Below are 115343 nucleotides of genomic sequence, written 5' to 3' on the forward strand. Positions count from 1 at the left end.
CTCCGGCGACAAGGAGGAAGAGCGCGAAATCCGCGAACTGGCCGAAGCGCTCTACCGACGCGTCGACTGGCGATGGGCACAGGGAAGCACCTCAACCCTGCGCCAAGGCTGGAAGCCGAAGAGCGGTTTCCTGCACTATGGCTGGGAAGGCTACAATGAAGCAACGATCCTTTACGTCCTGTCGATGGCGTCGCCCGATAGGCCGAGTTCCGACGACAGCTACTCCGGGTGGACGGCTACCTATCAGTGGGAAAATATCTATGGCTACGATGTGCTCTATGGCGGCCCGCTGTTCATGCACCAATTTTCGCACGCCTGGATCGACTTCGCCGGCATCCGCGATGCGTTCATGCGCGAAAAGGATTCGGACTATTTCGAAAACAGCCGCCGCGCGACCTACCTGCATCGCGATTATGCGCGCCGCAATCCTTACGATTTCAGCGGTTATAACGAAAACCTCTGGGGTCTTTCGGCAGGCGATGGGCCAGGTGGGTTTCGCGCCAGCATCGAGCGCCGGCCGTACCGGTTTTCTGGCTATGCGGCGCGCGGCGCGCCTTTCGGGCCGGATGACGGCACCATCGCGCCCTGGTCCTATCTGGCGTCGCTGCCTTTCGCTCCGGAAATCTGCATCGCCGGCTTGCGTCATCTGGGCGATCGCTACGCTGGAGTGATCGACAATTTCCGCCTGCCGAGCGGCTTCAACCCGACATTGGCCAACCGCCGAAAGTTCGGCCGGCACGGCTGGGTCTCGGAAGGTCACTACGGACTGGATCAGGGCATCGCGGTCATGATGATCGAGAACCATCGCTCCCGCCTGATCTGGAGGCTCATGCGGTCCAACCCGCATATTCGCCGCGGCCTGCAAAAGGCGGGCTTCACAGGGGGATGGCTGTCGAAGGAGGGCGGCGATGCAGCGTGACCGGATCGGGCCTGCCGCCTTCCTTGTCGACGGCAGCGACATCAGCCTGATCCGAAAAGCCCACCGGCCGAACCCTTCCCGACCCAGGCACAAGGCATGAGGATGGTTGCGACTGCTACCGGGGAACCCGGCTCACTTCATCCTGGAGCGAAGTTCCATGCGATGGTTGGCGTAGTCTGGACGATGAAACCCGCGCGCGGGCGCTCCATGTAGAATCACAGGACAGACACCGGATTCGATGCATACTGCTTGACGCAACCCGTTTGGCGCAAAGATTATCAGCCTGACGCCTTGCGGCAACGAAAGACCGGTGATGCTGTCTGGACCAAACGCCGACTACGCAGTCCAGCTGTTGGCCAAGGGCTACATCTGTGTGCCGCTGCGAAGCGGTGGCAAACATCTCGACCTCGAGAGCATGGACTATAACCCGCTGCATCTGCAGACGCGTCGAAAGAACCTCAAGGAGCTGGCGTTCAGATCGGTGGCCTTCCAGCTGTCGCAGAGGCCGCCCACGAGCGATGACGTCAGCCGCTGGTTCCAGAATTCTTCCGGCAATATCGGCATCGTCGGAGGGTACGCGAATCTCCTTATCCTGGATTTCGACAAGGTCAGCGGCTATCGAGACTGGTCAAGGATGCATCAGTCGCTGGCCGAGCGCACGCCGCTCGCCAGGTCGCCCAACGGCTTCCACGTCTATCTGAGAACGGAGGAACCAACCATCTCATCGAGCCTCTATTCCGGTCTGCGTCGGGTCGGCCACGTAAAGGCACTTGGCGGCTATGTGGTTGCCAGCCCGTCGATGCTCAGGGACGGGTCGTCCTATGAGTGGGTCCAGGGCCGGTCGCCATTCGATGTCGATCCGCAGCCGATCGCCAGCCTTGCCGATATTTCGCTTCGCTCCGTCGCGCCGCTCAAACGCGTCTATGACCGGTTGCTCGATCGTGGGTTCTTCGAGGCACAATGAGCGTATCGCAGTCGCCGAAGGACATCAGCGTGATCATCCCGGCCAGGAATGCCGCGTCGACAATCGATAGCACGCTGCGCAGCCTTGTTGCCGACAAAGCGCTGATCAGCGAAATCCTTCTGGTCGATGACGGCTCCGACGATGGGACGGCCCGCATTTCGATCGAAAGCGCGCGGAAATACGGGCTGCCGCTGGAGGCAGTGGCTACCCGCGCGGGCAGCGCCGGCGCTGCCCGAAACGTCGGCATCGTGCGAGCCAGGGGCAAGTTCATATTCATGCTCGATGCGGACGACGAAGTCGTGGCGGGAGGCCTGGGGTCGTTGCATGGCGCGCTCCTGCGCAATCCCAACGCCGGCCTTGCGATCGGTGCCTGCATTCGCCGCACGAGCGGCCGACCCGACAAGCTGAAGCCGCCTCTGGGATATACGGATGACCGCGCCGGGAATGTCCGACGGTACCTGCTCAACGAAACATGGCCGATCGCGATGGGCAGCGCGCTGGTGGTGGCGGCGGCGACCGCCGCACTTCGCTTTCCGGAGCGAATTAGCCTGGACGAGGACACATGCTACTGGGCGTCGCTGCTCGCGCGCGCAGAGGTGGTAACCGTCCCCACGGCAGTGCTTGTCTACCATCACGATGACGCAAGAATGGCGCGACGCTTCATAAGCGCGCCTCGCGCGACATTTCTTGCGATGGCGCTGGAGTTCAACAGACTGGCCCTGCCGGGCGTCGACAGGGAGGTCGTTCAGTGGAGAAAAGCCTGGATAGCACTGCGGATCGCGAGGCAACTCATCAGGCACCGCATGTATGAGGACGCAGGGCGAATGATGCGCGCCGTCCGTGCGCACAAGGCTTTCGCTCGGAGTTGGAAAGCGTTGCAATATCGTGCCCGTGTCGCGATCGGAAGCTTGGCCAGGCCGCGGACGGAATTCGCAGCAACCAGTTCCGCTACCAGGCAACGCACGCTGATCGTGTGTAACGATCCCGCCTATCCGCCGACGTCCGGCGCCGATCTGAGAAATCACGGCAATGCCGTGGCGGCGGGGGCATTCGGACCTGTTTGTCTGGTTTCGGTAAGGCCGCAAGCCGCCGGCCCGCGACCGCTCGATCCGCCATTCCGGAGCGAGGCCTTGTCGGTGGAAGGCGAACCTCGTACGCGCTCGATCGGGTGGTGGCGCATAAGGGCGGAGCAGCGCGTTTCCCGAGCCGCCCTGGCGCGTCTGGAGGGGCTTGTCCGCGAGTTCCGGCCTGACACCATCGTGGTCGAGGGCATCGGACTGTTCAAGCTGCTGCGGCCTTTGCGGCGACTGGCCAAACAGCTCATCCTCGACATGCACAATGTCGAATCCGACCTGGCGGGGCAGCTGGACCGTGGGGATGCGGCACGACCCGGCACGACCAAGCTCACCGCCGCCCTCGGCATCCAGCGCCTGGAAAGAAAGGCACTGTCGATTGTCGACAGGGTGTGGGTCTGCTCGAATGAGGATGGCGCCAAGCTCGCGGCCCTCGCGCGGCGCAACGTGCCGATCCATGTCGTGCCGAACGGGATTCCGCACGCCGAAAAGATTCCTGAGACCCTGCCCGCCGAACCCTCCTCCGGCAACGGCTTCCCGGTGATCCTGTTTGCCGGCCATCTCGGCTACGCTCCAAATGTCGATGCGGCCCAGCGCTTGGCCAACGCCATATTGCCTCGCATCCGGCAGGCCTTTCCCGGCGCGCGACTTGTTATCGGCGGGCGTCACCCGGTGCCGGCCGTGCAGGCGCTGGGCGACTTGCCGGGCGTCGAGCTTGTCGAGGACCCGCCAGACATGGTGCCGCTGCTTTCGGCGGCGCATCTCAGCATCGTGCCGCTTACCGCGGGAGGCGGCACGCGCATCAAGATTCTGGAGGCGATGGCCTGGGGCGTGCCGCTGGTCGCCACGCCATTGGCGGCCGAAGGCCTTGGCCTGGATGACTATTTGCTGCTGTCGGACGCCGATGAGAGCCTTGCCGACATGGCTGTGGAACTTTGTCGCGATGGCGAGCGCCGCGCACGGCAGCGCCTGCTGGCGCACAAGGCGGTGTGGGAGAGATTCGGGCCGCTTGCCATTCGCGACGCCGTCCGCGACGGGATTGGACTGGACAAGAGCGCCACATGAGCACTAGCCATCCTTCCCACCATCCATCCATGAGCAGCCAATGATCCCGCCAATCCTGCATCAGACATGGAAGACCGACAGCATACCCGCGCGCTTCCAGCCCTATGCCGACAGCTGGAAACGGCACAATCCGGACTGGACCGTGATGTTCTGGAGCGACCGGATGCTGCTCGAATTCGTTGCCGAGCACTATGCGGATTTCCTATCGACATTTTGCGATTACGTGAACGGCGTGGAGCGGTCGGACGCAGCCCGCTACATGCTCCTGCATCATTTCGGCGGCGTCTACGCGGATATCGACTGCGAATGCGTTGCACCCTTCGATCCGATCATGCACGAGACCCGGATCGTGGTGGGCAAGGAACCCGTTTCGCAGGCATCCATCCAGTCGGATTTTCGCGGCCTGCCCTACCTCCTGTTCAACGGAACGATGGCGAGCCCGCCCCGGCATCCGTTCTGGCTGCATCTTCTGTCGATGATGCGGGGCCTGGCTCATGCCAAGAACGTTCTGGATGCCACGGGACCATGCCTGCTGACCTCAGCCCAGCGTGGTTTCGCGGATCAGGACGCCTTCGCCATTCAGCCTTCGGGCCTCTTTACGCCTGTACTGTCGGGCGGTTCGAAGCCTGAAGCCGATGCAGATACGGCGCCCCTTTCGATCCACCACTGGGCGGGCACATGGTGGAAGCCGGAGCCGCCGCCGAACTGGAGCAGCAAGCTTCGCAGCCAAGCGCACCGGCTATGGTATCACCTGACGCGCCGTCCGCATCTGGATGAAACGGCGGCGAAAGCAAGCGTCAGCACTGCCGCGCTCGCGGCGCCGCTGCCCGCAGGCCGCAACATCGCTGTTCTGGTGCCGCTTCGCGATGCCGCCGACCTTATCCAACCGTTTCTGGAAACGCTCGGCGGTCTCGACTACCCCAAAGACAGAATCAAGCTGGTGTTCTGCGAAGGCGACAGCGTGGATGGAAGCTGGGACCGGTTGAAGGCTGCTACGGCAGGCTTGGCCGGCGAATATCGCGACATTGTCGTGCTGCAAAGCCATGTTGGCACCACCTTGGACAGGGTAAGGCGCGCCAGGCCACGCATGCAGCGCGTGAGGCGGGGCGCCATTGCCAAGGTCCGCAACTATCTGATCGATCACGGGCTGGATGATGAGGACGATTGGGCGTTGTGGATCGACATCGATGTCTGGCGCTTTCCCGCCGATGTCGTAAATCGGCTGCTTGCCACGGGACAGCGCATCGTAGTGCCTAATTGCGTGAAGGTTGCCGGCGGCCGCAGCTTCGATCTCAACAGCTTCGTCATCACACGCCATGAGAAGGACTACCGCTACTATCGCGACATACGCGGCGGCTTGCACCAGCCGCCAGTGCAGACGCAGAGCCGCTATCACCTCAGCGATCTCAGGCATCTCGACCTCGTCGGCCTGGATGCGGTCGGCGGCACCATGCTTCTGGTCGATGCCGGCCTGCATCGCGGCGGCCTGCGCTTCCCGGAAATTCCTTATAGGGACCTGATCGAAACCGAGGCCTTCGGCCTTCTCGCAAACGATCTCGGCATCAGGCCGGTCGGCCTGCCGAAACTCGAAATACTCCATGTGCCGTGGTGATGGAGCCGTGATGAGGCGCCGGGCCGGTTCACCTTGCCCGAGGGCGGAGACGATTGGTCAGACGGCGCAGCAGTGATTTTTCGCGCCGCTCCCGCAGCCAGTATGCGGTTGGCAGGAAGGCTTGCTGACAGGTCAGGAGATGGTCGTGTGCAAAGACGAGCGCCGCCGACTGAGCCGGTGAGTCCGGGACAAATCCGCTGCCGTGGTCGAGCCCGCCATATGGGTGATAGTTCTCGCCGTGAATGCCCAGATGCTGGACGCGGCTACGTCTCATGGCGGCCAGTGGCACTTTCAAGCCATTGAAGTGCTCGCAGTAACGGTCGTCTATGTGAGGCTGTCCACCCACGCCCTCGAGCGCCAGGCTCGCAAGAGAACGTCGCCAAAGCGTCCCGGCGTTGCCGATCCTGGCCTTGCGAACGAGATCGGCCCCCGCCGCGTCGCCAGCGTGCAGGATCGAATTGTAGAGGGTCAGCAACCCGTCGAAACCTGCCAGTTGCTCAAGCCCGGCGCCAATGGCGTCGCGGTTGATGATCATGTCGCTGTCGAGGAAAAGCAGATACTCATGACGCGATGCCAGGAATGATCGCCACACTTCCGTGATCATCCCCGAGGCGCCCTGTCTCACCGGCGTGCGCTCGAGCCTGGCCCAAAGCCCTGCCTCGCTGATCAGCCTCGCCGTGTCGAGGGTCGGGCTTGCGTCGTCATAGACCACAATCTCCGAACCCTCGGGCAGGATCAATTCGGCGGCCGTGGCAAAGCAATGGCGGACCAACTCCGCGCGCTCGTGGACCGTGATGGCGATTAGAACCATCGGGCACCGCTAGCACGGCGCGACGACAATCGATATGCCGTTGCGCGTCTCAGCGCGAAGCCAATTCCTGCCGCATGGCTTTCAGATAGGTCTCGGGCCTCAGCCTTTGCCAGAGGTAGCCAGGCTCGGTAAGCGGCTTGAGTTTCTTGACCTCGCGCTCCAGCAGATCGAGGTCCCAAACCTGCCGCCAGTCATCGACCACAATGACCGGCAGTCCTTCATAGAGCGGGTCCAATGGCGAGGTTTTGGTGATGACGATGCAGCCAAGATAGAGCAACTCCCACATCCTGTGGCAATCCATCCCGTTTCCTTCGGTGGACAGGACAAGCGGATACTGTGAATAGAGCTCCCATATCGCTTGCTGCGCCACATGCCGCTCCAGAAAGTCGACATGGGGGCATCCATGCAGCGCATCGATCAGCTCCCGGCGCTGCCTGGAGCCTCGGCTGACTTTGAAATCGCAGAATATCTTCAGTGATTCGGTCTTGCGATTCCGCCTACCGCTTAGTGTTTCGAGTTGTTTCACCATGGTGTTGGGCGTTGTGAAGGACCGAAAAGTGTGGAGATCGAGGCCTATAGGGAAAGGCTTGATCCTGGGGTCAGCGCGATCGCAATTCTGCGTGTACCACGATACCAGGAAAGGATTGGCGAGCAGACGGTCGACGGTCTCCTCCGCTAGATCCGACGGCACCGAGGCATCGCCATCGGTGGTCAGCAACGTGAAGGGAGCCCTGATCGTCGGCAGGACAATCCTGGCGAACGTGTCGATATCGCAACGTTGCGAATCCCTGGCGAGAGTGCTCAGGCGCACCCATACCAGGCCATGCGCGCCAGTGTAGTGCCGGCGGAAGAACGAATCGCTCTGTGCGGATTCGGTCGGCGCGCAACGGTACCAGGCCGGCCCGGCGAAATCGCAGAAATGGCCGATGCCTTTCGACCACAGGACGGGGGGAACGCCGAGAAACCGCAGCGACTTCGAATAGACGGTTCGTTTGACCGTTGCCCGCCAGCGCGACATGCCCATCGACCAGCTTTAGCCCGGGCGCCACCGCGGTTGCAATGCCGACGGGCATGTCGAAGCCGACGGCATCCGGCTCCTTGTGCTATCAATCGTGGAGTTCGCGTGAAATCGGCGGACCAATCGAAAAGCCTGAAAAGCTGACCTCGAAGCCTTCGCGTTGCGGCGAACAGCACATCATGCCGACATCGACGGCAGCGGAGATCGGAAAATAGGCGAGCCGCACAGGCTTCCAATGACCGTCGGACGCATCGAGGTACTGGACGCGGATCGTCTCGGCGTGGCGCGTCAGCCGGATGGTGACGCCATGCGGCCCGGCCGGGATGGTGGCCAGCGACCAGTCCGAGGTATCGTTGGTGACGACGACGGAGAGATACATCACGCCGTCGGTGTATTCGATGCCGGCCTTGACCCAGTGTGTCTCACTGAGCCGGACCATAAGTCCGGCCTGGTCGTAGAGTGTCTCGTAGCGTCCGTCGACCGTGACTTCGGCGGTGAAATCGCCCTCGACCGGCCGATGCAGGAAGTGGCCGTCGTCGCGCCAGAACCCGTAGAAGGTCTCTCGCCAGAAATCGGTCTTTTTGCCGGTGCGGACCTTAACGACATCGCCTTCGATGGTGTGGTGCGGCGGCGGGTTGAGCCAGGCCAGATCCTTCAACGTCATTGCTTCAGCCAGTCCGGTTCTTGATCCGCATAGGCGGTCGCCGGCCCGATCGGCCGGCGTCCGATCAGCCCGCGAACGTATAGGCCGTCTTCACCGTGGTGTAGAACTCCGCCGCGTAACGGCCTTGTTCGCGCGGACCGTAGCTCGACCCCTTGCGGCCGCCAAAGGGCACATGGAAATCGACACCCGCGGTCGGCAGGTTGACCATCACCATGCCGGCCTCCGAATTGCGCTTGAAGTGGGTGGCGTGCTTGAGGCTTGACGTGCAGATGCCCGACGTCAGGCCGAAGGGGGTATCGTTGGCGACAGCCAGCGCCTCGTCGTAATCCTTGACGCGGATGACGCTGGCGACAGGGCCGAAAATCTCCTCGCGCGAGCTGCGCATCGCATTGGTGGCCTCGGTCAGCAACGCGGGGCTAAGGTAGAAGCCCGGTGCCTTGCGGTCGAGCCTTTCACCGCCGAAGGCAAGCGTGGCGCCTTCCCTGACGCCGATGGCGATGTAATCCTCGTCCTGCTTCAACTGGGTCGCATCGACGACCGGACCGATCTGGGTCTGAGCATCGAGCGCGTCACCGATCACCAGTTTTTCCATGCGGTCCTTGAGGGCGTCGACGAAGCGGTCATGGATGGCTTCGGTCACGATCAGCCTCGAGGAGGCGGTGCAGCGCTGGCCGGTCGAGAAGAATGCGCCGTTGATCGCGCAATCGACGGCAGTGCCAAGATCGGCGTCGTCAAGCACGACGAGCGGATTCTTGCCGCCCATTTCGAGCTGGAACTTTCGCATGTGCTCGACGCTCGCGGCGGCGACGCGCTTGCCGGTTCCGACCGAGCCGGTGAAGCTGATGGCGTTGACATCGGGGCTGTCGAGCATCGCTTGGCCGACCACCGAGCCCTTGCCCATGACGAGATTGAGCACGCCCTTCGGCAGGCCGGCACGATGCAGGATGTCGACGATGGACCAGGCGCTCTCCGGAACAAGTTCCGCGGGCTTGATGACGATGGTGTTGCCGTAGGCCAGCGCCGGCGCGATCTTCCAGGCCGGGATGGCAATGGGAAAGTTCCAGGGCGTGATGATGCCGACCACACCGACGGCCTCGCGGGTCATCTCGACCCCAACCCCGGGCCGCACGCTGGGCACGACTTCACCAGTCAGTCGCAGCGTCTCGCCCGCGAAGAAATCAAAGATCTGGGCGGCGCGAATGGTCTCGCCGATGCCCTCGGCCAAGGTCTTGCCTTCCTCGCGGGCCAGATTGCGGCCGATCTCATCCTTGCGCGCCATGATCTCGTCGGAGGTCTTTTTCAGCACCGCGTGGCGGGCCAGGGGGCCGGAGCGGGACCATGCCGGAAATGCCGCCTTGGCCGCCGCGATCGCCTGCTTTGCCTGTTCGGCTCCCGCCGAGGCGTATTCGCCGACGATGTCGCTGGTGTCCGACGGATTGATGTTGCGCGAACCGGCGTCGCCGACCCATTCGCCATCAATGAGGTTCTTCCGGAGCAGAGTCATGGTCTTGTCTTTCCTACTGGCTGGCCGAGAGGCGGCATCTGTCTGGACCCGTATTTGACAGACAAATGCGCTGCGGGAAAGTATACAGTGCTGCGTTCATCCCGACAAAAATCCCAAATAAAACGCCCATCCAGCGCGGATTGCTTCGGCGTGTGAACTTGTCTGTACGGCAGCGCCAGGTTCATCGCGATCTAGTATCGATATGAGTTGACAAGCCATGTTCCCGGCGTCGAAGAAGGGGGGCTCGCTCATCGCGGTCCCCTCCTGCAACGACCGACCGTCCTTCCGCAAACCAGCCCTTTCCGGCCCGTCATGACAAGAACCTATTCAGCTCTGTCGCTCTTCAAGGAGGGTCTTGCCGGTCAGACCGGCTGGCAGCCTGCCTGGCGTTCGCCCGAGCCAAAACCGTCCTACGACGCCATCGTCATCGGCGGCGGCGGCCATGGGCTGGCGACCGCCTACTATCTGGCCAGGAACCATAACATCTCCAGGGTCGCCGTGCTGGAAAAGGGCTGGATCGGCGGCGGCAATACCGGCCGCAACACCACTGTGGTGCGTTCCAATTACTATTATCCGGAAAGCGTTGAGCTCTACGGACTGGCGCATCGACTCTACGAAGGGCTGTCGAAAGACCTCAATTACAATGTGATGCTGTCGCAACGCGGCATGGTCAATGTGTGCCACTCGACTGCCGAGATGGAAGTCGGCGCGCGCACCGTCAACGCCATGCAGATCAACGGCATCGACGCGGAGCTGTTTTCTCCAGACGACGTGCGCCGCGTGGCGCCGATATACAATTTCTCGGCCAATGCCCGTTTCCCCGTCTTCGGCGGCGTCTGGCAGGGCAGGGCCGGAACGGCGCGGCATGACGCGGTCGCCTGGGGGTATGCGCGCGCGGCAAGCCGGCTCGGCGTCGACATCATCCAGAACTGCGAGATCACCGACTTCATGATCGAAGGCGGCCGCTGCCGGGGCGTTCAGACCTCGCGCGGCGCCATCCGCGCCGAGCGCATCGGCATGGCGGTGGCCGGTCATTCCTCTCATCTGGCGGCCAAGGCGGGCTTCCGGCTGCCGATCAACTCCTATGCGCTGCAGGCTTGCGTGTCCGAGCCGGTCAAGCCGATCCTCGACACGGTTCTGTCGTCGCCGGCAAACGGCGTCTATGTCAGCCAGTCGGACAAGGGCGAGATCGTCATCGGCGGCGGGCTGGATCGCATCCCCTCCTACGCGCAACGCGGCAATCTACCGACGCTCGAAGGTGTGATCGCGGGCCTGCTGGAGATGTTCCCGATTTTCGGACAGTTGAAGCTGATGCGGCAATGGGCGGGGATCGTCGACGTCGTGCCCGATTCCTCGCCGATCATCGGCGAATCGCCGCTGCCCAATTTGTTCCTGAATTGCGGTTGGGGCACCGGCGGCTTCAAGGCCATTCCCGCGGGCGGCACGCTGCTGGCGCAGCTGCTCGCCACCGGCAAGCACAACGACATCAGCCGCCCTTTCGATCTCGACCGCTTCGCCACCGGGCGGCTGATCGACGAAGCGGCCGGCTCCGGCATCGCGCATTAGAGGCAATCATGCAGCTTTTCCCCTGCCCGTTCTGCGGCCCTCGCGACGAGAGCGAATTCCACTATGGCGGCCATGCCGGCAACGCGCGGCCCGACGGCGCCGGCATGCCGGCTGAGGGCTGGGCCGGCTACCTCTATCTGCGGCCCAATCCGAAGGGCACGGCACGCGAAATCTGGGTTCACATGAATTGCGGCGAGTTCTTCGTCATGGAACGGGACACCGTCAGCCACACGGTGCTGTCGGTGACGACACTTGGCGGGGAGCACGCGGCGTGACCGCCTCGCGCCTCGCCAAAGGCGGCAGCGCCATCGACCGGTCGCGGCCGATCCGCTTCAGCTTCGACGGCTCCACCGTGCATGGCTTTGCCGGCGACACCATCGCCTCGGCTCTGCTGGCCGGCGATGTGGCGGTGGTCGGCCGCAGCTTCAAATATCACCGGCCGCGCGGCATCTGGGGCGCCGGCGTCGAGGAGCCGAATGCAATGGTCGATGTCGGCGGCAGCCTGGCTTCGGCGCCGAACATTCGTGCCACGACCGAGCCGGCGCGCGACGGGCTGGTGACCAGAAGCGTGAACGCCACGCCCACCGCCCAGACCGACCGCAACGCGTTCCTCGACCGATTTGCCCGCTTCATCCCGGCGGCATTTTACTACAAGACGTTCATGTGGCCTGACTGGCACATGTTCGAACCGCGCATCCGCGCCATGGCGGGCCTGGGCAAGGTCGACAGGGACTGGACCTCGCCTGGCATAGCGGACCAGATCAATCATCACTGCGATTTGCTGGTGGTGGGCGCGGGACCGGCCGGACTGGCGGCGGCCAAGCTGGCGGCCGGAGCGGGCCTGTCCGTCACCCTTGTCGACGACCAGCGGAAGCCGGGCGGATCGCTCGCCCACCGCGCCGGCGATGTCGACGGCAAACCGGCGGCAACATGGGTGGCGGAGTCGGTTGCGCAGCTTGCGGGCGCCGGTCACGTGATCCTGCCTTCGACCCCCGCCTTCGGCATCTACGACCACAATCTGGTGGGGCTGAACCAGCGCCATTTCGACGGCCGACCGGACACGCTGTGGCGGGTCAGGCCGCGCCAGATCGTGCTGGCGACCGGGGCCATCGAACGGCCGCTGCCTTTCGCCAACAACGACCTGCCCGGCATAATGTCCGCGGATGCCGCGCTCGTCTATCTCCGGCGCTATGCCGTGCTGGTCGGCCGCCGCGTCGTCGTCGCCACCAACAATGACAGCGCCTATGAAGTTGCGGCGGCACTGGCCGAAGCCGGAGCCGATGTCACGCTTGTCGACATCAGGCGTGACGGCATGCCGGATACGCCGGCCAAGGTGCGACTGGTCAAAGGACAGGCGCTTGCCTCCGCCAGCGGCAGATTGCGTGTCGAGGGCGTGACGCTCGACGACGGCACCAGGCTCGACGCCGATTGCGTGCTGGTGTCGGGCGGCTGGACGCCGACCATCCATCTCTTCGGCCAGGCCAGGGGAAAGCTCGCCTGGAGCGAGCAGCGCGCCGCCTTCCTGCCGGGCGATGCCGTCGACGGCATCGCGGTTGCCGGCGCCGCCTCTGGAGCGGTCTCGTTGTCGGAGGTGTTCGCCAGCTCAGTGAACGCCGTCGCATCGCTAGGGGAGACGGCGGAACCCGCGCCACGCAGCACCGGGCCGGAGTCGACCGGCGGTATAAGCGCCGCGTGGCCGATGCCGGGTTCGAAAGGGCGCATCTGGATCGACTACCAGAACGACGTGACGGCCAAGGACGTCGAACTGGCGGCACGGGAGAACTTCGTCTCCGTCGAGCATCTGAAGCGCTACACCACGCTCGGCATGGCGACCGACCAAGGCAAGACCTCCAACCTGCCCGGCCTGGCGTTGATGGCCGCCATCACCGGCCGTACAGTGCCGGAGGTCGGTACCACCACCTACAGGCCGCCATTCACGCCGGTGCCGCTGCCGAGCTTCGCCGGTGTGCGTGTCGGCGAAATGCTGGCGCCGTTGCGGCGGCTGCCGCTGGAAAACGTTCACCGCGCCAGCGGTGGCGTGTTCCAGGAATATGGCGGCTGGCTGCGGCCGGCCCATTATGGCGGTGGCGCCGATGCGGACAGATCCATTCAGGACGAGGCCCTGCGCGCCCGTCAATCCGTTGCGCTGTTCGACGGCTCCACGCTCGGCAAGATCGAGGTGATCGGGCCCAAGGCGGCGGAGTTCCTCGATTTCATCTATTACAACACCATGTCCACGCTGAAACCCGGCCGCTGCCGCTACGGTTTCATGCTGTCGGAGAACGGCGTAGTCTTCGACGACGGCGTGCTGGTCAGGCTGGACGAGCATCGCTTTGTGGTGTCGTGCTCCTCCTCGCATGTCGCGGCCGTGCATGCCCGGCTGGAGGAATGGCGACAGGACCGTTTCGGGAGGGGCGCGGTCTACATCCACAACGCGACCGCCGACATGGCGACGCTGACCGTCTCCGGTCCGAATGCCAGGAAGCTGGTTGAAACATTGGAACTGGGCCTGTCGCTCGACGATGCGGTCCTGCCGCACATGGCAATCGGCCATGGCAGCTATGGCGGGGACGAGGTTCGCATAGCCCGCGTCAGTTTTACCGGCGACAGGAGCTACGAGATCTCGATCCGGGCGGATCGCGCCGAGCCACTTTGGGCGCATCTGCGTCAGGCCGGCCAAGCCTTCGATGCCGTCCTCATCGGTCTGGAGGCGCTGATGATCCTGCGGGCCGAGAAGGGCTTCATCGTCATCGGCAAGGACACCGACGGCACCACGCTGCCGCATGATCTCGGGAGCGATGCGCCCAGAGCCAAACGCCAGGCCGACTATGTCGGCCGCCGTTCGCTGTTCACCGATGAGGCATCGCGCGGCAATCGCATGCAGCTGGTCGGTCTGACGGTGCCTCAGGGCGAAGCGCCGCTGCCGACAGGGGGACATGGCATCACGCGAATTGAGGGTAGATTGCGCAGCCAGGGCTTTGTCACCTCGAGCTACCAAAGCCCGACGCTTGGACGACCGGTCGCGCTTGGCCTGATCGAACGCGGTGGAGCTCGCCATGGCGAGGCGATCGAAATCCAGCATCTCGGCAAGATCAGGACCGCGACGATCGCCGCCCCTTGCGCTTTCGACCCGGCAGGAGACCGGCTGCATGCGTGATCTGGCGGAGAAATGGTCCGTAACGCCTGACTGGGATTTGGCGGCGATCACCGCACCCGGCCTTATGGTGCGGGCCCTGGCTGGCCTAGACCAGGTCCTGGTCAGCGGCGATCTCGATGCCTGGGCGAACGTCTCAGGCCTGGAGGGGACAGGCGTGGGCGCCTTCGGCGCCGCGCGCGGCGATCGCTACACGGTGCGGCTGGCGCGTGACAGGCTGCTCGCTGTGTCGGGAACGCCGCTCACCATTGCGGCCGGGTGGCACCCGGAGGGCTTCGCGGTAACGCCGATCAGCGCCGGATTGCGGGCGTTCGAGATCGAAGGTACGGCCGTCGACGCTTTCATCGCGCGCGGGGCAACGCTCGATCCGAACCAGGCGAGCCCCAGCGCAGCACTCTCCTTCGCCGGCATCAATGCAATCGCCTACCGGCACGAGGACAAACTGCGCATCCATGTCGACCGGGGTCTTGCTGCGTATCTCTGGACATGGATGGAGCAGGCCGCCGGCCACATCGCAGCCGGAAACTAGCCGCTATCCTCAGAGCGTGAACGACCAGAACAGGCAGGCCACGGTCGCAGCGGCGAAGATCACGAAAAACAGGCTGCGCAGCAACACATTGCGGCGCAGTTCGTTCATGACGAAGTGGCACCCGATCACCGCGGCGGCAAACAGGAACCGCCAGTTCAGCAGCGCCCACAGGGCAGCGCCCTGGCCGAACGCCCATCTGGCGACAAGTCCGCCAAGGATCGCCGCGAGCAGAACGATCACCGTCCAGAACAGGGCATCGGCGGCGTGGGTCAGGACAATGCCGGCCGCCCTGATCGGCAGGACCATCATCAAGAGCGCGCTGAAGAAATAGACCGCTGCAAGCGGAATGAACGTCCCGGCATCGGCAATGGCGTCCAGCCGCTTCACGCCGATCGCTCCGTAGGGATAACCGTGCCTGGCCACCGCCAGGCTCAGCGCCATGAGCAACGCGGCCAGCACCGCGACCAATGCGAAGGATGTGAGGGCTTTGCTCATGATGCTCCTGTGCCGAACGAATCAGACAGGAACGTTGTAGTCGCCGGTCGTAAATCGGGGGTAAGCGCGAGGGGCTCGCCTTGCGGATTTCGATCCGCGCGGCTCGACTTGGCGGCTGGCTATTCCGCGGCGATCCTGGATGCCGGACGGTTGGCCAGCACGAGGCCGACCTCCTCCACGGCCTGGGCCGCACGCTTGAGGATGGCTTGCGAATGCAGCACGCCGTTGGTGAAATCCTTGTCGGTGGCATAGACGGCCGTAGGCAGGGTGAAAGCCTCGAAGAAGCCGAAGAGCGGCCGAAGCTGATGCTCGACGATCAGCGAATGGCGCTCCCCGCCGCCGGTCGCGGTCAGCACGATCGGCTTTCCGCGCAGCGCGGCCGGGTCGATCAGGTCGAAGACGTGCTTGAACAGACCGGTATAGCTGCCCTTGTAGGTCGGCGAGCCCACGACGAGCACATCGGCGTCGAGGATCTTCTCCAGGATCGCCATGGCTTGGCCGTCAAGGTCGCGGGCCGATCTCGCCGCGCCGAGCGAGGGGCCGAGATCCTCGATATCATAGGTGACCGCCGACAGACCGTGGCGCGAGGCGATATCCCTAGCGACAAGATCGACGAAGGCGCGCGTCTTGGAGGGTCGCGTGATGTTGCCGGAGAAGCCGACGACTGATGGATTTGGCATGGCGGCGGGCCCTTCTGCGAACGTGACAGGTCAATACGACACCCCTGCGGCCGTCCGCGAGGCAGGTGAACAACAGACCGCCAGCAGATTGCCCGTTCCACAGATCGTGTGGAGCCCGTTTATTCCAAATCCATTGCCGCGATTAGAAATTCTCCTTTGATCTGGCGACGACAATTACGGCGATGTCACCTGACCGGCAGTTTCGCCGGCCGAGGCGCGGATTTAGGTGGAGCGATGCCCCGGTCGCACGAAGCTAATCGACTTCCTGCGTAATGACCTCGAAGCGGGTGAGCTGCGACTGACCGAAGCTGGTCGAGATCGCCACGTCCGTCGCGTCGCGGCCCGTCGCCATCAAGATCCGGCCGATCCTCGGCTTGTTGTGGCGCGCGTCGAAAGTATACCAGTTGCCGCCCAGATATGCCTGGAACCAGGCGCTGAAATCCATTGGATCCGGAACGGGCGGAACACCGATATCGCCGAGATAGCCGGTGCAGTAGCGCGCCGGAATGTTCATGCATCGGCATAGCGTGATGGCAAGATGAGCGAAGTCGCGGCACACGCCTTGCCTGTCGATGAAGCCGCCATAGGCTGTGCGCATGGCGTCTGCGTTCTGATAGTTGAATGTTATATGGCCATGCACGAAGTCGCAGATTGCCTGGACGCGCGCCCAGCCCGGTTGTGTATTGGAGAAGTTGGCCCAGGCGAAATCGCTGAGCCGTTGCGTGTCGCAATAGCGGCTCCCAAGCAGGAACACGAGGACTTCATCGGGCAGATCCTTGATATCGTGCTGCACGGCGTCCCAAGCCACGACATCGGGCCGGCCGCTGTCGTGCACTACGAAATCCGATGACATCTGGATTGTGCCCGCCGGCGCGGTGACGCGGGTGCAGGCGTTGCCGAAGCTGTCGGTATATCCGCGCGCCTCGACGCGGGGATCGAACGCAACGGTCGCCTCGCTGAGTAGGTCGGCGCGGCGAGAAGGATGGACGTCCAGAACCAGCAGCATCTGCGTCGGCTGGGGACATTGATAGGCGATGTTGAAGCCGGCGCGGATTTTCATGATGCCCCCTGTTGCTGGAGCTTCTAACGCCTTAGACCGGATCCGGTTGCCAGGCTTTTTCGGCCTCTTCTCCTGGATGCTTTTCAGACGTTACATTGACCCGCACCGTCATGCCGAGATCGTCCGAGGCCTTGCCGTAATAGCTCCCCGACAGGGGGACGGCCTGTGACGGATCGCGCGCGACTGCAACCCGGATCAAGTCCCGGTTGCCGACGATGCCGTTGGTGGGGTCGAACTCGACCCATCCGGCGCCCGGCAGATAGACCTGGCACCATGCATGCGTCGATCCGCCGCCGAGGTTGGGTTTTCCATCGCGGCTCGCGACGTAGATGTAGCCTGTGACGAAACGGGCGGCGAGGCCGAGAGCGCGGACCGCTTCCATCATCAACAACGCGAAATCTCGGCATGAGCCCTGTTTCGATCGCAGTGTTACGATCGGCGCCTGGGTACCGTGTTCGGTCCGGCGCTTGTAGGTAAATCCTTCGTGGATGGCATAGCAGAGGGTCATCAACAGCTTGCCGGTCTCGACCACCGGACCACCGCTATGGAATTGGCGGGCCCATTTCTCGATTTCGCCGCCATCGTCGACGAATTGTCTGCGGATGGCGCTTTCCAGGTCCGGCAATTCGTCGGGAGGGTAGCGGAACGGGTACACCAGGGCTTTCTCGTCGGTGCGAAAGTCTGGCCCGGCCTGCGGCGTATGCTCGAGACTGATATTGGTTTCGAAGCGCAGTTCGTCCGCCATCTCCGCTATGCTCACATGCGCCAGGCAGTTGCCGAACACATCATGGGTCCAGCGGACGGATTTCGGCTGCGGGCTGACACGCAACGACACGTCGAGCAGCCTCTGGTCGTAGCTGTCGCGCGGCCGGAACATGAGCACGTGTTCGCCAAAGCGGACCGGCCGCCTGTAGCGGTAGACCGTAACATGGTTCACGGAGAATGTTGGCATCGGAGATGGGCTCTACCTGTCGGCACACTTCGTATCGGAAAATAAGGTTACGACAATGGTTAAGTGGCCATCGAGCGCGGACAGCCGGCCAATTCATTGTCGGTGCACCGAGACGCCGTCAACGAAAGTCGCGCAGGCATGGGCTGATATCCTGCTCGAAAACCGTTGTTTCGCCATTGAATATTCGGTCCGAAGGGTACGCGGACCGCCTCGGATCGTTACCGCCTTCAGAAATCACTTGGGCTTTGTTGCCCGTAGGTCTTGTAGCGGGTTTTGACGACGCCAAGTTCCTCCTCCGTCAACATGACCGGCCGCCCCACGGACCTTGCCAGCAGGTACTGCCTGGCCAGGGTCTCGAGCTTCTGCGTGCGGGCGAGCGCGATGGCAAGGCTGGGGCCGAAAGAGATCATGCCGTGATTGGCCAGGAGGCAACTGTTCCTGCCGGCAAGCGCCCTTACCGCAGCCTGCGCTAATTCCTCTGTGCCGAAAGGCGCATAGTCGGAACATGGAACATCATCGCCCCCGAACGATGCGATCATGTAGTGGAAGGGAGGGATCGATTCCCGCAGGCAGGACAGGGCAACGCAATGATCGGGATGGGCATGGACGATCGCCTCGGCCTCCGGAATTGCCCGATAGATCGCCGCATGCATGTTCCATTCGCTCGACGGGCGAACCGTTCCCTGCCATTCGCCATCAAGGCTCATTTCCACCATGGAAGCCCGCCCGAGGGCATCGGGAGCAATGCCGGTCGGAGTGATCAGCATGCCTGTATCCAGCCTCAGGCTGATGTTGCCCGAGGTCCCACTATTCAGGCCCTTCGCCGCGACATGGCGCACGGCATCGACGAGGGTTTGGCGCGGATCGATCAGGTTGGTCATTGAACCCTCGCTTGCGGCGGCCACTCGTCGACATAAGGCTCTATGCTGACCGGCCGCGTCATCTCGTCGAGCACGGCCGAAAAGACGTCCAGCGCGCCCAGTTTTCCGGATTTGAGCATCAGAGCCACCGGAAACGGCATCTCCGCCACCATGCGACCGGTGCCCAGGCCCTGATACGGCCCGAGCGCGAAGCGCGATATCGGAAGTTTCGCAACGATTGCGCCGGCGGTTTCTCCCCCGGCGATGATAAGGCGCCGAACCCCATAGGCGAAGATCAGCTCTTGGGCCATATCGGCCAGGAAGTCCTCGGCCGCCCGGGCTACAACCTCGCGCCCGTGCTGGGCCTGCAGATTTTCCACCATATCCTGCGGGGCCGTGGTGACGATCGCAATCGGCGTGCCTGCGGCGATGGCTCGCTGGGCCGCCGAGAGCGCTTGCGCCGCTATGTCTTCGCCGGCAAGAACGGCCGAAAGATCGACCGTGAACACCTCGCCGCGCCTGCCGAACTCGGCCAATTGCTCCGCCGTTCGCGGCGCCACGCTTCCGGCAAGGATGGCGGCAGGACCATCTATGGCAGGCAGTGTAATGGCCTCGGGCTGGCCAAGCTTGCCGCGGCGGCGCCAGGCGCTGGGGAGATGAGCGGCGACCGAGGCGTTGCCGGTAAACAGCGGCATGTCGGCAGCGGCTTCGGCGATTGCCGCAAGGTCGCGCTCATAGATCGTATCGGTAATCGCGAAGCGGATTCCGTCGGCCGCGAGGCGCTGGTAGTGCGAGCGCACCGCCTGCGCGCCTTTGTCGACCACCGGATGCGGCACGAGACCAACACGGACGGTGCTTTGCGCGGCCAGCACACGCACCAGATTGGAATCCGTCATCGGCGTCAGCGGGTCGAACCGCTTGGGCGATTCCGCGAGGATCTGCGAGCCGCCGAACATATAGCCTTGGAATACGGTCCGCTCGGTCTCGCACAGAGCTGGACAGAACAGCACCATTTCCGCCCCAAGCAATTGCGCCAGCACCTCGGCGCACGGCCCGATATTTCCGGCCGGCGTCGAATCGAACGTGGCGCAATATTTGAAGAAGATCTGCTCGCAACCGGCCGCCAGAAACGTTCGCGCGGCGCGAAGCGTGCGCTCGACGGCCTCGGCGGCGGGAATGACACGCGTCTTCAGGGCAATCACATGGGCAAGCGAGGCAGGGTCGATCGGCGTCTCCGCATCCGTCGAGAACCCGGTCGCCACACCGCGCGCGACCATCATGGCCGCAAGCTCCGACCCACCGGTAAGGTCGTCGGCGATCGCGCCGAACAAGAGCGGCCGCGTTCGTTGCGCTGTCATGGGCCAGGTGCCTTCCAATTCGCCGGCTTGAGCGGGCGTCGCGACATTCAAATCCGTGGCGGGAATGGAGCGACACGAACCACAGGATCTGCCCTCAGCAGCATGATCTTCCTGTGCCCGCACCTTACGTCGCGTCTACATCCAACCTCGTCTGCGCCTTCCATAATATGAGAAATATCGATTATCAATTGAGGTTGTCGGCTGCTTGCCGGACCGACGATCCGGCAATTGCCGGCGTTCCTTGGCTAGATTGATGGCTCACGCGGGATAAGAAGTTCAGGCAGATAGCACCTGAGATAGGCAATGCCCGCCTGATGTGCCTCCGCGATATATTCATCGGTGATTGTGCCATTTTCGGTGTAGGAGAGCCCGAAGACGCCGTCGACCACCGAAAAATAAGTCGCAAGCCGTCGGCGCCAGCCCGGAATCTCCGGCATGTGGAAGTAATGATCGAGAAGCTTGGCGCGCTCATCCACCAGGCGATAGGTCTGCGAAATGTCGGCGCTCTTCACTTCCATGCTGATATTGGCGCCGAGAAACAAGCGCAGCGCCGCCGGATGGTGGTTGTAATAGTGCGCCGCCTCGCTCAGCTTCAATCGGAACACATCCTGCCAGCGTTTCGGCGGGCTCGGCAGGTGTCCCTTGGAAAGATCCAGAAGCGCGTTGTGGTGCACTGCAGCCAGCGCCAGCAGAGCGGCCTCCGTGCTCGGAAAGAAATGATAGATCGAAGCGTTAGGAACTTTGGCATGGGCCGCGATCTGGTACAGGCCGATATCCTGGACGTTGTTGTTGGCCAGAAGCTGGTCCAGTGCCTCGAGAAGCTTGCGGAATCGCACTTGCCCCGGCTTTCGCTGAGGCTGCCGGGCGACAATGCGCTTTGCAGGGCGATCGACGGATACCGCCGCACCAGATTTGCTTTTCATCATGCATTCGCCTTTGCGAAGTCGGTCGCTGAAAGAAGCGCATTCCAGTTTATGCAGGGCAATCTGCCAATTTGGTCGAGTCCCTACCATATCCTGGGCATGTGGTCATGCAGTGCTTCGCGGCTTCCAGCGCGTGCCGCGCTTCAGGCTGCTTGCGGCGCCGAGAACTGACGCACGACACCCAGTTGCAGCAGTTGCGCGATTTCGTCGGCGGTATAATTGAGGACGTCTGCCAGGATTGCCGTGGTGTCTTCGCCTAGCATTGGAGGCGCCTTGTAGCGCGCATGCTCCTGCGAGGTCAGGCCTTGGGCCGGACGGACCAGCGACACAGGTCCGAGATGGTCGCTCTGGAGCGTCTGAACGACGTTGCGCGCCTTCACGGTCTGGCTCTCGAACGCCTCCGGAACGGACTTGACCTCGCCGGCGGGAACACCGTGGCGCAGGCATGCGGCCATCCAGTGATGGCGCGTGTTCTGCCGGAAAGACTGACCCAGGATCGCCAGCAAGCTGTCGCGATTGATCGCGCGGAGCGCGGACGTGGTGTAAAGCGGATTTGCCGCCACATCCGGAATGTTCAGGACCTTCTCGCACAGCGCCACGAACTGCTTGTCGTTGCCAACCGCGAGGGCGAAATTGCCATCGGAGCATTCACATATCTGATAGGGGACAACGGTCGGATGCGCGTTCCCGTAGCGGCGCGGTATGACGCCGGCGTTCAGATATCCGCTGCCGACATTGATCAGCGTGTTCATCGCGCATTCGAGCAATGAAATGTCGATATATTGCCCGACGCCTGTCTGCTGGCGCTGGTAAAGCGCCGCCAATACGGACTGCACTGCCACCATGCCGGCGACGATGTCGGTCATAGCGACACCGATGCGTTGAGGTTCGCCGTCGACCGGACCGGTGATGGACATCAAGCCGCTTTCGGCCTGAACGACAAAGTCATAGCCTGGGCGGTCCCACTCCGGGCCAGTCTGGCCATAGCCTGAAATCGAACAGTAGATGATCTCGGGATTGGCGGCCTTGAGCGTGTCATAATCGATCTTCAACCGCTGGACCGTGCCGGGGCGAAAATTCTCAATGACGACATCCGCCTGGGCTGCGAGCCGATGGATGATCTCGAGCCCCTTGGGGTGCTTGAGGTCGAGCGCGATGCTGGACTTGCCGCGGTTGGCGCAAAGATAATAGGTGCTGACGCCCCTATAGTTTGGAACCGACCAGGCGCGGGTGTCGTCGCCGCCTTCGATATTCTCGATCTTCCAGACCTCGGCGCCAAGATCCGACAGGCTCATGCTCGCCCAAGGTCCGGCCAGCACTCGGGAAAGGTCGAGGACCTTTATACCCGTGAGCGGCAAGGCCGCGACGCTTGTCTCGCCGAGCCGGCCGTCAACGGATTGCGCCATGTTTCCTCCCATTCGCGGACGCCCTAGGCCAGTCGTGCCTGGCCGGGCAGGACGTTTTCGACCGGCCCCGGGAAGTGACACGCAACGAGATGGCCAGGCTCGACTTCAGCAAGCGGGGGCTTCACTCGCGCACATATGTCCTGCGTCTTGAAACACCGTGTGCGGAACGGACAGCCCGATGGAGGATTGATCGGGCTTGGAACATCGCCTTTCAGAACGATCTGATTGCGGCTCCGCTCCAGGTCAGGATCCGCGACGGGTACGGCGGACAGCAAGGCTTGCGAATATGGATGCAGCGGCCGTGCATAAAGATGATGCGCCGCTGCCACTTCGACAAAGTTGCCCAGATACATTACCGCGACCTTGTGCGAGATGTGCCGCACCACAGACAGGTCATGCGCTATGAAGACATAGGCGGTCTGCATCCTCTGCTGGATTTCCTGGAGGAGGTTCAGCACCCCGGCCTGAACGGAGACGTCAAGCGCCGATACCGGCTCGTCCAGGACGAGAACCTCGGGCTTAAGCGCCAGAGCGCGCGCGATGACGACGCGCTGGCGCTGTCCGCCCGACAGCTGATGCGGATAGCGTTTGCCGTGCGCGGCGGCGAGATTGACCAGATCGAGCATCTCCCGCACCCGCTCGCCCCGCTGTGCTCGCGACATTTTCAACAGACGCAACGGCTCGGCGATGCTGTCTTCTATGCGCATACGCGGATGCAGGGAACCGTAGGGATCCTGGAAAACCAGTTGCAGATGACGACGCATCTGCCGCATCTCGGCGGCGCCGAGCGAAACGATATCCACGCCACCGACGGTGACACTGCCGGAGGTTGGTTCGATGAGGCGAAGCAGGCAGCGCCCCAGCGTGGACTTGCCGCATCCCGATTCGCCGACAAGGCCAAGCGTCTGGCCGCGATCGAGATCGAAGGAAATGTCGTCGACCGCCTTGAGCTGCGCGACCTCGCGGCGGATCACCGCGCCCCCCACGATCGGGAAGATCTTGCGCAGATTCCGGACCGACAATGCGGTGCCTGGTGTGTCGCCTTGTGGTGTGAGAGCGGCGACGTCAGTCATTGGCACCATTTTCCGGCGCAGCGGCGCCAAGGCCTCCGTTCCATGCCGGCAGGCTGGCGGCGAAGTGGCAGGCAGATTTGTGCGTTCCCACCCTGTGGGTCGGAGGCTCCACCTTGCGGCATACATCCTGGGCATAGGCACAGCGTGGATGGAATGCGCACCCGCCGGGCAATGCGCCGAGCATGGGCGGCGCACCCGGGATCGAATAGAGCTTGTCTTCGGACATTGTGAGCTTCGGGATCGAAGCAATCAGCCCGCGCGTGTAAGGATGGCGCGGATCGGCGAACAACTCACGTACCGCCGCTTCTTCGACAACCCGGCCGGCATAGATCACCGCCACCCGGTCGGCATGGCCAGCAACGACGCCGAGGTCGTGGGTGATCAATACCAAGGCGAGCCCGAGCTTGTCCTTCAGATCGCGAAGCATCAGCATAATCTGCGCCTGCACGGTGACGTCGAGCGCGGTCGTCGGCTCGTCGGCCACCAGCAATTCCGGATCGTTGGCCACCGCCATGGCGATCATGACGCGCTGGCGCATGCCGCCCGAAAACTCATGCGGATATTGGTTGATCCTGCCCTGCGGTTGCGGAATGGCCACCAGCCGCAAAAGGTCCAAAACCCTCTGCGTCGCCTTTTGCTTGGTCATCTGACGGTTGTGCAGATAGAGCGCTTCGCGGATCTGGTCGCCCACTGTCATGACAGGATTGAGCGATGACAGCGGATCCTGGAAGATCATGCTGATCTGCGCGCCCCGGAGCGCGCGCAGCTCTCGCCGCGGCCGGCCGATCAGTTCCTGGCCCTTGAAGCGAACGGAGCCGCTGACGAGCGCGTTGCGTGCCTGTAACCCGAGCGACGCCAACATGCCCAAGGACTTGCCGGACCCGGATTCGCCGACAACGCCGAGCACTTCGCCGCGCGACACATGAAGGTCCAGCCCGCGCACGGCAGGCAGGGTGCCGTTGCGCCCGGAGAACCCCACATTGAGATCGCGGATGCGCAACAGCGCGTCGACGCCATCGGCCTCTGCAATCGGCGCGGTCATTTGGACGATCTCGGATCGAAATAATCGCGCAGGCCGTCGCCTATGAAATTGAACCCCAGCACGACGGTCAGGATCGCCATGCCAGGACCAAAGGCGATCCACCAGCTGTAGAAATAGGTCGCGCCATCCGAGATCATCGCGCCCCATTCGGGTGTCGGCGGTGTGGCGCCCAGTCCGATGAAGCTCAGCGACGCGGCGAGAAGGATGACCTGGCCGATATCCATGGTGGCGCTGATCAGGATGGGTGTCCAGCACAGCGGCAGGATGTGCTTGGTGAGAATGCGAAAGTGTCCGGCGCCGGCGGCCACGGCCGCCTCGACATGCTCGCGCTCGCGCACCTCGAGAACCTGTGCGCGCATCAGCCGCGCATAGACCGGCCACCACACCACGACCATCGCGATGCCGGCATTGCCAAGCCCCGGCCCGAGCGACGCAGCGACCGCCATGGCGAGCAGCATGGGCGGAAACGACAGCGTGATATCGACCAGCCGCATGATCGCAGCGCCGATCAGGCCACCGCGATATCCGGCGATGGCGCCGGCGCCGGCGCCGATGACGACGGCGCTCGTCACGACGATCAGGGCGATGGGCAGCGAGTGCCGCGCGCCATGGATCATGCGCGAAAATACGTCGCGGCCCAACGCATCCGTCCCCAGCAGATAATTGGCGCTGGGCCCCTGCAAGCGGCGCCCGGCCAGTTCGAGCGGGTCATGTGGCGCCAGCCAATATGGGAAAGCCGTCGCCGCGAGCCACGCCAGGACGACGAGACCCCCGACGATGAATGTAGGCGTTGCCCAGTCGGGGAGTTGGAAACGCGTTCGCGTGGTCTGGACCAGGGCCATCGCCTCAACCGTCAATTCAGCCGGACCCGGGGATTCGCAAGAACATAGGCGATATCCGTCAACAGGTTGGTGATCAGGAACATGACGCCGCCGACTATGGTAACGCCGATGATGGCGGGGAAATCGAGCGACCGTGCGGCGGTAACGGCGTAGCTGCCGACCCCCGGCCAGGCAAACACCGATTCCGTCAGGACCGCGCCGGTGATGAGATAGGCGAAGGAGTAGCTGATGACGGTGAGCACCGGCACCAATATGTTGCGGAAAGCGTGGCGCAGGACCACCCTTATCTCACCTGCGCCCTTGGCGCGCGCCGTCAGAATGAACTCGCGCTCCATTACTTCCAGCATGTTGGCGCGGACGAGGCGGGAGATGGTGCCCGCGACGGTCCAGCCGAGGACAAAGGAAGGCAGCACGAGATGGGCCAGCGCATCCCTAAAGGCGGTCATATCGCCGGCCAGCAAAGTGTCGATGGTCATGAAACCGGTGATGACGGGCGGCGGCGACATGCGGGGATCGATCCGCCCGAGACCCGGCAGGACCTGAAAATAGACTGAAAAGACAAACAGCAGAGCGAGGCCCATCCAGAAGATCGGCACCGAAGATCCGAACAGGGAGAAGAGACGCGCGACCTGATCGATCGCCGTGTCGCGATAGTAGGCGGCCAGCAACCCGAAAAGGATACCGACCACACTGCCTATGATCATGGCAGCGAGCACCAGCTCGAAAGTCGCCGGCAGGCGCGCCACCAGATCTGTCGAAACCGGCCTGCGGGTGACGAAGGACGTGCCCATGTCGCCTCGCAGCAGGTTGCCGACATAGATGAGATACCGCTCCGGCAAGGGACGATCCAGGCCCCAGCGCTGCCTCGCCGCTGCGACGATTTCCGGGTTGTTCATCTGCTGTTCGCTGACGACGGCCGTCAGAGGATCGCCCTTCGTGACCGTTGTCAGAAGAAACGCCATGGTGACGATGCCCAGGAGAATGAAGGGCATCGCGATGCCGCGCCGGAGAATATAATTCAGCATCGCCTTCCCAAGGGTTCCCCGGTTGCCACCCCTCCTCGAGCGGTCATTGGGCAATATTGACAAGCCTCGAAACACCCGTCAATAGAAATGAAATTAAGTTCCAAATTTGAGCGCTTTCCGGTTCAAGCAGCGTTATAATGCCGGAAATCGGGCTCGGGGACCGTAGAATCGCTCGTCACGACATCGCCGCGCTGTAGGGCAGGAGCAGCATGCGAAAACGAAACAAGCCGATTATCGCGCCGACGAGCGAGGATGCAGGGCATTCTTCCGCACTCGTGCGTGGATTGCAAATCTTGCGCGCCTTCACGCCAGCCGACGCCTCGCTCGGCAATCAGGATCTGATCGAGCGCACCGGCCTTCCCAAGGCGACCATTTCGCGCCTCACCTATACGCTGATAGGCCTGGGTTACCTGATCTACGACCCCGCTCTCGGTCGCTACCGCGTCGGTCCGGCGACCGTATCGCTGGGCTATTCCGGGCTGAGCAGCAGCGCCGTCATCTACATGGCCAAGCCCTTGATGCAGGCGTTGGCCATCGACACCGGTGTGGCGGTCGCGATGGGCATGCGCGACGGGCTGGAAATGGTCTATGTCGCCAACTGCCGTCCAGAAACTCCGGTAACGCTGCGGTTGAACGTCGGATCGCGCCTGCCGATCTGGCAGACATCCATGGGGCTCGCCTACATGGCGGCCATGGAAGACGCTGCGCGCGACAAGATTGTTTCCAAGCTTGTCGAAGCTCACCCCGACAGGAAGCACGTGATGCTCTCGGCCATCGATCGGGCACGCGAGAGCTATGCCCGCCAGGGCTTCGTCACGTCTTTCGGTGAATGGTACAGCTATATCAATGCCGTCGGCATTCCGTTCCGCCCAACGGACGGGTCGCAGCTGGTTGCCATTACCTGCGGCGGCATCAAGGATCTCGCGCCTGTCGAGGAGTGTCTGGGCAGCTTCGCGCCACGGCTCAAGGACCTGGTGGCGGAGCTCCAGGGTCGCCTGACGGGGGCCATCCCGCCTTTCGCACAGCCCGACGCCGGCGAGACGCCCTCCGACGGGTTCGACTACAGGGGATAGATGATCCATGCCGGTCGCGATTGTATTCCCGAAAGTGAGCCTCGAAACCGATGTCGGCACCATTGCGCGCTGGCTGAAGGATAACGGCGCGGCCGTCGCTCCAGGCGAAGCCCTGTTCGAGATCGACAATGACAAGGCGGCTGTCGAAGTCGAAGCCACGGCGCCCGGCACCGTGGTGCATCTGCGCAAGGCCGGCGACGAGGTGCGGGTCGGGGATGTGGTCGGACACATTCTGGCCGCCGGCGAACAGCCTCCGGCCCTCACGTCAACGACAGGGACCGAGCCATCGGCCGAAACCACAGGCGGGCCGCAGCCGCCGACCAATAAACAAGCTTCGCATGGCGGCTCGCGCATCGTCGCGACGCCGCTGGCGCGTCGCCTGGCCGAGCAGTCAGCGATTGACCTCTCGGCCATCCAGGGGTCCGGGCCGCGCGGACGCATCCAGAAGAAGGATTTGATCGGACTGGCAAAGGCATCCGGTGCCGCGCAGAAGGCGGCTACCGGCGCTCGTTTGAACGCCGTCTGGCTTCAGAAGGAAGGCGCGGGGACCATCGTCGCCCTGCACGGCTTTGCCTCCGACCACAATGCCTGGCGGACCCTGCTTGCCGCAGGCCGCCCGGATGCTCGCTTCCTGGCGGTTGACTTGCCGGGCCATGGTGGCTCCCCCCGCACGGTCCCCGCCGATCTCGACCTGGTTTGCGATATGGTCGAAGGCGTGCTTGCGGAGCAAGGCGTGGACAGCGCGACCGTAGTCGGCCATTCCTTCGGCGCTGCGGTCGCCGCAAGGCTTGCCAGCCGTGGCTTTCTTTCCGTGCGCTCCCTGCTGATGATTTCTCCTGCCGGACTCGGACCCGAGATCCGGGAGGAATTCCTCAAAGGCTTCGTCGCCGCGAGGCAGGCGTCCAGCCTGCTGCCCTGGCTGCGGGAACTGGTCTTCGACCCCGGCGTCCTTTCGCAGGCATTCCTGCGCAGCGTGGAGGAGCAGCGCAGGGATGAGGGGCTTTCGGCTTCGCTGAGGGCTTTTGCGGAGCTGCATTTCTGTGACGGCACGCAGACCTTCTCGATCCGCCCCGACCTTGAAAGGCTTCGGATGCCGGCGCGTATCATTTTCGGCATACAGGACAGGATCATTCCTTTCAGCCATTGCCACGCCCTGCCCGGTCGTATCGGCCTTCATGCGTTTCAGCGCTGTGGCCACCTGCCGTTCCTGGAACAGCCTGACATGACGATGTCGATCCTCGAGGAAATGCTGGCGCTGGCCAATGCCAGCGACACGGCTTCGCTTGGCGAGCGGACACGCCATGTCGCTTGAGCCCGAGATTTTCCAGCAATTGCTCGAGACCGTCCGCCGGTTCGTCAAGGAGCGTCTTGTTCCACTCGAAGCGGAGGTCAGCCGGTCCGACCGGGTGCCGGGAGGCGTCAAGCAGGAGATGCGCGAGCTGGGCTTTTTCGGCCTCTCCATTCCGCAGGAGTTCGGCGGACTGGGCCTGACCATGGAGGAAGAGGTCCGCGTCACCTTCGAGCTCGGCCGCACATCGCCGGCCTTCCGTTCGGTTTTCGGCACCAATAACGGCATCGGCTCGCAGGGTATCGTCATGGACGGCACCGACGAGCAGAAGCGCCATTATCTGCCCCGCCTCGCCACAGGCGACATTATCAGTTCGTTCGCCCTAACGGAGCCGGAGGCTGGCTCGGACGCGGCGTCGCTGCGCACGACAGCGCGCAGGGAGGGCGAGTTCTATATTCTGAACGGCACCAAGCGGTTCATCACCAACGCGCCCTATGCCGATCTTTTCACAGTGTTTGCCCGCACGGAGTCGGCAAGCCGCCCCGAAGGGGTGGTAACCGCCTTTCTAATCGACGCCAGGACGCCCGGCCTGTCGCTGGGAAAGATCGACAGGAAAATGGGACAATCCGGCTCCCACACCTGCGATGTCATATTCGAGGATTGCAAGGTCCCGGCATCGGCTGTGCTTGGCGGCACGGAGGGACAGGGCTTCAAGACGGCGATGAAAGTGCTGGACCGGGGTCGCCTCCACATTTCCGCCCTCTGCGTCGGCATGGCCGAGCGCCTGATCGCCTACAGCCTGTCCTACGCCATGCAGCGCAAACAGTTCGGCCAGCCGATCGCCGAGTTCCAGTTGATACAAGCCATGCTGGCCGATAGCCGCGCCGAAACCTACGCGGCCAAATGCATGGTGCTGGAGACCGCGCGCGGCAAGGACCGCGGCGACAACGTCTCGACCGACGCGGCGTGCTGCAAGATGTTTGCCAGCGAAATGGTCGGACGGGTTGCCGACCGCGCGGTTCAGATCCATGGCGGAGCCGGCTATATGGAAGAATACGGCATCGAGCGCGCCTACCGGGACGTGCGTCTGTTCCGGATCTACGAGGGGACCACGCAGATCCACCAGATCCTGATCGCCAGGAACATGATCAAGGAAGCCCTTGCCGCCGCCTGACGCCAGCTACGGGCGCCGCCCCCCGCAGGTCTCGCGTCTATGAGATTGAACGCCGATTTCTTTATCACCCTCGCCCAACATCAAGCCAACCGGTGACCTCCATGTCCTTGAACGAGCCGACCGAAACCAATGCGATGGATCTCGCCTATCATTTCCATTCGCAGACCAACCCTCAGGCCTTATCGCGCGAAGGCGCCTATGTCGTGGTCAAGGGCGACGGGGCTCACGTCATAGACGAGAGCGGCAAGCGCTATATAGATGCGATGGCGGGGCTGTGGTGCGCTTCGCTCGGCTTCAACGATCAGCGCCTCGGACAAGCGGCGGCCGCGCAGTACCAGGAACTCGGCTATTATCACAGCTTCTACGGCCGCACGAACCCGAAGGCGGCGGCGCTCAGCAAGAAGCTCGTCGAACTGACGAAGATGGAGGGCGGGCGCACTTTCTTCGTGACATCCGGCTCCGAAGCCAATGAAACCATGGTCAAGCTGGCCTGGCTTTATCACGCCTCGCGCGGCAAGCCGACCAAGCGCAAGATCATTGCGAGGGACCGGGCCTTCCACGGATCGACCATTGTCGCCGGATCGATGTGCGGCCTGGAGATGATGCACCGCGAGTTCGGACTGCCGCTGCCGGGTTTCGTGCACACGCTGCATCCGAACAGTTACCGCGTGAAGCTGCCCGATGAAAGCGAAGGCGAATTCGTTGGCCGGCTGGCGGCCGAACTCGAACGGCTGATCCTGCGGGAAGGGCCGGACTCCGTCGCCGGTTTCATCGCGGAGCCGGTGATGGCGGCCGGAGGGATCCTGCCGCCGCCGGCGGGATATTTCGAAGCGGTCCAGACGATCCTGACCAAATACGACATATTGCTCCTCGACGACGAGGTCGTCTGCGGATTTGGCCGGACGGGCAACTGGTTCGGGTGTCAGACTGTCGGCATGCAGCCCGACATGATGTCGCTGGCGAAAGGCATCACATCCTCCCACTTCCCGCTCGCAGCCGTGGTTGTGGCGCCGAAGATCATCGAAGCGGTGGAGCGCTACAATGAAGGCGGCACATCGTTCGGGCACGGCTTCACCAATGCCGCGCATCCCGTAGGGGCCGCCGTCGCCCTGGAGGCCATCGCCATCTACGAGGAACTGGAAATCGTCGCCCGGGTCCGCAAGATGGGCGCGCTGCTTTTCGATCGGCTGAAGCATGCAACCAGGAATTCGTCCATTGTCGGGGACGTGCGCGGGATCGGGCTGATGTATGGTGTGGAACTGGTGGAGGACCGGGACACCAGGGCACCTTTCGCCCCGGCGCGCATGATCGGCGCCAAGCTGGCGGCCAGCGCCTACGAGCATGGACTCGTCGTCCGGGCGATGCGCGATACGATAGGCTTCTGCCCGCCGCTGATCATCAACGAGGCGGATGTCGAAGAGATCGGCGGCAAACTCGAGAAGGCCCTGGCCGACGTGGAAAGGGATCTTCGGCAGCAGTCCATCTAGCATTAGGCCGGCGCGCTCACCCCGGCGTCCTTCAAATGCCGGCACGCCGGTCAGCGGGCGGCCACGACCGCAAGCCCAGCGGCCTCCGCGAAGGGATCAGACCCGCTCGATGGCAATGGCGATGCCCTGCCCGACGCCGATGCACATGGTTGCCAGTGCCAGTCTGGCGCCGCGTTCCCGCAATTCCAGCGCGGCGCTGCCCGTGATGCGCGCTCCCGACATGCCGAGCGGATGGCCAAGCGCGATTGCACCGCCATTCGGGTTTACATGCGCCGCGTCCTCGGCCAGGCCGAGCTGCCGCAGGACGGCAATGCCTTGTGCGGCAAAAGCCTCGTTGAGTTCCACCACGTCGAAATCGCCGGGGGTCAACCCGAGCCGCTGGCACAGTTTCTTTGTGGCCGGCACCGGCCCCATGCCCATGAAGCGCGGCTCGACGCCGGCGGTCGCCGCGGCGAGAACCCGCGCGATCGGGGTAAGCCCATGCTTCCTGGCCGCCGCCTCGGAAGCCAGGATCAGCCCGGCCGCTCCGTCATTGACGCCGGATGCATTGCCCGCCGTGACCGTGCCGCCCTCCTTGCGGAAAGGCGTCGGCAGCAGCGATAGTTTGTCCACGGTGGTTCCCGCACGCGGATGCTCGTCCCGATCGACAATCACGGCCTCGCCCTTGCGCTGGGGGATGGTTACCGGCGCGATCTCGCGGGCGAGGCGTCCGTTCGCCTGCGCCGCGACAGCCTTGTCCTGGCTGCGCACGGCGAAAGCGTCCTGATCCGCGCGAGAGACCGAAAATTCGGCCGCCACATTCTCGGCGGTCTCGGGCATCGAATCCACGCCATATTGCTTTTTCATCAATGGGTTCACGAAGCGCCATCCGATGGTCGTGTCGTAGATCTCGGCATTGCGCGAAAATGCCTCGGACGCTTTCGGCATGACAAAAGGCGCGCGCGACATGCTCTCGACGCCGCCGGCGATCGTGAGTTCGGCCTCGCCTGCCTTGATCGACCTCGCCGCGATCGAGATCGCATCCATGCCCGATCCGCACAGGCGGTTCACGGTGGCGCCCGGCACCCCGACTGGCAAGCCGGCCAGCAGCGACGCCATGCGCGCGACGTTGCGGTTGTCCTCGCCGGCTTGGTTGGCGCAACCAAGGATGACGTCATCGACGGCCTCCCAGTCCACTGTGGCATTTCGGCCCATCAGCGCCTTGAGCGGAACGGCGCCAAGGTCGTCGGCGCGAACCGCCGACAAGGATCCTCCAAAACGGCCGATCGGCGTGCGGATGTAATCGCAGATGAAGACTTCGGTCATTGTTCCTCCCCGAACGAGCGGCGCTCGAATTCAGCAATCTGACAGGTTAGGCGATGGCTCGTGAGCCGGAATGGTGCAAGGCCAATCCCGGCTCGTGCCATGCAAGCCTGACCAATCGTGCCTGGTGCGAGAGTGTCACGTAGCAGGTCCGCATGTCGGTGCCACCGAAACATAGATTGGTCACCAGCAAGTCCGGGACGGGGTGCACGATCGCCTCGCTGCCTGGCCCACGGAACTCAAGGATGGCGCACAGGTCGAGTGCCGCCGCGCAAACCGCGCCAGACTGCGTAACGGCCAGCCCGTCGAACCGGGCGCGGCCGCCCGGGCTGGCGAAAAGGGCGCCGCCGGCCGGCGAAGGCCAATCCAGCTTTCGAACCTGGCCGGGCGCTTCGATGGTCCACGACCAGATACGGCCGGTATAGGTCTCGGCGACGTAAAGCGTCTTTCCATCCGGCGAGAGCGCGATGCCGTTCGGGGAGATGAGACCGTAAATGACCTCTTTTATCGCCGAGCCGTCGGCCGCGGCCCAATAGACGGCGCCGAGATCCATATCGCGCTGGCGCCGCTTGCCCATGTCGGTGAACCAGAAGCCGCCGGTTCCGTCGAACACCAGATCGTTCGGCCCGCGCAACTGATAATCGCCACACCGGTCGTAGAGGCGCTCGACGTGTCCCGATTGGAGGTCAACGACGTCGATGCCGCCTCCCTGGTAGTCCGCCCGTTGCGCTCCGGTGCGCAGCCGGCCGCCCTGCACATCGATCCAGTCGACCCCGCCATGGTTGCAGACATATATGCGGCCGTCCGGCCCCAGCGCGGCACCGTTAGGCCCTCCCGGGATCGTGGCAATGACATCGACAGACCCATCCGGCAAGACACGCTTGAGGCTCTCATCCGCTATATCGACAAGGACGACTGAACCGTCCGCCATCACGACCGGGCCTTCGGGATAGACGAGATTGTCAGTTACGACCCTCATACCCGTCATCCGGCCAGTCGTGCGGGTGACGGGTCGACGAGAGCGGTATCAGCGATCTCGCGCCGATAGAGATCGAGATCCACGTTGCGGCCGCTGAGCACGACGGCGAACGTGCGGCCCTGCACGTCCATCCTGCCTGTGAGAATTGCGCCCAGTGCCAGCGCCCCGCTTGGCTCCGCGACCAGGCCGAACTCTTCGAACGCGGCCTTCATTCCAACGCGCGCGTCGTCATCGCTGGCACGCACGATGCCCGACAATGACTTGCGGTTGATCGTGAACGTCAGTTCGCCGGGCGTCAGCGACAGCAAGGCGTCGCATATGGTCTTGCCGGATGCGGAAACGGCTACCCGCTCGCCTGCCGACAGGCTTCGTGCCGTATCGTCATAGGCTTCGGGCTCGACGCCCCAGATTTCCGTTTTCGGCGACAGGGAGCGAAGCGCGAGGGCGCTGCCGGCGATCAGACCGCCACCGGAACAAGGGGCGGTAAACAGATCGATCGCAATGTCCGAAGCCGCCGCCTCCTGAACTGTTTCATAAGCGACGGTCGCCGCGCCGGCAATAATTTCGGCATCATCGAAGGCGGGTATGTAGATCAGGCCCTGATCGTTGCGCCATTGGGCAACCAGCGCATTGCGGTCTGCCGTGCGGCGGTCGTAGGCGATAATTTCGGCGCCGAATGCCCGCGTCTGCTCGATCTTGGTGCGCGGCGCATCCACCGGCATCAAGATGACGATGCGCCGCGCGCCGGCTTGTCGGGCCGCCCACGCCACAGCCAGCCCGTGATTGCCCGAGGACAGAGCGAAGACGCCTCTGGAGAGCTCGCCAGGGGATAGCCGCGATATCCTGTTCCAGGCGCCCCGGATCTTGAAACTTCCCGTAGGCTGCAGCGTCTCGGCCTTTACGAGCAGGCGGCCGCCAATATGCGTATTCAGCCGCTCGCTCTCGAACAGCCATGTCTTGCGCAGAACCGGCGCCAGCCGTCTGGCCGCGTCCTCGATCTGCCGAATATCCGGCGCACCCGTCATAGTGACGCCTTGCGATCGGCCAGGGCTTTGGCGCCAATCTCCTGGTTCTTCTGTACGACGTCGAACAGCCGGCGCGGGTTGGCGCCGATCGCCTTGACCACGCGGCCTCGCGCGGAGGGTATGCAGACCTCGACTTTTCTCGCCTTGATCGCCTTCAGGATGATCGCCGCTATGGCGTCGGGAGACGCGGCAGCCCGCGCAAATGCCGCGGTGACGTTCTTCTCCGCTTCCAGTTCAAGCATCGGCGTCTCGGTCGCACCGGGGTGGACAATGGTGAAATCGATCGGCGAGGCGCGCTCCTCCAGAGCGATGCCGAAATGCATGGCGCGCAGCGCATGTTTCGAAGCAGCGTAACTCACCAGGCCAGGCAGTGTGAGGAATGACGTCATCGAGCACACCGTCACGACGTGACCCGACCCTTGGGCCTTGAAATGAGGGATGACCGTCATGGCTCCGAGCATCGGCCCAAGTGCGTTCACCTTGAGCGTCTGCTCATGCATTTCCAAAGGCACGTCCGCTGTCAGGCCGGGATGCGCAATGCCCGCATTGTTCACGAGAATGTCCAGTCCGCCGAAATGCTGGCGGGTCGCATCGAGTGCCTGCCGCCACATCTGCGGCGAGCAGATATCAAGGTCGATCGGCAAGGCATTGTCGCCGAGCTCAGAGGCGAGCTTTCTCGCCGCATCGAAGGCGATATCGGCGATCGCAACCCGATAGGCTTTTTGCACGGCAAGCCTGGCGATCGCAGCGCCGATGCCACTTGCCGCCCCGGTTATCAACATCACTTCCGGCCGTCGCTGTCCCGTCATTCCTTAACTCCAAAACCTTCCGCGTCTTCAGCCGGACAAACAAGCGAGCGGCTCCGGCAATCTGCAGCAGGCGTGCTGCCCGGTAATGCGCCTTTTATCGATTATGGCTGGTCCACGACCAGGCGGCGATTTTCTGTTGCGGCCAAAAAATCTGCTCTCTATAGTCGATAAACGGTTGTGAAATTAAATTCCACACATGAGTTTTCCGGTGTGAGCAGCGTGAGCCAGATCGTTGTGCGAAGTCCGCCCGTGGACGTCGGAGGAACGGTGGATATCCACCTCCAGAAAGCATGCAATGCCCCCAGCCAGAGCCGAGGAGCATGGCTTTGCGTAAGCGCCATGGGAGGGCTCTAGCTGGTGCGGAAGCATGAACTGAGGCCATCGGCGCCCTGGTACAGGATCGAAACCGACGAGGCGGATTGGGCCGCCGTGCCGGAACGCGACCTCGTTCAGCTTTACAGCCAGATGCAGCTGATCCGGCGCTTCGAGGAGAAGATCCTCGAACTCGAAAAGTCGGGCCTCGTCCACGGCCCTGCCCATGCCAGCATAGGCCAGGAGGCAGCGGCCGTCGGCGCCATGTCGATCCTGCGCGCCGACGACCAGATCAACGGCACGCACCGCGCCCACCACCAGGTCCTGACTAAACTCGTCAATGCGCAGACACAGACCTATTTCGATATCCGCAGTGCCGATTTTACAGAGCCGATGAGCGAAGCGGTCTACCGGCTGATGGCCGAGATCATGGGGTTGCTGCCGGGCTATTGCGGGGGCCGCGGCGGCTCGATGCATATGCGCGACGCGGCCTCCGGCGTGGCCGGAACCAGCGCGATCGTCGGCGGCAACATTCCGCATGGCGTCGGCTACGCGCTGGCGGATCGGGTGCTTGGCCGCGACGGGATTTCGGTGACGTTCTTCGGCGACGGCGCTTCGCTGCAGGGAGCGACCTATGAATCCATGAACATCGCCGCCGCCTACAAGCTGCCGGTGATCTTCTTCGTGGAGAACAATCTCTACGCCGTGTCGACGCACATCGACGACGTGACTGCGGAGCCCCGTATCGCCTCGCGCGGCCCCATGCTCGGCTTCACCGGCATCGAATGCGACGGCATGGATGTCGTGGCGGTCCACCAGGCAATGGCCGACGCGCGCGCGATCATCCGCGAGGGGCGCGGGCCGGTGGTGGTCGAGGCGAGATGTTATCGGCATTTCCACCAAAGCGGTGGCAAGACGGGCAGCGAGTTCGGCTACCGCAGCCGCGAGGAAGAACAGGAGTGGCTCAAACGCGATCCGTTGCGCCTTGCCGAGCAGCGCCTGGCGGCACTCGGCATACTGGACAGCGCCGGCTTTGCCCATATCGATGCAAGCGTCAGCGCCGTGGTGCAGGCGGCCGCCAACCGGCTGACGGAAACCATGCCGGGAAGCAATCAGCCGCGCATCCCCGAAGCCCTGTGGCCCTCGCCACAAAGCGTGGATGATGGGATCCTGGCGGACCCATCGGAAAGCGCCGGCCTGAAATATCGCGAGATCGAGGATTTCGCCGAGGGCGAACTGGTCAAGACCCGGTTCGTGACCGCTGCGGGAGAGGCGTTGAGCGCTGCAATGGCCGCGGATCCCACCATCATTGTTCTTGGCGAGGACGTGCACCGTCTTCGCGGCGGGGTCAGCGGTTTCACACGCTCGGCCCTGGAACAGTTTCCAGGCCGGGTTCTGGCGATGCCGATCGCGGAAAACGGCTTCACAGGCGTGGCACTCGGTGCTGCGCTGCGCGGGTTGAGGCCCGTGGTCGAAATCATGTTCGGCGACTTCTGTCTCGTCGCCGCCGACCAGATCGGCAATGGCATCGCCAAGGTGCGCCATATGTTCGGCAGCGGTTTCCCCGTGCCGGTCGTGCTGCGTGTGCGGGTGTCGCCCCACACAGGTTACGGCTCGCAGCATTCGGGTGACCCGTCGGCGCTGTTCAGGCTTTTCCCCGGCTGGCACATCGTGTCGCCGACCAGCCCGTTCGACTATGTCGGGCTGCTCAACACCGCGCTGAAATCCAACGATCCCGTAGCCATCATCGAGCATGTCGAATTCTACCAACGCGAGGGAATGGTGCCGCGCGACGAGCGCGACTATTGCATCCCGCTCGGCAAGGCCAAGATCGTGCGATCAGGATCGGCCTGCACGGTTCTGGCGACCTCTGCCATGGTGCCGACGGCGTTGAAGGTCGCCGAGGAAACCGGCATCGATGCCGAGATCATCGACATGCGCAGCGTTGGCCAACTCTCCACGGACTGGCCGCTCGTTCTGCAATCCGTCGCAAAGACAAACCGGGCCATCATAGCCGAGCAGGTCTCCAGCGGCTTCACGCTCGGGCGCCACTGGATCGCCGAGATCCAGTCTCGCGCCTTCGATGATTTGGATCATGAGATACTTCACGTGACAGGCAGCCTGTCGGCTCCCGTCGTATCGGCCGTCCTGAACAAGGCCGCGCTGGGGTCGGCCGACAAATTGCGGAGCGCGATGGAGTTGATTACCGAGACTGCCTAAACTGACCAAAACGAAGAGGAGCACGATAATGAAAATGGGGAACATCAATCAATTCTCGAAGCTGCGCTGGAAAAGCCTTGCTTCGGCGACAATGCTGCTGGGCCTGGCAGCGATCGCCACGCCCGCTGACGCCAAGACGCTGGTCATCGCACGCGACATGGACATCAACTCGCTGGATATCACGCGGGGCTGGTGCGACACCTGCATGATCTACAACGCGGCGGTCTATGACGGCCTTCTCGGGCTCGACGCTAAGAACAAGCTGGTCCCTGTTATCGCGGAAAGCTGGGAAGCAAGCGCCGACCAGACGACCTTCACTTTCAAGCTGAACCCGAAAGCCAAGTTTTCCGATGGTTCGCCTGTCGAGGCCAAGGATGTCAAATGGTCGTGGGAGCGGCTAAAGAACATAAAGGGTAGCCCCTCCGACCTCGCCGCTTCGATCGCATCGATCGAAACGCCTGACGCGGCAACCGTCGTCGTCAAGACGGCGGCGCCGAATTCGGAACTCCTGAACGTCCTGGCGGCCAGCTATTTCGGCGTCGTCAACAGCGATGTAGCCCAGGCCGAAGGCAAGGCGTCGTCCGCCGCCGATGCCGCGACGACCGACCAGGCGGAACCCTGGTTCCTGGCGCACTCGGTCGGCGCCGGTCCGTTCGTGCTGGAATCGTACCAGCCTGGCGCCGAACTGCGCCTGAAGCGCAATGAGAATTATTGGCGCGAGCCGGCAAAGGTCGACGAGATCGTCATCCGCCAGGTCGGCGATGCCGTCGCGCAGGCTCAATTGCTGCAGAGCGGGCAGGCTGATGTGGCCATGAACATCGATCCGGAAACGGCCAAAACGCTGACCGGCGACAATGTGAAAGTCGAGTCCGCGCCTTCCAACAATTTCGTCTACATGACGCTGAGCCCCGGCGCGGTGTCGAACCCCGTGCCGATGACGCCGGAAATCCGCGAAGCCATCTCCATGGCAGTCGATCGCAATTCGCTGATCGAGTTCACGCTCGGCACGGGCAATGGCCGTCTGATCTCCGTGCCCTTCCCGCTCGATTTTCCTGGCGGCGCGAACCACCCAATTCCGGAATACAATCCGGAAAAGGCCAAGGAAATGCTGGCGAAGGCCGGTCATGCCGACGGATTCACCCTCGACGCGACCTACCCGAAGCTGAACGTCTATGGCGTCGACTTCACGCTCGCCATGCAGAAGATCCAGCAGGATCTGGCAAAGGTGAACATCAAGCTGGAATTGCAACCGGTCGAATTCCCCAACTGGCGTGAGAAGGCGACGAAGGATCACATCCCGCTTTCGTTCGTTTTCTTCGCACCGGATTTCTACGGCACCTCGCAATATGTTGGCTATTTCGGCCTGGCGCCCGATTCACCCTGGGCAAAGCGTGGCGGCGGCGAACGCGACCCTTCCTTCCTGTTGCCCGAGACCAAGACCATGCTCGCGGAAGCGTTGAAGTCGACGCCGGAGAAAGCCGAGAAGATCTACTTCGACATCGGCGAGAAGATCCGCGCCCAGAATGTGATCATTCCAATGATCAGCCCGAACACCATTCTCGCCTTCGGCAGCAAGGTCCACGGGGTACGCAATTCGCCGAGTTCCAACGTTCCCCTCTACGAGATCTCGATCGACAATTGAGACGCCGAAAGCAGTCGGAGAAAAGGCCCCCTCGCGGGGCCTTTTTTTTGGTCCTAGACCAGAATTAAAGTTGACTGATCAGCATCTTAGGAACAAATTTACATAATCAAAAAATATCCACTTTCGGAGATTGCGGTGTCCTATACGGATTTCATTTTCACTGACTACCGAAAGCGGGTGGCGGAGTTGCAGGCGAGCGACAATCCGCTCTCCCAAGGGGTCGCCTATATCGAGGGCGAGCTTTATCCCATCAACGAGGCGCGCATACCGATACTGGACCAGGGCTTCCTGCACTCCGACCTGACCTACGACGTGCCGTCCATATGGGACGGTCGCTTCTTCAGGCTGGACGACCACCTTGACCGGTTCGAACGCAGCCTGAAACTGCTTCGTCTCCGCAGTCCGCTGGACCGCGATGCAATTCGCCAGAAGCTGGTAGAGATGGCTGCGAAAAGCGGTATCCGCGACGCCTATGTCTGCATGATCGTGACCCGCGGGCTGAAATTCATCCGCCAGTACAGTCCAGAAGAGATCGAGAACAATCTCTACCTCATCGTACAGCCATTCCTTTGGGTCATGGGCGAAGAGATGCAGAAGACCGGCGGATCGGCGATCATCGCGCGCGACGTGCGGCGCGTGCCGCCGGGGGCGATCGATCCAACCGTCAAGAACCTGCAATGGGGTGACTTCGTGCGGGGAATGTTCGAGGCGCGAGACCGCGGCGCCAACTATCCCATCCTGACCGACGGCGATGGAAACCTGACAGAGGGGTCGGGATTCAACGTTTGCATCATCAAGAACGGCATCCTGCGCACCCCGAAGCGAGGCGTTCTCGAAGGCGTGACGCGCAAGACGGTTCTTGAGGTTGCCCGCGCAAACGGCATCGAATGCCATGTCGAGGACGTGCCCGTGAGCGCCGCCTATGATTGCGACGAACTGCTGTTCGTGACCACCGCCGGCGGCGTCATGCCCATCACAACGCTTGACGGAACGCCCGTCGGCAATGGCGGTGTCGGGCCGCTCAGCAAGACGATCTGGAAGGCCTATTGGGAAGCGCACTACGATCCGATGCGCAGCTTCGCAATCAACTATTGACGGTCGCGGAAAAGCCGGTCCGGCTTGCCCCGCCCTTAACGGGCCAGCTTCAGCCGGGCGAGTACCAGGGGGTTCTCGTTCGCCGGAATTCGCGTACGGTCTGCCTTCAGTTCTGCAAAAGCGCGTTCGCTCGCCTGCAACGTCTGGTCGATGTCGGCGGCCGTCATCGCCGCATTCAGGAACATGTTGTGATAGGGGTGCAAATAGACGCCATGTTTAAGCGCGTTCGACACCCATGCATATCCGAGCCGCATGTCGGGATCCTCGTGAAACAGGATTTGCGGCATCTGGGATGGACCTGTCTGGCGCAGCGAGAAGCCAAAGGCGGCAGCCTGCTCGTGCAGCCCGGCGCGTAGCCTGTCGCCCAGCTCGACCGTCTGTTCCAGATATCTGGTTTCTCGGATAAGCCGCAGCGTCTCGACGCCGGCCGCCATCGGTACGGCGGAGAACCAGAAGGATCCGGTCGCAAAAATAGAACGCGCCGCTGCATAGAACCGGTGCGAGCCGACCATGGACGAAATCGGATGCCCGTTGGCGATCGCCTTGCCCCAGCAGCTGATGTCCGGCTGGACGCCGAGGATCGACCAGGAGCAGTCCCGAGCCAGCCTGAAGCCGGCGCGGACATCGTCGACGATGAGGGCGACATCCTGGGCGTCGCAAATCTTGCGCACGGCTTGAGCAAACTCCACCGATGGGATCATCTGGTCGGAGAACACTTCGTGCCGGAACGGCGTGGCGAAGATACCGGCCAGATCGCCGTCCGCCTGGCGCACAGCGGCCTCCAGGGTTTCGATGTTGTTGTATTCATAGGTGATGATGTTGCGGCGGTCGTCATCGACGATGCCGGTGCGGTTGGGCGTGCACCATGGCTGGCTGCCGTGGTAGGCGCCGACCGCCACGATGATCTTGCGACGCCCGGAATAGGCGCGCGCCGTCGTCATCGCCATCGTGGTCGCGTCACCGCCATTCTTGCAGAACATCGCCCAATCGGCATGCGAGATCATCGACACCAGCGCTTCCGCCAGATCGACCATGACATGAGAAGGGCCGGTCATCGTATCGCCGAACTCAGCCTGCTTGCGCGCTGCGGCGTCGATATCAGAATTGCCATAGCCGAACAGGTTCGGCCCGTAGGCGCTCATATAGTCGATATATTCATTGCCATCCACGTCCCAGAGCCGTGCACCCTTCGCACGGCTGAAGAACTGCGGGAAATCGGCAGGCAAAAGCGCGGTCGATTCATGACCATACATACCGCCGGGAATGACACGCCGCGCCCGCTCTACCAGTTCGGAATTCTTGTCGTTCGACCAGGGCATCGCGAGGGGCCTCCATTGAGCAGACCGGCTATAGCAAGACAAATATCCACTATCAACGCGAATCGGGCGGCGGCCCCAAATTCCCGCTGGGGCGGCACGGCGGCGGGCCCGCAGGCCCCCCAAGTTGGCGAGGCCTGGAACCCGACGATGATCCTCGCGAGGTGGGGACGCAACCAGTGTCGTTAGGTGCTGTCTGCCGCGATCGGGCATCGCCGGGTGCTTGCCGGGGACAGCGAGTTGGCGCCAAATTCGAGCTAAGCTCTTGAAAACAGATTCATTTCGACTCGGAACATAGTGGCGGGACGTAGCTTTAGTGACTCGTATAAGTTGTGTCGGAGTGCGGGTATCATGGTTGCGGCGGCGCGTGCCAATTGGAAGGGCTATATCAAGTTTGGCGAAGTAGCCTGCGCTGTCGCGCTCTACACGGCGGCTTCGTCATCGGAGCGGATCGCTTTCAACACCCTCAACAGAACGACCGGCAACCGCGTGCGGCGCGAATTCATCGATAGTGAGACGGGCTACCCGGTCGACCGCGAAGATCAGGTCAAAGGCTACGAGATCGAGAACGGCGATTACATCGTGCTCGAGCCCGACGAGGTCGCGGCGGCAGTGCCCAAGAGCGACAAGACGCTCAAGATCGAGGCGTTTGTCCCCTGCGACGAAGTCGACGACGTCTATTTCGACAAGCCCTATTACCTGACACCAGACAAAATGGGGGCGGACGCCTTCAGGTTGCTGCGCGACGGCATGCGGCAGGCCAAGGTCGTCGCATTGGCGCGGACCGTCCTGTTTCGGCGTCTGCGGACAGTGTTGATCCGTCCGCATGGCAAGGGCCTGATAGGGACGACGCTGAATTTCGATTACGAAGTCCGGTCTTCCAAGGAGGCCTTCGACGATGTGCCGGCGATGAAGATCGAAGGCGAGATGCTGGATCTCGCCAAGCACATCATAAACACCAAGAAAGGCTCATTCGACGTCAAGGCCTTCGACGACCGCTACGATGCCGCTGTCGCTGAACTCGTCAAGGCGAAGATCGAAGGCCGCACGCTTCCGAAAAAGAAGACTCCACCGCCCTCCAAGGCCAGCGACCTGTTGCAGGCGCTGCGTCAGAGCGCCGGTTTAGGCCTGGGCGGCAAGGAAAAGCGGCCTGCGAGCAAGGCACCCGTCCCCGCAAACGCAAAGCAACCCAAACGAAGTGCCGGCTCCAAGCGCGCGGCGTGATCGGAGAACAAGATGGCCTTGCGTCCCTACTGGAAGGGCTACCTGAAGCTTTCCCTCGTCACCTGCCCGGTGCAGATGACGCCGGCGACCTCCGGCAGCGAAAAAGTGCGCTTCCATACGCTGAACCGCCAGACCAGCAATCGCGTCATCAGCCATTATGTCGACGCGGTCAGCGGCAAGGAGGTCAAGGAAGAGGACGAGGTAAAGGGCTATCAGCGAGGCGAGAACGACTACATCCTCCTTGAGGAGGAAGAGCTCGAAAACGTCGCCCTGGACAGCACAAAGACCATCGACATCAACGTCTTTTCGCCACGCGATACGATCGAATGGATCTGGCTCGACACGCCCTATTACCTTTCGCCGGACGATCCGGTCGGCCAGGAAGCTTTCTCGGTAATACGCGACGCCATGGCTGCCGAAGACATGGTGGGCATTTCCCGCCTCGTCCTGGCGCGCCGCGAGCGGGCCGTCATGCTGGAACCGCGGGGCAAGGGTATTGTCCTGTGGACCCTGCGCTATGGCGACGAGGTGCGCGACGAGGACAGCTATTTTAGCGGTATCGGGGACGCGGTCTCCGACGCGGAGATGATGCCGCTCATCAAGCAGCTTATCAAGAAGCAGACCCGCCACTGGGACAGCAAGCTGGTATCGGACCCGGTGCAGGACAAGCTCCTCGAAATCATCGAGGCGAAGCGCAAGAAGACGAAGCGGAATGGCAAGCCCAAGGCCGCGGCAGGCAGGGCCCCCTCGGGCAATGTCATCAACATCATGGATGCCCTGCGCAAATCCGTTGAATCTGAGAACCGGCCGGGCAAACGGTGATGGCCGGCGTGCGGAAACGGCAAGCGTCCGCTCCTGCCATATCCGCGTCATCACAAGCGACGGTTGCGTCGCGGCGGGCGCTTCCCGGGCGCCATGCCAGGCAGGCTGATCCACAGCAAGATCCCATGCCACCGCACGATCCCATGCCACAGCGCGTCGAACCCTGCCTGGCATTGCTCAAGTCGAAAGTGCCAGCGGGGCAGGACTGGATTTTCGAGATCAAATGGGACGGCTACCGGCTCGCGGTGCATATCGAGCCGTCCGGCGTGCGCATCATCACGCGTGGCGGGCACGACTGGACGCACCGGTTTCCCGCCATCGCGGCTGCCGCAAGGCAGCTGAACGTCCAAACGGCCATTCTCGATGGTGAGGCAGTCGTGCTGAAGGGCGACGGTCGCTCGGACTTCGGAGCCCTGCAGCAGTCGCTGGGCGGGCGCGGCGGCAAGAGGATTTCAACGGAATCCATTCTCATGGCTTTCGATCTCCTCTATCTCGACGGACATGACCTTACCGGGACGGAATTGTCGGTGCGCCGCCATCTGCTCGAGGACCTCGTGACAGCTGATGGCGACGGTGCAATTCGCCTTTCGGAAGAGGTCGAAGTCGACGGAGCCAGCCTCCTGGCACGCGCCTGCCAGTTGGGCCTCGAAGGCATCATCGCCAAGCAGCGCGGCCAGCCCTACCAATCGGGCCGGACCGGAGACTGGCTGAAGATCAAGTGCATCCAGAGCGAAAGCTTCATGATCGTGGGATATGAAGCCTCGGCCGCCGCGAGGGGTGGCATCGGCAGCCTCCTGCTTGCCGGCAGGCGTGGCGATGGGTGGGTCTATGTAGGCTCGGTCGGAACCGGATTTAGCGGCCAGGTCGCGAAGGATCTCCGTGGCGCGCTCGACGAACTCAGGACACAGACGCCCGCCGTGCCCCTCAAGGGCAAGAGGCTGGTCTTTGCCAAGCCTGTGCTGGTGGCGGAAATAGAGTTTCGTGGGTGGTCGCAGGATGGGAAATTGCGGCACGCGTCCTACAAGGGTTTGCGCGACACGCATGACAATACGGCCGTGTTTACCCTCGCCGAAAACGATGCCTGATCAAGCCGCTTGTTTCATCGACCTCGACAGCCGCCGGATGGCGTCTTCGAGGGGCCTGTAGCCATCCTCATAGTCCTGCCATGCGGTGGTCTTTGCCAGCAGGGCCGGAACGGTGCGGATCGTGAAGCGCTTCGGGTCGAGATCGGCCTTGACCTGCGTCCAGGTGAGAGGCATCGAGACTGTGGCGCCTGGCCGGGCGCGGGGCGATAGGGGCGCCACGGCTGTCGCCATGCGATCATTGCGCAGGTAATCCAGGAAAATGCGGCCGTGCCGCTGGTTCTTCGCCATCTTGATCAGGTAAAGTTCCGGATTGTCGCGGGCCATCTGCAGGCAGACATCATGCGCGAAACCCTTGGCTTCGGGCCAGGAGAGCTTCTTGCGTTTGGCTACGGCGAGAGGCGTAACCACGTGAAGCCCCTTCCCGCCTGTCGACTTGCAGAAGCTGACAAGCCCAAGCGCGTCGAGCCGGTCGCGCATTTCCCGCGCCGCCGCTACCACGGTCGAAAAAGGCACGTCCGGGCCTGGATCGAGATCAAAGACAAGTCGGCCGGGCACTTCGGGGTGTTGCGGCTGACAATTCCAGGGGTGAAGTTCCATGGCGCCAACCTGGGCGACGGCAATGAGGCCCTCTATGCGGTCGATCTGAAGGTATGGCTTCCTGTCGCCGAACACCGTCACGAGCTCCAACAGGTTAGACGTCCCGGGCATGGCGTGGCGCTGGAAGAACTCCTCGCCGCCGATGCCGTCCGGGGCGCGGATGATCGAGCATGGCCGCCCTCTGATGTGGTCGATCAGCCATGCACCGACCGCTTCATAGTAGCGAGCCAGATCCTCCTTCGTCACCGGCGTGTCGTCATTGGCATCGGGCCACAGGGGCTTGTCGGGGTTTGAGACAAGCACACCCATGACCTCGGCCTTGCCGCCGCGCCTCGGCGGCTTGGAAGAGGTGGTTGGGGCCGGCTGGCGCACAGGGGTTTTCGCAGGAGGCGCCGGCTTCTCCGTCTCGACCTCATTGGCAGGCTTGTCTTCTCTCAGGCCCTTGAATGCCGCCTGGCGCACGAGACCGTCGGTGGTCCAGCCGGCAAACTCGATTTCCGCGACGACTTCCGGCTTTAGCCATACAACGCCGGGCTCCTTCTTCGGCGCGCCTATCCCGGTGAACGGCGACTTCGCCGCCTCGACCGCTTTCAGCCTGGGAAGCAATTCCTTGACCTTGGCAGCGCCATAGCCGGTTCCAACACGCCCGACATAGACGAAATTGTCGCCGCGATGCGCGCCCACCAGCAAGGACCGGAATTTGCCGTTGGTCGTCGCATAGCCGCCGATGACGACCTCATGGCCGGCGCGGCATTTCGATTTTGCCCAGGTTTCCGTGCGGCCTGATTGGTAAGGGGCGTCGGCGCGTTTCGATACGATGCCCTCGAGCGAAAGGCGGCATGCCGATCGGAGAACCGCGTCGCCGCCGGTCTCGAAATGTTCGACGAAACGCAGGCGTGGGTCCTCGCCGGCGTCCTCCAGGAGCTGTTTCAAGCGCGCCTTTCGGTCAGCCAGGGGAGAGGCCCGCAGATCCTCGCCGGCTTCGAACAAAAGGTCAAAGGCAAAGTAGACAAGTTCATCGGTCTTGCCCTCCGACAGAGCCGCCTGAAGGGCGGCAAAGTCCGGCGCGCCGTTATCGTCCAAAGCGCAGATCTCGCCGTCGATGATTGCGTCCGGAAGCTTGGCGGCGGCGCGTGCGATCGCCGGATATTTGGCCGTCCAGTCGAGGCCCTTGCGGGTCTTCAGCGTCGACTTCCCGTCAAGCACCCGCATCTGGATGCGGTAACCGTCGAATTTGATTTCGTGGAGCCATCCGCCACCCGATGGAGGACGCTGCAAAGTCTCGCATAGCTGAGGCTCGATGAAATCGGGAAGATCGACGACAACCCCCTGCTGCCTGCCTTTTGCTTTGGCGCTCGCTTTGCGCGCCGTTGCCGCCAGGCCCGTACTGCTGTCCCAGATCGCGTCCGCACCCATGTCCCCGCCCTTCAGCATGAAGGGCTTGGGTTTGCGGCCCTTGCCAGCGGCGATCGCATCCATGCTCCGCCCCGAAGCAACGGAGGTGTCATTCTCTTCCAGGATTGCCGCGCCATTCGCCTCCACCGAAAAGTCGTCGCGATGCTTGATCAGGAGCCAGTTGGTGCGCTTGCCCCGCTCCCGGTCATGCGCCATGCGAACCAGCACGAAGCTGCCATGCAACCGCTCGCCCTCCAGCGTGAACTTGAAATCACCTTTTGCGAGCGCCTGTTGCGGACTTTTCTTCCCTTCCGGCTCCCAATAGCCACGGTCCCACAACATGACCGTGCCGCCGCCATATTGGCCCTTGGGAATTGTGCCCTCGAAATCTCCATAGTCCAGAGGATGATCCTCCACTTCGACGGCAAGCCTCTTGTCATGCGGGTCGAGGGAAGGACCTCGTGTCACCGCCCAGGATTTGAAGACACCGTCCAGTTCAAGGCGAAGATCGTAATGCAGCCGCGTGGCGTCATGTTTCTGGATGACGAAGCGAAGACGGTTGGAAGGCTTGACCGCCTCCTGACCGCTCGGCTCCTGCGTCTGTCGAAAATCACGCTTCGACTTGTAAGTAGTGAGCTTGTCGCCGGCCATACGCGTCCCCAGGGTTCTCGCATAGTAAGAATGCCCCCGGGCGACACATGTTCCGCCGCGAGGCGGCTCCGCACAGCGAGCCGGACCCGAGGTACCGCGAGTTAAGTCTTCAGCCCTTCAGGATGTCCCTCGAAGCTTCATCCATCTTGCCGGCGAACCAGCGGTCCAGCGCCGCGCGGAAGGGATTGTCGGCGACCTGGCAGGCCATCGCAAAGAGCGACATCGACGAGTGAAACTTCAGGTCGTCCGGCGAGCCGAAAATCTCGCGCAGCGACAGACCGTTTGTGGCGAGTACCGTCCGCGTGGCAAGATCAAGGCGGGGGCCGAGAACAGGATGCGCCAAATAGGCGACGGCTTCGTCGAGCGATGCAATGCCGTAGAATTGCGCGGTAGATGACCTGCCAAGACCCCGCAATTGCGGAAAGATGAACCACATCCAATGCGTGCGCTTCCTGCCGTCGCGCAGTTCGCCGATCGCGTTTTCGAATGTGTCCGCCTGCGCGTGGACGAAGCGCTGCAGGTCGAATGGATCTTCTGCCATATGTCTGCCTTTGGCGCGAGGCCTACGGGACAGGGTGGAAGTTCGGTCCCGCAATCATGAGTGTCTCATGCGTTAGATGGCGTGGGCACAAGGCTTGCCAAGGGGATCTTGAGCAACAGGGAGAGCCCATCGCTTTTCCAATTCCTCTCGATGGTCCCGTTAAGGCCCCGCAACGCCACTCTTTCGAGCGTCGTTCCGAAACCCTCGCGCCCTGACCCTTCTGGCGAAGGGGGCGAGCCGCGCTCGTCCCAGGCAACATGAAGATCGGCGTCAACCCGTGAAACGTCGATCGTCAATCGGCCGGTGGGCGTCGACAACGCGCCATATTTCGCCGCATTGGTCGCCAGTTCGTGAAGCAATAGCGCAAGCGATGTCAGGGCACTGCCCAGAAGCGGCACGTCGGAGCCACTGACCAGGATGCGCGAGTGCTGCACATGTTCGTGTGGCGCCAAGATCGCTTTCATCAAGGCGAACACCGTCGTCTTGGTGGCGGCGGCGCCTTGATTGCTCAGGTCGGGCAGCGTCAAATCATGTGCGCGCCCGAGCGCGTGCAGGCGGGCCTTCAGATCCACCGAAAACTCCTGGACGCTCTTGGCGCTCTGGGCGCTGAGCGAGATCATGCCTGCGGTGACGCTGAACAGGTTCTTGATGCGGTGGTTTATTTCGCGCAGCAGCACCTCCTGCTGGGCGCGGGCGTCCTTGTGCTGGGTGATGTCATCCCTCAGCGTGACGAGGAATTCATCCTTCCGCCGCCCGGCTTCCCGCAGCGCCTGCGCTTGCGTCTCCAACTCGTCTCGTTGCGCAGCTATCTGCTGGCGCTGCCGATACAATTCAAAGAACACCTCCACCTTGCTGCGCAGAATGTCCGGCTCGATGGGCTTTTGGATGAAGTCGACGGCGCCGGCCTCGTAGCCCCGGAACCGGCGTTGGTTATCGGCGCTGCCGGCGGTCACGAAAATGATCGGAATGCGTCGCGTCCGTTCGTTGCCGCGCATCAGTTCGGCCAGTTCGAAACCATTAAGGCCGGGCATCTGCACATCGACAAGCGCCAGCGCGACATCATGCTGAAGCAGGAGTTCAAGCGCCTGGTCGCCCGAACGGGCTTTAAGAAGAACCAGATTCGGCCGGCGCAGCAGCGCCTCCAGGGACAGGAGGTTTTCCTCCAGATCGTCGACCAACAGACAAGTGACGGGATGCATGGCCGGTCTCAAACCTCTTGCAAATAGGCGGCTATGGCGCTCAGCGACAGGACGCTCGCAGTCGGACACATCGCAATGGCGGCTTCGGGCATCGCGGTTGCGAAAGCCCCCTCCGGGCTCTGAACGATACCGCTGCCACCCGCATCGACAACAGCCCGCATTCCTTTGGCGCCGTCATGGTTGGCGCCGGTCAGGACGATCGCGATCAAAGCCGGGCCATAGGCGTCGGCCGCGCTTTCGAACAGAACGTCGATCGAGGGGCGTGAAAACAGGACGGGTTCGTCGCTGGAAAGCGATAGATGTTTGTCGGCCTCCACCAACAGATGGTAGTCCGGAGGCGCGAAATAGACCGTCCCCCCAACGATCGGCTCCTTGTCTTCCGCTTCGCGAACCGGAACCCGGCATTTCGCCTGGAACAGTTCGGCAAGCACGCTGCGTTTGTCGGGGGGGATATGGACGACCACAATCACCGGCAGGCTGAAGCCTTCCGGCAGGGCTGGAAGAATAACCGACAGCGCATCCAGCGCGCCTGCGGATGCCCCAATCACGATGGCTCCCACCGCAGCGCCCATCAGTCGCCACGCCTTTGATAAATCTTCTCGTCACGCACGAAATCCGTAAAGGCCGCACCCTCGTTGGAAAAACGCAGGCTTTCCTTAGCGCCAAGGCCGAGAAAACCCTTCCTCGCCAGCGAATCCTTGAATAGGCCAAGCGCGCGATCCTGCAGATCCCGATCGAAATAGATCAGGACGTTCCGGCACGAGATCAAGTTCATTTCGCCGAACACGGCGTCGGTGACCAGGCTGTGGTCGGAGAAGACCACGTTGCGGCGCAGGCTCTTGTCGAACGACACCCTGCCATAGGCCGCCTGATAGTAATCGGACAGGGACGACTTGCCGCCGGACTTGCGATGGTTTTCCGTAAACAGCGGTATCCGGTCCATTGTAAAGATGCCTGCCTCGGCCTCCTGCAGCGCGTCCTGGCTGATATCGGTGGCATAGAAAAGGGTGCGGTCCTCGAGCCCTTCTTCCCGGAACAGGATAACGAGCGAATACAGCTCCTCGCCCCTGCTGCACCCGGCAATCCAGACCTTGAGCGAGGGATAGGTGCGCAAATGCGGGACGACCTTCTCGCGGATCGCCTTGAAGTAGGAGGGATCACGAAACATCTCGCTGACGTGGACGGTCAGATACCGGAGCAGATGCGCCAGCATGGCGGGATCGTGCAGGAGGCTTTCCTGCATGGCCGAGAAGGTCGGGAACCCCAGCTGCTCTCGACCCTGCTTCAGGCGACGTTTGATGGAGGCCATCGCATAGTTGCGAAAATCATAGTGATATCTCGTGTACAGCGCGTCCAGCAGGAGCCGGATTTCAATGTCTTCCGTCTTTTCCGAAGCAGTTGTGTCCGTCACTTAGGCATCCAGACCCGCACGAGGGACAGAAGCTTTTCCACATCCAGCGGCTTGGCCATGTAGTCATTGGCGCCGGCATCGATGCAGCGCTGCTGGTCATCGGGCATGGCCTTGGCGGTAAGCGTGATAATGGGCAGTTTCTTCCAGGCGGCGTTCTTGCGTATCGCCCGCGTCGCCTCGAGCCCATCCATGACCGGCATCATCACATCCATCAGCACGAGATCGATCGCCGAGCCCGCGCGGCTGGAGGATTTTTCCAATGCGTCCAGCGCCTCGCGTCCGTTGCGGGCAATCTCGACGACGGCGCCGCGTGGTTCCAGAATGTTTGTCAGCGCATAGACGTTGCGCACGTCATCCTCCACCACGAGGATGCGCCGCCCTTCCAGCAAGGCGTCCCGGTTTCGCGCCTTGCGGATCATTTTTTGCTGCTCGTCGGGAAGTTCCGAGACCACCTGATGGAGGAAAAGGGTGACCTCGTCCAGAAGGCGTTCGGGCGACTTCGCGCCCTTGATGATGATCGATTTCGAGTATTTGCGCAGGCGATGTTCGTCGGCCGCCGACAAGTCCCTGCCGGTGTAGACGATCACCTGCGGAAACGAATAAGCGGTTTCTCCGCTCAATGTTTCGAGCAATGAATAGCCCGACGCGTCGGGGAGCGACAGATCCAGCACCATGCAGTCGAAGGTCTGGCTCTTCAACAGCTCGAGGCATTCGGCCGCGGTTCCGGCAGTCACCGTTTCGACGTCGTGAGAGGTCAGCAGCTTCGCCATCGCCTCGCGCTGTACCCGATCATCCTCGACGATGAGCACGCGGTGCAGGCGTTGCGAGATCTTGGCCTCAAGCTTCTTCAGCACCTCGACCAGTTGTTCGCGCCTGACAGGCTTGAGGTCGTAGCCGACGGCACCGAGCGAGAACGCCGTTGCCGCGTGATCCCCGCCCGAGACGATATGGATGGGAATGTGGCGCGTCTCGACATCGTGCTTGAGCCGGTCGAGCACCGCCAGCCCGGACTGATCGGGCAGGCCGACATCGAGAATAATGGCGCTCGGCAAGAATTCCTTGGCAAGGGCCAGCGCTTCTTCGGCTGTCCCGGCCACGATCGAGCGGAATCCCATCTCGCGGGACAGATCGCGCAGGATGGACGCAAAGTTGGCGTCGTCCTCGATGACCAGAAGCACACGCTTGCCGTCGGATTTGCCGTCGGGCATTCCGTCCCGGTCGTCCTCGACTGTACGGGTCCGCGCCGGCGCCGCCGGGCGAGGTTTTTCGATACCGGGGAGTGCGGGCGTGGCAGCAATGTTTTCGAGCGCCTCGCGGGGCGCGACCTTGGACGGGTCATAGGACAGCGGAATCGTGATCGTGAAGGTGCTGCCCTGGCCGGGTTCACTCTCCAGCTCCATGGCGCCGCCCAGCAGGCGAACCAATTGCCGCGATATCGAAAGCCCCAGGCCGGTGCCGCCATATTTGCGGCTGATCGTACCGTCGGCCTGATGGAATGCCTCGAAAACGCTTTGCTGCTGCTCCTTGGCAATGCCGATGCCCGTATCCGATACGGCAAAGGAAATCTGCCCATCGTCGACGGCGCGTATGGAAACCGCGACCTCGCCCACCTCGGTGAATTTGAAGGCGTTGGACAGCAGATTCTTGAGCACCTGCTCGAGGCGCTGCGCATCCGTTTCTATGCTGTCGGGAAGGTCCGGCGCGATCTCGATCTTGAACGCCAGCCCTTTGTCCCGCGCAACGGGATCGAACATCTGGCGGATGCTGTCGGCCAGCCGACGTACAGCGACCGGTTCGGGCCTGATTTCCACATGGCCGGCCTCGATCTTGGAGAGGTCCAGTATGTCGTTGATCAGGTTGAGAAGATCATTGCCCGACGATTGAATGGTCTGCGCGTACTTGACCTGTTCGGCGGTGAGATTGTCATCGGGATTGTCGGCCAGCAGCTTGGCCAGGATCAGCGAGGAGTTGAGCGGCGTGCGCAGCTCATGGGACATGTTGGCAAGAAAGTCGGACTTGTATCGGCTCGCCTGTTCGAGTTCCCGCGCCTTGAGATTGACCGAGGCGTTGACGCGCTCCAGATCGTCGCGTTGCGCTTCCAGCTGCTGGGCCTGTTCCTCCAGCTGCGAATTTGTCTGTTCGAGTTCGACCTGCTGCAGTTCGAGCCGCGATTGGGATTCCTTGAGGGCCCGGCTTTGCTCCTCCAATTCCTCGTTCGAGACACGCAACTCCTCGCTCTGCGTCTGCAGTTCTTCCGACTGGCGTTGGGTCTGTTCGAGGAGGTTTTGCAACTCGCCACGGTAGTTTGCCGAACGCACCGCGATCGCGATCGCCGGCGCCGCCTCTTCGAGAAGGCTGACAACGCGCTCGTCGACGCTACGCAGGAAGCCAAGCTCAAGCACGGCGTTGACCCGCCTGTCGATGCTTGCGGGCAAGATGACGAGATGCTTCGGCCTATTCCGACCCAACGCCGAGCCAAATTCGAGGTATCCGTCCGGCACATCCGCGACAAGCATGGACCGGCCATCGGACACGGCCTGTCCGAGCAGGCCTTCCCTGCGCGAGACCTGCATCGGGACTTTGGCGTCGGTGGGGACGCCATAGGTCGCTGCGCGCCGATAGACGTCGCCGCTGCCGACAAACAGGGCCCCGGCGACGGCGCCAAGGTAGCTTGCGAGGAATTCCAGAATGCTGTTGCCGAGTTGCTCAACCTGCTGGTCGCCGATGATCGCGGAGGCCAATCCCACCTGGCCGGACTGAAGCCACTCCTCACGTCGACGCGCCAGCGTGGCCCTGCGCATCAGCAAGCCGATCGCGGCAGTCAGCACGATACCCAGCACGGCAGAAAGCAAGCCGCTGGCCAATGCGGTCCGCTGCGCCGAATCCATCTCGGCGAGCCGCCTGGAGCGAAGCGTCGCCTCTTCCTGGGCCATGGCAGCGAGCTGTGTGCGGATCGCATCCATCTCCGTCTTGCCGCGATCGGCGTTAACGACCGCCAAGGCGGCCTCCAGGCCCTGAGTACGGCGCAGTTCGATCGTCCTGGCGAGTTCGGCGAGTTTGGCTTCGACATGCAGTTTGAGCGCAGCGGTCGTTCTTTCCTGCGCAGGATTGTCGCGTGTCAGCAGCACGATCTCGTTGAGCCTTGCCGGGATATCAGACAGGGCGGCGCTGTATGGTTCGAGATATTTTTCATTGTTTGTCAGCAGGAACCCGCGCTGGCCCGTCTCAGCGTCCTGGGCACTGGACAACAAGCCATCGAGAGCCACGATGACGTCATAGGACTGAACAATCTTCTGATTGCCCTCGCGCACGGCCTGCAGATTGAAATAGGCAAGCGTGCCGCTTAACAGAAAGAAAACCACGGCCACCGCAAGGCCCAACGCGACAGCGGAGTCTAGCCCGAGCGTGCGTTCGGAACGACTTGAGAGAGAGCTTCGCATCATCATTTGGTCTCAAGAACTGCATGCCAGCGTCGAACAGACTTCTGCCAAGGCGCCAATGTGAGGGTTGGCGGGCGCCGAGCATCTGAACGGCCCTGACACCCCCGAATGGGATAAGAGCGATCTATATGTGTTGGAATTCGCCACCACAAGCAGGCTTTGACCTTAGGCTTTTACCAGCAGATGGCGTGCCCATGGCATCATGATTGGTACGTGCTCCGTTCGATCCTACCAAACACATAAGCGCAAAAGCCCGCCGACAAGAGCCAGCGGGCTGGTTTACCCAGAGACCTTGAAGCCCGTCCTAGCGCATGTCGCGGGCTCATCGCCGTCTGGAGATATTGTACGGGGCGGGATTGACTAGGCCGGGGCCGATCCAGGGGTTGCTTGGACCACAACGCGACGATGACCCGATCTGCGGCTTCGCGGCGGCAGTATCCGAGCCCGGTTCCTTTCCGCGTCAAGCAACTCCTGCTCGCGCTTCAAGCCATTCATGAACAGGGTCAATAACCGCGATCCCGTCCGTTCGGCCTCCCGCGAATTGAGCGACAGTCCATGTTCGGCACAAACTGCGCGGCACACCCGAGCGAGCATGTCGATTTCATTGGGTTCAAGGCACTGGCCAGGGAAAAGCATAGTCTTTCCTCCTCGAAAGCCTACCGCCCCCGGATATAGCAGCGACTGGATCGCTGCAAAATAAAATTTGATGGAAGGCCAGCCCAAAACACGAAAGCCCGCCGGCCGAAGCCGCGGGCTTTGTGATAAGGCGCGAACTTTGGCGATACTAGTTATGGAAGGCACGGCTCGGAAGGCGCGCATGATGCAGTGACGGCTGAAAGCTTATCTCGCTTGGTCAGCAGTGGCTTTTGATAGGTCTTCTTCATGGAGATTCCCCTTTCCGTTTCCCTCGACTTGGAAAGTGCCAAGAGCTTGGAAAGCTGTCAAGACAAACGCGATAGAGATCAGGCGACTCGCGGCCGCATCTGGGTTGGGGCGGATGCCATCGGCTCACACGTTACCAGACATCGACCGTAGCTTTACTTGGCTGTGAAGAATGTCAGCAGAACTTTGCCTTTGTCCCCTACCAAGCAAACGAACCGGTCCGCCGCGCCGGTCTTGCCATTTCGAGCAATATACGCCTCGCCGAGGACGACTATTTTGATTGGAACGTCCCCAACGGCGGTGTCAGCCTTGCTCATCGCGACACTTTCCATGTCGATGACGAGGTCGCTAATGTCCTTCGACTTTTCCTGAAGAGCCAACAGGCCGGTGGATTTGCAAGCGCTGATTGCCGGGTCGTCGGTTGTCTGCGCAAGGCAGCTTCCGGTCAGCAGGCCAAGGAGGACTGACGACGCCACAATAGTCTTTACCGGCATATGAGTTCTCCAACGAACGAGATGCACGACGAGGCGCACCGTTAGGTAAGCCACGGTCGAGACATTCGTTCCTTTCGTGGAGACAGACTGCCACGCCGACGTGCGCAAGCGCGACGCCGGCCCTTTTGCACCTTTGGGGGCTCGTGCCGGGCAGGTTGATCAGTTTCGGATTATCGGAGTACGGTCGCCTGATGACCGAATACGATAAGAAGCGCGGTAACCGGGGCGGCCAAGTGCTGTTCTGGCTTGTCTTCGTCCTGCTGCTGATCGCTGGCGCGATCTGGTGGGCGAGATAGCCATAGGGGTCGAGCGGCTCATAACTTCGATTGGCACTGGCTTCTATGCAGGGGCGCCCGGGCCGGTCGCCGGAATGACAGCCAAACGTGGCTGTTTCCAAGAGTATTGAAATCCTAGGAGATGACTGGTGGAGCCAATCGGAATCGAACCGACGACCTCTTGAATGCCATTCAAGCGCTCTCCCAACTGAGCTATGGCCCCACTTCCGGCAGTCGGCCGGCGCCGTTTCCGGCGAAGAGATCCGGCGCGGGTTGGAGACCGCGCCGTCAGTGCAGGCGGCTTCTAACCCCGCCCTTCGTCAATATCAAGCCTTCGTCAGCGGCTTTTTCTTCTCAGGACGCGAAAGCCGGCAAAGGCATACGCGCGAAGGCGGATCAGACCTCGTCGTCGTCGTCGCCGACGCCGATCATGTCGGCGACGTCGTCGTCTTCTTCCTCTTCGTCGGCGAGGAAAGTGTCATCCTCGTCGTCGCCAAGATCGACATCGTCCTCGTCGTCGCCAAGATCGGGAAGATCGTCGGCCTTGACGTCCTCGTCGGCCTCTTCGAGCGAGACAACCTCGACGCCCTCTTCTTCCTCGGCGTCCACTTCCTTCTCGGCCACTTCCTCTTCCTCTTCGATGGCGGCGATCTTGCCTTCCTCGAAATAGGAGCGCGGATAGGTCTTGCCGGTGTAAGGCGAGACGATCGGGTCCTTGTTCAGGTCGTAGAATTTTCGCCCCGTCTCCGGGTCGATGCGTTTTGTGCCAAGTTCGGTTTTTGCCACGGCAAGCCTCGTCAGTAAAAGAGTGGTCCCCTTAACCACAGTTTGCAGCGCTGTCAAAGCGAAAAGCCGGCCCTGCAAAACCATGCATTGGAAGGCGTCGCGCCAAGTGACGGCGATGGGGATGACCATTGCGGCCGGCCGTGATACGAGACCGCCGCAACACATGTAAAGCGCCGGCCCGCCGGCATTCCATCCAGGGAAATCCCATGTCTCAAGCCGCCGCCAAGCCGGCCACCGCCCGCAAATCACCGGCGCTTGCCGGCAAGGCCCGCGTACCGGGCGATAAGTCGATCTCGCATCGCTCCTTCATGTTCGGCGGGCTGGCATCCGGAGAGACCCGCATCACCGGCCTGCTGGAGGGCGAGGACGTGATGCGCACCGGCGCGGCAATGAAGGCGATGGGCGCCCATATCGAGAAACGCGGCGACGAGTGGGTGATCCGCGGTACCGGAAACGGCGCGCTACTGCAGCCGGAAGGGCCGCTGGATTTCGGTAATGCCGGCACCGGCTCGCGCCTGACCATGGGACTGGTCGGCACCTATGACATGGAGACCACCTTCACCGGCGACGCCTCGCTGTCGGGACGGCCGATGGGCCGTGTGCTGGAACCCCTGCGCCAGATGGGCGTGCAGGTGCTGAAAGCGGCCCCCGGCGACCGCATGCCGATCACGCTGCACGGCCCCAAGCATGCCGCGCCGATCACCTACCGCGTGCCGATGGCCTCTGCCCAGGTGAAGTCGGCGGTGCTGCTGGCCGGCCTCAACACGCCGGGCATCACCACCGTCATCGAACCGGTGATGACGCGCGACCACACGGAGAAGATGCTCAAGGGGTTCGGCGCGAACCTCACGGTGGAGACCGACGAGCGCGGCGTGCGCCACATCTTCATCGAGGGCCAGGGCAAGCTCACCGGCCAGACGATCGCGGTGCCGGGCGACCCGTCCTCGGCCGGTTTTCCGCTGGTGGCCGCGCTGATCGTGCCGGGTTCGGACATTGTCATCGAAAACGTGCTGATGAACCCGACCCGCACCGGGCTGCTGCTGACGCTTCAGGAGATGGGCGGCAAGATCGACATTCTCGACCCGCGCAACGAAGGCGGCGAGGATGTCGCCGACCTGCGCGTGCGTTATTCCGAATTGAAGGGTGTCACCGTGCCGCCGGGGCGGGCGCCGACCATGATCGACGAATATCCGGTGCTGGCCGTTGCCGCGAGCTTCGCCGAAGGCGAGACGCTGATGCAGGGGCTGGAAGAATTGCGGGTGAAGGAATCCGACCGCCTGTCGGCCGTCGCCAATGGGCTGAAACTCAACGGCGTCGATTGTACCGAGGGCGAAGCCTCGCTGGCTGTACGCGGCAGGCCCGGCGGCAAGGGCCTCGGAGGCCATCCCAACGGTCAGGACACGACCGTGCAAACGCATCTCGACCACCGCATCGCCATGAGCTTTCTCGTGATGGGGCTGGCGACGGAGAAACCGGTGACCATCGACGACCAGGCGATGATCGCGACGAGTTTTCCCGAGTTCATGGGGCTGATGAAGGGGCTGGGCGCGGAGATCGAGTGATGGCGAGCACCTTCTTCGGAGAGACCAGCCGTGCAGAGATGTCGGCGGGACAGCGACGCCTGTACCCTTGGTTGCCCTATCAATGACACACGTCTTCACCATCGCCATCGACGGTCCGGCGGGCGCCGGCAAGGGCACGCTGGCCCGACGCCTCGCCGACCACTACCGGCTGAACCTGCTCGACACCGGCCTTACCTACCGCGCCGTTGCCCATGCAATGCTGCAGGTCGGCCTGCCGCTCGACAATGTCTCTGCGGCCGAGACCGCCGCGCGCCAGGTCGATCTAGCCAAGCTCGACCGTGCTGTCTTGTCGGCGCACGCAGTCGGCGAGGCCGCCTCCAAGGTCGCGGTGTTTCCGACGGTGCGGCGCATCTTGGTCGAAAAACAGCGCGCGTTCGCTAGGACGCCGCCGGGCGCCGTGCTCGACGGCCGTGACATCGGCACCGTCGTGTGCCCCGATGCCGACATCAAGCTCTATGTGACCGCGAGCGCCGAGGTGCGGGCAAGGCGGCGGCTGGCCGAGATCGAAAGCATCGGCGGCACCGCCGATTTCGCCGAGATCCTCGCCGATATCATGCGCCGCGACGAGCGCGACATGGGCCGTGCCGACTCGCCGCTGAAGCCTGCCGCCGACGCGCACTTGCTTGATACCAGTGAAATGGCTATAGAAGCCGCGTTTCTCGCAGCCAGAGCTGTCATCGACGACGCGCTGGCCATGAGAAACAGGGCCTGATCCGGGTTTTCTCCCGCGTTTCCGTTGCCGGAAGCGATGAAAATACCCATATCGGGCGTAAACCAGCCTGCCAGCATTCTTCATGCGCCGGAATTGCCGCCTGAACAGCGGCCCAGGGCTTTTGCAGCCCGGAGCGCCGGCAGGCCAACGCAACGCTAACCTACGGCGCCCGCCCCGCTCGAAATGCGGGGTATTCCAGGAGAAACAATGTCAGCTGCAAATCCCACTCGCGACGATTTCGCGAGCCTGCTTGAAGAATCATTTACCGCCGGCCATTCCGGCGAAGGTCAGGTCGTCAAGGGCACCATCACCGCCATTGAAAAGGACATGGCCATCATCGACGTCGGCCTCAAGGTCGAAGGCCGCGTGCCGCTGAAGGAATTCGGCGTCAAGGGCAAGGACACCACCCTCAAGGTCGGTGACACCGTCGAAGTCTATGTCGAGCGCATCGAAAACGCGCTTGGCGAAGCGATGCTTTCCCGTGAGAAGGCCCGCCGCGAAGAGAGCTGGGTCCGTCTCGAAGAGAAGTTCACCAAGGGTGAGCGCGTCGAAGGCGTCATCTTCAACCAGGTCAAGGGCGGCTTTACCGTCGACCTCGACGGCGCCGTGGCCTTCCTGCCGCGCAGCCAGGTCGATATCCGCCCGATCCGCGATGTCTCCCCGCTGATGCACAACCCGCAGCCCTTCGAGATCCTCAAGATGGATCGCCGCCGCGGCAACATCGTGGTGTCGCGCCGCACCGTGCTCGAGGAAAGCCGCGCCGAACAGCGTTCGGAAATCGTGCAGAACCTCGAAGAAGGCCAGGTTGTCGAAGGCGTCGTCAAGAACATCACCGACTATGGTGCGTTCGTCGACCTCGGCGGCATCGACGGCCTGCTGCATGTCACCGACATGGCATGGCGCCGCGTCAACCATCCGACCGAAATCCTCAACATCGGTCAGACGGTCAAGGTGCAGATCATCCGCATCAACCAGGAAACCCACCGCATCTCGCTCGGCATGAAGCAGCTCGAGAGCGATCCCTGGTCCGAGATCGGCACCAAGTTCCCGATCGGCAAGAAGATCAAAGGCACCGTCACCAACATCACCGACTACGGCGCGTTCGTCGAGCTGGAGCCGGGCATCGAGGGCCTCATCCACGTTTCGGAAATGTCGTGGACGAAGAAGAACGTGCATCCCGGCAAGATCCTGTCGACCACACAGGAAGTCGACGTGGTGGTGCTCGAGGTCGATCCGGCCAAGCGCCGCATCTCGCTCGGCCTCAAGCAGACGCTCGAAAATCCGTGGCAGGCTTTCGCCAACAGCCATCCGGTCGGCAGCCAGGTGGAGGGCGAGGTCAAGAACAAGACCGAGTTCGGCCTGTTCATCGGCCTCGACGGCGACGTGGACGGCATGGTCCATCTCTCCGACCTCGACTGGACCCGTCCGGGCGAGCAGGTCATCGAAGAGTACAATCGCGGCGACATGGTCAAGGCGCAAGTGCTCGACGTCGACATCGACAAGGAGCGCATCTCGCTCGGCATCAAGCAGCTGGCCAAGGATTCGGTCGGCGAGGCGGCGACTTCAGGCGAACTGCGCAAGAACGCCGTCGTCACCTGCGAAGTCACCGGGATCAAGGATGGCGGTCTGGAAGTGCGGCTCGTCGAGAGCGGCATCGAGACCTTCATCAAGCGCAACGACCTCAGCCGCGACCGTGACGAGCAGCGCCCCGAGCGTTTCTCGGTCGGCCAAAAGCTCGATGCGCGCGTCATCGCCTTCGACAAGAAGACCCGCAAGCTGCAGGTCTCGATCAAGGCGCTGGAAATCGCCGAGGAGAAGGAAGCGGTTGCCCAGTACGGGTCGACCGACTCCGGCGCTTCGCTGGGCGACATCCTGGGTGCCGCGCTGAAGAAGCAGGGCAGCTAAGCATCGGCTGCCGCGCCTCCGGCGCGACCCGAACCAAGCAACCCGCGGGCCGAAAGGCTCGCGGGTTTTTCATTTCGTGATGCTGGCACAAGACAATGGCGGCGCAATCCCTTCAACTCCACGCTTCGGCAACAGGGCCATGCGCATGAAGGTCGTTGGACTCTATCGCTATCCGGTCAAGAGCCTGCGCGGCCATGCCGTGCGGAGCGCCACTATCGAGACCATGGGAATGGAAGGGGACCGCCGCTGGATGGTCGTCGACAAGGATGGACGCTTCCTGACCATCCGCCAGATACCTTCCATGACGACGATCGACGTCGAGCCTCGCGGCACGGGCATTCTGCTGAAACATGCAGAGCACGGCTCCCTTATCGTCGAGGTTCCCGGCGCCACGCCCCGAACTGTCAAGATCTGGAAGGATACGGTTGCGGCGCGAACGGCCGATCCGGCAGCCGGCGCCTATCTGTCGGCGATTCTCGGGGAGGCCGTCGACCTCGTCTATTCCGACGATCCGCAAAACCGGCCGGTCGACCCGGAGTTTGGCCTGCCCGGCGACCATGTCAGCTTTGCCGACGGCTTCCCGTTGCTGGTGACCACAAAGGGTTCGCTTGACCACTTGAACGGCCATCTTGCCAGCCCCGTCGGAATGGCGCGTTTTCGGCCAAACGTCGTCGTCGACGCTGTGGGCGCGTGGCCCGAAGACAGCTGGAAGACGATCCGCGTCGGCCCGGTCGTCATGCGGATCGCAAAACCCTGCTCGCGCTGCGTCATCACCACCCGCGACCCCCTCAGCGGCGAGCAGCCGGACCCGAGCGAGCCTCTGCGAACCCTTGGCCGTCTCCACCGCTCCTCGAAAGGCGGCACCATCTTCGGCCAGAACGCGATCCCGAACAATGCCGGCGCGATCTCGATCGGCGACGAGGTCGAGGTCATCGAGGCCGGCGCCTCGAACCTTCTATAGCGCTGTCGGGTTTGCCGTCGGGCAACCTCAAAACATCTTTCATGCGGATCGCTCTTAAAGCACCGGCCGGCCAACACAGGGCTTGATCGCGATCAGGCGCGGCCGTAGAGCGGCACCAGCGTGCCGCTCATCGCCTGGTTGGCGGGCGAGGCAAGATAGGCGATGGCTTCGGCGGCTGCCTCGAGGCTGACCCATTTGGTGAAATCGGCGTCGGGCATGTCTGACCGGTTCGTCGGCGTGTCCAGTATCGACGGCGCCACGGCATTGACCAGTATGCCCTTGTGCTTCAGCTCCTCGGCCATCGCCACCGTCATCGCCGCCACCGCCGCCTTGCTGGCCGCGTAGGCGACCGCACCGGCGCCCTTGCGTGGCTCCAGTGCCGCGCGCGCGGCGATATTGACGATACGGCCGGCCGTGTCCGACGCCAGCATCGAGCGGATCGCTGCGCGGCAGCACAGGAAGGCGGTGCGCGCGTTGGTGTCCATCATCTCGGCGAAGGATGCCGACTCGATCTTTTCCACCGGCGCCATGGCAAAGCCGCCAGCCAGATGGATCGACCCCCACAGGCCCGGAACCTGGCTATAGAATGCCTCGACCTTGGCGGGATCGGAGAGGTCGACATTGTGCGCCAGCATGACTCTGTCATGCATGGCAAAGGGGAAATGGGCCGGCGCCGTGGCGTGGGCATTGGGTACATGGCAGATCGCGCCCTCGTCCAGCAGCTTGCCGACGACCGCGCCGCCCAGCGCTCCGGTTCCGCCGGTCACGACGATATGCCTTCCCTGAAGTGTTTCCGTCATCCTTTGGACCGCTCCTGAAATTTTCTTATGATTATGCTGATTGCCGCGCCCGACGCGAAGCGTCGCGCCTTTTGCGCGATCACTCAACCGATATCTCGACATGGCAGCTGTCGCGACTTTGCATGAGTGGGCGCGCATAGGCGGCGCGACCGTTGCCGTCATCCGTCCCGGGCGGGAGCTTACCCGGCGAATGACGGAGCATGCTGGCAAACCGACGCAGGTCTCCGACTCAGTCGACGGTGATTTCGATGACGCGCGGCAACCCGGTCGCCCGAGCGTCACGCAATGCCCGCGGCAGGTCGCCGATATCGGCAAGCCGCTGCGCGCCGATGCCGTAAGCTTCGGCCAGCTTGCAGAAATCCGGCGGCGCGGGCGACACGCCGACCGGCTCGACGCCGACATCGAGCATCGAGGTTTCGATCTCTCGATAGCCTCTGTTGTTCCAGACGACGAAAATGACCGGCGCGCCGGCATCGAGCGTGGCACCCAGCTCCGGCAGCGTGAACTGGAAGCCGCCATCGCCGGTCAGGCAGACCACCGGCGCGTCAGGCGTTGCGATGGCCGCGCCGATCGCCGCGGGTGGACCGTAGCCAAGCGCGCCAAACCCCGTGGCGGCGTTGAACCAGCCGCCCGGACGATCATGGTCGTAATAAAGGTTGGCGGCATAGATGGGCTGTGTGGAATCGCCGACGATGATCGAGCCGGGCAGTTCATCCCGGATCATCTCGACGGCGCGCACCTGCGCCTGCATCACTGGCGCGAGCTCGGCAAAGGCAGCTTCGCGCGTCGCTGCTGCGCGGGCCGCGCCGCTCTCGCTGCCGGCGACGGCGCTGGTTTGCAGGAGCAGCGCTTCGAGCGCCTCGCCACAATCGGCGTGGATCGCGACCGTTACGCGGCGGCGGACAAGCTGGTCGGCGCCGATATCGATGCGGATCAGGTTGGCGGGCAGGACAAAACCGCCGTCGCCGTAGCCATCATAGTCGGTCGGTCCGAATTCCGTGCCGGCGGCGATAACCAGATCGGCCTCCGCCATCAGCGCCCGCACCGCCTTCAGGCTCGGACTTGCCGGCACGCAGAGCGCATGGCCGTGCAGCAGGCCACGCGCATTGGCTGTCTGGATGACGGGCGCTCCCAGCCTCTCGGCCAGACGCCTCAACGGATCTTCGGCGCGCTTTGCACCGCCGCCCGCCAGGATGACCGGACGGCGGGCAGCGGCGACGAGCCTTGCGGCGCTCGCGATCGCCGTGGCGTCCGGCTCCGGCGGTGCGGCATTGCCCAGCATGGCGGCTAAGCCTTGGGCCGGCTTGACCATGACGTCGGTCGGGATCTCGATATGCACCGGGCCCGGCCGCGACGATGAAAACAGCGCGAACGCCCGCGCGAGCGCGCCCGGAAGCTCACCGGCCTCGGTGACGCGCGTCGAAAACAGCGCCACCTTTTCCATCATGCCGCGCTGGTCGGGTAGTTCATGCAGATAGCCCAGGCCCTTGCCCAGGGTGGGCGTGGCATTGACGCCCGATATGACCAGCATCGGCACAGAATCGGCGCGCGCCTGCCCCATGGCGGTGATCGCGTTGGTCAGCCCAGGCCCGGTAATGACGAAGGCGACGCCCGGCCTGCCGCTGGCGCGCGCATAGCCATCGGCCATGAAGCCGGCGCCTTGTTCGTGGCGGGGCGTGACGTGGCGGATTTTCGAGCGCGCCAAGCCCCGGTAGAGCTCGACCGTGTGGACCCCCGGAATACCGAACACGGTATCGACACCATGCGCCTCAAGCAGCGAAATGAGGGCTTCGCCGACGGTGGTGACGGTGGCAGCCCCGGCGCTTGTCATTGGCGCAGCACCGGCCGCGTCAGGCAGGTCGGGCCACCCTCGCAAGCAATGCAGAGCGCGTCCGCCTCGAAGGTCGAAACCGTGCAGCCGGCCGCCTGCATGGCGGCCGCCGTCCTGGGAAAGCCGGCAACCGCGATGACCTGGCGCGGCGCCGTCGGCAGGACATTGAGGCTGAGCCCGTTGGATGCCATGAACTCGTCGGGGTCGCCCTCGACCAGCCGGATGCCACGCGCACGCAGCATCTGGTAGAAGGCGGCCGGCAGAAGCGGTGCGTGGACCAGGGCCAGGTCGTCTGCCAGCGGACTGATCACCGACATCAGGTGCAGGCAGGCTTCCTCGCCTTGCCAAAGCGGCAGGTCGTAGCTATGAACCGAGATGCCCTTGGGCGAGAGCAGGTCCGAAAGCTGCCGGATGCCATCCTGATTGGTGCGCACGCCACGACCGACAGCCAGCGTGTTCGCATCGACCCAGACGCAGTCGCCGCCTTCCACTTGGCCGGGAGGATCGATGCGGCCCAGGACAGGCACGCCCATCCTGATGTAGGCCGCTTCGTGCAGAGCCGGTTCGGCGCGGCGCAGCGCCTTGCCCATGGACAGGATGACCGCGCCCTGATCGGTCACCAGTGAGGGATCATGCGTGAAGACGGAGTCGGCCAGCCCGTCATCGGCATCCGTCAACCATTCGATCTCGGCGCCCGAGGCCGCGATCATGCTGGTGAGCTGTTCATGCTGGACAGCGGCTTTTCGCGCATCGAAACCTTGGCCGTAATGCCATTCCTGCGCCTTGGCATGTCGCATGGCGCTAGTGGAGGAGCGCATCAGCACACGCTTCAACGGCCCGGCCATCGACTGCGACCCGTAAGCTCTGTCCAATGAACTCTCCTGAAAAGCCCTCACCTGCCAATAGCCACTCGGCAAGCCATGATCAATGGTCCAAAAAAGCACGGTTGACGGAGGCAAGTGGAACGGTCCATCTTGAGAATGGGAACTCTGTCCAGTGACGGGTAATGGGTAAAAGATACCAGCAGCGACGGGCTCGGCCGCTCCACGGGGCGTCGCAGGCATGACGGCTCCAGGCGCCGCATCCGCACAGAAACACATGGCGCAAAAAGGCGCCGCCGAAGCCATCCATGTCGAGAACCTGCACAAGAAGTTCGGTGAGCTGCATGTGCTGAAGGGCGTATCGCTGTCGGCGCGAGACGGTGAGGTGATCGCCATCATCGGCGGCTCGGGGTCGGGCAAGTCGACGCTGCTGCGCTGCATCAACTGCCTGGAAAATCCAACCAGCGGCATCATCCGCGTCAATGGCGAAGAGATCAAGCTGAAGGCCGACAGCCATGGCCACACGGTTCCGGCCGATCGCAAGCAGATCGAGCGTATCCGCTCCAAGCTTGGCATGGTGTTCCAGAATTTCAATTTGTGGAGCCACATGACGCTGATCGAGAACGTCATCGAGGTGCCGGTGCACGTGCTTGGCGTCAAGCGCGACGTCGCCATCGCCGAGGCCGAAAAGCTGCTTGCCCGCGTCGGCCTGGCTGAGAAACGCGACGTCTACCCGGCCTATCTTTCGGGCGGTCAGCAACAGCGCGCGGCGATAGCGCGCGCACTGGCCATCAATCCGCGCGTGATGCTGTTCGACGAGCCGACCTCGGCGCTCGATCCGGAACTGGTCGGCGAAGTGCTGAGGGTGATCGGCGACCTGGCGCGCGAGGGCCGGACCATGGTCCTGGTCACCCATGAGATGAAGTTCGCCCGCGAGGTCGCGACGCATGTCGTCTACCTCTACAATGGTCAGGTCGAGGAAGAAGGCCCGCCCGAGCAGATCTTCGGTGCGCCAAAGTCCGACAGGCTGAAACAGTTCATCCGCAACATCGGCTAGGAAAGCTCGGGGCGGAGAAGTCCGGGAACCAACAACTGGGAGTCGTTACATGAACACCGTGCTGAAGACATTCGCCGCAGCGCTGCTGCTCGGCGTCGCCGCCATGGGCGCGGCCAAGGCCGATCCGGTCAAGGTTGGCGTCGCCGCCGAGCCCTATCCGCCCTTCACCTCGCCGGATGCGTCGGGCAAATGGGTGGGCTGGGAGATCGAATTCATCGAGGCCGTATGCGCTGAGGAGAAACTCGACTGCGTCATCACGCCTGTCGCCTGGGACGGCATCATACCGGCGCTGACGACCAAGAAAATCGACCTCATCGCCGGCTCGATGTCGATCACCGAGGAGCGCAAGAAGACGATCGACTTCTCGGACAAGTACTACAACACGCCGACAGCCATCATTGGCCCGAAGGACCAGAAGTTCGGCGCTACGCCCGATGATCTCAAGGGCAAGGTGCTCGGCGTGCAGGTGTCGACCACCCATGCGGCCTATGCCAAGAAGCATTTCGGCCCAACCGCGGCGGAAATCAAGGAATACCAAACCCAGGACGAGGCCAATCAGGATCTCGCCGCCGGCCGTCTCGATGCGGTTCAAGCGGATTCGATCGCACTCGACGCCTTCCTGAAATCGGACCAGGGCAAGGCCTGCTGCGACTTGAAGGGCATGGTCGAGCCGGACGACGAGGTGCTCGGGCCTGGCGTCGGCGCCGGCGTGCGCAAGGAAGACACGGCTCTCAAGGAAAAGATCAACGCTGGCATCAAGGCAATCCGAGCCAACGGTAAATATGCCGAGATCACCAAGAAATACTTCGATTTCGATATTTATGGCGGCGATAAGCAGGCGAACTGACCGTCGCCGGCGCAGGAACGAAATCCGCACGGCCTTGCGCCGTGCGGTCTCGCCTGACCTGTCCACGCACGCTTTCCGCTGAGCGGAGCTGACAGCGGCGGGCGCCAGCAATTCGGGGGCGACGCTGATCGACGCATTTCTTTCGGCCTCCGCGGCCGGCATCATCGACCTGCTTTCGCCCACTCCGCCGGGCTGGGGCGGCGCCCTGCTGCTTGGGCTTCTCCATTCCATCGAGATCGCGCTCGGCGCCACGGTCCTGGGCCTGCTGATCGGCACGGGCGGCGCCTATGGCAAGCTCTATGGCGGGCCGGTGGTGCGCGATCTGCTGGCGGTTTACACCACGATCGTTCGCGCTGTGCCCGAACTTGTGCTGATCCTGCTGCTCTATTATGCCGGAACCGACCTCATCAACAAGGCACTGACGGCGATAGGCTATCAGCGCATCGACATCAGCGGCCTGGCGGCAGGCATCGCTGTGCTCGGCTTTGTCCAGGGTGCCTATTCGACGGAAGTGATACGCGGGGCCATCCTGGCCATACCGCAAGGACAGATCGAAGCCGCCCGTGCCTACGGCATGTCTCCCGGCCTGATGCTGCGGCGCATAACGCTGCCGGCCATGCTGCCCTTCGCCATACCGGGGCTTGCCAATCTCTGGCTGATCGCCACCAAGGACACAGCGCTGCTGGCGGTCGTGGGCTTCTACGAACTGGCTTTGGCGACGCGGCAGGCCGCCGGCGTAACCAAGGCCTATTTCACCTTCTTCGTCGCGGCCGGTGCACTCTACCTGCTGGTTTCGCTGATTTCGAACCTCGTCATCGGACGCGTCGAAGCCTGGTCGCGCCGCGGCATGCCTTCGCTGAAGGAAGCGCCCTGATGGCAAATGAGACGGCCATCATCGATGTTGCGGCGAGGACGTCCCTATGGCTGCGACCGCACCGCATTGTCTTGATCCTGATCGCGATCGGCCTCGTCCTGTCGGCCATTCTCTTCATGCGCTGGGACTGGCTGCCGCAGTATTATGAAATGGGTCTAGCCGGCATCTGGCGCTCGCTGTGGATACTGGCCGTCACCTGCGTGCTGGGCTTTCTTCTGGCCGTGCCGCTCGGCCTGGCGCAGGCCACCGGCTCCTTCTGGTTCGCGGCACCCGCCAAGGCATTCTGCACGGTCATCCGCGGCACGCCGCTGCTGATCCAGCTATGGCTTCTCTATTACGGACTGGGCTCGCTGTTTCCGCAATATCCCTGGATTCGCGGGTCCTGGATGTGGCCCTACCTGCGGCAGGCCTGGCCTTATGGCGTGCTGGCGCTGACCTTTTCTTTCGCCGGCTATGAGGGCGAGGTGATGCGCGGTGCCTTCGCCGGCGTGCCGAAAGGACAGCTCGAGGCGGCGCGCGCCTTCGGCATGAGCCGCTGGAAGATTTTCCGGCGCATCTGGCTGCCGCAAGCCATCTACCGGGCGTTGCCGACGCTGACCGGCGAAACCGTGCTGCAGTTGAAGTCGACGCCGCTGGTGGCCACGATCAGCGTCATCGACATCTTCGCCGTTTCGTCCAAGGTGCGGCAGGACACCTACCTGACCTATGAACCCCTGCTGCTGCTGGCCCTGATCTACATGACGATCACCGGCATCCTGGTCTTCGCCTTCGGCAGGATAGCGGCCCGGATTCCCAACAAAATTGGATAGAGCGAATGGCGAGTAGTTGTTTTGGGACTCGGGACACACGATAGCCGACAACTGGCACTAGCTGCTCGCTATCCCCAATCCCTACTCACTCAGGAACTATCCGATGCAACTCAGTCTCGACCAGGCAAAAGGCCTATGCCGGATGGCGGCGCTCGGCGCCGGCGCAAACGAGGAAGCGGCGCAATCGCTGACCGCGTCGATCATCGCCGCCGAGTCGGAAGGACTTTCGACCGTCGGACTGTCGCATTTCATCGACTATCTGGAAGGGCTGGAAGCCGGACGCATCGATGGCAATGCTGACCCGGTGATCAGCCGGCCCGCGTTGGCGATCTATCTCTCCGACGCGCGCGGCGGGCTCGCCCATACCGGCTTCGACCGCACAATCGAGGACCTCGTCAAGACCGCGAAGCTGTTCGGCGTCGCCATCTTCTCGCAGAAGAACGCCTATACGTGCGGTGCGCTCGGCTATTTCACCGGACGGCTGGCGGCGCGGGGAATGGTCTCGTTCGCCGCGACGAATGGGCCCGCCATGCTTGCGGGCTCGGGCTCGGTCAAGCCGGTCTACTGCACCAATCCGATGTCTTTTGCGGCGCCCGCAGCCGATGGCGCGCCACTGGTCATCGACCAGTCTTCGAGCGCCACCGCTTTCGTCAACATCCGCAAGGCCGCCGAGGATGGCGAGACCATCCCGGAGGGCTGGGCGCTGGACGCCAACGGCAACCCGACCACCGATCCGGCCGCCGCCATGAAGGGCGCCATGCTTGCCTTCGGCGGCCAGCGCGGCGCCAACATCGCTCTGATGGTCGAAGTGCTGGCGGCCGGCCTGTCTGGCGCCAACTGGTCGCTCGATGCGCCCTCGTTCACCGGCGGGCCGTACAGCCCCGGAACCGGACTGTTCGTGCTGGCGATCGAGCCCAAGCTGCTAGACCCTGACTTCGAACAGCGGATGCGGGATCAGCTCGATCGGCTGCGGCGGCGCTTCGGCGTGCACGTGCCAGGGCGGTCCCGAGCCGAAGCCGCCGAAAAGGCGCAAGCACGCGGCATCACCGCGTCCAAGGCCGTGGTGGAGCGCATTTCCGAATTCGCGGCCCGCTACTCTGCCTGAATAGACTTACTTATCAAATAGTTATCTAGCCCCTCCCTGCCCCTCGCGCGGCAGGGAGTGATTTTTGCGCGCGCCGCTGAACCTTTCTGCACGTCGCGACGACCCACCTTTGTCCAGGGCAAGGCGAGCTTGCCCGATCCACACCGGGGGAAACAGCAAATCGAAAGCGAAAGCCTGCTTCACGCGGAGGATGTTCCTTCCGCGCCTCGGAAACTCAACCGAAAAAGGAAAATAGTCATGACCAACACCAAGATCACCATGCTTACCGCGGTTCTTCTTCTCGGCTCGTTCATGGGTGCCGCTCAGGCGGCCAATCTGAAGGCAGCTCCGGTGAAACCGGCCGCTCCCGGCAGCATTACGGCCCCGAGCGGCGGAGCCACCGAGGATCATTATTGCAAGAACGGTCACGCAAAATTCGCCAGCTGCAGCGCCGATTTCATCGCGGCCTGCAAGAAGGTTGGTGGCACCATGTCGGATGTTCAGGGCTGGGGTGGGCGTACTTGCTTCACGCCCTCCTGATACCGTCTCAGGTCAGGCCGCTCCGTCGGCCCCTGGCTTCGCAATGATGTCACCCGGAAAACCCCGCTTAGACGGGGTTTTCTGCGATTTCCTACAGAATGTCTATCGCGTCTGTGGGCCGCGATCCTGCTGTTCTTCGTCATTCGCGGCGGCAACCGTCATTCGGTCGACGCCCGCATCGGCAAGGCATTCTGACACTGTTGAAACAAGGGAGACAGCGACGACGCGTCCCCTTTGCCTTTAGCGCGAAACGGATTATGAAACGGCTTCAGCCAAGCTTGCGAGCGCCGGAGCCAGCCATGACCGAAATCCTGCAGACCCCAAAGCTGGTCGTCGTCTTTGGCGGATCGGGCTTTGTCGGTCGCCACGTGGTGCGCGCATTGGCCAAGCGCGGCTATCGCGTCAGAGTGGCGTGCAGGCGCCCCGATCTTGCCGGGCACCTGCAGCCGCTGGGCAATGTCGGCCAGATCCAAGCGGTGCAAGCCAATGTGCGCATGCGGTGGTCGGTCGATCGTGCGGTGCAAGGCGCCGACCATGTCGTCAATCTGGTCGCCATCCTGCATCAGGGCGGCCGGCAGAGATTTTCCGCCGTGCACGAGTTCGGTGCACGCGCCGTCGCCGAAGCAGCCCGCTCGGTGGGCGCCGGCCTTACACATGTTTCGGCGCTCGGCGCCGATGCGGATTCCGAATCGGATTATGCGCGCACCAAGGCGCTTGGCGAAAAGGCCGTTCTGGACACGGTCGCGGACGCCGTCATCTTCCGGCCATCCGTCAATTTCGGCCCGGAGGACGAATTCTTCAACCGCTTCGCCAATATGGCGCGCTACTCGCCGGTGCTGCCGTTGATCGGCGGAGGCCAGACCAGGTTCCAGCCGGTCTATGTCGGCGACGTCGCCGAGGCGGTGGCGCGTTCGGTCGACGGCAAGGTTGACGGCGGCCAGATCTACGAGCTTGGCGGTCCGAAGGTGCTGACCTTCAAGGAATGCATGGAAGAACTGCTCGAAGTGATCGAGCGCAAGCGCCTGCTGGTGCCGGTGCCGTGGTGGCTGGCCAACATCCAGGCCTCCATCCTCGGCCTGCTGCCCAATCCGCTGCTGACCAAGGACCAGGTGATGCAGCTGCGCGAGCACAATGTCGTCTCCGACGAGGCGATCCAGGCCAAACGGACGTTTGCCGGGCTGGGCATCCAGCCGCAATCGCTGGCGACGATCCTGCCGAGCTATCTCTGGCGCTTCCGCGCCGCCGGTCAGTTCCAGCAGCGCAAGCCCGTAGCATAAGTTTTAGACCGTTTGAGATTCCGGTCAAAGCCGAGCCAGAATGGTGCGTTACGAGAACCGAGCGGAGCGCACCCTTGTTGCGTGAGCACCGGAAGCAGGTCGGCACCACCTGAATATCGGCATGCCTAGCGTGGCGTGACCCGCATGGGCAGTCCGCCTTGCGGCTGTGTGGTCAGTTTCTGCACCGGCCACGGCTTTGTCTCGGCCGTGGTATCGAAGCGGAAGCGCGACAGGAGGATGGCGAGCGCGATGATCGCCTCCTGCATGGCGAAGCTGGCGCCGATGCAGACGCGCGGCCCAGCGCCGAACGGCAGATACTGGAAGCGAGCGATCTTTTCACGGTTTCCGGGGTGGAAGCGTTCCGGCAGGAAGGCATCCGGCCGGTCCCAGAGCTTCCGGTGGCGATGCACGACCCAGGGCATGACCAGCACGGCCGCGTGCTTGGGGATATAAAGATCCTTCCACGTCTCAGGCTCGATCGGCTCGCGGTTGATCGACGGCGCCGGGGGATAGAGTCTGAGGGCCTCATCGAAGGCAGCCCGGGTGAACGGCATGGCGTCGAGCCATTTGGTCGGATCGGGTTCGCGCGCCAGCACCTCGTCAATCTCCCGCTCGACCCTGGCGCGCTCCCAAGGCGATTCCGCGAGACAATAAAGCGTCCAGCCAAGCGCGCGCGCCGTGGTCTCGTGACCGGCGCCGATGAAGGTGATGATGTTGTCCTCCACCTCGGCCCGCGTCAGCCCGTCGGGTCCTTCGGCCTTCAGCAGGAGCGTCAGGAAATCCTGCGGCACACCTTCGGGATCATGCCTGAACCTGGCCTCGCGCATCTTGACCGTGTCGGTGACGATCTTGCGGAAATAGGCCATGGTCTTGCGACCGCGAATACGCGTCAGGCGCGGCAGCCAGTCGGGCGCGCGCAGCAGGTCAAGCGGATCGACACGGCCCATGGTCTCGAAAAGGCGGTCGATCTCGTGAGCGAAGCTGCCTGGCTCGCCCGATATCTCGCCGGAGAACAGCGTCTCAGCCAGGATATCGTAGGTCAGCAGCGTCATGTCATGGGCGATATCGGATGTGCCGCCCGCTTCGTAGCGGGTAACGAACTCCCGTGTTCGCTTGAGCATCGGCTGGGCGAAGCCAAAAATATGGCGCGGCGTGAAAACCGGCGCCATCGCCTTGCGCGAGCGCTTCCAGACCTCGCCTTCGGCGGTCAGCAGCCCGTCGCGCAGGATGGGGCGCAGGATCTTCTGGCGCACCGTCGCCATCTTGTAATTCTTGGCGTTGTCGACGAGCACATGGCGGATGAGGCCCGGATCATTGGCGACGATAAGATGGCCGCCAACGCCATTGGCCGAAACCCACGGCTCGTTGTAGGTGAGTTCGCCCCACAATTCGAGCGGATTGCGGTAGACAATGCGGATCATCTCCAGCGTCGAGGGCGGCGTCGTGCGCGGCTTCGGCGCCGGTGGAACGAAGGGGGCGGGCTGTGCGTCCATGAAGTGCTCCGCTGCTTCACTCAATGTAGTGACCGACAATGCAGGCGTCCATGTGACGGAACGGCAGGCGGCAAGACCTGGCAGGCCCGAACCAGACAGGCTGTTCATCCGATCGTGACGGCCGGTGGCCGTGCCCTGCCTTGTCCAACGAGGCGCGCTGCCTTAGTGACAGTCACCAACAGATACCGCCAGGCAAAAGGAGCCCACCTTGAAACATCAGTTGAACATCATCATCGGCAGTACGCGGCCCGGCCGCGCCGGGCCTGTTTTCGGGCAGTGGCTGGAGACTTTCGCGCGCGAGCACGGCAAATTCGAACCGGTGCTGACCGATATCCACGCTTTCAGCCTGCCGGTGCTGGACGAGCCGCATCATCCGCGGCTCGGCAACTACCAGAACGAGCACACTAAGGCATGGTCGAAGGCGATCGACGCCGCCGACGCCTTCGTGTTCGTGGCGCCGGAATATAACTACTTCGTAGCACCGGCGATCGTAAACGCGATCGACTATCTGTCGCGGGAATGGAAGTACAAGGCCGCCGGTATCCTGAGCTATGGCGGCGTATCGGGCGGCATGCGCGCGGCCCAGTCTCTCAAGCCCCTGCTCGCCGCGGTCGGCGTCATGCCAATCTCAGAAGGCGTCGCGCTGCCGATGTATCAAACAATGCTCGACGAGCATGGCGCTTTCAAAGCCAGCGAACAGGTCCAGGCCGGCGCCAGGACCATGCTCGACGAGTTGCTGCGCTGGAGCCAGGCGCTGAAGCCGATGCGGACCGCTTGAACGGTCCGCTTCGACCAAGAGCGCGGCTTGCTCAAGCCGCAAAGAGGTGGAATGTTCTCGCCGATCAACCAGCCGGGGGGCGGTTCACTTGCGCCTGCTGTTAGCGACGCTGCTGATCTTCGCGACCACCGCCGCCGAAGCGGCGGAGCGGCGCGTGGCCTTGGTGGTGGCAGAGGACGACTATCGGCTGGTCCGGCCGCTCGCCAACCCCGTGCATGACGGCGAGGCAATGCGATCCGCGCTGAAGACGCTGGGCTTCGAGGTGGTGCTGGAATCCAACCGCGACCTCAAGCGCATGCGGCGCGCCCTCGACGATTTCCGCGACGATGCCAAGGGCGCCGACGTGGCGCTCGTCTATTTTTCCGGTCATGGCGTCGAAATCTCGGGGGAGAATCGGCTGCTTCCGGTCGATGCCGACGCTTCCTCGCTCGAGGCGCTGGACAAGACGAGCCTGCCGCTGGAAGAGGTGCGCGAGGCCGTCGCGGCAACCGCCAAGGTCGGGCTGATCGTGCTCGACGCCTGCCGCAACGATCCGTTCTCGGCGAGCGGCGGCAGCGAAGGGCGCGGCGCGACCTCGCTGGCCAAGGACATATCGGACAAGGTCAAACCGGGTCTCGGCAGGATCGGCCGCGCGGAAAACATCCTGTTTGCCTTCTCGGCAGCGCCGGGCGAGACGGCAGCCGACGGCACGGGACAGAATTCGCCGTTCACGGCCGCGCTGGCCAAATATCTCGGCACGGACGGCCTCGAAATACGCTCGGTGCTGACGCTGGTGCAGCAGGAGGTCTACGATCTGTCTCGCGGGAAGCAGCTGCCTTATGTCGAGAGCGGCCTGCCGAGATTGTTTTTTGCCGCCGAGGCCAAGGAAAAATTGCCCGAACGCGAACGGCTTTTGCTGGCCATGGCCGACGTGACGCCGCAGATGCGCGGCGAGGTGGAACAGATTGCCAGCGATGCCGACATGCCGCTGGCACCGCTCTACGGGGCGCTGATCAGCGCAGATGCCGCCCATCTTTCGACGGACAGCCTGAATGCCCGGTTGCGCGAGGCGGCCGACGCCTTCGTCAAGGTGCGGGGCGAGATGAAGACCCTCGCCTCCGACGACCCGAAAGTCAGCGAACTGCGCCGCCAGGCCGATGAACAGCTTACGCTCGGCGCCTTCGAGGGCGCCCGCACGATCCTTGCCAGGGCCGCCGAGATCGACAATGTCTCCCGCAACGCGCTGAAGGTCAATTTCGTCAGCCGCACCCTGTCGGAAGCCGCGACGCGTTTTCTGGCCGGTGGCGCGGCGAGCGCCGAACTCGACTACGCCACCGCCATCAGTGACTACGAATCCGTGCTGGCACTCTATGGCGAAGCCGGTCAGACCTCGCTTACCCTGGAACAGGCGGATCGCCAGAGCCGCGCTCTGGAAGAACTCGGCGTTCTCTATACGACGGTGGGTAACGTCGAGGCGGCCGGTCATGCCTTTGCCGCCCTGATGGCCAACCTCGAGCAGCGATCGCGTCAAGAAACAGACCCGAGCGTCAAGCGCGATCTCGCCATCAGCCATATCAAGCTTGCCAACATAAGGATGACGCAGGGCGATCTGCCGAGCTCCCTTGAGAACTACGAGGCCGCCAGGGACATGCTGCAGGGCCTGACCGCGGCCATGCCCGACAACAAAGACTGGTTGGGCGACCTGGCCATGGCCCACGACAAGATCGGCAATGTTCTGGCGACGCAAGGCGATGTCGGCGCCGCTGCCCAGGCCTATCAAAAGAGCCTGTCGATCAAGCAGAAACTGGCCGATGCTGCGCCGCACAGCGCGCTTCTGCTGCGCGACCTGACGATTACCTATGATGAAATCGGCGACCTCGCCCGGACCACCGGCCAGTTGGACGCGGCGCAGACGGCCTTTGAAGAGAGTCTGCGGATCCGGCTCGCACTGGCAGAGGACAGACCCGATGATCCCGAGCGCCAGCGCTCCGTCGCCGTCAGCCAGGAAAGGGTTGGCGACGTGATGCGAGAGCGCGGCGACGTGACAGCTGCGGTCGCGGCCTACACGAAAAGCCGGACGATCGCGGAAGAATTGGTGCGCCGTGACCCTAACGATACCGATCTCAAGCGGGATCTGTCGATCAGTTACGGCAAGATCGGCAATGCGCTCAGCGACCAGCAGAACTGGCCGGCAGCGCTGAATTCGTATCAGCAGGCATTGGCTATGACGCGCGAACTGGCCGCCGCCGATCCGGGGAATAGCGAATGGCAGCGCGACCTTTCGGTCTGCCTGGAAAAGGTTGCCGGCGTGCTCGATGCGCAAGGCGATGTCAGCGGCGCCCTGCGAAACTATCAGGACAGTCTTGCCATCGCCGACCGGCTAGCCAGGCTCGACCCGGCCAATTCGGGTTGGCAGCGCGACCTGTCGATCACGCTTGCCGAAATCGGCATGCTGGAGACCAAGCAGCGCCATTTCGACGGCTCACGGAAAGCCTTCGAGGCCAGCCTCGAAATCCGACAGCGCCTGGCCAAGTCCGATCCCGACAATGCGATCTGGCAGTTCGACCTGGTGCAGGCCTATATCAACTACGCTTATGTGGCCAGGAAACCGAAGGTCGCTCTGGCCAAGGCTCTGGAGCTTACGTTGGAACTCGACCGCACGGGCCGGTTGGCGCCCAGGGACAAATCCATGATCCCCTATCTGCGCAACCTTCTGGCCAAGTTCGAAGCTCGAAAAAAATAGCCGGCTGAAGTCTCGAGATTCGGCCTGGAAATGCCCGTAAACCTTGGAAAAACCGCCTTTCGCGCCTATATCTAGGCAATATCGGAGGCGCGATTCGGGGCCGGTTTTTCGCGCTGTGCAAGCGGCATCCAGACAACAGGTTTTCATGAGCGACCAGAACGAGATCACCAATGGCGCCGACGCCGAGTACGGCGCCGATTCCATCAAGGTTTTGAAGGGGTTGGACGCTGTCCGCAAACGCCCCGGCATGTATATCGGCGACACCGACGATGGATCGGGCCTGCATCACATGGTCTACGAGGTGGTGGACAACGCCATCGACGAGGCGCTAGCCGGTCATGCCGACCTCGTCACCGTGACGCTCAACCCCGACGGCTCCGTGACGGTTATCGACAATGGCCGTGGCATTCCAACCGATATCCATACCGGCGAAGGCATTTCGGCGGCCGAAGTGATCATGACCCAGCTTCATGCGGGCGGCAAATTCGACCAGAATTCCTACAAGGTTTCGGGCGGCCTGCATGGCGTCGGCGTGTCGGTGGTCAACGCGCTTTCGGCATGGCTGAAGCTCAAGATTCGCCGCAACGGCCAGATCTTCGAGATGAGCTTCACGCATGGCAATGCCGACGCGCCGCTGAAGGCGACGGGCAGCTACGAGCAGGACAAGCAACCGGGCACGTATGAGGGCCGCAGCGGCAGCGAGATCACCTTCTTCCCGTCCGCCGAAACCTTCACCATGGTCGAGTTCGACCTGGGCACGCTGGAGCACCGGCTGCGCGAACTCGCCTTCCTCAATTCCGGCGTGCGCATCGTTTTGACCGATGCGCGCCATGCCGACATCGTGCGCCATGAGCTGCACTATGATGGCGGGCTGGAAGAGTTCGTCAAATATCTCGACCGGGTCAAGAAACCACTGATCGAGAAGCCGATCGCCATCAAGGCCGAGCGTGACGGCATCACCGTGGAAGTGGCGATGTGGTGGAACGACAGCTACCATGAGAACGTCCTGGCCTTCACCAACAACATTCCGCAGCGCGATGGCGGCACGCATCTCGCGGGCTTCCGTGGAGCGTTGACGCGACAGATCACCGGCTATGGCGAGTCTTCGGGACTGACCAAGAAGGAAAAGGTCTCGCTGATCGGCGACGATTGCCGCGAGGGCCTGACGGCTGTGCTGTCGGTCAAGGTTCCGGATCCGAAATTCTCGTCGCAGACCAAGGACAAGCTGGTGTCGTCGGAAGTCCGTCCCGTCGTCGAGGGCCTGGTCAACGAGGCGCTCGGCACCTGGCTGGAGGAACACCCAACCGAAGGCAAGGTGGTGATCGACAAGGTGATCCAGGCTGCCGCGGCGCGCGAGGCTGCACGCAAGGCCCGCGACATCACCCGCAAGAGTTCGCTCGGCGTCACCTCCCTGCCCGGCAAGCTGGCGGACTGCCAGGAACGCGACCCGGCGAAATCCGAGATCTTCATCGTCGAGGGCGATTCCGCCGGGGGCTCCGCCAAGGGCGGCCGTTCGCGCCAGAACCAGGCCATTTTGCCGTTGCGCGGCAAGATTCTGAACGTCGAGCGGGCCCGTTTCGACCGCATGCTCGGCTCCGACATGATCGGCACGCTGATCACGGCGCTTGGCACCTCGATCGGCAAGGACGAGTTCAACGCAGACAAGCTGCGCTACCACAAGATCATCCTGATGACCGACGCCGACGTCGACGGCGCCCACATCCGCACCCTGCTTTTGACGTTCTTCTTCAGGCAGATGCCGGAACTGATCGAGCGCGGCCATCTCTACATCGCCCAGCCGCCGCTCTACAAAGTGACGCGTGGCAAGAGTTCGCAATACATCAAGGACGAGGCGGCGTTCGAGGAATTCCTGATCGGTTCCGGGCTTGAGGAGGCGTCGCTCTCGCTTGGCTCCGGCGAGGTGCGCACCGGCCAGGATCTGCGTGGCGCGATCGACGACGCGCTGGCCGTACGCCAACTCATCAACGGCTTGCACACGCGCTACAACAGAGGCGTGGTGGAGCAGGCGGCGATCGCCGGCGGCCTCAACCCAGATGTGTTCACCGATCTCGGTCGCGCCAACGCCATGGCGGATCGAGTGGCAAAGCGACTGGACATCATCGCCGAGGACACCGAGCGCGGCTGGACCGGACGCATGTCGACATCGAACGAAGGCGCCGGCGGCTACGTGTTCGAGCGCACGGTGCGCAGCGTCAAGGAATATGCGCATCTCGACCTGGCGCTGATCAACTCGGCCGATGCGCGCCAGCTCGATCGCTATGCGCCACGCCTCAGCGAGGTCTATGACGTGCCGCCGGTCCTGCGCCGCAAGGATGTCGCCGAGACGATTTCGGGGCCGCTGGCGCTGCTCAACGCCGTCTTCGCGACCGGCCGCAAGGGCTTGACCATGCAGCGATACAAGGGTCTCGGCGAGATGAATGCCGAACAGCTCTGGGAAACCACGCTCGACCCGAATGTGCGCTCGCTGCTCCAGGTCAAGGTGAATGACGCGACGGACGCGGATTCGCTGTTCTCCCGGCTGATGGGTGATGAGGTCGAGCCGCGGCGTGAGTTCATCCAGGACAACGCGTTGTCGGTGGCCAATCTGGATATCTGATCTGGCGATCGACCTGGCTGCCGCAGGCGGCACGGGATTGGTTCCGTGCTGTGCCAATCAATCATTTTACCAGCGCCCGGAACGGAACCCTCTGAAAGACATTGTGAAAGCATTGATCACAATTTCTCACAGGAGGCCTTCATGGGACGTGGAATTTTGCTCTGGTTGCTCGGTATTCCGATTCCGATCATCATCCTTATCATGCTGTTCGTACGGTAGGGGGCAGAGATGCAGTCCACCCTATCGGATGTCGACGTATCCGCCTCGACGGAATCGTCGTCCACCGCCGTCAGCTGGGGACCGATCATCGCGGGCGCCTTCGCGGCTTCCACACTGACCTTCATCCTGATGTTGCTCGGTTCCGGGCTTGGCCTCACGATGGTTTCGCCATGGTCCGGTTCCGGCGCTTCGATCACGACTTTCGCGGTGTCGACGGCGATATGGCTGGTGATCGTCCAGTGGCTGTCATCCGGTGTCGGAGGCTATCTGGCCGGGCGCCTGCGTACGAAATGGGTAGGCGTTCACACAGACGAAGTCTATTTCCGTGACACGGCCCACGGCTTCCTTGCATGGGCATTGGCCACGCTGCTGGTCGTAGGGCTTCTAGGCTCTGCCTTGTCCTCCGCGCTCGGCACCGGCGTGCAAGCGGTCTCCACGGTAGCTTCGGGCGCTGCGCTTGGTGCTTCGGCCGGAGCCTCGGCCAACGCGAATAGTGCTACTGCGGACAATGCGACGTCCTACCTCGTCGACTCCCTGTTTCGCCCGGCCGACCCGGCACGGCTTGCCGCAGCGAACGGCGACAGCGATGCAGCAGCGACCGGACAGGCCTCCCGCATTCTGATGGCGAGCGCCGTCGCAGGCGAAATCTCCGCCGACGACAAGACTTACCTGGCACAACTGGTCGCTGCTCGCACCGGGCTTTCCGAGGCTGATGCCAAGGCCCGTGTCGATGCGATGGTCGCCAAGGTGGAGGACGCCAAGGTCAAGGCCAAGCAGGCAGCCGACGCCGCCCGCAAGGCAAGCGCAACGTTCGCCCTGCTCGGCGCCCTGTCGCTTGTCATCGGTGCCTTCATCGCCAGTGCGGCTGCGGCTCTTGGCGGCAGGCAACGCGACGATGAGGAAGCGGTTTTCATCACCACCCGTTGAAGCCCATGCATCCAGACATGAAAGAGCCCGGTGATGAACCGGGCTCTTTTCGTTTGGAGGGGTGGACCGCCGTTTGCGCGGTTCAGTGATCCATTGCCTTGACGATTTCCTCGGTCATCTTCTTGGCGTCGCCCAACAGCATCATGGTGCCGTCTTTGTAGAACAGCGTGTTGTCGATACCGGCATAGCCCGAGCCAAGGGAACGCTTGACGAAAAGGCAGGTGCGAGCCTTGTCGACATCGAGGATCGGCATTCCATAGATCGGCGAGGATTTGTCATCGCGCGCCGAAGGATTGGTGACGTCATTGGCGCCGATGACATAGGCGACATCGGCTTGCGCGAACTCCGAATTGATGTCTTCGAGTTCGAACACTTCGTCGTAAGGCACGTTGGCTTCGGCGAGCAGAACGTTCATATGGCCGGGCATCCGGCCGGCCACCGGGTGGATGGCGTATTTGACATCGACGCCATTGGCCTTGAGCTTGTCGGCCATTTCGCGCAGCGCATGCTGGGCCTGCGCAACCGCCATGCCGTAGCCCGGCACGATGATGACCTTCTGCGCGTTCATCATCAAATAGGCGGCGTCGTCGGCCGAACCTTGCTTGACGGTCCGCTCGATACCGTCATCGGCTGCCGCCGCCGTCTCGCCGCCGAAGCCGCCGAGAATGACAGAGATGAAGCTTCGGTTCATGCCCTTGCACATGATGTAGGACAGGATGGCGCCTGATGAACCGACCAGTGCGCCGGTGATGATCAGCGCCAGATTGCCCAGCGTGAAGCCTAGCGCGGCCGCCGCCCAGCCGGAATAGGAATTGAGCATAGAGACGACGACCGGCATGTCGGCGCCGCCGATCGGGATGATGAGCAAGATGCCCAAAACCAGCGATGCCGCGACGATCAGCCAGAACACCAGCTTGGATTCGGTGGCCACGAGCAGAACGATCAGGACGATCAGCGCGACGCCAAGCGCCGCGTTGATCGCGTGTCGCCCGCCGATCATGATCGGCTTGCCCGACATGCGGCCGTCGAGCTTCAGGAAGGCGATGACCGAACCGGTGAAAGTGATGGCGCCGATAGCCACGCCCAGGCTCATCTCGATCAGCGCCTGAGCATGGATGTCACCGTCTGTGCCGATGCCGAAGCTTTCCGGCGCGTAGATGGCAGCGGCCGCGACCATCACGGCGGCAAGGCCGACGAGTGAGTGGAAGGCGGCGACCAGTTGCGGCATTGAAGTCATGGCGATGCGCCGTGCGGTGACGGCACCGACGCCGCCGCCAATGGCCAGCCCAAGCACAATCATCCCGAAGCGCCCGGCCGATGGGGTCGCCAGCGCCAGCGTGGTGGCGATGGCAATGCCCATGCCGACCATACCGTAGAGATTGCCCTGCCGGCTGGTGGTCGGATGCGACAGGCCGCGCAGCGCCATGATGAACAGGACGCCAGAGACGAGATAGAGGAAGGAGGCGAAGTTGGCGTTCATGCGCTCTACTTGTCCTTCTTCTTGTACATGGCCAGCATGCGCTGGGTGACGAGAAAGCCGCCGAAGATGTTTACGGAGACCAGCATCAACGCGACGAAGCCAAAGCCCGCGGCAATGCCCGAGGCGGCGATGCCGACGGCAAGCAGCGCGCCGACGACGATGACAGATGAGATGGCGTTGGTGACCGCCATGAGCGGCGTGTGCAACGCCGGGGTCACCGACCAGACCACGTAATAGCCGACGAAGATCGCCAGGATGAAGATCGCGAAGCGGAAGACGAAGGGGTCGATTGCGCCACCCGACAAAGCGTGAGCGGCACCGCCGGCCACATCGGCGGCGCCGGGCGCGGTCGCCATATCGTGCGCCGCCATCCGGACCGCAGCGCTTGCCTGATCGAGCTGGTCGAGCGCCTTCTGCAGGGTCTGATCCATCACGCTGTCCCTTCCGGCTTCGACGAGGGCGATTTCGACTCGGCCGGTTGCCCGGTGGCCACCATGGCGGAGGCCGCTTCGGCATCGGCAATCATTGTCGTGGCCGGGATCGCCGCCGGCTCGACATGCGGCTGCGGGTCGGCCTTGGCGAAGGCCGGATGGACGATCCTGCCGCCGTCGGTCAACATGGTCGCCTTGACCAGATCGTCATCGCGATTGATGGCCAGCGTCTTCGTCGTCTTGTCGACCAGCGTCTCGAGGAAAGCGAACAGGTTCCTCGCATAGAGCAGGGACGCGGATGCGGCGATGCGGCCCGGCACGTTGAGATGGCCGACGATCTTGACGCCGTTGGCGGTCGTCACAACCTGCCCCGCCACGGCGCCCTCGACATTGCCGCCGCGCTCGACGGCGAGATCGACGAGCACGGAGCCGGGCTTCATCGACGCAACCATCGCGGCCGAGACCAGCTTCGGCGCCGGCCGGCCGGGGATGAGCGCCGTGGTGATAACGATATCCTGCTTGGCGATGTGTTCGGCGGTGAGTGCCGCCTGCTTGGCCTGATATTCCTTCGACATTTCCTTGGCGTAACCGCCGGCCGTCTCGGCGGCCTTGAACTCCTCGTCCTCGACGGCGAGGAACTTCGCGCCGAGGGAAGCGACCTGCTCCTTGGCGGCGGGGCGCACATCGGTAGCGGTGACGACCGCGCCAAGCCGGCGCGCGGTTGCGATCGCCTGCAGCCCCGCGACGCCCACGCCCATGATGAAGACCTTCGCCGCCGGCACGGTGCCCGCCGCCGTCATCATCATCGGCAGAGCGCGGTCGTATTCGGATGCGCCGTCGATCACCGCCTGGTAGCCGGCAAGGTTGGCCTGTGAAGACAGGACGTCCATCGACTGGGCGCGCGTGATGCGCGGCATGAACTCCATCGAGAAGGCGGTGACACCGGACTTGGCAAGGGCCGCGACTGCGGCATCGTTGCCGTAGGGATCCATCATGGCGATGACGGCCGCTCCGGCTTTGTAGCCATTGAGCTCGGCTTCGCTTGGCCGGCGCACCTTAAGCACGACATCGGCCTTGGCGACATCGGAAGGGTTGCCGATGGAGGCGCCCGTCTTGGCGAACTCCTCGTCGGGAATGCGCGACCGTGTGCCGGCGCCGGTCTCGATGACGACATCGAAACCCAGTGCGGTCAGTCGCTTCACCGTATCAGGCGAGGCCGCCACTCGAGGCTCGTTGCCATCGAGTTCACGAGGGATGAAAACCGTCTGCCCCACCGCATGATCCTTTCGGCCGGAAACTGTTCCCGCGGGACGCCGACCGGCCTCGCGGCGGCGCCGTGGACTTGGTGTCGGAGACTTCTATCGGAGGAGAAAGGCGCCGACGGCCAGAATCAGAACGAACAGGATTGTCGCCGAGAAGAAACCGCCAGCGAAGAAGCCGAAAGCCATCGCCAGAAGCAGGGCCGCGCAGAAAAGCGAACCGTACTTGGCCAGCGCGAGGAACCCCGCATAGGTGCGGTCGTGCTCGGCATAGTCCATCTTCGCGCCCAGTTCGACAGGACCGTTCGCCGAGTGATCAGCCATGGAAGTACCCCTTCGAAGACATCTTTCAGGCACATAGCGAAAAGCCGCGCCGAGAGCAATGGCGCTCTTGCCGCACCGCGGCCGTCAAGCGCCTCGAGGAGTAATCACGGATGATCTTCAGCCGTCGGAGCGGGGGCGTGGGACCGTTACGGTAACCAGGGTCACGCCGGCGCGAAAAGTTCACGGGCTGTCGTCCACCGGCGGGGCGGGCAGGTCCAGTCCGCCTGGAGCGCCGTCAGCCGGCGAGTTGCGGGAACAGTCCGAGCAGCCCGACGACGATCAGGTAAAGAGCGACGATGTAGTTCAGCAGCCTTGGCATGACCAGGATCAGTACGCCCGCGATCAGCGAAATGAGCGGGGTCAGGGCGAGCTGGGAAATGTGCATGTCGTGTTCCTTTACCAGGCTTCCAAGCCATGGGCTGAAGTGAATACCGCCCTCGGCATGATCGAGAACGCTGAAGGCGCCCAAAGGCTCCTTCTCCGCTCGCCTGAAATCGCGCGCTTGCGCGTTTTCACGCGGCTTCGTGGTAATATTTCGCGGTCGGCAGGATCGTCAGAGGCGCAAGTTCCCCTGCGTGCGGCCTGTCGAACAGCATGCGCTGTTCCATTGGCGTCGAGCGGAAGAAGGGAAACCGCGACAGGGACCGCTCCCGGATGGCGTTGACGTCGGCGCGGTAGAGCACGACCTTGTTGAAGACGCCGGGATACGGACGTGGCTCGCTGATCTTCTCGGAGTAATAGATGCGCTTGTAGAAGCCGGCGTGGTCCTCACGAATGGTGGACAGGCAATAGGGCGCGTTGAAGTGAAAACACGCCATGCCGGCAAGCCGCAGCGTCAAATAGGGGATCTGCGGATAGATGCGCGACCATTCGGGATCTGACGCAAACCGGCTGGGGCAAATGAAGCTCAGTCCGTCCGCAAGCATCGGCATGACGATGTCGCCAAAGGCCTTTGTGGACGGCGACATAGGCGTAGCCGCCGTGACGTGATGAATTCGAAGCGTGCTGATCAGCTCCTGGTCGATATAGACCCCAAAGCGATAGACATTCGGCGTCTCGTCGAGTTCGTCGTGGATGGTCTGATTTTCGTTGTCGGGCACCATATCGTTGGAGCGATATGATTTGTAACGCAGGCGGTAGATATCCTCGAGATCCTCGCCCTTGTCGCACCGACGATATTCAGTCCGTTCAAGCATCGCGGAGACGTTGCGGGCGAAGCCGGACATGCTGTCCGAGGCCTCCTTGCCGTCCGGGTCCGCTATGGAGCGAACCGAACTCAACTGCACAATCATCTACTCATTCCCCGTACACTACCGCCCCCAACCGACACTACGACGGGGTTATGCGATGTAAAGATGAAAATGGAAAGGCGATCGTTTACCATCTGTTAAGGTTAACATTCAATAGAATATTACTAAAATCCTATCGTTTTCTTGCTCTCCAATGCTGGCGCAAAGATGCCGGCGCAAGATTGCCGGAGCGAGGGACGATCCAGCTCCGACGCCGCAGAGTGCTCGACGGAATGAAGTTCACGACGCCGCGGAGACGTGCGGTCAGCGACGTATCGTTTTCCTGGCCGTCTGGATGTCCTTTGCAAACGGCCACACGGTACTGGACATCGTCTCGATGCCGGAGGCGCTGAGCGCCGATCCGAACAGGAATCCCTGCACCAGGTCGGGCTTGACCTCGAGCGCCAGGATCTTGAGCTGCTCGAAGGTCTCGACGCCCTCCACAGTGACGGAGAGCCCAAGCGGGCGCGACAGGTTCACAATGCCCTTGAGCAGTTCGAGCGAACGTCTGTTCTGCGTGACGTCCATCAGGAACGAGCGGTCTATCTTGATCTTGTCGAGCGGCAGCTTGTGCAAATAGCTCAGGCTCGAATAGCCGGTGCCGAAATCGTCGAGCGCGATGCGCACGCCAAGTTTCTTCAGTTCCTCGATGTATTGCCGTGTCAGCGACTTGTCGTCGAGCAGCGCCGTTTCCGTGACCTCGATCTCCAGCCGACCGGCAGCTAGCCCGGAGCGGACAAGCGCATCGCGAACCTTTTCGACGACGTCACGGCTGCGGAAATCCTTGGCGGACAGATTGACCGAGACGCTCGTCTGGTCCGGCCATTTGGCGCATTCCGTGCAGGCCGCATCGAGCACGAAGGTGCTGATCTCGGAAATGATGCCCATTTCCTCGGCCAACGGAATGAAGATGCCTGGAGAGATCGGGCCGAGATCGGGATGATCCCACCTGCACAGCGCTTCGCAACTGGCGATGCGCATGGTGCTCATCGCCACGATCGGCTGGTAGACCACCCGCAGGCTCCTGCTTTCCACAGCACCGCGAAGGTCGGCCTTCATCAGCTGGCGGTTGCGGAAAGCCGCGTCCATCGAGGCTTCGAACAGCCGCCAGCCGTTCTTGCCCAATTCCTTGGCCTTGTAGAGCGCCAGGTCCGCCTTGACGATCATGGCGTCGACATCCGTATCCCCGACACGCGACAGGACGGCGCCGCCGCTGGACTGGATACGCAGCCCGTGACCCGCCACGTCTACCTCCCCTTGCAGGGAGGTGAAAATCTCGTCGAGCCGGCCAGTCAGGTCGCTCTGGTCCTCCACGCGATCGAAGAAGATCATGAACTCGTCGCCGCCAAAACGGCTCACATTGATGCCCTGACTGGCAATGGCGGCAAGCCGTTCGGCGACGGCGTAGATCAATCCATCGCCGATCGGATGTCCAAGCGTGTCGTTCACACTCTTGAAATCGTCGAGATCGAGCACAGCCAGGGCGCAGAGACGGTCACGGTCGCCTGAAGCCATGGCTTCGGCGACCAGTTCGTGGAAATAGGCGCGGTTGGGCAGGCCGGTCAGATTGTCATAGCGCGCCATGAAGCGGATCTTTTCTTCCGCTTCGACCCGGGCGGTAACATCCTCGAAGGTGATGACGCCCAGTTCCTGGCTGCCTTCGCGGGCCGAGAACTCGTAGTGCTGGCCATTGGCCAGGGAAACCAGAACCTTGCGGTCGCGGCCTTCGCGCAACGCGCGCGTCAGCTGCGCCTCGATATAGCGGCAATCCTTCGGCGCCAGCATGCCGCCGGCTACGCCGCGCATCAAAAGACCGTGTATCGACCTGCCGAGCAGCGCGTCCGGCGATTTGAGCGACATCAGGTGCGCCGCCTCGGCGTTTGCCACCGCCACGCGCCCGTCCGGACCGAGCATGACCAGGCCGTGCGACATAGTGTTGAGCGCCCTGTTGAAGCGCTGCGCGATGCGATTGGCCTTCTTCTCTTCCGACACAGCCGCGAAGAGCACATCGCGCACCGTGTTGGCGAATTTCCGGATGGCGAACAGGAACGGCGCAGCCGTCAGTCCAAGCAGGACGTGATAGATGTCGCCGCGCAGCAAAAAGCCCAGCGAGATCGGCCACGTCAAGGCAAGGGTCAGAATGGTGACCATGCGCGGCGACCCGTAATTCCGGCCGGCGATGGAGGTGGCTGTGGCCAGCGTCAAACAGACGGAGGCGATCTCGGCGAATTCGTCGCGCGCGAAATAGATGCCAAGCAGGCAGAAGGCGCCCAGGGTCAAACCATGCAAGGAGCCATAAAAAATATAGTCATTCTCGCGCTTGTGCGCCTCTTCCCAAGTCGTCGGCGAGGGCATGCTGTTGTATTTTCGAAAATTTCTCATGCGGAAAATGCCGACGAGAATCATCGAGATGGCGACCAGCAAATAAAGCGGGTCGCCATTTTTCCACCAGACAAGACCAATCAGGAAAGTCTGCGCGAGAATGCCGATCGAAAGCGTCATCCCGTCGCGAAAAAGGGTTTCCACGAACGGAATATAGACGTCGACCGGGATCTCGTTCTTTTTTCGCAGATTCAACGCCTGAATCCCAACTCTTGGGGCCTTAGCAGTGCCACATCCGCCTTAAGAAAGATTTAGAAAGGCTGTTTCAGAATAGCGGCCGGGCAAAGTGACGCTGCGGAACCCAAGGAAACTGTTGATCAGGTAAACAAGCCGTGTCGGTCATTCGGCTGCCTGAAGCTCAGGCTGCGCCGCGGCAGCCGAAAGGCGTGCGAGAAGCCTCTGGCGTTCGCCCTCGGCCTTGTCGATGCTGGCTTGCCGGACGTGACCATAGCCGCGGATGAGGGTGGGCACCGAGGCGAGCGCAACCGCTGCGTCGACCTTGCCTTGACCCAGCGAACTCGCGACAAGCTCCAGATCTGCTTCATATTGCGCCAGCAGACGGCGCTCGATCCGCCGCTCCGCGCTGTAGCCGAATAGATCGAAAGCGGTGCCGCGCAGGCGCTTCATTGCCGCCAGCACTCGAAACCCCTTCATCATCCAGGGGCCGAAGCTCGATTTCCTCGGGCTGCCGTCATTGCCGCGCCGGCCCATGATCGGCGGCGCGAGATGGAATTCGATCCTGTCGTAACTCTGGAACTGCTTGCTCAGTTCGGCGGCGAAGGATCCGTCCGTATAGAGCCGTGCCACCTCATATTCGTCCTTGATCGCCATCAGCTTGAACAGGTTCCTGGCGGCAGCTTCGGAGACAATGGTCGAACCAGGCACAGACCTGGCCTCGGCAGAGCGCAGCACGGCGATCCGGTCGGCGTAACGGCGGGCATAGGCGGCGTTCTGATAGGAGGTCAGGAAGGCGACACGGCGGGCGACGATGTCGTCCAGCGTTTCGGCAATGGCCGCTGATTGGCCGGTCTTGCCCGGCTGGGCGAGCAGGCCGCGCACGAAATCCGGCTGATGCGCGGCGCGGCGGCCCCAGCGGAAGGCGGAGACGTTCATCGCCACCGCTTCCCCGTTAAGCTCTATCGCCTTCTCGACCGCCGCAGCGGACAGCGGCAGGCCGCCATGCTGGAAGGCAAAGCCGAGCATGAACATGTTGGCGCCGAGCGAATTGCCGAACAGAGCGGTCGCGGTGCGCGTGGCGTCGAAGAAATGCGCCTTGTCGTCGCCGGCCGCAGCGCGGATCGCCTTTTTCAGGCGCTCGACCGGCAAGGAGAAATCGGCCGAACGGGCAAACTCGCCGGGCATGATCTCGGCGGTGTTGGCGAGGAAAATGGTGTGGCCCTCGCGCACAGCACTCAGCACCTTCTTGGCGCCGGAGACGACGAGATCGCAGCCAAGCACGAGGTCGGCCTTACCGGCCGAAACGCGGATGGCATGGATGTCGTCGGGGGTACGCGCGATGCGGACATGGGTGAACACCGAGCCGCCCTTCTGGGCGAGGCCGGCCATGTCGATCATGCCGCAGCCCTTGTCCTCGAGATGCGCCGCCATGCCGAGGACCGCGCCGACCGTGACGACGCCGGTGCCGCCGACGCCGTCGATGATCGCCGCCCAGCCCTGCTCACCGATCGGGAATTCGGCCGGCGTCGGAACGCCCTCAAGAGGATCGGCCTTGCCGGCCTGGCCCTCGGCCTTCCGGATTTTGGCGCCATGCACGGTAACGAAGGAGGGGCAAAAGCCGTTGACGCAGGAGAAGTCCTTGTTGCAGCTCGACTGGTCGATCCTGCGCTTGCGGCCGAATTCGGTCTCCACCGGTTGGATCGAGACGCAGTTCGACTTCACCCCACAATCGCCGCAGCCCTCGCAAACCAGTTCGTTGATGAAGATGCGCTTGTCGGGATCGGGAAAGGTACCGCGCTTGCGGCGACGGCGTTTCTCGGCGGCGCAGGTCTGGTCGTAGAGCAGCACCGACACGCCCTTGACGTCGCGCAGCTCACGCTGGACGAGGTCGAGATCGTCGCGGTGATGGATGGTTGCGCCGGCGGGGAACTGCACCTTCCCCGCATATTTGTCGGGCTCGTCGGTGACGATGGCGATGCGGTCGACGCCCTCGGCCCGCACCTGCCTGGCGATCATGTCGACGGTCAGGCCGCCTTCATGCGGCTGGCCACCGGTCATGGCGACGGCGTCGTTGTAGAGGATCTTGTAGGTGATGTTGGCGCCGCTCGACAGCGCGAAGCGGATCGCCAGCGTGCCGGAATGGTTGTAAGTGCCGTCGCCGAGGTTCTGGAAGATGTGGTCGCGCCTGGAGAAGGGCGCCTGGCCGACCCATTGCGCGCCCTCGCCGCCCATGGCGGTGAAGCCAAGCGTGTTGCGGTCCATCCAGAGGGCCATGAAATGGCAACCGATGCCGGCGGCGGCGATCGATCCGTCAGGCACCTTGGTCGAGGAATTGTGCGGGCAGCCCGAACAGAAGAAGGGCGTGCGCGAACCGATGTCCGCCGCGTCAGCCAGCATCGCCTGAAACTGGCGCAGCTTTGCCACCCGCGCCGATATCTCTTCGGACGGACCTATGGTTTTCACGATCCTCTCGCCAAGCGCTATGGCGATCTCGTTGGGGTCGAGCGCGCCCTTGGCGGGAAAGAGCCAGTCACCGCGCTCGTCCTTCTTGCCGATAATGGCCGGCTGCGTGGCAGTGCCGTAAAGGCTCTCACGCAACTGCACCTCAATCAGGGAGCGCTTCTCCTCAACAACGATGATGGTATCGAGCCCGCGGGCGAAATCGGCGATATGATGCAGGTCGAGCGGCCATGGGCAGCCGACCTTGAACAGTCGCACGCCGATACGGTTGGCGGCGGCCTCGTCGATGCCGATATCCTCCAGCGCCTGGCGCACGTCGAGATAGCTCTTGCCCAGCGTGATGATGCCGATCTTCGGGCTATGGCCGCCGGAATAGACGATGCGGTTCAGCCCATTGGCATGGATGAAGGCGGAAGCGGCGGCGCGCTTGAATTCATGCAGCCGCTCCTCCTGGCCGAGCATGTCGATCTCGTTGCGGATGTTGAGACCGCCGGGCGGCATGTCGAACTCGGGCACCACAATGTTGAGCCGCTCGAGCGAGGCGTCGACCGAGGCCGTCGACTCGATGTTGTCCTTGACGCATTTGATCGCAGCCCAGGTGCCGGCGAAGCGCGACATGGCGAAACCGTAAAGGCCATAGTCGATGATTTCCTGGACACCGGCGGGATTGAGGATCGGCACCATTGTGTCCACAAACAGAAATTCGGTGGCGTGCGCGTTGGTCGAGGATTCGGCCATGTGGTCGTCGCCCATCAGCGCGAGCACGCCGCCGTGCCTCGACGAGCCCGCGAGATTGGCGTGGCGGAAGACGTCTCCCGATCGATCGACGCCCGGACCCTTGCCGTACCAGACCGAAAAGACACCATCATGGGTGCCCTCGCCCAGCAGTTCCGTCTGCTGCGAGCCCCAGCAGGCGGTGGCGGCGAGTTCCTCGTTGAGGCCGGGCTGGAAGACGATATCGGCCTGGGCAAGCTGCTTCTTCGCTTTCCACAGTTGCATATCGAGGCCGCCGAGCGGCGAGCCGCGATAGCCCGACACAAACCCGGCAGTGTTCAGGCCGGCGCGGCGGTCGCGTTCGCGCTGCATCAGAAGCATGCGGATAACCGCCTGCGCGCCGGACAGGAAGATGCGCTCCTTCGCGAGGTCGAACTTGTCGTCGAGCGCGACGTCATGAAGCGTCATCAGGCAATTCCTCTGCGGAGGCCGCGCGGGGGCAGGCAGCCAACGTCGGAGTCGGATGACGCATCCTTTCTTCCCTTGCAAGGCAGGTCAAATAAAATCGATGGCACCAGGCGGCGCGAAACATACAGCCTATGCAGGTCTCCAACCCCCCTGGAGACGCACCGAGGGACGTGGCGCGGCGACCAAAAACGCCCTCGAGCGAGCTCGGTTCGGAAAGGTCAGCGAGCCTTGGAGCAATCCGGTTTGGCCTCGCCCGGCAGCTTGCCGTCGGGATGGCCGACGAGATCGGGATTGGCCGTGTAGAGCTGGTCGATCACCAGCGGCCGATCGGGCAGGATCGTCTGGTCCTCCGTCGACATCAGCGTGGTGTCGATCTTCTGCAGCACCGTGCCGTCCGGCCCGTTCACGCTGATGGCGATCGCATAGGGCTTATCCTTCACCACGCAGGTCAGCGCCGGGCTTTCCACGCTCACCTTGTTTAGCTTCGGCCAGACCTTCTGCTCGACCACGAGGGGCGGGCCGCCGGCGGGATCCTGGAAGCTGGCAACCACCACCTGGCCCTCCCCCATCGGCCGCAGGGGCCGCAGCGTGACCATGTAGGTCGCCCTGGCCAGACGATAGTTGAAGACGAAGATCTTGCCGGAAATCTCGAACAGCTTGCCCTCGGTGTCATTGCCCGTGTCACGGCAGGCGCCGAGCGCCACGGCAGCGACCAATGCCAGCGAGACAACGACCGAATGTAATAACCCTCTAGGCATGCTTGACCTCGCTGGCCGCCATGCGGTGGCGGTGATAGTGGCGACTTGCCTTGCGCCGGTTGCCGCACACCGCCATGTCGCACCAGAGGCGGCTGGAATTGCGGCTTCTGTCGATGAACAGCCAAGTGCAGTTGGGACAGATCCTCAGCCTTGCGACGGTGTCCTCGCGCAGCAGCGACAAGGCCGACACCGCCAGCGCCGCCTCGAAGGCGATTGGCGTCGCCGGGTCGCCAAACGGCTTTCCGGGCGCGCCGATTTCCGTCTGGCTGCCCGCCAGCCCCCTGGCGCATTCCGTCAGGAATGCCGGGAGGTCGGCGGTGGCGACCGAGCCCTTCGATGCGGCGTGACGAAACAGCCTGTCTGTCGCCTCGCGGATCGACAGGACGACAGGTGCGATATCCACCGGCGAGGCGACCGCCAGCCGCCTGCCGCCAAGCTCGGCGGTTCGAAAGCCGTTCGCGGCATCGGCGAAACGGGCAATTTCCAGCGGGTCTTCGAAGCGGTCGAACGTCCGTCGCGGATCGCTGCGCAGCACGACGGTGTTCGCCGTGTCGAGCGCCAGCACGCCGCCAGTAAAGCGGTGGGAGGTCCAGGCTACGGTCATGGCCAAAATCTAACCTATAAAACGCATTTGACAAGTTAGATGTGGCGATGCAATCGTTTCGGTCGCGGTCTCCGTGACCGCGTCGAGCATGTCGCCCGTTCATCTCCGGTCGCGGACGGCGTGGTCCGAAGGGTCTTGCATGCTCTATTTTTTCCAGCAGGCGCTGAACGGGCTGCATTCCGGCGCGCTCTATGCGCTGCTCGCCTTCGGCTATGTGCTGACCAACGGCATCCTGCACCGCACCAACCTTGCCCATGGCGCGCTGTTCGCCTTCTGCGGCCAGACGATGATCCTCACAGCCGCCTTCGGATATCAGGTATTGTGGCTGACGCTGCTGGCGGCAGTGGCGCTCGGCGTCGTTACCGCCTTCCTCTATGCCGCGCTGGTCAGCCACGTTCTGTCGCGCAACGTCTTCGAGCCGCTGGCGCAACGCACGCCCAATGCGGTCGTGGTGACCACGCTCGGCGTCCTGCTCTTCTTGTCGGAGGCAAGCCGCATCGCCGCCGATACGCATGATCTATGGCTGCCACCGATGCTGGCGCAGCCCATCGTCCTGGCGCGGGACGCTACCTTCAAGGCAACGCTGACGCTGATACAGCTGCTCGACTGCGCGGTGGCACTGGCGGCGCTCGGGCTGGCAAGCTGGGCTTTCGCCAGATCGAGTTTCGGCAGGCGCTGGCGCGCGGTCTCCGATGACCCGAAGGCTGCCGCGATGTGCGGCATCGACGTGCGTGCCGTGTTCCGCCAAGCCGTGCTGTCCAGCGGCGTTTTCGCCGCGCTCGGCGGGATCATGGCTGGCCTCTACTATGGCAATGTCAGTTTCGATTCCGGGCTCGTCTATGGGCTGAAGATCCTGTTCGTGACAGCCGTCGGCGGCTATCTTTCGCCGCCGCGGGCAGCCTTGGGCGCCGCCGCCTTCGGCATGGCCGAATCACTGTGGGCGGGCTACTTCCCCGTCGAATGGCGCGACGCTTGGATATATGTTTTCCTGGTCGCCACGCTGGTGCTGGCCGGCGCCAACCGCGAAATCGACAAGGTCGCCTGAGACATTCGACTTTGGTTGCATGATGCCACGGCGGCCACGGGGATCCGGCCTCTTCCAGCGCCCGAGGACTTTCGCAGCTCCCATCCTTGTTGACCCGCCCGGCCACGCACGGCATACCGTTGGGCCACGCGGCGTGACGCAATGAGGGGTTTCCGACACGCCTCCGTACAAGGGAGGACTGCATGCAAGGGCCGCTCGCTCTGTCGCGGGGTATCGACCGTGTCAATGAATTCATCGGCCGGTCGGTGTCGTGGCTGATCCTGGTGGCGATCCTGGTCAGCGCGGCGAATGCCGTCATCCGCAAGGTGTTCGATACCTCGTCGAATGCCTGGCTGGAACTGCAATGGTACCTGTTCGGCGCCGCCTTCATGCTGGCCGCCGCCTACACGCTGAAGCAGAACGAGCACATCCGCATCGACATCGTGTACGGCCTGTTTTCGCGTCGCGTGCAGCATTGCATCGACCTTTTCGGCCATGTCTTCTTCCTGATGCCGTTCGTGACGCTGATGGTGTTCTATTTCGTTCCCTATGTTTCGCTGTCGTTCCACAGCGGCGAAATGTCGACCAATGCCGGCGGCCTGATCGTGTGGCCGGCAAAGGCCATCCTGCTGGCCGGCTTTTTCCTGCTGGCGCTGCAAGGCGTTTCCGAGATCATCAAGAAGATCGCCATCATGCGCGGACACATGGAGGATCCCAACCCCTTCATATCCGCACACGAACAGGCTGAACTCGAAGCAAAGGCGCTCGCCGACGAGGTGCGTTCGTGATGGAGTTCATCGCCCAGAACATGGCGCCGATCATGTTCGCTTCGCTGATCCTGTTCATGCTGATCGGCTATCCCGTGGCCTTCTCGCTGGCGGCCAATGGGCTGATGTTCTTCTTCATCGGCGTGCTGCTGACGCCCTATTCGGGCGGCGCGATCAACCTCGACTGGCCGCTGCTCTACGCGCTTCCGGACAATTTCTACGGCAGCAGGGTGATGTCGAACGACACGCTGCTCGCCATACCGTTCTTTACCTTCATGGGCATCGTGCTCGAACGCTCCGGCATGGCCGAGGACCTGCTCGACACGATCGGACAGCTGTTCGGACCGATCCGCGGCGGCCTGGCCTACGCGGTCATCTTCGTCGGCGCGCTGTTGGCGGCGACCACCGGCGTGGTGGCGGCGTCCGTCATCGCCATGGGCCTGATCTCGCTGCCGATCATGCTGCGCTACGGCTATGACCGCCGCCTGGCGTCCGGCGTCATCGCGGCGTCCGGAACATTGGCCCAGATCATCCCCCCATCCCTGGTGCTGATCGTGCTGGCCGACCAGCTTGGCCGCTCGGTCGGCGACATGTATGCGGGCGCTCTTATCCCCGGACTGGTCCTCACCGGGCTCTACGCGCTGTATATCCTGCTCGTTTCCATCTTCCGGCCGAAGCTGATGCCGGCGCTGCCGCTCGAGGCACGCACGCTCGGCCATGGCGTCACATCGCTGCTGGTGGCGCTGGTGGCTGCACTGGCCATCTCCTACGCGGCCTATCGCTATCTGGCGCCGGCCCATGGCGACGATGCCGATATTCTTGGCGCCTGCATCGGCGTCCTCTTCATCTATGCGGTTGCGATTGCCGACAAGCGGCTGAACATCAACATGATGTCGCGGTTGGCGCAGCAGGTCGTCATCGTGCTCATTCCGCCGCTGGCGCTGATCTTCCTGGTGCTGGGCACCATCTTCCTCGGCATCGCCACGCCGACGGAAGGCGGCGCCATGGGCGCCGTCGGCGCGCTGGCAATGGCCGCGGCGAAGGGCCGGCTTTCCCTGGACGTTATCAAGCAGGCGCTGGCCTCGACGACACGACTGTCAGCTTTCGTCCTGTTCATCCTTATCGGCGCCCGGGTGTTCTCGCTCACCTTCTACGGCGTCAACGGCCAGCACTGGGTCGAGCACCTGCTGACCTCGCTGCCGGGTGGCGAAGTCGGCTTCCTGATCGGCGTCAACCTCCTCGTCTTCTTCCTGGCCTTCTTCCTCGACTTCTTCGAACTGGCCTTCATCATCGTGCCGTTGCTGGCGCCGGCCGCCGACAAGCTCGGCATCGACCTGATCTGGTTCGGCGTTCTTCTGGGCGTCAACATGCAGACAAGCTTCATGCACCCGCCATTCGGCTTCGCGCTGTTTTACCTGCGCTCGGTGGCGGCGCGCGTGCCCTATCTCGACCGCCTCACCGGCAAGCAGGTCGCGCCGGTAACCACCGGCCAGATCTATTGGGGCGCGGTGCCCTTCGTATGTATCCAGGTCATCATGATCGGGCTGACAATTGCGTTCCCGCAGATGGTGATGCGCTACAAGGGCGCGGTGGTCGACCCCGGCAACATCGACTACACGGTGCCCGGCGTGCCCGGGATGTCGCCCCTCGGCCCACCGCCCGCCGACGGCAAGGCGCCAGCCGGTGGCGCCGCGGCGCCGTCCGGCCCACCGGACCTTTCACAGCCGCCGAGCTTCGGCGACACGCCGCCCGCGCAACCGGCGGGGCCGCAGCCTGATCTGTCGCAGCCGCCGAGCTTCAACTGATGCCTGGGGACGCCAAAATGATGAGGGCAGTGCGGCTGGAAGCAGTCGGAAGTATCGGCCTGCAGGATGTCGGCAAACCCATAGCGGGTCCCGACGATCTGCTTGTGCGCATCGAAGCCTGCGGCGTCTGCGGGACGGACCGGCACCTGTTCCACGGTGAGTTCCCCTGCAGGCCGCCGGTAACGCCAGGGCACGAATTCTCCGGCATCGTCGAGGCGGTTGGCGCCGATGTGTCGGGCTTTTGCGTCGGCGATCGCGTCACCGGCGATCCCAACATCGCCTGTGGGCGATGCGTCCATTGCCATGCCGGCAGGGTCAATCTGTGCAGCAATCTCAGTGCCATCGGCATCCATCGCGACGGCGGCTTCGCCGACTATGTGGTCTTGCCCCACAAGCAGGCCTTTATCCTGCCTGCAGGGCTCAATCCGCTGCACGGCGCCTTCTGCGAACCGCTGGGCTGTTGCCTGCACGGCGTGGATCTGGCGGGGATCAGGCCGGGCGGCTCGGTTGCGGTGCTTGGCGGCGGCGTGATCGGGCTGCTGACCGTGCAATTGGCGCGACTGGCCGGTGCGACGACCATCATCCTGTCGACCAGGCAGGCTTCGCGGCGCGCGCTCGCGGAGGAGCTTGGAGCCACCTCCACCGTCGATCCCACTGCCGCGGATGTGATCTACGCCATCTCCGGGCCATCCGGCCTCGCGCCCGGCGGTGTCGATGTCGTGTTCGAATGCGCCGGGGTGAAGGAAACTGTCGAACAATCGATGCGGCTGGCCCGCGCCGGCGGCACGGTCGTCATCGTCGGCGTGACGCCGCAGGGCATGAAAGCCGAATTCGAGCCCTTCGACCTCTTGTTTCGGGAATTGAAAGTGGTCGGCTCGTTCCTCAACCCCTTCACGCATCGCCGCGCCGCCGATCTTATCGCGTCGGGCGCAATCGAGATCGACAGGCTGATCTCCCGGCAGGTGCCGCTGGAAGAAGCGGCCGACGTGATCGCCAATCCGCCGGCGCCCGGCGAGGTCAAGGTGCTGGTTGTGCCGGGCCTGGCCTGAATGCTATCCGGCGGGGCGCTGCCCCTGATCGGCCTGCCGGGCACTTCTCCCGGTAAGTGACGGGAAAAACATGCCGCCGTCGAGGATTTCGCCAATCGTCAACCTTGCAAGAACAGCGCTGACGGCGCGGCTGCTCTCTTCTCCCCGTAATTATACGGGGAGAAGGTTCCGGCAGGCGAATGAGGGGCGACGCCAGCTTCTATCATCAGCCGGCGCGCACCAGTTCTAAAGCTTGCCGTTGCGCTGCTGGACCATCATGAAGGTGTCGTAATTATACTCGGCCACCTGTGCCCAGAGGTAATGTTCCTTGCGGAAGCCCTTGATGGATTCCCAGATCTTCTTGAAGGGCGCGTTGCTGGCCTCCATCTCGGTATAGACCTCGTTGGCCTTTTCGAAACAGGCGGCCATGATGTCCTGGCTGAACGGCCGCAGTTTCGCTCCGCCCGCCACCAGCCGCTTCACCGCCGCAGGATTCAGGTAATCGTATTTCTGCAGCATGTTGGCATCGGCGGCCTGGGCCGCCGTGTGCAATAGCGACTTGTAAGTGGGCGAAAGCTCTTCGTATTTGGCCTTGTTGAACAGCAGATGGACGGTCGGCCCGCCTTCCCACCAGCCGGGATAGTAGTAGTAGGGCGCGACCTTGTAGAAGCCGAGCTTCTCGTCATCATAGGGGCCGACCCATTCGGCGGCGTCGATCGTGCCCTTTTCCAGCGCCGGATAGATGTCGCCGCCGGCGATCTGCTGCGGCACCACGCCGAGCTTCTGCATCACCTTGCCGGCAAAGCCGCCTATGCGCATCTTGAGGCCGGAAAGGTCGGCTACGGTGTTGATCTCCTTGCGGAACCAGCCGCCCATCTGCACGCCGGTGTTGCCGCCCGGCAGTCCGAAAAGCCCTTGAGTGGCCAGGAATTCGTTGAAAAGGTCGATGCCGCCGCCATGGTAATGCCAGGCATTCATGCCGCGTGCGTTGAGCGAAAAGGGAACCGCCGCACCGAGCGCCCATGTCGGGTCCTTGCCCCAGTAATAATATGCAACCGTGTGGCAGGCCTCGACCGTTCCGGCCGTGGTTGCGTCGGCGGCCTGCAGGCCAGGCACGAGTTCGCCCGCGGCGAAGACCTGAATCTGGAAGTTGCCGTCGGTGGCTTCCGACAGCATCTTGGAGAACACCTCCGCCCCGCCATAAATGGTGTCGAGCGACTTCGGGAAGGATGACGCCAGCCGCCATGTCACCTTGGGATTGGACTGGGCGATTGCGGGCGCTGCCAGCGTTGCTGCGGCTGCGGCAGCACCGACACCGGTGACTCCGGCTTTGCGGATGAATGAACGACGATCCATGAAGTTCCTCCCTTTCGGACCAAAGACCGACGTTGGGGAATCCTCGGTTCCCGTATCGGTTGGCCGAAACAATACACGGGCAAGGAGTCGAGTCCAGCATGGCCGCCGGATTTGATGGCCGGCCGACGCCACCGTGCAACTATAGTCTAAAGGAGGATCTGGCGGACAATGCAGCGCAGCGAAACTGGGCATGGCAAAATGCCGGCCGATCGCCTATTTTGCGGGCAACGCATCCCCTGTCCATTTGGAAAACAGAGCCAAAATGCACCAGCCGCTCGTCGCCATATCGACCGACGTCCGTCAGTTCGACAACTACACCTGGCATGCCGCTCCGCAGCAATATCTGGAAGCCGCGATTGCCGGTGCCGGCGTGTTTCCCCTACTGGTGCCTTCGTTCGGCGACAGGCTCGACTTCGACGAACTTTTGTCGTCGGTCGACGGCGTCATGGTGACAGGGTCCAAATCCAATGTGCACCCCTCGCTCTACGGCGGCGACGCCAGCGAAGCCAATGGCCCGTATGACCCGGCGCGCGACGCCACGACGCTGCCGCTGATCCGCAAGGCGATCGAGCGCGGCGTGCCCCTGCTTGCCATCTGCCGCGGCATCCAGGAATTGAACGTCGCGCTGGGCGGCACGCTGGGCACCGAAATCCAGGAACGCGAAGGCTCGCTCGACCACCGCGCACCGGTCAGCGACAATCAGGACGAGCGCTTCGGCATCCGCCAGAAAGTGACGATCAAGCCCGGCAGTTGCCTGGCCGGCGTATTCGGCGAGGGCGACATCATGGTCAACTCCGTGCATCGCCAGGCCGTCGACCGGCTTGGATCGAGATTGCAGCTCGAAGCCGTCGCAACGGACGGGACGGTCGAAGCGGTTTCTGTGAGGGATGCCCGCGCCTTCGCCGTCGGGGTCCAGTGGCATCCCGAATATTGGGTCAAATCGGACAGCAACTCGGCCAAGATCTTCCGCGCCTTCGGCGATGCTGTGCGCCTGCACGCGGCCGCCAAGTCCGGATCTCGCGCGGCGGCTGAATAATCAGTCGGCGCTATCGGGCCTGTCCGCCGCCAGCGACAGGATCGGCGTGGCCGGAGCATAGGATTCGTAACCATCGCCATCCGCCACCGAGAAGGTGACGATCGGATCGACGCCGTTGGCGCTGAAAGCGACCACGCCGTCATTTTGCTCGCGCCAGAATTTTGCCTGCTCCACGCCAGGCAAAAGCTGGCGGCAGTTCGGAGCCACCGTCAGGCGTGACAGGCTATCCGACAGCGCGTCGCCTCGCGTGACGGTGCAAACCCCTTCATCGCCATTGGCGACCAGCGTGAAAGTGTTGGATGGCGTGACCGCTGCGGCCGCACTTTCGCCGCTGCCGCTGTCAAGCAGAAGCGCGCAGCCAAACAGAGCGGCGGCCACGGCCAATATGGAAAGCGTCTTCTTCATCTTGGGTCTTCATCCACGAATAAGGACGAAGAATGATTCTACAGGGTTAATCTGGCGTTAACAGCTGTGGCGGCAGGTCAGCCGCGCGCCTTCACATCAGCGGTTTCAGGCACCGGCGTCAGCGGCCGGCGTTCGGTGAACCAGGACACCAGATTGTCGACGCACAGATCGGCCATGGCCCGGCGCGTGTGCTCCGATGCCGAACCGACATGCGGCAACAGCGACGTGTTGGGCGCATCGAGGAGCGCTTTCGGGACATTCGGTTCATCGGCGAAAACATCGAGGCCGGCGGCGGCTATGGTGCCGTTGGCAAGGGCCGCCGCAAGGTCTGCCTCGTCCACCGTGCTGCCACGGCCGATATTGACGAAAACACCGTTCGCGCCAAGCGCGGCCAGGATCTCGGCGTTGACCGCCTTTTCGGTCGACGCGGTACCGGGCACCACCGAAATCAGCGTGTCGACCGCCTCAGCGAGACCCTTCAGCGTCTGGTGGTACTCGTATTCCAGGCCGTCGACCGGTCTGCGGTTGTGATAGGCGACCGGCAGCCCGAACGCCTGTAGCCTTCGGGCAATCGCTTGCCCGATGCGGCCCATGCCGAAAATGCCGACGCGCCGGCCACGCAGGGTGAGCCGGCTCAACGGATAGTTGCCCTGGCGCGCCCAACTGCCATCGCGCAGCCAGGTCTCGGCGCGTGGCAGGTCGCGGATGGTGTTGATCAGCAGTCCGATGGCGGTGTCGGCGACTTCGTCGGTCAAGACATCAGGCGTGTTGGTGACCATGATGTTCTTCGCGGCGGCATGGCCGGCATCGACCGAATCATAGCCGACACCGAAGGACGCGATGAGTTCGAGATTGGGCAAGGCATCCATCAGTGCCGCGTCGATGCCGACATAAGAGGCAATGCCGCGCACTGTGCGGCGCATTTCGTCGGTGACCAGCGTGGCATCGGCGCGCGCGATTGCGATGCGCGTGAACGTCCGGTCGATGCGCCCCACCGCGTGGTCGTTGAAACCCGCCGGCACCAGAATGGACACCGCTTGCAACTCTTCGGCCCGTGTCATGGACGCTCCACCGGCTTGCCGGTCGACTGGCGCACATGCAGTTCCGGCTTGATCAATTCCTGCGATGGCCGCACCGTCTGCCCGTTGAGCTTGTCGAGCAACGCGCTGGCGGCGCGGCGGCCGACCTCGCGCTGACCGTTCCAGACCGTGGTCAGAGCCGGGGTGGCGATCGCCGCCTCCTCGAGATCGTCGTAGCCGGTGACGGAGATGTCGACCCCCGGCACAAGGCCGGCGCGCGCGATGCCGTTCATCAGGCCGATGGCGACGAGGTCGTTCCAGCAACAGGCCGCCGTCGGCCTGTCCTTCAGCGCCAGGAACTGTCCGGCAGCCTCGAAGCCGGCCTGCTTGGTGCGCGGGCCGGCGATGCGCCAGGATGGCTTGGCTTCGAGGCCGGCCGCTTCCATGGCGTTGAGATAGCCCTGGTAGCGGTCGCGGCCGGTCGAGGTCTGATCGGTGCCGCCGATCATCGCAATACGCTTGTGGCCGAGCGAGATCAGATGGTTGGTGGCCAGCCCGGTGCCATAGGCGTCGTCACCGCGAAACACCGGCACGTCGGCGCCCTCGACAGTACGCGCGATCAGCACCGCCGGCAGGCCGTTTTCCTCGGCCATCTGGATATCGGAGGCCGGAGTGCCGATGGCCGGCGACATGATGACGCCGTCGGCGCCGAGTTGCAGCAGTGTGTCGATGAAGGTGCGCTGCTTTTCGAGCTGATCGTAGTGGTTGGACAGGATGAAGGTCTGCCGGCTGCGGTCGAGTTCACTTTCGATCGAGCGAAGGATTTCGGCGAAGAACGGGTTCATGATGTCGTGGACAACGACGCCGACAATGCCCGAACGCGAGGTGCGCAGGCTGGCCGCGCGACGGTTGTAGATATAGCCGATGGCGCGGGCATGCTCCTTGATGCGGTCGCGGGTGGCGCCGGCGACCAACGGGCTGTCGCGGAGCGCCAGCGAAACGGTCGCCGTGGAGACGCCGAGCGCATCCGCGATCGTCGAAAGCTTGATTTTTTGTGCCAGCGCCTTGCGCTCCCGAACGACCTAAACTGTTTAAAGGCGGGGTTATGCCATCGTTCGGGGCCAAATCAAAGTTTTTTTGCCAAGGCTTCGGCCTCGACATCGGAGGCCGCGCGGCTGCGGAGCCTGAGCCGGTGTTCGCGATGGACAATGTAGAGCCCGCTGGCGACAATGATGGCGGCGCCGACCAAAGTCCAGCGATCGGGGAACTGGTTGAAGACGATCCAGCCCGACATGATCATCCAAACCATCTGGGAATAGGGATATGGCGCCAATGCCGTGGTCGTGGCCAACCGGTAGGCCTGAACCAGAAGCCAGTGGCCGACGCCGCCGAACACGCCGAGCATGATCAGAACCAACCAGTGCCAGCCATCATGGGGCAGCGAAAATGAAAACGGCAGCAGTGGCAAAAGCAGAACGGCCGGCGCCAGGGCCGAAAAGAGGATCAGGCTTTCGGACGTTTCCCTCGCCGACATGCGGCGCGTCATGATGACGTAGAAGCAGTTCGACAGCATCGCGGCCAGCGCGAAGAGATGCCCGATGCCGAATACGCCGACGCCCGGCCTTGTGATGATCAGCACGCCGGCAAAGGCCGACAGGATCGCCAGCCAGCGCCGCCACCCCGCCCATTCGCCGAGCAGCGGCCCGGCCAGCGCCGTGATCACCATCGGGCCGAAGAAATAGATCGAGGTGGTCTCGGCCAGTTGCAGGGAACGCAGCGCCAGGATGTTGAAGATGGTCGAACCGAACAGGAACAGGCCGCGCAGGATATGCGCCGGCAGGTTGACCGGGCGAAACCGCGCCGGCTCGCGCCAGCCGCGCAGCAGTGCGCCAACCAGCAGAACATGCACGGCAAAGCGTACCCAGGCGACGACCAGCACCGAAATGCCGGCAAGGACAAGATATTTGCTCGAGGTGTCGAGGAAGGTGAAGCAGACATAGGTGGAAAGCATGCACAGGATCGCCACCGGTGGCGTCGCGTGTTCGGGATGTTCTTTGGGAGCGTTCACTTGCGGGCCGGATGGAGTTGGGCTGAACCCCACCTGTGCGGGAAATGCCGCTTGCCGACAAGCCAATTGTCACCGGACATCCCGGCGAAGCCCTGCTGGCACAACGACCAACCGCCGGCAGGCTCCCCATTGCCGGATATTCGTCAGGTGTGCATGCGGGCGCCCTTGGTGATCTTGTCGACGAGTTTCTTCTCGGCGCGGAGCGCGATGCCGACAACGCTCGCGTCCTCGGGCGCGAACTCGGCGAATACAGCGCGGTTGGCCGCGTCATGGCCAGTCGAGAACATCTCCTCGATATAGAGTGACGAGGTCACCCCGCGCTCCAACGCGCGCCGGTGAATGGTGGCCAGCGTCGCCTGGTCGGCGGACAGCACGATGATGGGCTGGATGGACAGCGGATTGTAGAGATTGCCGGCACGGTCGCGATAGGGCTCGCCAATGATCTCCGAAAACTGGGCAATGATGCCGCTCGTCAGGAAAGCGGTGACATTGAGTTTCTGCCAGACGGCGAGGTCTTCCCGCAGCACGATTGCAAATTTGGTATCGAACATGAGACATTGACCATTCGAGTGTGCCTCGTCGGGAGGCGGAAGGAGCAGATGACGCACGATCTAGACAGCCGGGCCTTCACCGGTCTTGGACGTTTGTGCGACGACGAAGCGGAAAACCGCATCATCTCCGCTCCCGATCCGGCCGGCATGGAACGGATCGAGGCACGGTTCCACGGCAATGCCTTCGACCCTCATCGTCACGACACATATGCAATCGGGGTGACGCTGCATGGGGTGCAGACGTTTCGCTATCGCGGCGCGGCGAGGCAAAGCCTGGCCGGCCAGGTGATCGTGCTGCATCCCGACGAGTTGCATGACGGAGCCGCCGGCACCGAAGTGGGCCTGCGCTACAGGATGCTGTATCTCGAACCGTCGCTGATGCTGGACTGTCTGGCCGGCGCATCGCTGCCCTTCGTCAGGGATGCGGTGGTGACGGACAGGGTCTTGCGCACGACGCTGCTTTCAGCACTGGGGCCGCTGGAACGGCCCCTCGAGGCGTTGTTCGTCGACGACTTCATCGCGCAACTGACGCGGAGCCTTGTCGGGCATGCGGGCAAGCCGGCCAAGCCGATGGCCAAAACGGCGTGGCGGGCGGCGGCGCTGGCGCGGGATTACCTCGCGGAAAACCTTTCCCGGCCCGTGCGCTCCGAGGAATTGGAAGCGATAACCGGGCTCGACCGCTATGCCTTGTCGCGGCATTTCCGCGCCGCATTCTCGACCAGCCCGCACCGTTTTCTGGTGATGCGCCGGCTTCAGCGTGCGCGACGGATGATCACCGAAGGCGAGCCGCTGGCGCAGATCGCCATCGAGGCTGGCTTCAGCGACCAAAGCCATTTTAACAGGCAGTTCAAGAAGGCCTACGGCATGACGCCGGGGCGGTGGGCTTCGCTGATCCAGGGACGCGCCCGAGCAGCGGCAGCCTGATCACCACCCGGTCCGGTTCTCAGTCGTCAGACTCGGCGTCGTCGTCGACCAAGGCCAGGTCCTCGTTCAGGAGATTGGCTTCAACGCGCGCGAGCAGCTTGAACAGTGCCTTCTGGTCCTTCTTGTCGAGACCCTTGAGCGCCTGCTTTTCGGTCTTCTTCACTGATTTCTCGATGGCGCGAATGGTTTCGCGGCCGGCATCGGTGAGGAAGATATGCGCCTGTCGGGCATCCGAGTCCGAAGCCCGCTTTTCCAGGAAGCCCTGCGCCTGCAAGCGGTTGATCGTCTTGGTGATGGTCGGCGGGCGGACGCCAAGGCGCTCGGCAAGATTGCCGGGTGTCTGGCCATCCTCGCGATCGAGCGCCAGCATGATCTGGTCCTGGCCGGCATAGAAGCCATGCGCCAGAAGCCGGGCCGCAAGCGCCGTCCTCGCCAGCCTTGCCGCCGAATGCAGCCGGCTCATTGTCGCGGTCTTGTCCGCCTTGGCCATGGTCGTTCCCTCTTCGGCAGGACCGGCGCCGCCAGCATGGAAGCTTGCGGCCGGTTGGCAATCGACGATCAAAAGAGCCGGCGCGCCAAACAGCTTTGCCGGCAAGCATTGTAGTATTCGCGGTGGCTAATGCCAGATGATTATTTCAGTTAGATGACAAATGACTTTTCTCGCAATCCCAGAGCCGTTTCCTGGCCGCAATAGGGAAGGATCGCGACAATGTCGCGTCAAGCGAAACCATAGTTCCTCGGTCCTTACCGCCGCCGTTTTTTAGCCCCGCAGCACCCCCTCCCCGCCGACAAGCATTCGCGGTTTGATTGGTGCAAATGCCCGGCACACATCCTATATGGAGCGATACCCCCTTTCGCGGCCCTGATCTTCAGGGTCATTTTTTTCGAGGCAAGGCCATGAGCGACGCACAGACGCAGATTCCCGTAACCGTTCTGACCGGCTATCTCGGCGCCGGCAAGACGACGCTGCTTAACCGCATCCTGTCGGAAAACCACGGCAAGCGCTACGCCGTCATCGTCAATGAGTTCGGCGAAATCGGCATCGACAATGACCTGATCGTGGAATCCGACGAGGAGATCTACGAGATGAACAATGGCTGCGTCTGCTGCACGGTGCGCGGCGACCTGATCCGCGTCGTCGAAGGGCTGATGCGCCGGCCCGGCCGCTTCGACGCCATCCTGGTCGAGACCACTGGCCTCGCCGATCCGGTGCCGGTGGCGCAGACCTTCTTCATGGACGATGATGTGCGCTCCAAGACCAGGCTCGACGCGGTGGTCGCGCTGGTCGACGCCAAGCATCTGCCTTTGCGGCTCAAGGATTCCAAGGAAGCCGAGGACCAGATCGCCTTCGCCGACGTCGTCGTGCTCAACAAGACCGACCTCGTGACCCCCGAAGAACTCGCCAAGGTCGAGGCGACCATCCGCGCCATCAATCCGGCGGCCAGAATCCATCGCACGAGCCGCGCCGGCGTCGCCTTGTCCGAAGTGCTCGATCGCGGCGCCTTCGATCTTTCGCGGGCGTTGGAGAACGATCCGCATTTCCTCGAGGCTCATGACGACCACCATCATCATGATCACGACCATGATCATGATCATCACGATCACGACGGCCACGATCACCACCACCACGACCATGATGGGCATGACCACGCCGGGCACGACCACGCCCATCCCTCCGATATCCATGACGTGACCGTTCAGTCGGTATCGTTGCGCGGCGGCGAAATGGATCCGAAAAAATTCTTCCCCTGGATCGAAAAAATTACCCAGATGGAAGGCCCCAACATCCTGCGCCTGAAGGGTATCATCGCGCTCAAGGGCGATGACGAGCGCTACGTGATCCAGGGCGTCCACATGATCATCGAGGGCGACCACCAGCGCGCCTGGAAGGACGGCGAGAAACATGAGAGCCGGCTTGTGTTCATCGGTCGCGACCTCGACGCCGAGCGGCTAAAGAACAGTTTCGACGCCTGCCAGGCCGCCTGACCTGAAGGCAATGCCGCGTCTGCTCGCTCTTGCCGAGGATTTCTTGATCGTCGGCGATATGGTCCGACTGTCCGACAATTACGATCTCGGGCCCGGCTCCGGCCCGGTCGATCTGCTGGTTTTCGATCCTCATGACTCTGCGGCCGGCCTCGGCCTCATGGTTGCATCCGGCTACAAGGCAGGTCTGGTCCTGGCGGTGTTGCCGGCTGAAAGCCTGTTCGAGAAAAAACGCGCCATTTCGAAATTCTGGCTTATCGAAAACTGGGACAAATGGTTTGTCTTCACCTATCAAGGCGGCCCGGTTCCGATCGTGGACACCGTCATCCTGCGCTGGAACGAACGAATGACCGTTGAGACTTGCCATGCCGACCGTCGCCCCGCTTGATCTCGAAGGCCATTGCATGGCCGCTGTCTTCCTCGACGACGTGCCGCATTTCGCGCTGGCCGACGGTTCAGTCCACCGGCTCGACAATGGCCACAAGTCAGTCCCGGCCAATGACGGGCTGCTCGCGGCCATCCACGATGCCGCCAATGACCGGCTGATCACCGGCGGCGAGGACGGCAAGGTGTTCACCGTCAAAGCGGGCGGCGATGTCGTGGAACTGGCCAGTGCCGGCAAGAAGTGGATCACCAGCGTCGCCGCCGGCCCGCAGGGCGCCATCGCCTATGCGACCGGGAAGACTGCCCTGGTGCGCTTCGCCGACGGCAAGACGCGCGAGTTTGTGCACCCGCGTTCCGTCGAGGGGCTGGCGTTTTCGCCCAAGGGCATGCGCTTCGGCGTTGCCCGCTACAATGGCGCGACGCTGCATTTCCCGGCCGCCGAGGGCAAGCCGGTGGAATTGGAATGGGCGGGCGCCCATACCGGCATCACCTTTTCGCCAGACGGCGCCTTCCTCGTCACCACGATGCAGGAAAACGCGCTGCACGGCTGGAAGCTGGCCGATGGCAAGCACATGCGCATGACCGGCTATCCCGGCAAGGTCAAAAGCCTGTCCTGGAGCGCCAAGGGCAAGTGGCTGGCAAGTTCCGGTGCGCCGGCGGCGATCGTCTGGCCGTTTTCAGGCAAGGACGGGCCGATGGGCAAGGCGCCGCTGGAACTGGGCACGCGCGGCAACACGATGGTGACCTGCGTGGCATGCCATCCAAGCCAGGATGTCGTCGCGATCGGCTACGACGACGGGATGGTGATCGCCGCCCGCTTCGCCGACGCCAAGGAGGTATTGCTGCGCCGGCAGGGGAAGGGCGCCGTCACCTCGATGATGTGGGACAGGCAAGAACGCCGCATCGCGTTCGGCAGTGCGGCCGGGGATTGCGGCGTCATCGACATTTCGGCTTAGCCCGACGCAGCCGATCACTCGGCTCCGCACGAGACCTTGCCCGTCAGATCGGTGGTCTCGCCGTCCTTGTCCCTGTCGGCGGCGCTGTCATAGATGGCAAGCGTGTATTTGCCATCATAGACACCTTCATCGCTGGCCGTGGTCAGGATCGTCAATTCGACGGAGCTGAAGCTCTTGGCGACATCCTGTTCGTGGTAGATGTTCAGCCGCAACTCCTTGTTGTCGAGCCAGTATTGGGTCAGGTTGGATTGCTCGAACACAGTCTTGCGTAATCCATCACCGACCGCCCTCGCCTTGATTTCCAGGTTGCCGCGAAAGTTGAAAGTCGGGCCGCCCAGGCCTCTGGTGACGCCGGCAGCGACGTCCAATGCCACCGCACTATCGTCGACATTGCACCAGATGCCGCCCGAGGCGAAAGCAGTGCCAGCCGTCGACAACATCGACAACAGCATCGTCGCGCAGCCCATGATCCGCATTGTTTCCCCCAACAACTCGCGCTCATTTGGCACCAACGTCGCCAGCACGGTCAAGCGCTTCCACCGAAGGCTGAGCCAATGGAAGCCTGCGCTCGGCCAGTTGCGATTGCGGCCGTGGATTGGCTAAGAGGTAGAGGCAAGAGGGGTTTCCATGCACAGCAGTTCAAACACCATTGGCGGCATAGACCGTAAGCGCATCGCCGAGTTGCGCGAGACCGAGGGCGCGGCTTTCCGCGTGGCACGACCGAAATCCGAGGCCAAGGTCGGCAACGGCCTGCCCGGCTTCTTCGGCGGCGTTCCCATGCACTGGATGAACGATTGGCCGACGCCATTTCCGATCCTGGTCGACAGCGCAAAAGGCGCCACGATTATCGACATCGATGGCAACAGGCTCGACGATTTCTGCCTGGGCGACACGGGCTCGATGTTCGGCCACTCGCCAGCGCCGGTGGCCCGCGCTATCCGCCACCAGGCCGGCCGCGGCTTGACCTATATGCTGCCGTCGGAAGATGCGCTCGCTATCGGCCCGCTGTTGCAGCAGCGCTTCGGCCTGCCTTTCTGGCAGATCGCGACGACGGCGACCGACGCCAACCGCTTTGCGTTGCGCGTTGCCCGCGCCGTCACGGGACGCGAAAAGATCCTGGTCTTCAATGGCTGCTATCACGGCTCCGTCGACGAGACGATGGTGCGCTTGATCGATGGCAAGCCCGTCAACCGGCCTGGATTGGCGGGCGAGTTCCGCGACCTGACCCGGGCGACGAAAATCATCGAGTTCAACGACATTCCCGCGCTTGAAGCGGCGCTCAGGGACAAGGATGTCGCCTGCGTCATCACCGAGCCGGTGCTGACCAATTCCTGCATGGTGCTCGCCGATCCGGGCTTTCACGATGCCCTGCGCAAGCTCACGCGTGAAGCGGGCACCCTGCTTCTGATCGACGAGACGCATACAATCTCTACCGGGCCCGGCGGCTACACCAGGAAATATGGGCTCGATCCGGATCTCTTCGTGCTTGGTAAGCCTATCGCCGGCGGCATTCCGGCAAGCGTGTGGGGCATGAGCGAGGAGGTCGCCTCGCGCTACGCCGATTACAACAGGACCAAGGAGCCGGGCTATTCCGGCATGGGCACGACGCTTTCGGCAAACCCGCTGCAGTTCGCCGCGATGCGCGCCACGCTGGAAAAGGTGATGACCGATGAGAATTATGAGCGCATGGACCATCTGGCGCGGCGGCTTGATGCCGGGCTGACCGGCGTGATCGACCGCTACGATCTTCCATGGCACGTCGCCCGCGTGGGGGCCCGCGTCGAATTCATCTGTGCGCCCGGGCCGCTTCGCAATGGCGCGGAAGCCGAGACTGCGCATGCTCCGGAGCTCGAAGCCGCCATCCATGTCGCCCTGGTCAATCGTGGCGTGCTGATCGCGCCTTTCCACAATATGATGCTGATATCGCCCGCGACGTCGACCGCTCAGGTCAACCGCCTGATCACGGCCTTTGGCGCGGTTGCGGCAAGGCTCGCGGCATGAGACAAGCGGCCATGGACAATCCTGATGGCATCGTGACGTCTCCTTCGGGATCGTCGCCCACCGAAGCGCTGGCCTTTCTCGAGGCCCATCCCGAGATCGAGGCCTTCGACATCGTGCTGACCGACGCCAACGGCGTTGGCCGCGGCAAGATCGTGCGCCGGCATGAGCTGAAAGGCATTTTCGAGGGCGGCCGCCATATGCCGATCTCCATCCTCGGCCTCGACATCACCGGCGAGGATGTGCACGAAACCGGCCTGATCTGGACCACCGGCGACGGCGATTTACGGGCCTGGCCGATTCCCGGCACGCTGGTGCCGCTCTACGGCACAAATCCGCCGCGCGGCCAATTGCTGATGGCGATGTACATGCTCGATGGACGGCCGATGTCGTCGGATCCGCGGCTAGCCTTGGCAAGGCAGGTCGATATCCTGGCGGCCAGGGGCCTCTATCCGGCCGGCGCCTTCGAACTGGAATTCTTCCTGCTGGCCAACGAGCGCGACGCCGACGGCAAGGTGCAGCCGGCGCGCGCGGTGCTCGATGGCCGCGTTTCCGGCAAGACGGAGGTCTATTCGGTCGATCACCTGCATGGCATGGAGCCGCTGTTCTCCGACATCTATGCCGCGGCCAAGGCACAGGGTATCCCGGCCGAGACGGTGATCTCCGAATATGCGCCCGGCCAATACGAGCTGACCCTTAACTACCGCAAAGACGTGATGCGGGCAGCCGACGACCTGGTGATGCTGAAGCGGCTGGTGCGCGCCCAGGCGCGCCGACATGGCGTGACCGCCTGCTTCATGGCCAAGCCGATCGAGAAATATGCCGGTTCCGGCATGCATTTCCATGTCTCGCTGCAGGACAAGGCCGGCCGCAATGTCTTTGCCGAAGCCGGAGGCGAGAGCTGGTCGCTGCCATTGCTGCAAGGGCTCGGCGGGCTGATCCAGACGATGGCCGAATCGATGCTGGTGTTTGCGCCGCACGCCAATTCCTGGCGGCGCTTTGTTTCGCAATCCTACGCGCCGGTTGCGCCGACCTGGGGCGTCAACAACCGTTCGGTGGCGCTGCGCGTGCCGGCCGGCGATGCAAAGAATCGGCGCATCGAGCACCGGCCCTCCGGTGTCGACGCCAATCCCTACCTGATCGCGGCGACCGTGCTGGCCGGCATCGTCAAGGGACTGGATGAGGGTCTCGACCCCGGCCCGGAAACGACCGGCAATGGCTACGAGGCGGCGGTCACCCGCACGACGATGCCGGTCGACTGGCGCTCAGCCATCGAGGCGGCACGGGGATCGACGTTCCTGAAGGATGCGCTTGGCGAAGACCTGCACAGAACCTTCGTCGCTATCAAGCAGTCCGAATATCTGCGGGTGGCGCGCACCGTCAGCGAACTCGACTATCACCTCTATCTGTATGAGGTGTGATCTCACTTTTTCGGTCCGCAACGCAAAATGATGTAGCGCCCGGGGTCATAAGAACGTAACATGAACGGATGAGCGTGCCCACCATCCGTGATAAGCTGGCGATCCTGTCCGACGCAGCCAAGTACGACGCCTCCTGCGCCTCTTCAGGCTCGACGAAAAAAGATTCGAAGAAAACCGGCGGCATCGGCTCCATCGAGGGCATGGGCATCTGCCATTCCTATGCGCCCGACGGCCGCTGCATTTCCCTCTTGAAAATACTGCTGACCAATTTCTGCATCTACGATTGCAGCTATTGCATCAACCGCTCGTCATCGAACGTGCGCCGGGCTCGATTCAGCGTCGACGAGGTGGTGAAGCTGACGATGGATTTCTACCGGCGCAACTATATCGAGGGCCTGTTCCTGTCCTCCGGCGTCATCCGTTCGCCCGACGAAACAATGGGCGAGATGGTCGAGGTGGCGCGGCGGCTGCGCCTGGAGGAGAAGTTCTCCGGCTATATCCATCTTAAGACCATTCCGGAAAGCTCGGCCGAGCTGGTCGAAAAGGCAGGCCTCTATGCAGACCGGCTGTCGATCAATGTCGAACTCCCGACCGACGAGGGCGTGAAACGGCTGGCGCCGGAGAAGAAGCCGGAAACAATCCGCCTATCCATGGCGAAGTTGCGCCAGAAAATGGAGGAAAAGGCCGAGCCGACACTGCGAACAAAGAAGCGGGAGCGTTTCGCGCCCGGCGGCCAGTCGACGCAGATGATCGTGGGCGCCGACAAGACATCCGACGACGGCATATTGCACACCAGCGCGCGGCTCTATGGCAGTTATCATTTGCGGCGGGTCTATTATTCGGCCTTCAGCCCGATACCGGATTCGTCATCGGCCCTGCCGCTGCAGAAGCCGCCGCTGATGCGCGAGCACCGGCTCTATCAGGCCGACTGGCTGATGCGCTTCTATGGTTTCTCGCAGCCGGAGATCCTGGCCGGCAGCAGCGACGGCATGCTTGACCTCGCCATCGATCCGAAGCTGGCCTGGGCGCTGCGCAATAGGGGGCAATTTCCGGTCGACATCAACCGCGCCGATCGTGAAGCGCTGTTGCGCGTGCCTGGTCTCGGCACGAAGGTAGTGGCGAAAATTCTGACGACGCGGCGCCATAAGCGGCTGCGCCTCGAGGATGTCGGGCGTATTTGCCAGTCCATCGCCAAACTCAGGCCTTTCATCATCGCGGAGGGCTGGACACCGGGCACGCTCACGGACAAGGCCGGCTTGCGCGAAACCATCGTGCGTTCCTGCGAACAGCTGTCGTTGTTTTGAGATGCAGCCGGCTGAACTCAATCTGGCCCGATACAATGTCCGGCTCGACAGCGAGACCGATTTCGCCGGCTGGCGCGATGCTGCGCGGCGGCTGGCGCTCAATGAAGTCGGGCCTGACGATATTAATTGGAGCGTCGCGATCGGCTCGGAGCAGAGGCCAGGAGATTTGCCGGCTGTGCCTTCAGGCGCGCAACTCGTGGTGCCACGGGATTTCATCGGCCGAGCGGAAACAGCCTTCTGCCATTCCGATCCCAGCCGGTTTGCATTTCTCTACCGGCTGCTGTGGCGGCTGCGCATCGAGCCCAAACTGCTGGCCATCGCGTCGGATCCCGACACCAGGCGGCTTGAAGCCATGGAAAAGGCGGTGCGACGCGACAGCCACAAGATGCACGCCTTCGTGCGCTTCCGGAAGATCGGCGATGGCGATGACGAACGCTACGTTGCCTGGTTCGAACCGGATCATTTCATCGTCGAGCGCAACGCTGATTTTTTCGTCAGGCGTTTCACCGGTATGCGCTGGACTATCCTGACGCCGCATGCTTCCGCCGACTGGGACGGCGAGAGGCTGGCCATCGGGCCGGGCGCGGCCAAGGGCGATGCCCCCGACCAGGACGACACCGAGGCGCTGTGGCGCACCTATTTCGAGAACATCTTCAACCCGGCGCGGCTGAAGGTGAAGGCAATGCAGAAGGAGATGCCGAAGAAGTACTGGCGGAACCTTCCCGAGGCTTCGCTCATTCCAGAACTGATCGCAGGAGCGGACAAGGCCGCCAAAGAGATGATTGCCAGAATGCCGACGGAGCCGGCCCCGCATCACGCCAAGGTGCAGGCCAAGCACTGGCCGAAGCAGGACGCGTTGCCTGAACTCGATGATGCCACGACGACTTCTGAATTGCGCGAAGCGGCAAAGGGGTGCCGTCGCTGCCCGCTGTGGCGCGACGCGACCCAGACCGTTTTCGGCGAGGGGCCGGACAATGCCAAGGTGATCTTCGTCGGCGAGCAACCCGGCGATCAGGAGGACCTCGCCGGCAAACCGTTCATCGGCCCGGCAGGCAAGGTGTTCGACGCCATACTCGACGATGCCGGGGTCGACCGGCAGAAGGTCTATGTCACCAATGCGGTCAAGCATTTCAAATTCGAGCCGCGCGGCAAGCGCCGCATCCACTCCAAGCCGAATGCCGGCGAGGTGCAGGCGTGCCGTTGGTGGATCGACAGGGAATTCGCGCTGATCAAGCCCGACCTTGCCGTGGCGCTCGGCGCGACGGCGGCGTTGTCGCTGCTGGGCAAGGCAATCCCGGTGACGAAAATGCGTGGCCAGGTGATTGAGCGCGAGGACGGTCTGCGCGTCTTCATCACCATCCATCCCTCCTTCATCCTGCGCATCCACGAGCCGGCGGACAAGGAGGCGGAGCGCGCGCGGTTCTTGCACGACATGAAGCAGGTCAAGGCCCTGATGGCTACTTGAGATGGGCGCTGGGCAGCGTGTTGCCCCTTTCGCGCTCTACCTGATCAGGATCGCCCTTAGATCATTGACGTTCGTGCCCGTAGGTCCTGGCACGAACAGATCGCCAACCGCGTTGAAGGCCGTCCAGGCATTGTTGCCAGCCAGCATTGCTTTGGCGTCGACGCCTGCCGCGCGCATCCGCGAGACCGTCGAACCGTCGGCGAAAGCGCCGGCATTGTCTTGCGACCCGTCGATGCCGTCGGTGTCGGCGGCCAATGCATGAATGCCATCGACGCCGCTGATGCCGATGGCGAAGGCGAGCAGGAACTCCGAGTTGCGGCCGCCCTTGCCCTTAGCACGCAGGGTGACGGTCGTTTCTCCGCCCGAGAGGATCAGCACCGGTTTCCGAAACGGCCGATCGCGTGTCGCCACTTCGCGAGCGATCGCGGCATGGACGCCGCCGACTTCGCGCGCTTCGCCTTCGATGGAGTCGGACAGGATGACCGCATCGATGCCCAAGCGCTTGGCTTGCGCGGCTGCCGCCTCCA

General features: G+C 63.0%; 98 protein-coding genes, 1 tRNA gene and 1 pseudogene (2 of these 100 cut by a window edge). 47 read left to right on the top strand and 53 right to left on the bottom strand.

What is annotated here, in order from left to right; translation table 11 throughout:
• The 4 genes from LB513_RS12035 to LB513_RS12050 all read left to right on the top strand — a co-directional run.
• Nucleotides 1-919 carry the 3' portion of a glucoamylase family protein gene (locus tag LB513_RS12035; protein ID WP_224663728.1) on the top strand. Its footprint begins 413 nt before the window's first position, so only the last 919 of its 1332 coding nucleotides appear in the window; the start codon falls outside the window, past its left edge; its stop codon occupies nt 917-919.
• Between the two features lie 313 nt (nt 920-1232).
• Nucleotides 1233-1883 (top strand): bifunctional DNA primase/polymerase, encoded by a 651-nt coding sequence (locus LB513_RS12040; RefSeq protein ID WP_224663729.1) that lies wholly within the window; start codon nt 1233-1235, stop codon nt 1881-1883.
• Nucleotides 1880-4021 (top strand): glycosyltransferase, encoded by a 2142-nt coding sequence (locus LB513_RS12045; RefSeq protein ID WP_224663730.1) that lies wholly within the window; start codon nt 1880-1882, stop codon nt 4019-4021. Before LB513_RS12040 ends, LB513_RS12045 begins: the two co-directional genes overlap by 4 nt.
• 40 nt (nt 4022-4061) lie before the next feature.
• Nucleotides 4062-5633, top strand: coding sequence for a glycosyltransferase (locus LB513_RS12050; RefSeq protein WP_224663731.1), 1572 nt, complete (start codon nt 4062-4064; stop codon nt 5631-5633).
• A gap of 28 nt (nt 5634-5661) precedes the next feature.
• On the opposite strand, the gene LB513_RS12055 is transcribed toward LB513_RS12050, so the two are convergent.
• The 4 genes from LB513_RS12055 to LB513_RS12070 all read right to left on the bottom strand — a co-directional run bounded on the left by LB513_RS12055 (nt 5662) and on the right by LB513_RS12070 (nt 9630).
• Nucleotides 5662-6444 carry a glycosyltransferase gene (locus LB513_RS12055; protein ID WP_224663732.1) on the bottom strand — a complete coding sequence of 261 codons (783 nt, stop codon included), beginning with the start codon at nt 6442-6444 and terminating at the stop codon, nt 5662-5664.
• 49 nt (nt 6445-6493) lie between these two features.
• Nucleotides 6494-7462: a hypothetical protein gene (locus LB513_RS12060; protein WP_224663733.1), complete on the bottom strand. Its 969-nt coding sequence runs from the start codon at nt 7460-7462 to the stop codon at nt 6494-6496.
• An 88-nt stretch (nt 7463-7550) separates the two neighbouring features.
• Nucleotides 7551-8126, bottom strand: coding sequence for a DUF1349 domain-containing protein (locus LB513_RS12065; protein WP_224663734.1), 576 nt, complete (start codon nt 8124-8126; stop codon nt 7551-7553).
• Between the two features lie 64 nt (nt 8127-8190).
• On the bottom strand, nt 8191-9630 hold the full coding sequence (locus LB513_RS12070; RefSeq protein ID WP_224663735.1) for an aldehyde dehydrogenase family protein: 1440 nt from the start codon (nt 9628-9630) through the stop codon (nt 8191-8193).
• A 312-nt stretch (nt 9631-9942) separates the two neighbouring features.
• Between LB513_RS12070 and LB513_RS12075 the strand changes: the two genes are divergently transcribed.
• Genes LB513_RS12075 through LB513_RS12090 form a run of 4 tightly spaced genes read left to right on the top strand, consistent with a single transcriptional unit; the run spans nt 9943 to nt 14879 of the window.
• The gene (locus LB513_RS12075) at nt 9943-11196 is read left to right on the top strand and encodes a sarcosine oxidase subunit beta family protein (RefSeq protein ID WP_224663736.1); all 1254 of its coding nucleotides are present in this window, start codon (nt 9943-9945) and stop codon (nt 11194-11196) included.
• Nucleotides 11197-11204: 8 nt separating this feature from the next.
• Nucleotides 11205-11471 carry a sarcosine oxidase subunit delta gene (locus LB513_RS12080; protein ID WP_224663737.1) on the top strand — a complete coding sequence of 89 codons (267 nt, stop codon included), beginning with the start codon at nt 11205-11207 and terminating at the stop codon, nt 11469-11471.
• Nucleotides 11468-14353, top strand: a complete 2886-nt coding sequence (locus LB513_RS12085; protein ID WP_224663738.1) for a sarcosine oxidase subunit alpha family protein — start codon at nt 11468-11470, stop codon at nt 14351-14353. Before LB513_RS12080 ends, LB513_RS12085 begins: the two co-directional genes overlap by 4 nt.
• Nucleotides 14346-14879: a hypothetical protein gene (locus LB513_RS12090; protein ID WP_224663739.1), complete on the top strand. Its 534-nt coding sequence runs from the start codon at nt 14346-14348 to the stop codon at nt 14877-14879. The genes LB513_RS12085 and LB513_RS12090 overlap by 8 nt, the downstream gene beginning before the upstream one ends.
• Nucleotides 14880-14888: 9 nt before the next feature.
• Here the strand turns inward: LB513_RS12090 and LB513_RS12095 are convergent, their stop codons facing one another.
• The 12 genes from LB513_RS12095 to LB513_RS12150 all read right to left on the bottom strand — a co-directional run bounded on the left by LB513_RS12095 (nt 14889) and on the right by LB513_RS12150 (nt 26595).
• Nucleotides 14889-15374, bottom strand: coding sequence for a hypothetical protein (locus LB513_RS12095; RefSeq protein ID WP_224663740.1), 486 nt, complete (start codon nt 15372-15374; stop codon nt 14889-14891).
• A 119-nt stretch (nt 15375-15493) separates the two neighbouring features.
• Nucleotides 15494-16054 (bottom strand): FMN reductase, encoded by a 561-nt coding sequence (msuE, locus tag LB513_RS12100; protein WP_224663741.1) that lies wholly within the window; start codon nt 16052-16054, stop codon nt 15494-15496.
• A 253-nt stretch (nt 16055-16307) separates the two neighbouring features.
• On the bottom strand, nt 16308-17114 hold the full coding sequence (locus tag LB513_RS12105; RefSeq protein WP_224663742.1) for a transglutaminase-like domain-containing protein: 807 nt from the start codon (nt 17112-17114) through the stop codon (nt 16308-16310).
• A gap of 31 nt (nt 17115-17145) precedes the next feature.
• Nucleotides 17146-18066, bottom strand: coding sequence for a transglutaminase N-terminal domain-containing protein (locus LB513_RS12110; protein ID WP_224663743.1), 921 nt, complete (start codon nt 18064-18066; stop codon nt 17146-17148).
• A 227-nt stretch (nt 18067-18293) separates the two neighbouring features.
• Nucleotides 18294-18947, bottom strand: a complete 654-nt coding sequence (locus LB513_RS12115) for a class II aldolase/adducin family protein (protein WP_224663744.1) — start codon at nt 18945-18947, stop codon at nt 18294-18296.
• Nucleotides 18944-20284: a 3-oxo-tetronate kinase gene (gene otnK, locus LB513_RS12120; protein WP_224663745.1), complete on the bottom strand. Its 1341-nt coding sequence runs from the start codon at nt 20282-20284 to the stop codon at nt 18944-18946. Before otnK ends, LB513_RS12115 begins: the two co-directional genes overlap by 4 nt.
• 245 nt (nt 20285-20529) lie before the next feature.
• The gene (locus tag LB513_RS12125) at nt 20530-21207 is read right to left on the bottom strand and encodes a TetR/AcrR family transcriptional regulator (RefSeq protein WP_224663746.1); all 678 of its coding nucleotides are present in this window, start codon (nt 21205-21207) and stop codon (nt 20530-20532) included.
• A 143-nt stretch (nt 21208-21350) separates the two neighbouring features.
• Nucleotides 21351-22613, bottom strand: a complete 1263-nt coding sequence (locus tag LB513_RS12130) for a CaiB/BaiF CoA transferase family protein (protein ID WP_224663747.1) — start codon at nt 22611-22613, stop codon at nt 21351-21353.
• 23 nt (nt 22614-22636) lie between these two features.
• Nucleotides 22637-23695, bottom strand: a complete 1059-nt coding sequence (locus LB513_RS12135) for an ABC transporter ATP-binding protein (protein ID WP_224663748.1) — start codon at nt 23693-23695, stop codon at nt 22637-22639.
• Nucleotides 23679-24728, bottom strand: coding sequence for an ABC transporter ATP-binding protein (locus LB513_RS12140; RefSeq protein ID WP_224663749.1), 1050 nt, complete (start codon nt 24726-24728; stop codon nt 23679-23681). The genes LB513_RS12135 and LB513_RS12140 overlap by 17 nt, the downstream gene beginning before the upstream one ends.
• Complete coding sequence (locus LB513_RS12145; protein WP_224663750.1) at nt 24725-25570, bottom strand: ABC transporter permease; 846 nt, start codon at nt 25568-25570, stop codon at nt 24725-24727. The genes LB513_RS12140 and LB513_RS12145 overlap by 4 nt, the downstream gene beginning before the upstream one ends.
• An 11-nt stretch (nt 25571-25581) precedes the next feature.
• Nucleotides 25582-26595, bottom strand: a complete 1014-nt coding sequence (locus tag LB513_RS12150) for an ABC transporter permease (protein ID WP_224663751.1) — start codon at nt 26593-26595, stop codon at nt 25582-25584.
• 209 nt (nt 26596-26804) lie between these two features.
• Here LB513_RS12150 and LB513_RS12155 point away from each other — a divergent pair, with 209 nt between their 5' ends.
• The 4 genes from LB513_RS12155 (at nt 26805) to LB513_RS12170 (ending at nt 31617) form a co-directional block, all read left to right on the top strand.
• Complete coding sequence (locus LB513_RS12155) at nt 26805-27668, top strand: IclR family transcriptional regulator (RefSeq protein ID WP_224663752.1); 864 nt, start codon at nt 26805-26807, stop codon at nt 27666-27668.
• A 7-nt stretch (nt 27669-27675) separates the two neighbouring features.
• Nucleotides 27676-28980, top strand: coding sequence for an acetoin dehydrogenase dihydrolipoyllysine-residue acetyltransferase subunit (locus tag LB513_RS12160; protein ID WP_224663753.1), 1305 nt, complete (start codon nt 27676-27678; stop codon nt 28978-28980).
• Complete coding sequence (locus tag LB513_RS12165; RefSeq protein WP_224663754.1) at nt 28970-30130, top strand: acyl-CoA dehydrogenase family protein; 1161 nt, start codon at nt 28970-28972, stop codon at nt 30128-30130. The genes LB513_RS12160 and LB513_RS12165 overlap by 11 nt, the downstream gene beginning before the upstream one ends.
• A 101-nt stretch (nt 30131-30231) precedes the next feature.
• Complete coding sequence (locus LB513_RS12170) at nt 30232-31617, top strand: aminotransferase (protein WP_224663755.1); 1386 nt, start codon at nt 30232-30234, stop codon at nt 31615-31617.
• Nucleotides 31618-31713: 96 nt separating this feature from the next.
• Here the strand turns inward: LB513_RS12170 and pcaF are convergent, their stop codons facing one another.
• Genes pcaF through LB513_RS12190 form a run of 4 tightly spaced genes read right to left on the bottom strand, consistent with a single transcriptional unit; the run spans nt 31714 to nt 35732 of the window.
• Nucleotides 31714-32922 (bottom strand): 3-oxoadipyl-CoA thiolase, encoded by a 1209-nt coding sequence (gene pcaF, locus LB513_RS12175; protein ID WP_224663756.1) that lies wholly within the window; start codon nt 32920-32922, stop codon nt 31714-31716.
• A 46-nt stretch (nt 32923-32968) separates the two neighbouring features.
• Complete coding sequence (locus LB513_RS12180; protein ID WP_224663757.1) at nt 32969-33898, bottom strand: SMP-30/gluconolactonase/LRE family protein; 930 nt, start codon at nt 33896-33898, stop codon at nt 32969-32971.
• A gap of 5 nt (nt 33899-33903) precedes the next feature.
• The gene (locus LB513_RS12185; protein ID WP_224663758.1) at nt 33904-34923 is read right to left on the bottom strand and encodes a threonine/serine dehydratase; all 1020 of its coding nucleotides are present in this window, start codon (nt 34921-34923) and stop codon (nt 33904-33906) included.
• On the bottom strand, nt 34920-35732 hold the full coding sequence (locus tag LB513_RS12190) for an SDR family NAD(P)-dependent oxidoreductase (RefSeq protein WP_224663759.1): 813 nt from the start codon (nt 35730-35732) through the stop codon (nt 34920-34922). The genes LB513_RS12185 and LB513_RS12190 overlap by 4 nt, the downstream gene beginning before the upstream one ends.
• 354 nt (nt 35733-36086) lie before the next feature.
• Between LB513_RS12190 and LB513_RS12195 the strand changes: the two genes are divergently transcribed.
• The 3 genes from LB513_RS12195 (at nt 36087) to LB513_RS12205 (ending at nt 41001) form a co-directional block, all read left to right on the top strand.
• Entirely contained in the window at nt 36087-38264 is a 2178-nt protein-coding gene (locus tag LB513_RS12195) for a thiamine pyrophosphate-dependent enzyme (protein WP_224663958.1), read from the top strand.
• A 28-nt stretch (nt 38265-38292) separates the two neighbouring features.
• Entirely contained in the window at nt 38293-39906 is a 1614-nt protein-coding gene (locus LB513_RS12200; protein WP_224663760.1) for an ABC transporter substrate-binding protein, read from the top strand.
• A gap of 135 nt (nt 39907-40041) precedes the next feature.
• Nucleotides 40042-41001, top strand: coding sequence for an aminotransferase class IV (locus LB513_RS12205; protein WP_224663761.1), 960 nt, complete (start codon nt 40042-40044; stop codon nt 40999-41001).
• A gap of 35 nt (nt 41002-41036) precedes the next feature.
• Here LB513_RS12205 and LB513_RS12210 read toward each other — a convergent pair whose 3' ends face one another.
• Nucleotides 41037-42320 carry an aminotransferase class III-fold pyridoxal phosphate-dependent enzyme gene (locus LB513_RS12210; RefSeq protein ID WP_224663762.1) on the bottom strand — a complete coding sequence of 428 codons (1284 nt, stop codon included), beginning with the start codon at nt 42318-42320 and terminating at the stop codon, nt 41037-41039.
• A gap of 348 nt (nt 42321-42668) precedes the next feature.
• On the opposite strand from LB513_RS12210, the gene LB513_RS12215 reads away from it, so the two are divergent.
• The 3 genes from LB513_RS12215 to ligD (LB513_RS12225) are packed head-to-tail and all read left to right on the top strand — an operon-like array spanning nt 42669 to nt 45448.
• Nucleotides 42669-43541: a Ku protein gene (locus tag LB513_RS12215; protein ID WP_224663763.1), complete on the top strand. Its 873-nt coding sequence runs from the start codon at nt 42669-42671 to the stop codon at nt 43539-43541.
• Between the two features lie 12 nt (nt 43542-43553).
• Nucleotides 43554-44363, top strand: coding sequence for a Ku protein (locus LB513_RS12220; RefSeq protein WP_224663764.1), 810 nt, complete (start codon nt 43554-43556; stop codon nt 44361-44363).
• Entirely contained in the window at nt 44363-45448 is a 1086-nt protein-coding gene (ligD, locus tag LB513_RS12225) for a non-homologous end-joining DNA ligase (protein ID WP_224663765.1), read from the top strand. Before LB513_RS12220 ends, ligD (LB513_RS12225) begins: the two co-directional genes overlap by 1 nt.
• On the opposite strand, the gene ligD (LB513_RS12230) is transcribed toward ligD (LB513_RS12225), so the two are convergent.
• The 9 genes from ligD (LB513_RS12230) to LB513_RS12270 form a co-directional block, all read right to left on the bottom strand.
• Nucleotides 45449-48091 (bottom strand): DNA ligase D, encoded by a 2643-nt coding sequence (gene ligD, locus LB513_RS12230; protein ID WP_224663766.1) that lies wholly within the window; start codon nt 48089-48091, stop codon nt 45449-45451.
• Between the two features lie 109 nt (nt 48092-48200).
• On the bottom strand, nt 48201-48632 hold the full coding sequence (locus LB513_RS12235; RefSeq protein ID WP_224663767.1) for a DUF1810 domain-containing protein: 432 nt from the start codon (nt 48630-48632) through the stop codon (nt 48201-48203).
• A gap of 65 nt (nt 48633-48697) precedes the next feature.
• A complete protein-coding gene (locus LB513_RS12240; RefSeq protein ID WP_224663768.1) occupies nt 48698-49831 on the bottom strand; it encodes a response regulator in 1134 nt (377 codons plus the stop codon).
• A gap of 8 nt (nt 49832-49839) precedes the next feature.
• A complete protein-coding gene (locus LB513_RS12245; RefSeq protein WP_318011188.1) occupies nt 49840-50379 on the bottom strand; it encodes a chemotaxis protein CheB in 540 nt (179 codons plus the stop codon).
• A gap of 23 nt (nt 50380-50402) precedes the next feature.
• Nucleotides 50403-51242, bottom strand: a complete 840-nt coding sequence (locus tag LB513_RS12250) for a CheR family methyltransferase (protein WP_224663770.1) — start codon at nt 51240-51242, stop codon at nt 50403-50405.
• Nucleotides 51239-54688, bottom strand: coding sequence for a response regulator (locus LB513_RS12255; protein WP_224663771.1), 3450 nt, complete (start codon nt 54686-54688; stop codon nt 51239-51241). Before LB513_RS12255 ends, LB513_RS12250 begins: the two co-directional genes overlap by 4 nt.
• Before the next feature lie 1031 nt (nt 54689-55719).
• Nucleotides 55720-56058 (bottom strand): hypothetical protein, encoded by a 339-nt coding sequence (locus LB513_RS12260; protein WP_224663772.1) that lies wholly within the window; start codon nt 56056-56058, stop codon nt 55720-55722.
• A 422-nt stretch (nt 56059-56480) separates the two neighbouring features.
• Nucleotides 56481-56556: transfer RNA gene (locus LB513_RS12265), tRNA-Ala, on the bottom strand.
• Nucleotides 56557-56729: 173 nt separating this feature from the next.
• Entirely contained in the window at nt 56730-57119 is a 390-nt protein-coding gene (locus LB513_RS12270) for a TIGR02300 family protein (RefSeq protein ID WP_224663773.1), read from the bottom strand.
• Between the two features lie 206 nt (nt 57120-57325).
• Between LB513_RS12270 and aroA the strand changes: the two genes are divergently transcribed.
• The 4 genes from aroA (at nt 57326) to LB513_RS12290 (ending at nt 62280) form a co-directional block, all read left to right on the top strand.
• On the top strand, nt 57326-58681 hold the full coding sequence (gene aroA, locus LB513_RS12275; RefSeq protein WP_224663774.1) for a 3-phosphoshikimate 1-carboxyvinyltransferase: 1356 nt from the start codon (nt 57326-57328) through the stop codon (nt 58679-58681).
• A gap of 82 nt (nt 58682-58763) precedes the next feature.
• Nucleotides 58764-59414 carry a (d)CMP kinase gene (cmk, locus tag LB513_RS12280; RefSeq protein ID WP_224663775.1) on the top strand — a complete coding sequence of 217 codons (651 nt, stop codon included), beginning with the start codon at nt 58764-58766 and terminating at the stop codon, nt 59412-59414.
• Between the two features lie 207 nt (nt 59415-59621).
• Entirely contained in the window at nt 59622-61319 is a 1698-nt protein-coding gene (rpsA, locus tag LB513_RS12285) for a 30S ribosomal protein S1 (RefSeq protein WP_224663776.1), read from the top strand.
• A 145-nt stretch (nt 61320-61464) separates the two neighbouring features.
• The gene (locus LB513_RS12290; protein WP_224663777.1) at nt 61465-62280 is read left to right on the top strand and encodes an MOSC domain-containing protein; all 816 of its coding nucleotides are present in this window, start codon (nt 61465-61467) and stop codon (nt 62278-62280) included.
• Nucleotides 62281-62372: 92 nt separating this feature from the next.
• Here LB513_RS12290 and LB513_RS12295 read toward each other — a convergent pair whose 3' ends face one another.
• From LB513_RS12295 to LB513_RS12305, 3 genes are all read right to left on the bottom strand, one after another.
• Complete coding sequence (locus tag LB513_RS12295; RefSeq protein WP_224663778.1) at nt 62373-63080, bottom strand: SDR family NAD(P)-dependent oxidoreductase; 708 nt, start codon at nt 63078-63080, stop codon at nt 62373-62375.
• A gap of 229 nt (nt 63081-63309) precedes the next feature.
• A complete protein-coding gene (locus LB513_RS12300; RefSeq protein ID WP_224663779.1) occupies nt 63310-64911 on the bottom strand; it encodes a 5-guanidino-2-oxopentanoate decarboxylase in 1602 nt (533 codons plus the stop codon).
• Entirely contained in the window at nt 64908-65756 is an 849-nt protein-coding gene (locus LB513_RS12305) for a dimethylarginine dimethylaminohydrolase family protein (protein ID WP_224663959.1), read from the bottom strand. Before LB513_RS12305 ends, LB513_RS12300 begins: the two co-directional genes overlap by 4 nt.
• 253 nt (nt 65757-66009) lie before the next feature.
• On the opposite strand from LB513_RS12305, the gene LB513_RS12310 reads away from it, so the two are divergent.
• From LB513_RS12310 to LB513_RS12345, 8 genes and pseudogenes are all read left to right on the top strand, one after another.
• A complete protein-coding gene (locus LB513_RS12310; RefSeq protein WP_224663780.1) occupies nt 66010-66789 on the top strand; it encodes an ABC transporter ATP-binding protein in 780 nt (259 codons plus the stop codon).
• 49 nt (nt 66790-66838) lie between these two features.
• Nucleotides 66839-67636: a transporter substrate-binding domain-containing protein gene (locus LB513_RS12315; RefSeq protein ID WP_224663781.1), complete on the top strand. Its 798-nt coding sequence runs from the start codon at nt 66839-66841 to the stop codon at nt 67634-67636.
• A gap of 160 nt (nt 67637-67796) precedes the next feature.
• The gene (locus tag LB513_RS12320; RefSeq protein WP_224663960.1) at nt 67797-68510 is read left to right on the top strand and encodes an ABC transporter permease; all 714 of its coding nucleotides are present in this window, start codon (nt 67797-67799) and stop codon (nt 68508-68510) included.
• On the top strand, nt 68510-69319 hold the full coding sequence (locus tag LB513_RS12325; protein WP_224663782.1) for an ABC transporter permease: 810 nt from the start codon (nt 68510-68512) through the stop codon (nt 69317-69319). The genes LB513_RS12320 and LB513_RS12325 overlap by 1 nt, the downstream gene beginning before the upstream one ends.
• 103 nt (nt 69320-69422) lie before the next feature.
• Nucleotides 69423-70424 carry an Ldh family oxidoreductase gene (locus tag LB513_RS12330; RefSeq protein ID WP_224663783.1) on the top strand — a complete coding sequence of 334 codons (1002 nt, stop codon included), beginning with the start codon at nt 69423-69425 and terminating at the stop codon, nt 70422-70424.
• A 237-nt stretch (nt 70425-70661) separates the two neighbouring features.
• Nucleotides 70662-70943: a hypothetical protein gene (locus LB513_RS12335; RefSeq protein WP_224663784.1), complete on the top strand. Its 282-nt coding sequence runs from the start codon at nt 70662-70664 to the stop codon at nt 70941-70943.
• A gap of 105 nt (nt 70944-71048) precedes the next feature.
• Nucleotides 71049-71138 (top strand): annotated as a pseudogene (locus tag LB513_RS12340) (DoxX family protein); the annotation flags it as partial.
• A gap of 104 nt (nt 71139-71242) precedes the next feature.
• A complete protein-coding gene (locus tag LB513_RS12345) occupies nt 71243-72220 on the top strand; it encodes a complex I NDUFA9 subunit family protein (RefSeq protein WP_224663785.1) in 978 nt (325 codons plus the stop codon).
• A gap of 125 nt (nt 72221-72345) precedes the next feature.
• Here LB513_RS12345 and LB513_RS12350 read toward each other — a convergent pair whose 3' ends face one another.
• Nucleotides 72346-73713, bottom strand: a complete 1368-nt coding sequence (locus LB513_RS12350) for a cytochrome P450 (RefSeq protein WP_224663786.1) — start codon at nt 73711-73713, stop codon at nt 72346-72348.
• A gap of 208 nt (nt 73714-73921) precedes the next feature.
• Here LB513_RS12350 and LB513_RS12355 point away from each other — a divergent pair, with 208 nt between their 5' ends.
• The 4 genes from LB513_RS12355 (at nt 73922) to LB513_RS12370 (ending at nt 80976) form a co-directional block, all read left to right on the top strand.
• Nucleotides 73922-74491, top strand: a complete 570-nt coding sequence (locus tag LB513_RS12355) for an NADPH-dependent FMN reductase (RefSeq protein ID WP_224663787.1) — start codon at nt 73922-73924, stop codon at nt 74489-74491.
• An 88-nt stretch (nt 74492-74579) separates the two neighbouring features.
• Nucleotides 74580-77213: a caspase family protein gene (locus LB513_RS12360; RefSeq protein WP_224663788.1), complete on the top strand. Its 2634-nt coding sequence runs from the start codon at nt 74580-74582 to the stop codon at nt 77211-77213.
• 145 nt (nt 77214-77358) lie between these two features.
• Complete coding sequence (gene gyrB, locus LB513_RS12365; protein ID WP_224663789.1) at nt 77359-79830, top strand: DNA topoisomerase (ATP-hydrolyzing) subunit B; 2472 nt, start codon at nt 77359-77361, stop codon at nt 79828-79830.
• Nucleotides 79831-80058: 228 nt separating this feature from the next.
• Nucleotides 80059-80976: a hypothetical protein gene (locus LB513_RS12370; protein ID WP_224663790.1), complete on the top strand. Its 918-nt coding sequence runs from the start codon at nt 80059-80061 to the stop codon at nt 80974-80976.
• Between the two features lie 82 nt (nt 80977-81058).
• On the opposite strand, the gene LB513_RS12375 is transcribed toward LB513_RS12370, so the two are convergent.
• From LB513_RS12375 to LB513_RS12420, 10 genes are all read right to left on the bottom strand, one after another.
• Entirely contained in the window at nt 81059-82456 is a 1398-nt protein-coding gene (locus LB513_RS12375; protein ID WP_224663791.1) for an NAD(P)(+) transhydrogenase (Re/Si-specific) subunit beta, read from the bottom strand.
• A 5-nt stretch (nt 82457-82461) separates the two neighbouring features.
• Nucleotides 82462-82887, bottom strand: coding sequence for an NAD(P) transhydrogenase subunit alpha (locus LB513_RS12380; RefSeq protein ID WP_263482092.1), 426 nt, complete (start codon nt 82885-82887; stop codon nt 82462-82464).
• Nucleotides 82887-84161: a Re/Si-specific NAD(P)(+) transhydrogenase subunit alpha gene (locus LB513_RS12385; RefSeq protein ID WP_224663793.1), complete on the bottom strand. Its 1275-nt coding sequence runs from the start codon at nt 84159-84161 to the stop codon at nt 82887-82889. The genes LB513_RS12380 and LB513_RS12385 overlap by 1 nt, the downstream gene beginning before the upstream one ends.
• Before the next feature lie 84 nt (nt 84162-84245).
• On the bottom strand, nt 84246-84470 hold the full coding sequence (locus tag LB513_RS12390) for an aa3-type cytochrome c oxidase subunit IV (protein ID WP_224663794.1): 225 nt from the start codon (nt 84468-84470) through the stop codon (nt 84246-84248).
• Between the two features lie 235 nt (nt 84471-84705).
• Complete coding sequence (locus tag LB513_RS12395; protein ID WP_224663961.1) at nt 84706-84855, bottom strand: DUF3096 domain-containing protein; 150 nt, start codon at nt 84853-84855, stop codon at nt 84706-84708.
• A 127-nt stretch (nt 84856-84982) separates the two neighbouring features.
• Nucleotides 84983-85762, bottom strand: a complete 780-nt coding sequence (locus tag LB513_RS12400; RefSeq protein WP_224663795.1) for an N-acyl amino acid synthase FeeM domain-containing protein — start codon at nt 85760-85762, stop codon at nt 84983-84985.
• A 261-nt stretch (nt 85763-86023) separates the two neighbouring features.
• On the bottom strand, nt 86024-88336 hold the full coding sequence (locus LB513_RS12405) for a putative bifunctional diguanylate cyclase/phosphodiesterase (RefSeq protein WP_224663796.1): 2313 nt from the start codon (nt 88334-88336) through the stop codon (nt 86024-86026).
• Between the two features lie 144 nt (nt 88337-88480).
• Nucleotides 88481-91960 (bottom strand): indolepyruvate ferredoxin oxidoreductase family protein, encoded by a 3480-nt coding sequence (locus LB513_RS12410; protein WP_224663797.1) that lies wholly within the window; start codon nt 91958-91960, stop codon nt 88481-88483.
• 218 nt (nt 91961-92178) lie between these two features.
• Nucleotides 92179-92718, bottom strand: a complete 540-nt coding sequence (locus LB513_RS12415; protein WP_224663798.1) for a hypothetical protein — start codon at nt 92716-92718, stop codon at nt 92179-92181.
• Nucleotides 92711-93322, bottom strand: a complete 612-nt coding sequence (locus LB513_RS12420) for a CGNR zinc finger domain-containing protein (protein ID WP_224663799.1) — start codon at nt 93320-93322, stop codon at nt 92711-92713. Before LB513_RS12420 ends, LB513_RS12415 begins: the two co-directional genes overlap by 8 nt.
• A 139-nt stretch (nt 93323-93461) precedes the next feature.
• Between LB513_RS12420 and LB513_RS12425 the strand changes: the two genes are divergently transcribed.
• The 4 genes from LB513_RS12425 to LB513_RS12440 all read left to right on the top strand — a co-directional run bounded on the left by LB513_RS12425 (nt 93462) and on the right by LB513_RS12440 (nt 97967).
• Entirely contained in the window at nt 93462-94367 is a 906-nt protein-coding gene (locus tag LB513_RS12425; RefSeq protein ID WP_224663800.1) for a branched-chain amino acid ABC transporter permease, read from the top strand.
• A gap of 182 nt (nt 94368-94549) precedes the next feature.
• Complete coding sequence (locus LB513_RS12430; RefSeq protein WP_224663801.1) at nt 94550-95134, top strand: TRAP transporter small permease subunit; 585 nt, start codon at nt 94550-94552, stop codon at nt 95132-95134.
• The gene (locus LB513_RS12435) at nt 95134-96918 is read left to right on the top strand and encodes a TRAP transporter large permease subunit (protein ID WP_224663802.1); all 1785 of its coding nucleotides are present in this window, start codon (nt 95134-95136) and stop codon (nt 96916-96918) included. The genes LB513_RS12430 and LB513_RS12435 overlap by 1 nt, the downstream gene beginning before the upstream one ends.
• Nucleotides 96919-96938: 20 nt before the next feature.
• Entirely contained in the window at nt 96939-97967 is a 1029-nt protein-coding gene (locus LB513_RS12440) for a zinc-dependent alcohol dehydrogenase family protein (RefSeq protein ID WP_224663962.1), read from the top strand.
• A gap of 225 nt (nt 97968-98192) precedes the next feature.
• Here the strand turns inward: LB513_RS12440 and LB513_RS12445 are convergent, their stop codons facing one another.
• A complete protein-coding gene (locus LB513_RS12445; protein WP_224663803.1) occupies nt 98193-99302 on the bottom strand; it encodes a TRAP transporter substrate-binding protein in 1110 nt (369 codons plus the stop codon).
• 262 nt (nt 99303-99564) lie between these two features.
• Between LB513_RS12445 and LB513_RS12450 the strand changes: the two genes are divergently transcribed.
• Entirely contained in the window at nt 99565-100338 is a 774-nt protein-coding gene (locus LB513_RS12450) for a gamma-glutamyl-gamma-aminobutyrate hydrolase family protein (RefSeq protein ID WP_224663804.1), read from the top strand.
• Here the strand turns inward: LB513_RS12450 and LB513_RS12455 are convergent, their stop codons facing one another.
• From LB513_RS12455 to LB513_RS12475, 5 genes are all read right to left on the bottom strand, one after another.
• Nucleotides 100339-100743 carry a hypothetical protein gene (locus LB513_RS12455; RefSeq protein ID WP_224663805.1) on the bottom strand — a complete coding sequence of 135 codons (405 nt, stop codon included), beginning with the start codon at nt 100741-100743 and terminating at the stop codon, nt 100339-100341.
• 77 nt (nt 100744-100820) lie between these two features.
• On the bottom strand, nt 100821-101804 hold the full coding sequence (locus tag LB513_RS12460) for a 2-hydroxyacid dehydrogenase (protein WP_224663806.1): 984 nt from the start codon (nt 101802-101804) through the stop codon (nt 100821-100823).
• On the bottom strand, nt 101801-102823 hold the full coding sequence (locus LB513_RS12465) for a LacI family DNA-binding transcriptional regulator (RefSeq protein ID WP_224663963.1): 1023 nt from the start codon (nt 102821-102823) through the stop codon (nt 101801-101803). Before LB513_RS12465 ends, LB513_RS12460 begins: the two co-directional genes overlap by 4 nt.
• Before the next feature lie 65 nt (nt 102824-102888).
• On the bottom strand, nt 102889-103773 hold the full coding sequence (locus tag LB513_RS12470; RefSeq protein ID WP_263482108.1) for a DMT family transporter: 885 nt from the start codon (nt 103771-103773) through the stop codon (nt 102889-102891).
• A gap of 200 nt (nt 103774-103973) precedes the next feature.
• Entirely contained in the window at nt 103974-104381 is a 408-nt protein-coding gene (locus LB513_RS12475; RefSeq protein ID WP_224663808.1) for a DUF2000 family protein, read from the bottom strand.
• Between the two features lie 48 nt (nt 104382-104429).
• On the opposite strand from LB513_RS12475, the gene LB513_RS12480 reads away from it, so the two are divergent.
• Nucleotides 104430-105305 (top strand): AraC family transcriptional regulator, encoded by an 876-nt coding sequence (locus LB513_RS12480; protein WP_224663809.1) that lies wholly within the window; start codon nt 104430-104432, stop codon nt 105303-105305.
• A gap of 19 nt (nt 105306-105324) precedes the next feature.
• On the opposite strand, the gene LB513_RS12485 is transcribed toward LB513_RS12480, so the two are convergent.
• Complete coding sequence (locus tag LB513_RS12485; protein ID WP_224663810.1) at nt 105325-105795, bottom strand: MarR family winged helix-turn-helix transcriptional regulator; 471 nt, start codon at nt 105793-105795, stop codon at nt 105325-105327.
• Nucleotides 105796-106202: 407 nt separating this feature from the next.
• Between LB513_RS12485 and LB513_RS12490 the strand changes: the two genes are divergently transcribed.
• Genes LB513_RS12490 through LB513_RS12500 form a run of 3 tightly spaced genes read left to right on the top strand, consistent with a single transcriptional unit; the run spans nt 106203 to nt 108628 of the window.
• On the top strand, nt 106203-107291 hold the full coding sequence (locus LB513_RS12490; RefSeq protein WP_224663811.1) for a CobW family GTP-binding protein: 1089 nt from the start codon (nt 106203-106205) through the stop codon (nt 107289-107291).
• 10 nt (nt 107292-107301) lie between these two features.
• A complete protein-coding gene (gene imm45, locus LB513_RS12495) occupies nt 107302-107676 on the top strand; it encodes an Imm45 family immunity protein (RefSeq protein WP_224663812.1) in 375 nt (124 codons plus the stop codon).
• A complete protein-coding gene (locus LB513_RS12500) occupies nt 107654-108628 on the top strand; it encodes a WD40 repeat domain-containing protein (RefSeq protein ID WP_224663813.1) in 975 nt (324 codons plus the stop codon). The genes imm45 and LB513_RS12500 overlap by 23 nt, the downstream gene beginning before the upstream one ends.
• 14 nt (nt 108629-108642) lie before the next feature.
• Here LB513_RS12500 and LB513_RS12505 read toward each other — a convergent pair whose 3' ends face one another.
• A complete protein-coding gene (locus tag LB513_RS12505) occupies nt 108643-109104 on the bottom strand; it encodes a hypothetical protein (protein WP_224663814.1) in 462 nt (153 codons plus the stop codon).
• Nucleotides 109105-109255: 151 nt separating this feature from the next.
• On the opposite strand from LB513_RS12505, the gene LB513_RS12510 reads away from it, so the two are divergent.
• From LB513_RS12510 to LB513_RS12525, 4 genes are all read left to right on the top strand, one after another.
• Nucleotides 109256-110629, top strand: coding sequence for an aspartate aminotransferase family protein (locus LB513_RS12510; RefSeq protein ID WP_224663815.1), 1374 nt, complete (start codon nt 109256-109258; stop codon nt 110627-110629).
• An 11-nt stretch (nt 110630-110640) separates the two neighbouring features.
• Entirely contained in the window at nt 110641-112047 is a 1407-nt protein-coding gene (locus LB513_RS12515) for a glutamine synthetase family protein (RefSeq protein WP_224663964.1), read from the top strand.
• Nucleotides 112048-112115: 68 nt separating this feature from the next.
• Nucleotides 112116-113351, top strand: coding sequence for a putative DNA modification/repair radical SAM protein (locus LB513_RS12520; RefSeq protein ID WP_224663816.1), 1236 nt, complete (start codon nt 112116-112118; stop codon nt 113349-113351).
• Nucleotide 113352: 1 nt separating this feature from the next.
• A complete protein-coding gene (locus LB513_RS12525; protein ID WP_224663817.1) occupies nt 113353-114816 on the top strand; it encodes a UdgX family uracil-DNA binding protein in 1464 nt (487 codons plus the stop codon).
• Nucleotides 114817-114852: 36 nt separating this feature from the next.
• Here the strand turns inward: LB513_RS12525 and LB513_RS12530 are convergent, their stop codons facing one another.
• Nucleotides 114853-115343 carry the 3' portion of a glycerate kinase gene (locus LB513_RS12530; protein WP_224663818.1) on the bottom strand. Its footprint extends 775 nt past the window's final position, so 491 of the gene's 1266 nt are visible here — the last part of the coding sequence; its start codon lies beyond the right edge, outside the window; the stop codon is at nt 114853-114855.

This window comes from Mesorhizobium sp. ES1-1 (assembly GCF_020164785.1).
GTDB lineage: Bacteria > Pseudomonadota > Alphaproteobacteria > Rhizobiales > Rhizobiaceae > Mesorhizobium.

Excerpts from the sequence above, each read along its gene's own strand:
- LB513_RS12190 (WP_224663759.1), bottom strand. The coding sequence starts at position 35,732 with ATGACGGGACAGCGACGGCCGGAAGTGATGTTGATAACCGGGGCGGCA.
- LB513_RS12305 (WP_224663959.1), bottom strand. The coding sequence starts at position 65,756 with ATGGCCGGGCCGTTGAAGCGTGTGCTGATGCGCTCCTCCACTAGCGCC.
- LB513_RS12145 (WP_224663750.1), bottom strand. The coding sequence starts at position 25,570 with ATGGCCCTGGTCCAGACCACGCGAACGCGTTTCCAACTCCCCGACTGG.
- LB513_RS12220 (WP_224663764.1), top strand. The coding sequence starts at position 43,554 with ATGGCCTTGCGTCCCTACTGGAAGGGCTACCTGAAGCTTTCCCTCGTC.
- LB513_RS12235 (WP_224663767.1), bottom strand. The coding sequence starts at position 48,632 with ATGGCAGAAGATCCATTCGACCTGCAGCGCTTCGTCCACGCGCAGGCG.
- LB513_RS12260 (WP_224663772.1), bottom strand. The coding sequence starts at position 56,058 with ATGCCGGTAAAGACTATTGTGGCGTCGTCAGTCCTCCTTGGCCTGCTG.
- LB513_RS12200 (WP_224663760.1), top strand. The coding sequence starts at position 38,293 with ATGAAAATGGGGAACATCAATCAATTCTCGAAGCTGCGCTGGAAAAGC.
- msuE (WP_224663741.1), bottom strand. The coding sequence starts at position 16,054 with ATGCCAAATCCATCAGTCGTCGGCTTCTCCGGCAACATCACGCGACCC.
- LB513_RS12080 (WP_224663737.1), top strand. The coding sequence starts at position 11,205 with ATGCAGCTTTTCCCCTGCCCGTTCTGCGGCCCTCGCGACGAGAGCGAA.
- LB513_RS12055 (WP_224663732.1), bottom strand. The coding sequence starts at position 6,444 with ATGGTTCTAATCGCCATCACGGTCCACGAGCGCGCGGAGTTGGTCCGC.
- LB513_RS12325 (WP_224663782.1), top strand. The coding sequence starts at position 68,510 with ATGGCAAATGAGACGGCCATCATCGATGTTGCGGCGAGGACGTCCCTA.
- LB513_RS12410 (WP_224663797.1), bottom strand. The coding sequence starts at position 91,960 with ATGACGCTTCATGACGTCGCGCTCGACGACAAGTTCGACCTCGCGAAG.
- LB513_RS12215 (WP_224663763.1), top strand. The coding sequence starts at position 42,669 with ATGGTTGCGGCGGCGCGTGCCAATTGGAAGGGCTATATCAAGTTTGGC.
- cmk (WP_224663775.1), top strand. The coding sequence starts at position 58,764 with ATGACACACGTCTTCACCATCGCCATCGACGGTCCGGCGGGCGCCGGC.
- LB513_RS12040 (WP_224663729.1), top strand. The coding sequence starts at position 1,233 with ATGCTGTCTGGACCAAACGCCGACTACGCAGTCCAGCTGTTGGCCAAG.
- LB513_RS12240 (WP_224663768.1), bottom strand. The coding sequence starts at position 49,831 with ATGCATCCCGTCACTTGTCTGTTGGTCGACGATCTGGAGGAAAACCTC.
- LB513_RS12480 (WP_224663809.1), top strand. The coding sequence starts at position 104,430 with ATGACGCACGATCTAGACAGCCGGGCCTTCACCGGTCTTGGACGTTTG.
- LB513_RS12375 (WP_224663791.1), bottom strand. The coding sequence starts at position 82,456 with ATGAACGCCAACTTCGCCTCCTTCCTCTATCTCGTCTCTGGCGTCCTG.
- LB513_RS12155 (WP_224663752.1), top strand. The coding sequence starts at position 26,805 with ATGCGAAAACGAAACAAGCCGATTATCGCGCCGACGAGCGAGGATGCA.
- LB513_RS12165 (WP_224663754.1), top strand. The coding sequence starts at position 28,970 with ATGTCGCTTGAGCCCGAGATTTTCCAGCAATTGCTCGAGACCGTCCGC.
- LB513_RS12065 (WP_224663734.1), bottom strand. The coding sequence starts at position 8,126 with ATGACGTTGAAGGATCTGGCCTGGCTCAACCCGCCGCCGCACCACACC.
- LB513_RS12500 (WP_224663813.1), top strand. The coding sequence starts at position 107,654 with ATGCCGACCGTCGCCCCGCTTGATCTCGAAGGCCATTGCATGGCCGCT.
- LB513_RS12290 (WP_224663777.1), top strand. The coding sequence starts at position 61,465 with ATGAAGGTCGTTGGACTCTATCGCTATCCGGTCAAGAGCCTGCGCGGC.
- LB513_RS12505 (WP_224663814.1), bottom strand. The coding sequence starts at position 109,104 with ATGCGGATCATGGGCTGCGCGACGATGCTGTTGTCGATGTTGTCGACG.
- ligD (WP_224663765.1), top strand. The coding sequence starts at position 44,363 with ATGGCCGGCGTGCGGAAACGGCAAGCGTCCGCTCCTGCCATATCCGCG.
- LB513_RS12455 (WP_224663805.1), bottom strand. The coding sequence starts at position 100,743 with ATGAAGAAGACGCTTTCCATATTGGCCGTGGCCGCCGCTCTGTTTGGC.
- LB513_RS12160 (WP_224663753.1), top strand. The coding sequence starts at position 27,676 with ATGCCGGTCGCGATTGTATTCCCGAAAGTGAGCCTCGAAACCGATGTC.
- LB513_RS12350 (WP_224663786.1), bottom strand. The coding sequence starts at position 73,713 with ATGGACGCACAGCCCGCCCCCTTCGTTCCACCGGCGCCGAAGCCGCGC.
- ligD (WP_224663766.1), bottom strand. The coding sequence starts at position 48,091 with ATGGCCGGCGACAAGCTCACTACTTACAAGTCGAAGCGTGATTTTCGA.
- LB513_RS12460 (WP_224663806.1), bottom strand. The coding sequence starts at position 101,804 with ATGACACGGGCCGAAGAGTTGCAAGCGGTGTCCATTCTGGTGCCGGCG.
- LB513_RS12515 (WP_224663964.1), top strand. The coding sequence starts at position 110,641 with ATGGACAATCCTGATGGCATCGTGACGTCTCCTTCGGGATCGTCGCCC.
- LB513_RS12255 (WP_224663771.1), bottom strand. The coding sequence starts at position 54,688 with ATGATGATGCGAAGCTCTCTCTCAAGTCGTTCCGAACGCACGCTCGGG.
- LB513_RS12415 (WP_224663798.1), bottom strand. The coding sequence starts at position 92,718 with ATGCCTAGAGGGTTATTACATTCGGTCGTTGTCTCGCTGGCATTGGTC.
- LB513_RS12105 (WP_224663742.1), bottom strand. The coding sequence starts at position 17,114 with ATGAAAATCCGCGCCGGCTTCAACATCGCCTATCAATGTCCCCAGCCG.
- LB513_RS12115 (WP_224663744.1), bottom strand. The coding sequence starts at position 18,947 with ATGACCAACCTGATCGATCCGCGCCAAACCCTCGTCGATGCCGTGCGC.
- LB513_RS12435 (WP_224663802.1), top strand. The coding sequence starts at position 95,134 with ATGGAGTTCATCGCCCAGAACATGGCGCCGATCATGTTCGCTTCGCTG.
- LB513_RS12345 (WP_224663785.1), top strand. The coding sequence starts at position 71,243 with ATGACCGAAATCCTGCAGACCCCAAAGCTGGTCGTCGTCTTTGGCGGA.
- LB513_RS12370 (WP_224663790.1), top strand. The coding sequence starts at position 80,059 with ATGCAGTCCACCCTATCGGATGTCGACGTATCCGCCTCGACGGAATCG.
- LB513_RS12315 (WP_224663781.1), top strand. The coding sequence starts at position 66,839 with ATGAACACCGTGCTGAAGACATTCGCCGCAGCGCTGCTGCTCGGCGTC.
- LB513_RS12045 (WP_224663730.1), top strand. The coding sequence starts at position 1,880 with ATGAGCGTATCGCAGTCGCCGAAGGACATCAGCGTGATCATCCCGGCC.
- LB513_RS12180 (WP_224663757.1), bottom strand. The coding sequence starts at position 33,898 with ATGAGGGTCGTAACTGACAATCTCGTCTATCCCGAAGGCCCGGTCGTG.
- LB513_RS12210 (WP_224663762.1), bottom strand. The coding sequence starts at position 42,320 with ATGCCCTGGTCGAACGACAAGAATTCCGAACTGGTAGAGCGGGCGCGG.
- LB513_RS12070 (WP_224663735.1), bottom strand. The coding sequence starts at position 9,630 with ATGACTCTGCTCCGGAAGAACCTCATTGATGGCGAATGGGTCGGCGAC.
- LB513_RS12310 (WP_224663780.1), top strand. The coding sequence starts at position 66,010 with ATGGCGCAAAAAGGCGCCGCCGAAGCCATCCATGTCGAGAACCTGCAC.
- LB513_RS12060 (WP_224663733.1), bottom strand. The coding sequence starts at position 7,462 with ATGTCGCGCTGGCGGGCAACGGTCAAACGAACCGTCTATTCGAAGTCG.
- pcaF (WP_224663756.1), bottom strand. The coding sequence starts at position 32,922 with ATGACCGAAGTCTTCATCTGCGATTACATCCGCACGCCGATCGGCCGT.
- LB513_RS12510 (WP_224663815.1), top strand. The coding sequence starts at position 109,256 with ATGCACAGCAGTTCAAACACCATTGGCGGCATAGACCGTAAGCGCATC.
- LB513_RS12475 (WP_224663808.1), bottom strand. The coding sequence starts at position 104,381 with ATGTTCGATACCAAATTTGCAATCGTGCTGCGGGAAGACCTCGCCGTC.
- LB513_RS12300 (WP_224663779.1), bottom strand. The coding sequence starts at position 64,911 with ATGACAAGCGCCGGGGCTGCCACCGTCACCACCGTCGGCGAAGCCCTC.
- LB513_RS12525 (WP_224663817.1), top strand. The coding sequence starts at position 113,353 with ATGCAGCCGGCTGAACTCAATCTGGCCCGATACAATGTCCGGCTCGAC.
- LB513_RS12170 (WP_224663755.1), top strand. The coding sequence starts at position 30,232 with ATGTCCTTGAACGAGCCGACCGAAACCAATGCGATGGATCTCGCCTAT.
- LB513_RS12110 (WP_224663743.1), bottom strand. The coding sequence starts at position 18,066 with ATGCCAACATTCTCCGTGAACCATGTTACGGTCTACCGCTACAGGCGG.
- LB513_RS12445 (WP_224663803.1), bottom strand. The coding sequence starts at position 99,302 with ATGGATCGTCGTTCATTCATCCGCAAAGCCGGAGTCACCGGTGTCGGT.
- LB513_RS12185 (WP_224663758.1), bottom strand. The coding sequence starts at position 34,923 with ATGACGGGTGCGCCGGATATTCGGCAGATCGAGGACGCGGCCAGACGG.
- LB513_RS12390 (WP_224663794.1), bottom strand. The coding sequence starts at position 84,470 with ATGGCTGATCACTCGGCGAACGGTCCTGTCGAACTGGGCGCGAAGATG.
- LB513_RS12450 (WP_224663804.1), top strand. The coding sequence starts at position 99,565 with ATGCACCAGCCGCTCGTCGCCATATCGACCGACGTCCGTCAGTTCGAC.
- LB513_RS12470 (WP_263482108.1), bottom strand. The coding sequence starts at position 103,773 with ATGCTTTCCACCTATGTCTGCTTCACCTTCCTCGACACCTCGAGCAAA.
- LB513_RS12135 (WP_224663748.1), bottom strand. The coding sequence starts at position 23,695 with ATGGTGCCAATGACTGACGTCGCCGCTCTCACACCACAAGGCGACACA.
- LB513_RS12095 (WP_224663740.1), bottom strand. The coding sequence starts at position 15,374 with ATGAGCAAAGCCCTCACATCCTTCGCATTGGTCGCGGTGCTGGCCGCG.
- LB513_RS12420 (WP_224663799.1), bottom strand. The coding sequence starts at position 93,322 with ATGACCGTAGCCTGGACCTCCCACCGCTTTACTGGCGGCGTGCTGGCG.
- LB513_RS12330 (WP_224663783.1), top strand. The coding sequence starts at position 69,423 with ATGCAACTCAGTCTCGACCAGGCAAAAGGCCTATGCCGGATGGCGGCG.
- LB513_RS12050 (WP_224663731.1), top strand. The coding sequence starts at position 4,062 with ATGATCCCGCCAATCCTGCATCAGACATGGAAGACCGACAGCATACCC.
- LB513_RS12425 (WP_224663800.1), top strand. The coding sequence starts at position 93,462 with ATGCTCTATTTTTTCCAGCAGGCGCTGAACGGGCTGCATTCCGGCGCG.
- LB513_RS12440 (WP_224663962.1), top strand. The coding sequence starts at position 96,939 with ATGAGGGCAGTGCGGCTGGAAGCAGTCGGAAGTATCGGCCTGCAGGAT.
- aroA (WP_224663774.1), top strand. The coding sequence starts at position 57,326 with ATGTCTCAAGCCGCCGCCAAGCCGGCCACCGCCCGCAAATCACCGGCG.
- LB513_RS12130 (WP_224663747.1), bottom strand. The coding sequence starts at position 22,613 with ATGGCGCAATCCGTTGACGGCCGGCTCGGCGAGACAAGCGTCGCGGCC.
- LB513_RS12125 (WP_224663746.1), bottom strand. The coding sequence starts at position 21,207 with ATGAAAAGCAAATCTGGTGCGGCGGTATCCGTCGATCGCCCTGCAAAG.
- LB513_RS12090 (WP_224663739.1), top strand. The coding sequence starts at position 14,346 with ATGCGTGATCTGGCGGAGAAATGGTCCGTAACGCCTGACTGGGATTTG.
- otnK (WP_224663745.1), bottom strand. The coding sequence starts at position 20,284 with ATGACAGCGCAACGAACGCGGCCGCTCTTGTTCGGCGCGATCGCCGAC.
- LB513_RS12380 (WP_263482092.1), bottom strand. The coding sequence starts at position 82,887 with ATGGATCAGACCCTGCAGAAGGCGCTCGACCAGCTCGATCAGGCAAGC.
- LB513_RS12485 (WP_224663810.1), bottom strand. The coding sequence starts at position 105,795 with ATGGCCAAGGCGGACAAGACCGCGACAATGAGCCGGCTGCATTCGGCG.
- LB513_RS12295 (WP_224663778.1), bottom strand. The coding sequence starts at position 63,080 with ATGACGGAAACACTTCAGGGAAGGCATATCGTCGTGACCGGCGGAACC.
- LB513_RS12150 (WP_224663751.1), bottom strand. The coding sequence starts at position 26,595 with ATGCTGAATTATATTCTCCGGCGCGGCATCGCGATGCCCTTCATTCTC.
- LB513_RS12140 (WP_224663749.1), bottom strand. The coding sequence starts at position 24,728 with ATGACCGCGCCGATTGCAGAGGCCGATGGCGTCGACGCGCTGTTGCGC.
- LB513_RS12490 (WP_224663811.1), top strand. The coding sequence starts at position 106,203 with ATGAGCGACGCACAGACGCAGATTCCCGTAACCGTTCTGACCGGCTAT.
- gyrB (WP_224663789.1), top strand. The coding sequence starts at position 77,359 with ATGAGCGACCAGAACGAGATCACCAATGGCGCCGACGCCGAGTACGGC.
- rpsA (WP_224663776.1), top strand. The coding sequence starts at position 59,622 with ATGTCAGCTGCAAATCCCACTCGCGACGATTTCGCGAGCCTGCTTGAA.
- imm45 (WP_224663812.1), top strand. The coding sequence starts at position 107,302 with ATGCCGCGTCTGCTCGCTCTTGCCGAGGATTTCTTGATCGTCGGCGAT.
- LB513_RS12395 (WP_224663961.1), bottom strand. The coding sequence starts at position 84,855 with ATGCACATTTCCCAGCTCGCCCTGACCCCGCTCATTTCGCTGATCGCG.
- LB513_RS12430 (WP_224663801.1), top strand. The coding sequence starts at position 94,550 with ATGCAAGGGCCGCTCGCTCTGTCGCGGGGTATCGACCGTGTCAATGAA.
- LB513_RS12520 (WP_224663816.1), top strand. The coding sequence starts at position 112,116 with ATGAGCGTGCCCACCATCCGTGATAAGCTGGCGATCCTGTCCGACGCA.
- LB513_RS12075 (WP_224663736.1), top strand. The coding sequence starts at position 9,943 with ATGACAAGAACCTATTCAGCTCTGTCGCTCTTCAAGGAGGGTCTTGCC.
- LB513_RS12335 (WP_224663784.1), top strand. The coding sequence starts at position 70,662 with ATGACCAACACCAAGATCACCATGCTTACCGCGGTTCTTCTTCTCGGC.
- LB513_RS12400 (WP_224663795.1), bottom strand. The coding sequence starts at position 85,762 with ATGATTGTGCAGTTGAGTTCGGTTCGCTCCATAGCGGACCCGGACGGC.